Source organism: Paenibacillus sp. FSL H7-0716, assembly GCF_038002705.1.
GTDB classification, from domain to species: domain Bacteria; phylum Bacillota; class Bacilli; order Paenibacillales; family Paenibacillaceae; genus Paenibacillus_AQ; species Paenibacillus_AQ odorifer.
Window position 1 is genome coordinate 461,374 of sequence record NZ_JBBODA010000001.1, and the last position, 115,343, is coordinate 576,716.

Consider the following 115,343-nt stretch of genomic DNA (forward strand, 5'->3'; position numbering starts at 1 on the left):
CCATCAGAATACCCATCCATCCGGTGAGATTGGGAAGCTGCGTATCAAGGAGTTGTTTTTAAGCCTGATGCACCAGGTTCTGATTGCGTGCAGTTACAGAGAGAACGATAGTTCTCCGAATCAAAGGATGGTAGACGAAGCCCTTGCGTATATTAAACTTCATTATATGAATTCACTTACACTCGGTGAGTTAGCGGAACAGCATGCAATGAGTGCCAACCGCTTCTCTTACCTCTTTCATAAATATACGGGACTACGACCAATCGACTATGTCGTTAATTATCGTTTGGAACGGGCCTGTGAATTACTCAAAGCAGGTAATTTTCCTATCCGTGAGATTGCTGACCGTGTTGGTTATGACAATCCACTATATTTCAGCCGATTATTCAAAAAGAAATTCGGTGTTTCTCCCTCTGCCTATAAATAATGTACATAATGAGCTTCTTGTACTTGAATTACGTCTGCAGCTACTGGTGATAAGCCAGAAGTGCAGACTTTTTTTGTTTAGATTAAATAATGATGCATGCTGGATTTGAGATTTGTACATTTGAATTTATTTAATTTTTTGATAAACTCACCTTTGTAACTGAGAATCATTATCAGTAAATTGATTTATAAATGAAAGGCTGGTAGATATGACAGAAAAAAGACCAAGACAATTATGTATTGGCCTGTCCTTAAATGCAACCTGGATGAAAGGAGACGGCTGGCGGCACCCGGATAGCGGAGTAGAGAAGATGGAGACTATTGATTACTATATTGATTTGGCAAAAATGGCTGAGAATTCAAAGCTCGATTTTCTTTTCAGGGCTGATTATCTGTATGTTAGCCCGCAGATGTTAGGAGATTCCTCAAATTTCGGCAGCCCAGATCCTGCATTATTTTTTGCAGCGATAGCTCGTGAAACCGAGCGGATCGGCCTGGTAACGACGATTTCCACTACTTTTAATCCGCCGTATGTTGTTGCAAGGCAGCTGCAGTCCTTACACTGGCTGAGCAATGGACGCGCCGGCTGGAATATTGTCACTTCTATTGAAGGCGCCGATAATTTCAGCGACTCACCTATGCCGTCACCGGAAGAAAGATATGCCAAGGCTATGGAGTTCACGGATGTTGTACGCAAGCTTTGGGAGAGTTTTCCGAATGAAGCGATTGTTATCGACCGTCAGTCAGGTATGTTTTCGGATAAGGATAAAATCACTGCCATTAATCATTCTGGGGAATTTTTCAGTGTAAAAGGGCCACTTACTTTGCCTGCTCACAAGTCAGGAACGCCGCCGCTATTCCAAGCTGGTTCTTCGGATATTGGACGGAATTTTGCCTCATCTGTAGCTGATGCTATTTTTGCAGCAATGCCGGATATCGAATCGGGAGTGGAACTAAGGAATGATCTGAGAAGAAGAGCGGCTGAGCAGGGTCGTGTTCCGGATGCTATCAAAGTTTTGCCGGGCTTATATTTTTTCCTGGCCGATACACGCGAAGAAGCACTTGAATTACATAAGGCTGCACATGCGAATTTAAGCCTTGAACGCAGACATGCTTCACTCAAATCGGTGCTGGGTCTTGATTTAAGCGGTTATCCCTTAGATAAGCGAGTAACTGCCGATATGTTACCCGATTCCAGTCAGGCCGTCCGCAGCCGGACTCATGCCGAATTGTTACGGCGGTATATGATCAAAACCCAGCCTACAGTGAAAGAAATCTTGGACAGGCCGGAGGTTGTCGGATCTGCACATTGGGTATCTGTCGGGACAGTCGAGGATGTGCTGAACGATATTATTGAACGGTTTGAAGCGGGAGCTATAGATGGCTTCATCGCCCTGCCAGGCGGTTCAGAACAATCTATGGAGCTATTTTTTGAGAAGTTGGTACCGCAGCTGGTTAAGAGCGGCTTATTCCGGAGCGAATATACGGGTAGCACTTTCCGTGAGCATTTAGGGATTTAAAAAAGAGAAATGAGGCGATTGAACGATGCATGAAGAGGAATTGTTTGATGTTACGATTATTGGCGGCGGTCCGGCTGGATTATTTGCTGCATTTTATAGCGGACTCCGTGAAATGAAAACCAAAATCATAGAATTCCAACCTGTGCTTGGCGGCAAGGTGCATGTCTATCCGGAAAAGATGATCTGGGACGTGGGAGGCTTACAGCCTATTCTTGGCTCGCAGCTTATTGAACAAATGATTGGTCAAGGGATGACTTTCCAACCGGAGGTTGCCTTTAATGAAAAGGTCACATCCATCTCGCAAGATGAAACAGGTTACTTTATTTTACACACAGCCGCAAACCGGAAGCATTTCACTAAAACTGTCATATTAGCCATTGGAGGAGGCATTCTGAAGCCGATCAAGCTCGAAATCGAGGGTGCCGAAAGATTCGAAATCACAAATTTGCATTATACGGTGAAGTCACTTGCCCGATTTAAAGAGAAGACTATCCTAATCTCGGGAGGCGGTCATTCTGCTGTTGACTGGGCGAATGAACTGGCTCCGATTGCCAAAAAGGTCTTTCTGACGTACCGGAAAGAGAACTTAAAGGGGCACGAAGCAGATATTTCACGCTTGGCAAACAATGGCGTAGAGTGCTTATTAAATACTTCAATCGAAAAGTTGATTGCCACACCGGATCACGAAAGAATAGGGACTGTACTGCTGAAAAGTAATGACAACGGAGAGGCATTTGAGCTGTCTGTCGATGAGGTCATCATTAATCACGGTTATGAGCGCGACAAAGAACTGCTGGTGAACAGTGAAATTAAAATGGATCTGTGGGAACACCGGATTTCAGGCTCAGTAATGAGCGGGACATCCATGCCGGGTATTTATGCGGCAGGTGATGTTCTACATCATGATGGGAAATTGCACCTGATCGCGGGGGCATTCCAGGATGCTGCCAATGCGGTAAACCAAGCCAAACAATACATCACACCGGAGGCTAATTCATCCGGGATGGTGTCTTCACATAATGACCTGTTCACGCAGAAAAACCGTGATTTAATGAAGCATTTATACAGACAGTAATGATAACAACTCAAGGGGGAGCCAAATGAAAAGACTATATGGATGGATTGCATCCTTAATTATACTTGCAGGATTACTGTCTGGATGTTCCGAAACTTCAGTCACGCCTACACCGGAAGCCAGCAAGATCGAAGAAGCGGGATGGCCAAGAACAATTGCGGATGCCAGCGACAATGGAGTGGTGCTCAAGACACGACCTGAGCGTATAGCGGTTTTGCATCCCTTTTATTTAGATTACTTTTTTGCTCTAGATACGCCTCCAATCGCATCAACCAACGCAGCGGAAGCGATGAAGGATTTTGCTACGTTACAGCCCTACGCTGGAACTGCTGAAATTATTGATTTGGGCAGCAGCAATGCGAATCTGGAAATGATCATGGATGCCAAGCCAGATGTGATTGTAACCTTCAAGGGTTCTGTTGATAGCAATTATGAAGAGTTGAATAAGATTGCACCAGTCATCTTAATTGACTACACCGATACCTGGGAAAAAACGGCGATGCTGTGTGCTCAGATTGTTGGTAAAGAGACATTAGCGGAACAAGCCATTAAGGAAACCCAGGAAATGATTGCAAAAACAAAAGAACAGTTAAGTAGTCTTGAGAATAAAACCTTTGCTTTACTACGGGTCGACGGAAAAGCCAATTTCAATGCGCAAGGCTCTAAAAACACAATGTACTACAATCAAACTGTAGGCTTTGGGTTGTTGCCACCGAAGGGATATCCTGAAGAGGGAGGGGCACTTTCTCTGGAGGGGATATACAGCATGAATCCTGATTATATTATTATCCAGCATGATATGGATATCGCAAAGGCAGCCATCAAGGACAAGGAAACTTCGAACGTGTGGAACTCACTGGAAGCAGTGAAAAACAATCATGTACTTATCTTTGATAACTCACTCAATAGCGCAAGTATTCTGGCTGTCCGTTTGGCTGCAGATCATTTTCTGCAATTGGCGTCTGAACAATAAATTTATATTACAAAATCCGATTGCACCCTATAGGGCGATCGGATTTTTGTTATTAAGTTAAATATCTTGACTGTTATTGATAATGGTTATCATTTATGATGAGGATTAGACAGATAACGGAGGGGTAGTCATTATGCACAAAAGCAATCAAATATTGCTTTGGGACCAAGCGACGGTCAAGTTATTGGATGTGCGCCGTATTGAAAGGGTTCAGGGGGAAATTCTTCATAAGTATAAGATTCCTGCCAATATATTTTTACTTTCGGCACAAGGGAGCGCTCATGTTCAGTTAGATCAGTCTGAATTTTCTTTTACAGGATTTCATGTCCTGCATAGCGGGAAAGGAGCGACCCTTAATATTGTTCCGACAAGCAAAAATTTTGTTTACTATATCATTTATTACCGTGCATGGATGCAAGAGGAGGATCTGTTTCAACTACAATATTGTTTTTCCCCTGATGCACCCATTTTACTTTATAACAAAATGCAATTGATGTATCAAAAATGGAACGAGCAAGAAGAGAGACTCAACGTAAAATCACTTTTTTATCAATTCATTCATCAGGTTTTAAATGAATTACATAGAAAAGAGACTGAGGTGAAACAGACCAGTGTTGCTGTCCAAGTAATCACCTATATACAGGAGTACTATGCGGAGCCCATTACATTAGATTCGCTTGCGGAAGTATTTAATTTCAGTGCTTATCATTTGTCATCCTTGTTTAAAGAGTACACAGGTATGAGCCCGATTGATTACTTAATTCGGTTTCGGCTTGAACTTGCAACGGAGCTTTTAATGACAACAGATGCTTCGGTCGGAGAAATATCAGCAAGCGTTGGTTATAAAGACGTATATTATTTCAGCCGAATTTTCAAGAAAAGAAAAGGTGAATCCCCTGCACATTTTAGAACAAGAGAGTTACAGCGGCCTAAAGTTGCTGAAAGTCCATTAAACTTCCCCACATCCTCTATTTTTGAACCCATCGTTCAACAGTATATTAATAATGATAATCATTATCATAATACGGAAAAAGGGGAATTACCTATGTTTAAAATGACACACTCTCAGACGACGGCGGCTTTACTGCTTTGCGGTTCTCTATTATTAGGTGCTTGCTCAAGCGGGACGGGTACTGCTACGAAGGAACAAAGTAATGGGAATGGAACCGTAAATCAAGCAACATCAGAAGAAAGTACGAACACTCGAATAGTATCAACACCTAAGGGAGATGTGGAAGTACCAGCAGAGCCGAAAAGAGTGGCAGCTGACCAATATATGGGACATTTATTGAAATTAGGAATTGTACCCATCGGAGCAAGAACGTTTATGCTGGATGAAGGCTGGATGGAAAAAGCAGACATCCCCAAAGAAACGGTCGAAAAAATTGAGGATTTAGGGGATTTCCCTTTAAATCTGGAAAAATTAACGATGCTAGATCCGGACTTAATTATCGGTTCGATCGATGAGAACATAGAACAATATGAGAAAATTGGGACCACTGTTTTTCTGCCTTATTGGGGGGGGTTAAAAACAGCAGGGCCGCTTGATAAATTTAGGAGTGTAAGCAAAATATTCGGAAAAGAAAAAGAAGCAGAAGAATGGATTACGGAATATGAACAGAAAGTAGCTGAAGCAAAGTCGAAACTTGCTGGGGTTATCAAGGAAGGGGAAACCGTTTCGGTTGTTTCATTTTCAGAAAAAGCCGTGTACGTCTTAGCGGCAAAGGGAGGAAATTATGGTTCTTCCACTATATACAATATGCTGAAGCTGCCTCCAACAGAAAGTGCCAAAAATATGGCGGAGGGGTTTGAATCCATTTCACTTGAAGTGCTTCCAGAATATTTAGGTGATTATGTTTTTGTATATAATGGCGATGCGGATGCAACCAATAAAGCAATGGAAAGTAACATATGGAAAGGCATCCCTGCAGTGAAAAATGGCAAAGTTTATTTGTATGGCGATAATTATCATGATGAATTCGTAATGGAGGATCCTTTTTCATTAGAGCTTCAGCTTGATACGATTGTGAATTTGTTACTTGGCACTAGTAAATAGTTTAATAGATATACTTAAGCCCTGATGTGTCTGGAATATTGATACCAGGACAACAAGCAGAAACTGCCAGCGGCGGCATAGGAAGAGAGCGAAATGGAGCATTTTATCCGTTTCGCCTTTTTTTATTCTATTACCCTACAGTCCAATCCTTCATCATAAGCCTCAGCAACTGTGACTTTTTTCATAATACCCTTTCTATATTCGACCCGTTTTATAGGCCAAAAGTATAATTTTTACAGCAGTTTACATAAATCTATCTTTTTTTTAATTGTTTTGAGATAGGATAGTAGATGTCAAGCGGGTGGGTATTTATGGTAATTACTCACCGGACTATATCTTGAGGAGGAAGGGTATGAAGGAGAAGAATTCAGTTTGGAAAAAGAGGCTGATGAACAGCACTCTAGCTGTAGCGGTGGCCGTACCACTTCAGCTGTTCACGTTCGGAGCCGGTTCGGCGGTATTCGCAGAAGGACCAAACGATCCTGCACCGTACATTGAGGCCAAAGTGGTCAATGAGCATGCAGGCCAGAAGATCCTGTTTGACAACACCCATGAGCAGACTGCGGGAGCAGCCGATTGGGTGATTGACGGCGCTTTTTCAGACTTTGGGAATGCCCTTGCCCAGGAAGGCTATTATGTCAAAGAACTCCGCAAGACGACTCCAATTACTTTGAGTGATCTTTCCGGTTATGATGTCTACATCGTCGCCGAATCCAACGTGCCCTACAAAGCAAGCGAGCAGCTTGCGATGGCGGAATATGTGGAGGATGGCGGCAGTATTTTCTTCATCGGCGACCATTATAACGCCGACCGCAACAAAAACCGCTGGGATGGTTCTGAAGCTTTCAACGGCTACCGCCGTGGAGCGTGGGACAACCCAGCCAAAGGCATGAATGCCGATGAGGTCGCTTCTGCAGCCATGCAGGGTGTAGTTAGCTCTGACTGGCTGGCGGACGAGTTCGGTGTCCGTTTCCGCTACAATGCGCTTGGCGACATTAACGCAACCAACATCGTGGCTCCCAATCAAGCCTTCGGCATTACAACGGGCGTATCAGCGGTTGCTATGCATGCCGGTTCCACGCTGGCCATTCTAGACCCAGCCCGTGCGAAAGGTATTGTCTACCTGCCGCAAACCAATGCTGCCTGGGCCAATGCCGTAGACCAGGGGGTCTATAACGGCGGCGGTGTGGCAGAAGGTCCCTATGTGGCAGTCGCGAAAAAAGGCGCCGGCAAGGCTGCCTTCATCGGTGACTCATCTCCTGTAGAGGATGCAACACCGAAATACCTGCGCGAAGATACCGGCGCCAAGAAAACAACTTACGATGGCTTCAAGGAAGTGGACGATGCCACACTGCTGGTTAACACCGTCAACTGGCTCGCTGAGCAGGAGAGCTATACGGATTTCACCCAGGTGAATGGCCTGACGCTAGATCAGCCGACAGCCCTGCTGCCATTCGAGGAGCCGGCGCTGTCCACTGAGCCTCAACCGGAGCCTTGGGCTCAACCTAATGCTGGCTACAAATGGTATGATCGCAGCACCTTCAAAGCAGGCTCCTACGGCGGGCCGGCAGCCACTGCAAGTGCGGTTTATAACTTCACGCACCAGGCTGTGCTGCCAAATGCACAGAATTTTCAGATTCGGGTGAGTGCAGATAATCTTCCAGCAGGTACAAGCGTTTCCGGCTTTCAGGTAGGTGTCTACCAGGTAAGCAGCGGCGCCCAAATCGCCAAGATTCAAAACAGCGACGGCACCTGGCCAAGCAGCTACGGCTACAGCTCCTCATTCAATCTGACGGCTGATCTGAACGGTCATGCCTACAAGGACCTGACGATCCAGATCAAGCCGGGCACCACAGCTGCATCTAATCTGCGCCTCCGCCAGAACAGTACAAACCTCAAGACTGAATCGGTGACGCTGGGCAATGTTCCTGCTGAACCGCTTCCGGCTGAGGAAGATCCCATTCCGGCTACAATCTCTATCGGCGACTCCCGGGCTAAGGCAGCCGGATCACTGGTAACGGTGGAGGGGACCGTGACGACCGAGCCGGGTATCTTTGGCGGACAGTCCTTCTATCTCCAAGATGGAACCGGTGGGGTTTATGTCTTCCAGAGTCAGAGCGGCTTTCACGTGGGCGATAAGGTCAAGGTAACAGCGTCCACCGCATTGTACAACACAGAGCTGGAGCTAACCGAAGCAGTGCAAATTGCGAAGACGGGCACGGCGGCACTGCCGCAGCCGATTGCGGCGAGCATGGTGAATGATGCCAACCAAGGCCAATTGCTTCAACTGAACGGTGTAACAGTGGCAAACATTATCAACGCTACGCCAAGCGGCTCCTTTGAATTCGACGCCGTCAACGCCGAAGGGACAAGCAATCATGTGCGCGTGGATGCCCGGACAGGCATTACTAAGGATAACTTCCCTTATACAGATGGGCAGAAACTTAATATCACAGGTGTTGCCGCAATTTTTAAAGGCATCTACCAGCTCAAGCCGAGAAGCCTCGATGACTTCATTGCAGCAGCTGAAGAGGGAGCTCCGGTAACAACGGCAACGCTGTCTGCCGAGCCAAATACTTCCGGCTGGTTTAATCAGCCGGTCACCGTTACCCTGAAGGCGAATACAGATACAGCTAATGTTTATTACTCGCTTAACGGCAACAAGGAAGCTGAGTACAGTACACCTGTGGACCTAAAGGAAGACGGGCGGCATACATTGACATACCATGCTGTGCCGGGAAAAGGCAAAACGGAAGATCCCAAGACGTTAAACCTCAATATTGATGCAGCTCCACCGGTTGCCGCACTGAAAGAATCCGGTCATGAGGTGAGAGATGTAGAAGAAGGAGCACAGCTTAACTTTGAATTGACTGCTGACGATGTATTATCAGGTGTCACCTCGAAACAGCTTCTATTAGATGGGAGAACGATTGCCGAGGGCCAGACCCTAAGCGCCGCCGATTTAGGCGCCGGCCCCCACACCGTGAAATACATCGTACATGACGCAGCCGGCAATACGACTGAAAAGAGCTATACGTTCCAGGTGATTGGCGGCCAAGTGATTGCGACTGGTAAGCCAGGACAAGCTGATCTTTCCTCCAACAGCAGCTATGCTAATGGACTTAGTGATGGTAACTATACGGTCACCATGAACCTATGGTGGGGGAATAACGGCACGAGCTACAAACTCTATGAGAACGGCACATTGATTGATTCTAAGACACTGAAGGATGTATCGCCAGCAGCCCAGACGGCAAGTACAGATCTTCATGGCAAGGTAAACGGCACTTATGTATACACTGCGGAGTTAATCAACAAATATGGCACGACCAAGAGCGATCCGCTTACGGTCACGATAAGTGACTCCGCACCGGGCAAGCCGATTCTGTCCGAAGATAACTGGGACGGAGATGGCACCTATAAGGTGTCGATGAATCTGTGGTGGGGGACTAACGCTACAGAATACCGCCTGTATGAAAACGGAGAGCTCATCGACTCGCAGCCGCTGAATGCCCATACGCCTTCGGCACAAAGTGCAGCCACCACCATCAGCGGACGCACTGCCGGCGTGTACGAATATCGGGCGGAACTGGTCAACGCGGCGGGAGTAACTGCCAGTGATACGATCAAGGTAACGGTCATTCGCTAAACAGAATGGCAGTAACAATAACAGTAAAAAACGAAGAGCGCCGGATTCCAGGCCGCTCTTCGTTTTTTGCATTACCATTAGCTCAATTGCGCCTCGCAAAAAGCCCTGGTTAGCACCAGGGCTGCAAACCATATGAATTATAGGCCGCTATCATCGGTAGTTTCGTAACCATAGTCGAAGGTCTCGATAGTACCATCATCATATTGAAGTGTGAGCTGGTCAATAATAATCGTATGTATTGTATTCTGATATGTAAAATCACTGAAAATAAACAAAGTATCATTGGGCTCGACCGGCCCCACATATTTAAGCGAAAAGCTGCTCTTGCCGTTCAGCTGATCATTGGAAGGATCGCCTACTGGATTAAACGTGCTGATGTGGGCTGTGTAATAATTGATCCTTTTTCCAGTTAAGTTGTCAGCTTCCCAGGTAAGCTTAACAGCATCAGCAGAGTTCGTACTATACTTGAATTCTAAGGGCGCACCAATCCCTTGCCCGGATGGGGTATCTGCTGCTGGCAGTTCTACAGAGTCATCACCGGCGGGACCGGTATCATCGTCCGAAGGCATATCTTCCAAGACAACGGCTTCCGCGGAAGGTGAAGATTCAGTAGGATTGGATTCAGTAGTGTTAGATTCAGCAGCAATAGCAGCTTTATCTGCGGTACTAGGCGGTATTTCTTCGATAACGGAATTACTTGCCAAAGTCTGCCCATTCAAGCGTGTTTCAACGCTAGGGGCCACGTAAATTCCTAGAAGAAAAGCTATCATGATGGATAAAACATAGATGAGGACTAGATTGAACCGATTCAAATACACACTTCCTTTATAGTTATTTTTAATATGAACCTACTTATAATGACATGATTATTAAGGATTTGACAATATTATTGCGAAAAAAAGTTGCGACTGTGTAGAGGCCAAATGTTTAAAGATCAACTCATTTAATAGGGGTTGATTTTTTTATGTCCTACATGAAATAAATCAAATTAAGACTATTAATTTAAAAAGATTATGCTATAATCGTAATTATTACGATTAAGAACTTGGAGTTGAATGCCATCAATCGATACTTGTTGCAACGCTTATTGCAGCTCATCCCCGTGCTGCTCGGCATCTCTTGCATTACCTTTGCGCTGATGCACTTAACACCAGGTGATCCAGCGGAGATCATGCTGCGTGCTGACGGCATCAAACCTACGCAGGAAGCTATTAAGGCGACCAGACATACACTTGGTCTGGATGGTCCTGTACATAAGCAATATTTTCATTGGTTAAACCGGGTGTCCCACCTAGATTTAGGCCTATCTTACAGCAGCGGTCGTCCAGTGTTCACAGAGCTAATGAGTCGTTTTCCGGCAACTATACTGCTCAGTACCTGTTCCGTATTGTCCGCTATTTTTATTGCCCTGCCGATAGGAGTTGGATCTGCATTATATCCGGGTAGAATACTTGATCGACTGGGAAGAGTATGTGCGCTACTCAGTGTTTCAATGCCGGGATACTGGCTAAGTCTGCTCCTGATTTATTATGGTGCGGTGAAGTTTAAGTTGTTTCCTGTGATGGGAATGGATGGGGTATCCAGTGTCATTCTACCTGCCCTCACACTAGGATTTGGTATGGCAGGAGTCTACATCCGCTTGATTCGTTCCAGTCTTCTAGACGTTTTGGGCAAGCCTTATATCACAGCAGCTAGAGCTAAGGGGTTGCAGGAATGGAGAATAATCATTCGGCATGCACTTCGTAATGCACTTCTTCCGAGTCTTACCCTCCTTGGGGTTAACATAGCGGGGCTATTGGGCGGTTCTGTTATTGTTGAAACTATATTTTCTTGGCCGGGAATCGGTAAGTATGCCATTGAGGCGATTTTTGCGAAAGACTATATTGTCATTCAGGGTTACGTATTATGGATGGCTGTTGTCGTTGTCCTGATTAACTTGACAGTGGATTTATTACATCTGCTGCTGGATCCGCGAATCAGGCTGCGGTGACGATTTAGAAGGAGCGGATTGTCATATTTCGTATTAGCTTATTTAAGAATAAGGGAGCAAGATTCGGAGCGGGCATAGTACTTTTGTTCATATGCATTGGACTCTTTGCCCCATGGCTTTCACCTTCCGATCCGCTGCAGATTCACATGGAACACAAACTGGCTATGCCTTCCTGGCAATACCCGCTCGGTACGGATCATCTGGGACGCTGTGTCTTATCCCGATTAATCTATGGGACCCGAACCTCCCTGAATTATTCGTTTATGGTGTTGATCGCTGTTTTTGCGATTAGCATCCCTGTTGGTTTACTGGCAGGTTACGCTGGCGGCAAGATCGATCATTTGATTATGCGGATTATAGATATATTGCTTGCCTTTCCCAGCTTACTCCTATCCCTTGCTATTACAGCCATGTTAGGTCCCAGTATGAAGAATCTGCTAATCGCATTTGCTGCTGTCTGGTGGACGGGGTATGCCAGAGTGATACGCAGCATGGTCCTTCAAATCAAGGAAAGTGAATATATTACAGCGGCCAAAGCGTCAGGCACTTCTCATTTACAAATTATTTTCAGGCATATTCTGCTGAATGCAGCCCGGCCTATTCTGGTTCTTACTTCTATGGAAGTGGGTACGATTATGCTCTCCATTGCGGGTTTGTCCTTTCTGGGTTTGGGAGCTCAGCCGCCTACACCGGAATGGGGAGTAATGCTGAACGACAGCCGTGCCTATATTCAAACAGAGCCGCGGTTGATGCTATTTCCGGGAATGATGATCATGCTGGCGGTTCTGGGCTTTAATCTGTTGGGAGAAGGCTTGCGACAGCCAGAGCGTGCTTCCGATTCTGCAGTAAAGTGGGGGGCCAGAACATGATGGCAGAGTCTGTACTGCTGAAGGTCAGTCATTTACGCACCTGCTTTCACACAGGCAGTTATAAAGTTACAGCGGTTGATGATGTCAGTATCGAGGTGAAATCCCGACAGATTGTCGCACTTGTAGGCGAGAGCGGCAGCGGTAAAAGTGTTACGGCAATGTCCATATTAGGATTATTAGATTCTCCAGGCTTAGTTGAGAGTGGAGAAATCTGGCTTAAGGGTAACAATCTTCGTATATGCTCCAGCCGTCAGTTACGGAAGCTTCGGGGAACAGAAATGGCTGTTATCTTTCAAGATCCTATGAACGCGCTGAATCCGGTACTTACTATTGGCAGGCAGATCATGGAGACGATTAAACTGCACAGGCGTATATCGGGAAAAGAAGCAAAGGTGCTTGCCATGAGGCAGATGGAGCAAGCAGGGCTCAGCGATCCTGAATTGGTTTTCAATAAATATCCTTTTCAAATTAGCGGTGGTATGTGTCAAAGAGTAATGATCGCCATCGCACTGGTATCCGGTGCACAATTGCTAATTGCAGATGAGCCTACAACGGCATTGGATGTAACCATTCAAGCCCAGATTCTTAAAGAGCTAGACCGAGTCAGATGGACTAACAATGTCGGTATCCTATTAATTACCCATGATCTTGGCGTTGTTGCGGAGCTAGCAGATTATGTATATGTGATGAAGTCCGGGAAGATTGTGGAATCAGGCAATGTGTTTGAACTCTTTACTAATCCCGTGCATCCCTATACTAAATACTTAATGGAGTGCAGATAACAACGGAAATATTACATTTTTTTTGGGGACGTGGTGATCTTGAAGTTATTGGAAGCGATAAGCCTGAACAAGAAATATGGGATGGAAAGGAGGTGGTTCACACGTAATGCCAGAAGTGTTCATGCCGTCAACAACCTGTCTCTCAGTCTGGAGAGAGGTGAAACCCTTGGACTAGTGGGGGAAAGTGGCTGTGGTAAGAGCACTTTGGCCAGACTTCTGCTGGGACTTGAGAAACCATCCTCCGGAAGAGTTATGTACCGAAACGAGGATTATACGGATTGGAGCTTCAGCGAAATGCGCATGATCCGCAGGAAGATGCAGATGGTGTTTCAGAACAGTCTGGCTTCATTTAATCCGTTGTTTACGGTAGAGCAGATTATCGGCGAGCCTCTTCGAAACTATGGAGAGAGGAAGGCTGGAGCCCGCAGGGCCACGGTAGCAGACACACTTGAGCTTGTGGGACTTGAACGGCAGCATATTCACCGCTATCCGCATGAACTCAGCGGCGGACAGCAGCAAAGAGTCGGAATTGCGCGGGCGATCGCTTTGCGGCCGGAGCTGATTATCTGTGATGAACCTTTCTCGAGTCTCGACGTCACCCTGCGAAAGCAAATGATGGATCTGCTACAGGAGTTGAAGCATGAGCTGGGATTATCCTATGTATTTATTACACATGATTTGTCAGTTGTAAATCGTTTTTGCGACAGTGTGGCTGTGATGTGTCAAGGAGAAATTGTGGAGAAGCAATCGGGTGCAACCATGTTGCAGCAAGCAGACCACCCTTATACAAGAACATTGCTCTCCTCGGTACCTGTGCAGGACCCCAGCTTAAGAAAGAAGAGACTGGAAGAAGAGTGGCAACCCAGCCATTCCTATGATGTTAAGTAGAGAAAGGATGTACCAAGAATGACAACGAACCCTAAGACAAAAAACCTATTATCAAAATCATTATTCTTTATGCTTCTTGTAATAGTTATGTTGATATCAGGTTGCAGCAACAGTAATAACAGCAATTCTACGGCTAGAGCCAATAATACCGCCAATAATGAAGCTGCACAAGGATCTGAAGCTCAGGACAAGACAGTCACTGTTGCTATATCGTCTGATGCCGGTATAGACCGATTGGATGCCGGTGCCTATGATGGTTCGATGAATGTGCACGCGATGATATATGAGGGGTTAGTGGAGTATGGTGAAAAAGGCGAAATACTGCCGTCGCTTGCGGAGTCTTGGGATATTTCAGAAGATGGGAAAGTATATACATTCCATCTTCGCCATGACGTCAAATTCTCTGACGGTACGGAGTTTAATGCCGACGCGGTTAAATTCTCCTTCGAACGCTGGATTAAGGATCCAGCCAATTCGTTAAATGTGGCAACTGCGATGCAATCCCTTGTTGTTGTGGACGAACATACGATTACAATGACATTCAACAAAGCGTATTATCCCTTCTTAACCGAGTTATCCTTTGCAAGACCGGTCCGAATTATCAGCCCTTCCGCTGTAGAACCCGCAGGAGATATTACCGGTAAATTCATCAAAGCGATTGGAACTGGCGCATGGATGGCTGAGAGCTACAAAACAGATCAGGAAGCCGTACTCGTCAGAAATCCGAATTATTGGGGAGAAATGCCGAAGCTGTCGAAAATTATTTTAAAGGTAATCCCTGATCCACAGTCCAGAGTACTAGCGCTGCAAGCTGGAGATGTTGATATTGCCGGGGGACAAATGGGAAAGATTCCAGTCGAAAGCGTGCCAGTGATTGAAGCGGATTCTACACTGACCTTGCAAAAATCACAAGGAACAAACTCTCATTTCATGATCTTTAACTACAAAACGCCTGCACTTCAAGATCTGAATGTGCGCAAAGCTATCAATTTGGCAATTAATAAAAAAAGCATTGTCGATGATCTAATGGACGGTATCGGCAGTGAAGCCCAAGGTCTGTTCCCGTTGACGGTTCCTTATGTGACGGAATCCAATAATACATGGTATGGCTTCGATCCGCTGGAAGCGAAGCAGCTGCTAGCAGCTGCCGGTTACACGGATTCGGACGGAGATGGAATGGTGCAGAAGGACGGAACGCCGCTTGAGCTTAATTTTGTACTGCAGCAGGCTGAATATCCCGAATGGAAGTCCATTAGTGAACTGATTCAGTCCGAGTTAAAGGAGATTGGCATTACAGTGAATCTTCAGGTTCTTGAGCCGAATGCCTATTACGATGCCTTATGGACAAGCAAAGCCTATGATCTAATTATGTACCGGACTTATGATGATGCCTATAATCCGCATGCATTCTTGCTGTCCCTATTTCATAAAACAGCTGACGCAACGGCTGTCGTATGGTCTGATCCTGCACTAGAATCACAGATTGACACAGCAGTAGGAACAACCGATATTCAGAAACGTCAGACCGCATATGACTCCATTTTCTCCAAATTGTATCAGGAGGCTATGTTTACAGCTATTTATTTCCCTGACGATATCATGGCAATAAATAAAAGAGTGACCGGATTTAAGGCGGGGTACACCACCTTTACGCCGATCTTCTGGAATCAGCTAGACATAGGTGAAAAATGATGTTAAAAGAGATTTCGAAATACTGGACTTCAAGCTCGGAGAGTTATGACAAAGTCATAAAGACTCAATTCCGCAGAAAAAAAACCATAAACCTCTGGAAACAGCTGCTTATTAAAGGATTGGGAACAACCCCCCAGCAAAAGGTGTTGGATGTGGGAACAGGACCTGGCTTTTTCTCCATTCTCTTATCACAGATGGGTCATCTGCCTATAGCAGTGGATGTCTCTCAGGGAATGATAGATAGAGCTTCCCGAAATTTTGTGAGTTATGGATACAAAGTTCCAGCTTATGTCGCTGATGCTGCTGACTTGCATATGGAGCAAGAGGATAGTTTTGATGCGGTGGTGTGCAGGGATGTGGTATGGACGCTGCCTGATCCACAGAGGGCTTATGCGGAATGGTACCGGATTCTAAAACCGGGTGGGACCCTCATTGTTTTTGACGGCAACTATTTGTATAAAGAGAGCAAGACGGTATTCCGTAGACTTTGGTATGCCTTGTCCTGGACACTGATTCTGCTCACAGAACAAAGAATCCGCCAGCGAAGCAGTCAAGATAAAAGCCTGCTAAGCGAGTTGCCATTTGTTAATGTATTACGGCCTGAAGCTGACGAGACAGCGCTGAAACAGGCCGGGTTCCGAACCATAGATGTTCACCGAAACTTTATCCCTGCCCGCGAAATGCCGCTAGATTATTTGAAATACGGTTACCAGAATGTAAACCGGTTCATGATACTTGCCAAGAAGGAGTGAATGATAAATGGGTATACAACAAGAGGTGGAAATGTATTGGGAAGGCGAAGCAGAGCTGTATAGCGAAGGCATCCAGAAGGAACTAAACGGATTTCAGCGGGAAGCCTGGCTGAAGCTTATCCTCACTAATGCACCGCAGAAGGAAAGATTGCATGTCCTAGATATTGGCTGCGGTCCTGGCTTCTTCTCTGTGATTCTTTCCAGTGCCGGGCATCTGGTTACTGCGATCGATTGTACCGACAATATGCTGGAAGAAGCACGTGCCCACTCCAGTCGGGAGGGTGTCACCGTTACCTTCCGCAAGATGGATTCGCACAAGCTTGACTTTGCTGCGGAGAGTTTCGATCTGATCGTGTGCCGCAATGTCACTTGGAGCCTTACCGATCCGCAGTCAGCCTACAAAGAGTGGGGAAGAGTACTTAAGCCTGGGGGACGGCTGCTGGTTTTTGACGCCAACTGGAATCGCCATCTCTGGGACGAAGAGATGCAGCAAAAGCGAGTAGAGGATCAGCAAACCTATGTAGATAAGGGCTTTGGTGAACTCCCGCATCATAAGGACATAGAGGAGACAGACCGTCTGAGTCTAGTATTGCCGCTGACCAGAGAATGGCGTCCTGAGTGGGATATACAGACTCTCAAAAAAGAAGGCTTCGCTAATATTTTTGCTGAAGAGAATTTGAACGCCAAAGTACTGGATGCGAAACAGCAAGTCTTAAACCGGTCAACACCGATGTTCATGATTTGTGCTGAGAAATAATAGAATAGTGAGAACCTACAAATATTAAATGAAGTAAACAATAAAAAGCAGCCTTCTTTCCGATTTGATGTTGATCTAAAAACTCTTTTTTTGACTTGTTCATATTCCGTTCATATTGTCGTCACGAAGGGTACATCTTGATTGATTACACTTTGAACATGTCGTCAATGCGGCACTTCAGATACAGGGACAAGGAAGGGAAGAGATGAACGTGGCAAATAAGGTGGAAATAAAAACAACTGGGACTAAGAGCCACAAGAAACGGAACCTATGGTTAAAAATAATCGGAGGTATTGTAGGGGCGCTAGTGTTGTTCATGGGCATCGTTTTTATCGTTGATTCTATTAGCGATGGGGTAGAGAAAAAGAAAATCGAATCGTATGGCCAGTATGTCAATGTGGATGGAAAAAAGATGAATGTGCTTATTCAAGGCAGCGGAGAACAAACGGTTGTACTCCTACCAGGACAAGGAACCCCGACACCTGCACTTGATTTCAAATTGCTGATCGATGAGATTACCCCTAATTACAAAGTCGTGGTGGTCGAGCCTTTCGGTTATGGTTTGAGCGATGAAACCGAGAAGGAAAGAACGACTGAAAATATAGTAAGTGAGGTTCACCAAGCTTTGCAGCAACTGGGTGTAGACCGTTACATTCTAATGGGACATTCCATCGCGGGACTATACGGAGCGACCTATGTGAATACTTATCCGGATGAAGTTCTTGCTTTTGTCGGCATCGATAGCAGCGTTCCCAATCAACCCGGAATGGATGTCAAACTACCTTTGAAAGCCATGCAGTTTCTTCAAAAATCAGGGCTAATGAGATTGGTCCAAAAAGTGAGCGGAGATCCGTATGAATCGCTTGCATTCGATGAGCATACCAAAGAACAGATGCGTTTGATATCAAATCAAGTCGCGACCAACCCAACATTGATGAATGAACTGAGCCACCTTGGTTCCAATTTCAAAAATGGAGAAAAACTCACAATGCCAAAAGACTTGCCGCTGCTTCTCTTCGTTCAATCGAATAACGAGCACAATAAACAGTGGATTCCGCTGCACGAGGAGCAAGTCAAACAATCCGCACAGGGCAAAATGATCCCAATGGAAGGGTCACATTATCTGCATCATACAAAATACAAAGAAATCGCCGAGGCATTCAAAGAGTACATGAAACAAATTCAAATTCAATAGTAGGGTTGATAATTAAACTGCGGAGCTGAACTTGGTTCCGTGGTTTCTTTGTTTTTTCATTTATAAACACGTTTTTTTAAACGTTATTCCTGGGACATTGGAGTATGGTATACCTCAAGACAAATCTTGGTCATTTCGTCAATGGATTTTGCAAAGTCTGATTGTATCCATTTAAGGAGAACATTATAGAGGGCCCCCGCTTTAAAGTATATTCGGTACACATTCTCGTCGCTTTTGTCATGAGCAGTAGAAAGCATCATTTCATTCAAGCAATCCAGAATTACATCATCAAACTTTGCACTTTGAAGTGCTTTGTAGATATTCCGCTGCTGAAAAATAACTTCAAAAAGCACCTTGATAAATTTTTGAGGTTCTTTAGCTTTGCCTGTTAATTCATTGGTGTAAGGTAAGAGTTTTTGATTAATTTCGAATATAAGCGAGTCGACCAAATCCACGAGGATCTCTTGCTTGGAGGAATAGTTGTTGTAATAGGCCGTTCGAGAAACCCCTGCGCGTTTCACAATATCGGTGATGGTGATTTTACTAAAAGACTGTTCCTGGATCAAGAAGACTAATGCCGTGCAGATGGCTTCTCTTGTCAAACGGTTGGTTTCTTTATTGGAACGATGCTGAGAGCTATTTGGACTGTATAATTCATGATTTGAGATGACATTTCCCCTCCGTTTGTACATTCTGATGTTCGTTTCATTGTTTTTCATGAGTATTTTCAATATGCTAAAACCATAAGGCATTACAAATGTAATGTCAAAATAATCATTAGTTAAAATGGGAGGGCGTCATGTTAGAAATCTTATATAGACGATTGTCAGCGGTGCTGCTTTTGATCCTAGCACTCTGTGCTACGATATTCATTGGCAAAGAAACGGTAATCTCGATCGTGACCATTATCATTTTGTTAGCAGAATTAGGCATCTCTTTTTTACTTTTAAGGAAACGAGAGAAGTTACAAGTAGTATTTATTAGTGCGATGGTGGCAGAAGGGTTATTCTTACTAACAAAAGAATTTTGGCTGCTTGCGCTTTCTATCCTGCTGCTGATCGTAGCGGGCATATGGAGAGGACTCTTGGGGCAAAAGGTAAGCAGAAGAGTTACTCCGTTTCTAGTAGTTCGTAAAGTGTTATTCAGCATTGCTGCACTTATCGTTACTGTACTTTGGGGTATTGGAATCTATGCAAAACCTATTACAACACCGGTAGCATTAGCAGCTGATACGGCAGTGACGATCGATGAACGTAAATTGGATTCTGCAGCAGTGATGCTCAAGGATATTGAAGTAATGAATTCTTTTGGAAGCCGCACAACCGGCTCTGAGGGTCATAATCAGTTTATTGCTTGGCTGGAGCAGCAGGTATCGGATATGGGGCTGCAAGTTTATCGTGATCGCTATACTTTTGACCGTTGGGAAGAAAAGAACAGTGCTTTAATGATTGATCAACAGGCAATTCATGTCTCTTCAGCTTTTCCCTATTCCGGGGAAACTGACGAAAAAGGTGTAACAGGGGAGCTGGTGTATACGAAGCGTGGTGAATATGACCAGATCAGCGGAAAAATTGCTGTCATTGAAATTGAGAATTTCAGAAATTTTCCAAGCGGGATCGTTATGAACATGCGGGATTCATCTCCTATGGACAACCAAATTGCCCCAAATGAAGGCGACCTAGTCCTCACTACAGCTTTAAAAGAAGCTAAATTGGAGCAAGCGAAGGAAATGGGCGTAAAAGCTGTTGTTTTAGTCTGGAAAGGGGTATCTGACGATAAGGTTGAAGAGCAATATGTGCCTTTTACCACCGATTATACCGGAATCCCTGCGGTCTGGGTTAACGAAACGGAAGGGAAAAAGGTGATCAGCGCAGCTCAGGAGCAGAAAGAAGGTACGGTTATTTTAGAAGCGGAAATACAAAATGATGCCCCAACAGAATCCTTTTATGTGAAAATTGACGGTAAGAATAAAGACGAAGCGATTATCGTAAATACCCATACGGATGGGATAAATGTAGTGGAAGAGAATGGCGCTGTGGGCATGCTGTCTATGATTCGTTACTTACAGCAGGAGCAGCCGGAGCGTACGATGATATTCGCTTTTGTGACAGGGCATTTTAGATTGCCGGAGTTCAAAGGATCCTCTCAGGCAACTTCCACCTGGATGGAGGGGCATCGAGAGCTGTGGGATGGCAAGAATGGCCATTTAAAAGCTGTAGCTGGAATTACGGTTGAGCATTTAGGCAGCATGGAGTGGAAGGACGATGATACGGGTCATTATGGTCCAACTGGACAAATAAGTACCGAATATACCTATGCGGGCAATGAAATGATGGCAGCCATTTGGCTGAAGGCTATTGAAAAGACAGATGGCACACGTACTGTATTATTGCGTGGACATAACAAGTTTGAGTTTGGAGAGAGTCAGCCCTTATTTGAAGCAGGGATACCGGTGATTGGTTTCATTCCAATGCCCGACTATCTGCTCGTGGATAGTGACAACAGAGAGATGGACAAATTTGATGCAAAGCTAATGCATACGCAAATTGCATCGTTGCTGAAAGCGGTCAAGCTAGTGGACGGAACGGAGACGACTAAGCTTGGGAAGTCAGATGGGTATTCTTTTTTCTACGGTCGTACTAAATGATAGTGGCAGTTCAAGATTTGTCATGACGTAGATGACATTAGCTTTACTTCAAAAACACTGATGATTTGAGTCAGTGTTTTTTTGTTGCAAAAAAGGGATATATTACGGCTCAAAATGAGAAAACATCGTTTTTTTACTAGCATTAAAGTAGGAGGAAACTTGTGACACCACATATGCACTAATCATTCAATAGCTCCTTCGGGTACTTTTTGTGTTATTCACTGAGTTGTTAGAAAGATTTGTCCCTTTCTTGAACGTTTTGAGATTAAGAGATGTCAGTGATTGAATTACTTAAAATTTAAGATAAGATAACTTTAATTATTAGGTCACATTATTAATTTGACTGCTCAGTATCAGGTGAATCGGGCTCGCCAACTCCTGCTTTGTGAATTTTTTCTCTTTTTACATAGCAAAGAACGATGAACGTCATACTAAATGAACGAGCAACGATGTCGCTGAACCTTGCTAAACCTGATATTGAATGCAGCCAACAGTTAGCAGGCCTAATCATAGAAAAATGAACAGAGTTTTGAAGGGAGCAGTAAAAAATGGCAATTGATACGGTGCTATGGAGCAGGCTGGTGACAGGCTTAACTCTCGGGTTCCACGTTATTTTTGCGACAATTGGCGTTGGTATACCGCTAATGATCGCTATAGCCGAGTTTATCGGAATCCGGAAGAAAGACCCCCATTATACACTTATGGCGAAGCGGTGGTCTAGAGGATTTGTCATTTCTGTGGCGGTTGGTGTCGTGACCGGTACAGCGATTTCACTACAGCTGGCCCTGGTATGGCCGAATTTTATGAAACTGGCTGGGAATGTCATTGCACTTCCGTTATTCATGGAGGTGTTCGCGTTCTTTTTTGAAGCTATCTTCTTGGGCATTTATTTGTATACGTGGGATCGGTTCAAAAATCCGTATATCCATTGGCTGCTGACGATTCCGATTGTCGCCGGGGCAGGCATGTCTGCCGTTTTTATTACGACGGTGAACGGATTCATGAACCAGCCTGAAGGCTTTGTCATGGAAGCAGGCCAATTCACAGCGATTAACCCGGTGCAAGCGATGCTGAATACAGCGACGTTCTCCAAAGTGTTCCATGTATTAAGCTCGGCCTATTTGACAGGAGCTGCCTTGTTAGCCGGGATTGCAGCCTTCGCGATGCTGAGAAAAGGTGTGTCCGCATACCACAAAAAATCTTTAAATCTCATGATGGCGGTAGTTTTACTGTTCGGTTTGCTGAACACGTTAGCCGGTGATGTGTCCGCCAAGTTTTTAGCCGAGCATCAGCCAGAGAAGCTTGCAGCGGCAGAGTGGCATTTTGAGACGAGTAGCAGTGTGGATTTGGTTTTATTAGGATGGCTGAATGCAGAGCATGAAGTTTTAGGGGCTCTTCATCTTCCGAAGCTGCTCAGCTTCCTGGCCTTTGGAAACTTTAATGCAGAGGTAACGGGGCTCGAGGAATTCCCCAAGGAAGAATGGCCACCGCTTCTCGTTCATTACCTGTTTGATTTAATGGTCGGAATCGGATTTACTCTGCTTGCGATTTCGTTCTTATATTTCCTGTTTGTGTTCTGGAAAAAACGTAATGCGCTTAACAAGTGGATGCTTCGCATCATTGCACTGAGTGCACCGCTCGCCTTTCTGGCTGTTGAGCTGGGCTGGTTTTATGCAGAGGTTGGGCGACAGCCGTGGATTATCCGTGGATATATGCGTGTTGAGGAGGCGGCCACGTCTTCACCGAATGTAAGAATTATATTCTTCGCCTTATTGCTCTTGTACATCGTACTCGGCAGTATGTGTGTAATCGTGCTAAGGCGCTTGTTCAACAATAATCCGGCAGAAGCTGAGATGGAGAAATGGATGAAGGATCATCCTAATCAATCTACGGAAAAGGGGGGCACTGAATGATGAGTTACGAATTGATTGGCATCTCGGTGCTCTGGCTGTTTTTGTACGGCTATTTAATTATAGCTTCCATTGATTTCGGAGCGGGCTTCTTCGCCTTTTATGCCCGTTTAACGAAGCAGGACCATCTCATTAATCGTCTGATTTCCCGATATTTATCACCCGTTTGGGAAATTACAAATGTATTTTTTATCTTTTTCTACATTGGCATCGTCGGTTTTTTTCCGGACACAGCCTATTATTATGGCTCCGCGTTACTTGTTCCCGGAAGCATTGCAGTGATTCTTCTTGCGATTCGCGGTTCATTCTATGCTTTTGAAAATTACGGTTCCAAGAAAAACATAGTATATCTTTTTTTGTACGGAGCTACAGGTTTGCTTATTCCAGCATCGTTGTCAGTGGCGCTAACTTTGTCTGAAGGCGGCTTTATCGTGAAGCAGGGGGAGACGGTTTCTCTGGATTACTGGGCGCTGTTTTCCAATCCGTTATCGTGGAGTATCGTTGGACTGGCAATTGTGTCCGTTTTGTTCATTAGCGGCTCATTTCTGACATTTTACGCTTCTCGGGCAGAGGATCATTCCGCGTTGAAGCTGATGCGCAACTACGCCCTGTTTTGGAGCACACCGACGATAATCCTCGCACTGACAGCATTTATCTATTTGGGTCAACACAATGAGCGGCATTTTCAAAATATGATGGATTTATGGTGGTTGCTGGCTCTTTCCGTTGCTTTCTTCATGATCGCGATGTGGCTGTTATATAACGGACGCCGTTACGGATTAGCTTTTATATGCGTCATGTTGCAATTTTTCTGTGCCTTTTTCGCTTACGGGATTGGGCAATACCCTTATATTCTTGATCCGTATATCACGATTCAGAGCAGTGCAACTTCACCGGCAATGGGTTTAGCGTTAGTTATTGTGTTTATCGGCGGTCTATGCCTGTTGATCCCATCCCTTATTCTGGTCTTCAAACTCTTCCTGTTTGATGCGGATTATGTAAAAGGAAAAAAATAAAGCTGATTAATCCATTACGGCATGTTTGAGATGTCCCTACAAGCCTATATAAAGGAGGTGTGATCTGTGAAGAGGAAATCCAGTCTGATTTCTCAGCAAATGTCTTCACAAAGGAAAAACATGGCTTTCCTCGCATTCATTTCGCTCGCGCTGGGTATAGCTATTGTGAGTCAGGCTGGACTGCTTGCTGAAGCAGTCCAACGGATTTTTGTAGAGAAAGCTTCATTTTCATCGGTTATCCTGTTGCTCGGCATACTTCTGGCTATTATGGCTGTACGCACACTATTGTCCTATGGAAACGGTATAGTTGGCTTACATATGGCTGCTACTGCCAAGACAAATATGCGCGCAGCCGTACTGCAAAACTTGACTCATGCTTCCATGCCTTCAACCCTTCGTGGACAGACGGGAGGAAAGGTCAGTATTGCTCTGGATGCTGTGGATGAGGCTGATAGTTATTTCAGTCAATACATGCCGCGTATGATGGAAGCTGCTATCATCCCGGTTCTGATTTTGGTCGTTACATTTATCCAACATGCCAACACAGGTTTCATTCTATTGTTTACTGCTCCATTCATCCCGCTGTTCATGATTTTGGTAGGGCTGAAAACGAAGAACAAATCCGAAGAAAAATATGCGCAACTCGCTGAGTTTTCAGGGACGTTTCTGGACTCTCTTCAAGGACTGGTGACATTGAAAATATTTGGACGAGCTCACCGTCAGCAACAGGAGATTGAACGCAGTAGCTTGGGTTATCGTGATGCCACGATGGGTATTCTGAAGATTGCGTTTACGAATACCTTCATGCTGGAATCAATCGTGATGCTAAGCATTGGTATTGTGGCTCTCGAACTGGCCATCCAGTTGCTTGTTTTCAAAGCTATGACGTTCCACACTGCCTTTTTCGTTTTGCTGCTCGTTCCCGAGTTTTACAACCTGTTAAAGAATACGGGAACAGCCTTTCACAGCGGCCGGACTAGTATGGGAGCTATTCGTAAGGTAGAACAGATGCTTGAGGAAACGGCAGGGACATCTGATGGAATTGACGTGAGCCCCAACATAGATAAGGTCGGTGATATGACCGACAGAATAAGCAAATTGGAACTTGCCCATTCTGGAGTCCTTTCAATACCGCCGTCCATCGTAATTGACCAACTCCGGTTTCAGTATGCTCCAGATTCATTCGAGCTTAAAACAGGTCGGATCCAGCTTAGTCCAGGAGAACACATTGCCATTGTTGGCAAAAGCGGTTCCGGCAAAACGACTTTGCTACATCTCATTGCCGGTTTGCTCAAACCAGCTTCAGGAAAGATTCTGGTGAATGGAAGCCCACTCTCACAATACGATGAGCCCGCATGGTTCGAACATCTTAGCTACATTACACAGCATCCGTATATTTTCGCAGGAACATTTTCCGAAAATATTGAGATTGGTGCTGGTGGAAACGTCTCCAGAGCTGAAATTGAGCGGGCGGGAGAGGAAGCCGGACTTACTGCGCTTACAGCCCAATTGGAGCACGGATTTGACACCTTTGTTGGTGAAGGCGGTAGAGGTCTGTCAGGTGGAGAGAAACAACGGCTTGCCTTGGCACGCGCTTTTTTGAAGCAGCCTGCCATCATTTTGTTTGATGAACCCACAGTTGGACTGGATTTGCACACTGAACAGGTACTACAACATTCCATTGCCAAACTGGGAAAAACGTCCACGATGATTACGGTGGCGCACCGATTATATACGATTCAACAAGCCGACAAGATTTTGTTTATGGATCATGGAGTGTTGGTAGATTCCGGACGGCATGACGAGCTCATGGAGCGCCTACCTCAGTATGCCGAGATGGTAGGAGTAGAGCGGAAAGGGGGGGATCATCATGAATGAGCTGGCTATTCTGTCAAAGGCGATGTTTCAGGAGCGCAAGGATATCGTTCTTTCCATTTTGTGTGGATTTATCGCCGGCACAGCTGGTGTGGCACTCTTTTCCGCGAGCGGTTATCTGATTTCGCAAACGGTTTTTGCGCCACCGCTTTATACTTTAATTGTACTCACCTCTATGGTCAAACTGCTGGGTCTGCTTCGGGCGGCGAGTCGTTATGGAGAACGCTTGTATTCTCACCGGGCGACGTTTTCTATGCTAAGCCGTTTACGTACATCCTTTTTTGCTAAGCTTATTCCTTTAACGCCTGGTATATTGAACAAAAATCGAAGCGGGGATCTGCTTGCGCGGATCGTTGGGGATGTGGAAAGTTTGCAAAATTTTTTCTTGCGTGTCGCTTATCCTCCGATCATGGTTGTCATGGTGTTTTTGGCTACGGTGCTGTTTACTTCTACCTTTTCGATCTGGATTGCCGTTTTGTTTGTAATAGGTATGCTGGTAACGGCATTCGTTGTACCGGGAATTGTGTTACTCGGGCAGCGGAGAATACATGGACGCGTTCGTGAGCAGAGGGCGCAGCTGTCCACGGAAGTTACCGAAGTGTTGTACGGTTTCCGGGATTTGAAAGTATATGGTCAATTGGCACAGCGGGAGGAACAGCTACAGCAAGCTTCCGCTGTATTGGCAGCTGAGCAGCAACGAGCAGCCGGGCAATTGCTGCGCGGGCAATCGATGCACACTTTTGTTACGTTTTTCGTTTCCTGGGGAGTGCTTACGCTTGGCGCCTATTTAATTATGGAAGGAGCGCTTGCAGGCGTATTTCTTGCCATGCTGGTCATGGCATCGCAAACCGTATTTGAAGAAGCGACGGCTATGGCTACATTACCCGCTTATAAAGAGGATAGCGAACACGCAGCCAAACGACTGACGGAAACAGTTCAGACCTTTGATGAGCAGTCTTCGCAGCCAAGTGGCACATTGTCTGTTGATCATGCCGTTACGATGGAGCTATCCGAAGTTACGTTTCAATATGAAGGGGAGTGGAGACTGGCGCTCAGGGATGTATCCCTGCACATTTTACCTGGTTCCAAAACGGCGATTGTCGGGCCGAGTGGATCAGGAAAATCAACGATTATCGAATTGCTGCTCAAGCTGCGAACACCAACAGCCGGCGATATACGGTTAAACGGCATTTCGGTGAAGGCACTGGATGAAACGAGCATTTGGCAAACGGCTACTGTAGTGTTTCAGCAAAGTCATTTCTTCCGGGGAACGATCCGGGACAACCTGCTGCTGAATGGAGAAGAACATGCGGACGAACAATTGATGGATGTGCTAGCTAAAATGCAGCTGCCCGATACATCGTTGACCGATATTGTGTATGAAAAAGGGGAGAATCTGTCCGACGGTGAGAAACAGAGGTTGGCTTTGGCGCGAGCGATGCTCCGCAAAGGTCGGTTATGGCTTCTGGACGAACCCACTTCATCGCTGGATTATGTGACAGAGAATCACGTTTTGAAGCATCTTTACACACAGGCGGCTAATGATACGCTTCTCCTGATTTGTCATCGGCTAACCGGATTGGAAGAGATGGACCAGATTGTGGTCATGGACCAAGGCAGGGTAGTCGAAACGGGGTCCTATTCGGAGTTGATGGTGCAAAAAGGCTATTTTTATGAAATGAAAAAAATTGAACAGCAAATGATCGGAGAAGTTGAGGACTGATGATTTAGTGAGCTCGACATCCCTAAACTTCATCTCCTGCAACTATCTTACTTAAAAAAAATCAGAAGTAACCCGCAGGAATAAATTTCTACAGGTTGCTTCTGATAAATTCTAAAAACTATACCCTCGCCTTGTTTTCAAAGTAACCTATTCTATAAGCCACGCAAAGGTCTAATAACCCTACCGATTTTACCCACCTTACCGGGTAACTTTCTTATGCTCGATCTATCCAATTTGAATTTTAGAGATCCTTTTTTTGACAATATAGCATTTCTTAATTTTGCTGAATTATTGGTTCTATTCGTAAAAGTTAAAGTATAATTCTGAGAATTCCCAACTTTGAGTTCACGGAAACCTACCCTGTTACAGCCTGTGCCCTGGCATCTTTCTATCCAACACATGTTGAAGACTGCATTAGGAATATACGTGTAGAAATTACCGCTCCATGTATTTCCGGAATTGTCATACGCGTAATAATAGTAACTTTGATTTGCGGATGAGCCAGTTACTATAAGTGAACTTCTGCCTGGGACTAATCGGTACCAACCCTTTTTAACATAAGTGGTAGGGCTACAAGTCGGATCATAGTGAGCAATAGCAAGCCAAATATAGTTAGAGGTATTATTCTGTACATAAAGACTCATTTATATCACTCCATTCAATAGATTTAAACACAATGTTAATATATGTAAAAATATATAGGAGTGAAATAGACAGATAGAGTGTAAAAAAAAGATAGGCTGTACAAGGGAAACGTAACTATTAAATCAACGGAAAAGGATCGTACAAGCTCCTTGCGAAGCTCGATTTAGATTGTAATGATCTTTATTGCTGTCACATTTTAGGTCGAGCTCTTCGTTGTATAGAGTGAAAGGGGGGGACAGCTTGAATGATACGGAGTTAAATCAGATTATTGCAGATGTGTTGGATGGGAACACAGAACAATTCGAGAAAATCATGGACATTTATCAAAAACCGATTTTTCTCTACTGTTATCACATGCTGGGCAATTATGCCGAAGCCGAGGAAAACGCACAGGAGGTATTTTTGAAGACCTTCCGCACCTTGAAAAAATATACCCAATATCAGATCGATTTTGGCGCCTGGGTATACAAGATTGCCTACCATCAATGTATCGACATCATCCGTAAGCGAAAGTTGGTGAAATATTTACCTTTCTTTTACCAGGATGATAAAGAAAATAATGAAGTCGATTTGCATATTGAAGCCAACTATTTTGATGAATCCGTACATCAGGCCATGGCAAAATTATCGGCGGAAGAGCGTAATTTGTTAATCTTACGTTGTGTCGAGGATAAAAGCTATCAGGAGATCGGATTGATTCTCGGTAAAAACAGCGCCAGCCTTCGTAAAAGGTACGAACGTACATCTGCAAAATTTCGAAAGTATTATGCTCAAGTGAAGGGAGTGGGAGTGTATGAATATGGACAGGGATCGGGATTTGAAAAAACTGTTTGATGACGCGAGCATTCCTGACGCCGACTTGACAGGAAAAGTAATGAGAATAATACATGCTAAGCCAAAAGAAAAGGAGAGGTTTTTTATGAAATATAAAGTTGTTCTGACTGCGTGTGTAGGGATGATGTTAATGGCCTCCACGGGTTATGCGGCAGTTCAATATCATTCTTTGACCAATAAGGATGGCAAAGTCGTATATGAAACGAAATCTACGAAAGATTACGAAAAAACAGAATCGAAAGATGAGGCAGCGCGGTTCAAGGCATTTTTTGAACTGAAGGAAAAGGTGCTAAAGAACGGGGAAGCTGGGCTTTTCTATATGGTTGCTAATAACCCGAATCATCAAACAGATCTTGGAACAAAGTTGACTATCTTCCACGATCCATCTCAATTGCGTGATAAGATTACGGATCAATCCATTAAGATCGCAGACAACATCAATGGAATTTATACATTCCAGAAGGCGGACGTAATCTTTAAAAATGCTCAGGAAGTGAATCCTCCTTCTTCGGAAGAAAAAAAGAAAATGGCAGAAAAACTGAGAAAGCAGGCGGAAGAATCCAATCAGGGATATGCCATGATGCCGGTTGAAATGACAGATCAGTTTTTCCTTCTCTTTGCTACGTATCAAAATGGCGAAGATGAAATCGGGGTTGATATCACTAATCTGAGTGGAAAGAGCGACCCTACAATGTATATTGACGAAAAGGTTGAATTTAAGCAGGAGAAGATTCAAGTGAAGGGAGTAGAAATGCTGCATACAGAATTTGCTCCTTCGCAGACGCACGAGCTGAAATGGGTATACGAGAGCCCAGACAAAAAGGTGAAATACGCCTATACTTTACGTGGTGACATAAATAAAGTAAGCAAAGAAACCCTAATGAAACTTGCCGAAGGCTATTTGGAATAATAAATACAACAACAACGGGAATCTCTCCAATCCAATTGGGGAGATTCTCCTCTAGTAAGTCATAGTCCTTCTCCATTTTTTATCATAATCGTTTCTAAGCACCGATTTTAATTCCTTGGAACAATGCAAAAGAACCGCCGCTGTTCGCATCATTAGCGACAGGGCCGTTCTTTTGTTTTCATAGGTTAGCTGTAAATTGCTATTCTTGCCAAACACTCATAGGGTCCCATGGCTTGATCTGATTGTCATATTTTCCAGCCAAGAAAGCTTTCATGTCTTCCAGCTTAGCAGGCACCTCGTTCCAAACTGGAAGGGGTGGCAACCCTCGTTTGCTTTTCAATAGGATATCCACTGTAACATACAAGCGTTCTGGCTGAATCCAATGAAGGAAGCGGGAAATATCCATTTGCTTGGTCAGGGACAAGGAATCGATTTCATCATTGTAATGCTTGTTGAACTCGCTGATCAGGTTCAAGAGGTAGTCTCTCTGTTCCTTCACGAAATCCAAGCCGCAAATGGCGCCATGCCCTGGAACAACGATTTCGGGTTTAATTTCATCAATAATGCGATCAAGCACTTTAACCCAATTGAGGGTTCCCTCTTCGCTGTATGCCGTACAACCATTAAACACGACATCGCCAGCGAACAGCACTTTTTCTTTTGGCATCCACAATAGTAAGTCACTATCAGAGTGGGCTGGAGCTACGTTGTGAATCATAACTTCTGTATCGCCAAGACGGATGTTGATATCGTCCTTTATCTCAATACTCGGGAGCACCCATTCTACGCCTTCCAGGTCGAACCCTTCAAATTCCGCTGCAAAAAACCGCTCGCCCGGAGTCGATTCCGGAGAATTCTTTCCTCTTCTGATGACGCTGTCCATCCAGGCGATATTTTCGGTGAGACGCTCTCTGGAGGCTTCCTTGTGCATAATAATACAAGCATCTTCAAACACTTTGTTTCCCCAGGCGTGGTCGCTGTTATAGTGCGAGTTCACGACATATGCGGGAGAGCCGCCGTTGCTTACTTCCATAAAAGCTTCCCGCATTTCCCGTGCATGGAACAAATCGAAGAACGTATCATACACCAACCCATCACCCTTGTTGATGAATCCGGCATTGGCCCAACTGATCCCACGATACGGCGTAATACCAGCAAAGACGCCATCTGCGACTTCAAAAAATTTAACGCGAGGTTTTTGGATAATACGTCCATACTTCATAAAAATTCTCCTTTACGTATATGTTTTTAGGATAAGGCATACTGACTAAGTCATTATTATAGAGAATGCAAAGAATAAATGAAAGCGAGTACTTGCTTGCATTTATTCTTTGCGATATGATAGTAAAAGGGCACGCTCACGCAATTGGTACCTGACTGCAGAACTTGTAGTAGAATAGGTTTAACATATGCAAAAGGAGAAATACAATGCAAACTTCAGACAGAATCATTGAAGCCGCGACACGGCTCATCAAAAAGAATGGCTATCGGGGAGTAAGCACCAAAGCCATTGCAACAGAAGCTAAAGTCAATGAATCTACGATTTTTCGGCAATTTGGAAGTAAGCAAGGGATATTGGAAGCCATCATTGAAAGACATTCGGATATTCCGCAATTTGAGAAGCTGTTAAAAGAGGAAGCGACCGATAATCCGGAAGTCGATCTGCTAAATGTAAGTCAGCAGTACCGTTTGTTTTTCCATAAAAATGCGGACATCATTTTGATTGGCATCCGCGACAAAGGAATGCTTCCCGAATTAGACAGAGTGCTCGCGGATCCGCCGGCGAAGCTTCACTCCTTGCTGGTTGAATATTTTGAACGCTTGCAGAAGAAAAAAGTTATCGCCAGACAGGATGAGCGTCTTGTCGCAATGTCTTTTCTCTCGATGTGTTACGGATTTCAGATGAGCGAGCTGATTCACAGGCAATATCAATCCCAATTCGTCACCGAGGAAGAGTTCTACAAGCTTAGTGTCTCATTGTTTGTTAAAGGAATTTTGGCTCAGTCATAAGCATTATTGATTTATATATTGAGAACTCTAAACTTACGCTGGAGGATGCCTTTTTTTGCTCATGAATGTAGTTTTTGTTAGTGGAAAATAAAATACGTGGATGCATTATATAAAAAAACATGACTCATTAAATTAAGCCCATTTTTTCCAGGGCTTTTTTTGTTGGAACCACAGGATTGTATTTGGTCTATACTCAAACTTTCGAGTCAGAGTTATTGTACAAGCTTTAATGCAAGACAATCATGCCTATTGCATTGGAATTACCCAGGGCTGTACTTACTTAATATCTTATAAGAAATTCTTGAAATTACAGAAATTTATCCAGTAGGGGGATGCTATTATACAAATACAAATAAAGACGAGGTGATGATATGCAAGCGAAATTGGCAGCGGACGCCATTCCCCTCCCCAAAAAGCGGAACTCATGGATAAGGACGATAAAAAAGTATAAAGTGATGTACGCTCTCTTGTTCCCGGCATTAGTTTACTTTGCCGTATTCAAATACATTCCTATGGCGGGAATCATTATTGCCTTTAAAAACTATAACCTGGCTTTGGGACTATGGGATAGCCCATGGGTGGGATTTAGAAATTTCACAGATTTTATGAACGGCGTTTATTTCTGGGACATCATGAGAAATACGATTATCATATCCCTGTATAAGCTGTTGTTCGGTTTCTCAGCTCCTATCATACTTGCTTTGCTGCTCAATGAAGTTTATACCCAATGGTTTAAGAAAATCGTACAAACGATCACTTATTTACCCCACTTTCTATCATGGGTCATTGTTTATGGAATGATGGTGGCATTATTAGCCCCAGGGGATGGTCTCTTTAACATGATTTTGAAGGAAACTGGAGTTGAACCCATCTCATTCCTAACGGAACCTGCCTGGGGCAGACTGCTGATCATCTTATCTGAGATATGGAAGGATATTGGATGGGGAGCGATATTGTACCTTGCAGCATTAGCAGGAATCGATCCAAGCTTATATGAAGCGGCTAGAATTGATGGCGCTTCCAAGTGGAGACAGCTATGGCATGTAACACTTCCCGGCATTCGAGGCGTTATGATTCTGATGCTGATCCTTAAATTAAGCCATATTCTGGATGCTGGTTTTGACCAAATATTCATGTTTGCCAACAGCTTTAATCAGGAGAAGATCGACATTATAGACACATGGGTATACCGTGAAGGGCTCGAGCGACTTAAGATTGGCTTGGCTACTGCTGTGGGATTATTTAAAGCGGTCATCGGATTTGTTTTAGTGTTGGCAGCGAATAAGCTCGCCAAAAAATTCGATGGGCAAATTTGGTGAGGTGGTTATCAAAATGATCAATTTGACAATCGGAGAAAAGGTTTGGCAAGCATTCGTTTATTTTATTCTTATTTTGCTAGCTTTACTTTGCTTACTACCTTTTCTATATGTGGTTGCTGTTTCAGTAACGCCAGAATCGGAAGTACTAAGAAGAGGAATTGTTATTATACCAGAAACCTTTACCTTTCTAGCCTATAAAGAAGTATTCATTTCTCATGGTATTGGGCAGGCGTATAAAATTACATTGTTTCGAACGATTGTAGGTACTGCTCTCAATGTGTTCTTTACGGTTATCGCGGCATATCCGTTATCCAAAAAATATTTGCCGGGTCGCAGCCCATTTTTACTATTCATTGTCTTTACGATGATGTTTGGAGGAGGATTAATTCCGACTTATTTACTTGTCCGCTCTCTGGGATTGCTAAACAGTCCGTGGGTATTGATTATTCCAAATCTCATTAGTGCATTTAATCTGGTGATCATTAAAGGCTTTTTCGAGCAATTGCCTGCTGAAATCGAGGAATCAGCGAGGGTAGACGGTGCAAGTGAACTTCAGTCGTTATGGCGGATCATTTTACCTCTGTCCTTGCCCGTCCTTTCCACAATTTCATTATTTTACGCAGTCGGGCATTGGAACAGTTACTTCGACGCTATTGTTTATATCAATGATTCCAACTTAATGCCGCTTCAAGTGATCTTACGCAACATCCTGCTTAACGTCGCAACACAAAGTGCTGATTCGCTTGCCAATACCGGAGCTGTTAGTACGTTCGCTATACAAATGGCAGCAGTTGTCGTGACTACAGTTCCGATTTTGATCGTTTACCCATTTATGCAAAAGCATTTTACCAAAGGTGTGCTCTTGGGATCGGTTAAAGGTTAAAAAGATATTCCAACCTGAGTTGTTACGGGGAAACCGTGATAATATAGAAGCAAAGGAGAGGTCATTATGCAACGTAAAGCGATTACATTTGCTATTCTGACAGCAATGGTCGGTGTGGGAACAGTATTGTCAGGCTGTGGGGAACAAAAAGAGGTTACATCGACAGCTTCAGGTAATTCACAAGGACAGTCTAGTCCCTTTGAAACCAAATTGAAAATTTCGATGTTTAACCAAGGAACTTTCAATGCTGCTGCTCCGATTCCTCCCCGTGAAGAAGATATCCAACGCCAAATGTTGGAGACAGCAGTAAATATCGACTTGGAAATGATGATTCCGCAATCAGGGCAAGCAACTACTAAATTAAATACACTCATTGCTGGCGGAGATATTCCAGATTTGATCTTCTTGAAGAGCCGGGCTGATCTCGCGCAATATTATGACCAAGGGGTTCTTGCGGATTTGACACCGTATCTGGATCAATTCCCTGAACTGCAGAAACGTTTTAGCAACGACTCCTGGGAGGCGATGTCCTATCAGGGAAAAACCATTGGAGTTCCAGGTTATGATAACGTAAACGGTATTAGTCGAAGCTTCTTTATCCGTAATGATTGGCTGAAAAAGCTGAATATGGAAGTGCCAACAACACCTGACGAGCTATTTGAAGTTATGAAAGCCTTTACAGAGAAAGACCCGGACGGCAATGGTAAAAATGATACGTACGGATTCATAGGCGGTATGAATAAAGAAGGCAATCTGCAAACCTACGGCTTCGATAGTTTGATGTGGATGTTTGGTGTCAATCCTCCCTCAGCCATTGATGTGAAAGACAATGAACCGGTGTTCCTGTTTACCGACCCAAAAATGAAAGAAGCACTCGCTTATATCAATAAAATGATGGAAGCTAAAGTTGTAGATCCAGACTGGGTGACGATGAATACTCCCGATTTATTGGACCAAAAGTTATTTAAGGGTAAAGTTGGCTTCATGATAAGAGATGCCCGCAGGCTGGAACCAGATTATCAGCAAAAAATGAAAGAAATCAGTGGAGAGGTGCCGGAATGGATCGTCATTCCTCCAATGACAGGTCCTTATGGTGATCAAATTGTAGAGAGAAAATCGTTCCAAGGCAATTCATGGGCCATATCCAAAAAAGCGGATAAGGACAAAATCATTCGGATCTTGTCCATGCTAAATTATCTCTTTACGGACAAAGAAGCATATCCGAATTTTGCATACGGAATTAAAGGGATTCATTGGGATTTGGTAGACGGCAAGATCAAAAATAAAACCTCCGAATTATCAAAGGAAATGAAAGAAAAGTACTTATGGGTCGATCATTATAGAATGCCGCGTCGTGGTGATGATGCTGAGTACTTCAGCTTCCAGAATCCTAAGACGGCAGAAGCTTTTGAGAACAATCAGAAATACGTGGCGGCCACGTTGCCCGGGAATTTATTGACTGAAGACCCGAACGATTCATTGGCAGCTGACCGCCAACGTTACATTAATGAAAGCTTGGTCAAATTTATGACTGGCAAAGAACCTCTTTCGAACTGGGACAATTTCCTCAATACATTGGAAACTAAGTTTGACATGCAGAAGTATAAAGACTCAGTAATCAAGCAATTTAAAAAAGCAGGCTTAATCAAGTAAATCAAACGAAGAGAGCGGCTATAATTAGCCCCTCTCTTTATTGAAATATAAGAAAGTATAAGTTTTACTTTATCCTTTATCCTTCTATTTTTCGAAGAAACGCTTATCGTCCTTAAAAAGGACGCCGAAGGCGTTTCTTCTTATCATATGCTATTATTTGTTTATTACAGATTTAAAAGGAAGATGATCGATGCGAAGAAGAATCAGCTTGCCTTTAAAACTATTTTTTATCGTGTTTGCATTTGTATTAAGCTGCATAATCTTGATAAGCCAATTGTCTTATCGCTATGTCCAAAAGGAAATAAGAACCTCTGACATTTATTACACCAACCAGATACTTGATAAGATTGATCAGTATTTCACAGTTAATTTCTCCTCCTTCCAGACCATGCTGTTCTCGGTCGAGTCATCGGTGAAAGCCAACATTGACAATCCGGACGTGATTAAAAAGCAATTAAGAGAGCTGTATGAACTCAACAGTAATTACGTCAGTAATATTTATTTGATCAAAAGCGATTTATCTATTCTAGGCGGAAGTACACCTACCCGAATATTTGATGAACCTTTAGCTGAAAGAGAACCATTGTTTGATGCAGCTGACAAGAATAGAAGAATTACATTTGTCAGTGATCCTTACAAATCTAAATATTCCGGCTGGACAGTTACGATGGTCCGATATCTGAACAGCGCTCCGTTTCCTATGGCCATTGCAGTAGATTTAGATCTAAATGCCATTGAAGATACCTTGTTCAAGATTAATAAAAAAGAACAAATGAATTTGGCTCTAATCACCGCATCGGGAAAAATCATTGCCGGATTTTCGGAAAATAAAGGCCCCCTGAATGTTCAAGATCATACTTTTTCAATCGGTGAAACGTCAGCGGAACAAATTCTGGATACTACAGAAACAAACCTTCAACTGCACACCAAGGAGGGGATTCAAGTCTCCCTTCTGAAAAAACCGACTGAAAAATTCAACTGGACCATCATCTCAATCAACGATGAATCACGCTTGAAAGCTGCTTTATCCAGATTGGAAACCTATTATATCGAGCTTCTAGCTGCTGGTTTTCTCTTAAGTCTGTTCGTTTCCTTCTTTATTGCCAAATATATAAGGAACCCGCTCTATGCACTCAAAACAAAAATGAAGCGGGTGGAGCAAGGCTCCCTCACAACTACAATATCGATTAACCGAAACGATGAGTTTGGAGATCTCTCCCGAGCATTCGATCGTATGCTGCAGCAAATTGTGGAACTGATTCGGGGAGCAGAGCTTCATAATGAACTTGAACGCAAGCTGGAAATTCAAGTGCTGCAGTCTCAAATAAACCCTCATTTTCTATATAACACGCTTGGTTCTATCAGCAATGTCATACGACTCGGACAAATAGAGAAAGTAGATGTGGTGATCGAGTCTCTCATTTCAATATTGGAATATGGGATAGCCGACGCTTCGGAGAAGGTATCACTGCGTCAGGAATTGCAAAATGTATCGGACTATATCGCGATCCAGAACATCCGCTACAACAGAAACTTCCACTTAATCGAAAATATCGAGGCAGGGCTAATAGATTTTCCGGTTTTTCGAATGCTGCTGCAGCCCCTTGTGGAGAATAGTATCTTCCATGGTTATAACGGAGGGGGGATCGAAGGCCCTATTACTATTCATGCGTACAGGGAGGGCGGCAATGTCATCATAGAAGTAGTTGATCAAGGCGAGGGAATTCCAGCTGATAAAATAAAGCATATTCTAATTTCAGAACCGGGGGATGTGGAATTGAAAAGAAAAAGAATCGGGTTAAACAATATTCATGACCGAATCAGACTTCACTACGGAGAACAATTCGGACTCCAAATCATTAGCATACCTAAGGAAATAACCCGGGTTCGCGCCTTATTCCCAGCAGGCTTGTTTAAAGGAGATGCATGATGATGAGAGACTACACCTGCTTCATTGTTGACGATGAAGATCTAATCATACAGAGATTGGAATTGTTTTTTCACGAGCTCTCCCTTAGGGATAGGCGATTTCATTTAGTGGGAAAAGCGAATAATGGGCTGAAAGGGATAGAGGAGATCGTAAAGCTTAAACCGGAGATCGTAATATCTGATATCGTAATGCCGCGTATGGATGGGATTTCCATGATTGAGCAGCTAAAGCCAAAGCTTCCCCATACCCAATTCATTCTTTTGACCGCTTATTCATCCTTTGAATACGCCCAGAGAGCTATTCAAGCCAACGTATTGGAGTACATTGTTAAGGTTCCGCTCAGAGATGCGGATTTGGATCGGGCTTTAGATAAGGCAGCCGGGATTTTAAATGAAGTTAAGAAAAAAGAAGCGGAATTTCAATCTTTAAACGTATCCGTGCTTGAAAATAAATATAGAGTCCGCAAGCAATTTTTTAACGAGCTTATCAGAGGCGAAATTCCTTCTCATCGGGCATCGGATTTTGCCAATCGTATGCAGTTCCATTTCTTTCAAGCCAACTATCGCTGCTTCATTGTCGAAATGAATATGTATGAAAGTTTCCGAAACGATTATTCAGCGTCTGATCAGAACATATTGAGGTATGCGATTACAAATATAATCGAAGAAACGGTGATGAATGGTGGCAGTGGTGTAGCTGCGGATCTATCCGATAATCGTTTTATTGGCTTTCTTTCCTGGGAAAATAATCGCAGTGATCTGGAAACGGAATATGATTGCCAGACATTGGGGGGGCAGATCGTCTCCCACTTGCATCAATATTTGAATCAAAGGGTTTCCGTCGCTTTTGGAGGTCAGCACCGAGGCTGGGAATCCATCAAACAAGCTTACACGGAAGCACAAAATGTGAGTGATGATTTCTATTATCATACAGAGAAAGTTGTAAAAACACCTATGCATCGGTTCCAGTACCAGAATGACAGGAAAGAAGAAGTTCAACAGAAATTGGCTGATTTTCTTGCTGGGGTGAAAAGAAAGGTTTCCAAGGAAGAGCTTGAGAAAGCATTTGCTGATCTGAACCAATTTGTTAAGGACCATAAAATCCATAAGTCTATCATGGCGCCTATGTTAAGAGACTTATACAGGGACATTATTGTGAAGTTTAAATCGGGGAACAAGTTAGCCACGGAAGTAGCAGAGTTTCCCATAGAATTTTTAGCTTTTCGGGAGCAGCTTGCCTATATTGGCGACTTCACCTTCGAATATGTACACGCTGGCCAACTTTTGCATCGTATAGAAATCATGAGTGCTATGCGGTTTATAGACAAAAACCTGAAACAGCGATTAACGCTCGAGGCGATTGCCGAGGAAGTGAATTTAGCTCCATCGTATTTTAGCAGCTTATTCAAAAAAACAATGAATGAAGGCGTTATCAGCTACATCAATCGTAAAAAAATCCAATTAGCTCTCGAGCTGTTAAATGTTCAGGATTATTCTATATTGGAATTGTGCGAGGAAGTAGGAATTGTGAATGAAGGTTATTTTTGCAAATTATTTAAAGAATATACGGGTGATACTCCTAAGCAATATCGGATAAAAATGACACGGTATGAATCCAATTAAGGTTGCAAAAAATGTGTGATTTTTTCGCGAAATCATGTAAAAAAAAAGGGAGCAAATGGATTACCATGATAGAAGGATCTAATCATGGAGGTTATCAAAATGGAGCTTATTAAAGCAGATGTAACCGTCGTCGGCGGAGGTATTGCTGGGATATGCGCTGCCATTGCTGCCGCACGCCAAGGGCTGCAAGTGTCACTTATTAATGATCGACCGGTTCTTGGGGGAAATGCGAGCAGCGAGGTCAGGGTTCATATCAACGGGTCGGCTTATCTCGGAAACAGTCCATCCTATTATGCACGCGAAGGAGGGTTGGTGGAAGAACTCAAGTTGAAGATTTTCCACTATAATCCGTTATACAACAAGAAGCTGATGCTTTCGCTTTCGGATACAGTCTTGTTGGATATGGTCTATGCTGAGCCTAACATTTCTCTATTTCTGAATACATGCGTGCATGAAACGGGCATGGAGAACGACAGAATTAAATGGGTGGAGGGCCTTCAATTGGCTTCCGAAAGGAAATTTCGTTTTGAAAGCCGAACCTATATTGATTGCTCCGGAGATGGAGTTGTCGGATATCAGGCAGGTGCTCTCTTCCGATGGGGGAGAGAAGCGAAACATGAATACAAGGAAGAATTGGCTCCTGAAGTGGCGGACCATTACACCATGGGCGATACGATCCTGTTTCAAGCCCGTGACGTAGGATATTCCGTTCCATACAAAAGACCTGGCTTTGCGTATGATATTACGAAGTTGGCCTTTTTCGATAGTATCAGAAAAGGCTTAAACCATCGGGCTTTTCCAAGAAAAATCAACGGGCTTGGCGGATTGTGGTGGCTGGAATACGGCGGACATATGGATATTATCAAAAATAATGAAGACATCGCGTTGGAGCTGCGGAAATTGGTGTACGGGATTTGGGATTATCTCAAAAATAGCGGTGAATTTGATGATGTAGACAATCTCATTTTGGATTATGTATGCCCGATCCCGGGAAAGCGGGAGTCGAGGCGGTTTATTGGGGATCACATGTTGTCTCAGAACGATCTCACAGCAAAGCCTCATTTCGAAGATGCTGTATCGGTCGGTGGATGGTATATGGATTTACATGCTAATAAGGGCATCTACGATGAGGGGCCGGCTACAGCTTGGAATTTCGTGCCTGGTTTGTACAATATCCCTTTCCGCAGTTTATATTCACGAAATATTCCTAATCTCATGTTCGCTGGTCGCAATATAAGTGCTACCCATGTGGCTTTCGGATCTACAAGGGTTATGGCAACCTGCGGTTGTATGGGGCAGGCGGTTGGAACAGCTGCTTCGTTGTGCTCGAAATATGAGGTAGACCCCGCGGCCATAGTCGAAGCTCATATGGGGGAGCTGCAGGCGCTACTGCTTCGAGACGGGCAAACCATTGTAGGCCTTCAAGAGGAATTGGATCCTTACTTCGCTGACGGATTAACTATTCGTGCCTCGTCTCAGCGCAGCTATGACAATCTTCATCCAACCGAAGAGATTTCCTTGGAGAAAGGGTTGTGTTTGGTCTTGCCGATTCAGACATCCGTGGCTAAAAGCGTACGGATCAAAATTAAAAATAGGTCCAAGCATTCGGAAACTCTACATGTGAAGCTGTTTGGCGGGGAACGGAAGGAAAACTACATTCCAACCAGCGAGTTGAGAGACTACCACTTGGTTATTACAGCCGGTCATGACGACTGGATTACGTTAGACTTGGACTGCAAGAAACCGGCTGACGACAAAATTTACATCGTATTGGAGGGCACGGCGAGCCTTGCCATATACGGTAATGAAGAGAATTTGACAGGCGCGGTCAGCTTCCATTATAGGCCGGAAGAGCCGTCTAGGCTGAAGAAATTCAATAAGAGCATTTGCTTTAAGGACCTGATGCCAGCTCAGAATATGTATAGTCCTGAGAATGTCGTTAATGGCTACTCCAGACCTTATGGCCAACCGAACGGCTGGATTTCTGAACATACGGAAGGACAGGAATGGTTGGAATTCTGTTTTGCAAGCCCCAAAAATCTGGACGAACTCCATCTTGTTTTTAATTCGCAGCTGGATTTGGAGCATTTCAACGACCCGATTGAGTCCCTTATCCAAGATTATGATATGACCTTGACCTTAGAAGACGGAACCGAGAGGACAATCATAACTCGTGGAAATTATCTAACGTTGAATAAACATAAGATGGATGCGAAACGTGTAACCCGAATCCGGATTAATTTCTGCGCAACTTATGGTTCGCCTTATTTTGAAGTGTTTGCTGTAAAATTGTTTGCTCCTAAAATCGATAAATGAGGACAGGTGAAGTCACGATGAAGGAATTATTCCCTCGTAAAGGGCTCCCCAATATAATTCAAAAATTGGAAAATGGGGATACCGTAACAATCGTCTATTTCGGCGGCAGTAATACGCGATCTGAAGGCTACAGGGTCATGACGGCGGATTGGCTTCGTAAGCAATATCCTAAGGCGGATATCCGCACTGTGAATGCAGGCATTGATGGGACAGGATCGGATTTGGGCTGTGCCCGTTTGGAGACAGATGTACTGCGTCATCGGCCTGATCTAGTATTTGTTGAATTTGTCGGTAATGATGGTGGAGATCCAGAATCCAAGGCGCGGATCGAAGGGATTGTCCGTCAGATCCGCAAGCGGAGCTGGTTTACCGATATCCTGTTCGTTTATACGCTGAAGGAGCGGGATGTGGTCTTATTCCAGTCTGGAGAATACCAGAAGGGGGCTCTAATGCAAGAGGAAGTGGCCGACTATTACGGTATTCCTTCGATTCATCTGGGCGTAGCGGTCAGTCACTTGGTGTCGGAGGGAAAACTCGTTTTTACCTCAAGGGAAGACTTGTCCATTTCCGGAGCCGTTGTTTTTACGCATGATTCGATCCATCCGACTATTCCCGAGGGACACCAGATTTACACGGATACGATCACGCGGTCATTTGAGAAAATTAGAGAACTTCAGGAGCATCCAGGAAGGTCAGTACATCACTTACCTCAGAATCCGTTAGTCCCGGCTAATCCTTGGGAGTATGCGTCCATGGTGTCACTGGATAGTTTTACCGATTTTTCCGCAGGATGGTCTTATATGACTCCCGATGATTGTGCTTTAGTGCGTGAGTACAATTGGTTGTTTCCCGGCCTGTGGCGAGCAGTCGATCCTGGAGAGGCTATTACGGTGCAGTTCGAGGGAACCCATATCGGGTTATTCGATATCGGGGGGCCTGATTCTGGCAGATTGAAGGTGTCGGTGGATGGTGGGGAACCCTTTATTGTCGATCGATTCACACTATACAACGATCATAATCGAAATCAGTATGTATTCTTGCCGGAGCTCCCGAATGGGAAACATACAGTTCGCTTTGAAGTCGATACCGAAAAGACAGACAAAGCGGCTGTGTTTGAGGCATGCGGCAATGAACGAAGTATTGAGCATGTTCGGAAGCATCCAGATTGGTATGATCAAACGGTGATCCAGCTTGGGAAGTTGTTATTGGTGCAGCCGCCATTATAATTAATCATAAGGTTTTATTCAATTGAAAGACCTATATCATACTGACTGCAGTTGAGCGGCCAGTTATGATGTAGGTCTCTTTTTTAAAGGAAGACAAAGTCGTTTCTTCTTGCTTAAAATCTTATAAGAAATTCTTAAAATCAAAGAAATTTCACAGTTCTGTGACATGCTATGATAAAAACGACGGAGCGGGATTAGCCAGAAGGATACGGCTGATTGCTTCTTTATGATCTTCGAACAAAGGAGGGTTTTATTATTTTGAAAGCGTTATCAACTTAAGGGAGGCTATGAATTGTATGATAAAAAGGAAGCTGTTTTTCTTAATCGTTTTCATCGTGACGATATTAGTTCCTTTCAGCCTAGACGGAATAAGGACCGCTTATGCAGAGACCTTACCGTATAAGACGATTATCATCGATGACGGGAGCATCACGATCAATGATGTTGTGACACCTGATGTGGGTAACGAGAACAACGGATATTCGGCTCCGAATTGGACCACAAGTACAGGGGTGAAGGGGTATGATAACTCCAGCTCCAAATATACGAGTACAGCAGGCAGAACGATATCATGGAATCCACGATTGGAAGCGGGAACGGCGAAAATTTCGTTATACAAGCTTAACTGGGAAGATAAAGCGGATAGCAATGTAAAAATTGAAATCGTCCACAATGGAACGACGGATGTTCTTTTTATGGATTTGAGACCTTCATTTGGCGCTTCTGTGGGATGGGTTGATTTGGGAGAGTACTATTTTTCTGGAGTTGGTAACGAATTCGTTAGATTAACTCGGTCTACCAGCACAACCAGCACGATACTTACTCGTGCAGATGCGGTTAAGTTCGAAGGGAATATTCAGCAAAAAGAGCCTCATAAGACGATCATCATAGATGATGGAAGCCTCACGATTGATGATGTCGTCACCACTGATGTAGATAACGCAAATAACGGGTTCTCCGCTCCTGATTGGACTACAAGTACGGGAGTGAAGGGATATAATAATTCCAGTTCGAAATTTACCGATGCAGTAGGAAGAAGCATCACATGGAATCCGCGATTAGAAGCAGGGACAGCGAAAATTTCGTTCAACAAGCTTGATTGGGCGGATAAAGCAGACAGTAACGTTAAAATCGAAATTGTTCACAATGGGATAACGGATGTCATGTTTATGGATCTGAGACCCTCGTCGGGGCCATCGGCCGGATGGGTTGATTTGGGGTCCTATTATTTCAGCGGTGATGATAGCGAATTTGTCAGACTGACTCGAACACAACCTACGACCGGAAAGATCATTACGCGGGCCGATGCGGTCAAATTTGAAGGGAATATACGGCAGCAAGCTCCACCGTTGCCTCCGCTGCGCAGCCGTACATTGGCGAATCTCAGTTACACGGAAAAAGGCAGCATCGAGAATGCCAGCTATAAAGCGACCTTTTATGAAGCAGCTTGGGATGAAGGGAAAACTATCGTTCGTGATATGTTCTACAAAGACACGGATACGGGGAACTGGGTGCCTGTCAATAATGTAGCGGAAAGACTTGAAGAACAATGGGTCTTATTGGATGGAAATGCGGGGAGTCGAACCAATTATTACGATACGATGAACAAACGTTGGATTACATTCGACGAGATCGTTTTCCCAGACAGCCACACGGCGGTATTAACCGATTCTTCACATGAAAGCGATTACGATTTACAAGTGAACTGGTCCATGTCAGGGGACAAACCTGATGTTTCCTTCGCCTTTACACCTCGCAGGGATGGCAATTATGTAATCGGTTATCAGTCCTTCACAACAGAGCAAATCTCAGGCGTCAATGAAGTGTTAAATGGTTTCAGGTCACACGCCAAAATGGTAGGTTCAGTGGAATCAACAAGCTTAAGGGAACTAAGCGCTCCGATGAGTCTAATTGAGAAGAATGACGGTTCGGGGAATCCATTGACATATGGGGTATTTGTACCGTCGGATGAGCTTCCGGTTGAATTTGAACCGACGGGAGGCGTTACGAAGCAAAGGCTTGGCATGAGCCTTGTCAACAACGAAGGCAGCGTGCAGCCAATCTTGTATGCTCCTCAATTAGGGACCTATTCGCAAATGAACGCAGAAAGCACTTATCAATTTCATATGGGACTAATCGCTCAAAAAAGCAAATTGTATGAGTCCTACGCGGATATTCTTCGCAAAGAGTACGGTTATTCTGCATACAGGGAAAATGTATCAGATCAGTCGCTTACTGACGCGATGTTCAATATGATCGATTTACTTAAGATAGAGCCGCAAGGAGATGACTCTGTTGATTATGTCCCGTCACCCAGCGGGTGGTGGAGCCGTGCCAAGGGCTTTATTGACATCGAAAACGAGGATAGCGTTCGAACAAGCTCGAATGCGGTTCTTTTGGGGGCTTACTATTTGACTGGGGATGACCAGCTCTACGATACGAGAGCATTGCCGTCCGTCCAGTATGGCTTATCGCGAAATGGTATAGGCTGGTCGCCGACGCAAAAGCCAGTATACGGTGTGCCGTCGTTATGGAAAATGGCAACCTTGCCGTTCGATTTTTCAAGCGTAACCGCTGTCAATCAGATGATGGGTACTTCGGCAGGAATTGGGGCGCTGGCACAAGAAGAGTACCTCGTACGTGATCCTGACCAGAAAGACCGGGGTCCTGTTATTCAGCCCCTGATGATGTATCGTATGACGGGAGATGCGCAGTATTTACAGGCTGCCAAGGATGCAGCCGACAGCTATATCATGCAGCATATTGATACGCCTGCATCTGTTAATGTTAGTAAAAATGAGTTCATTTATTATTATAGCAAGCTGTGGATGGAGATCTTGGAGCTTTACGAGGAAACTCAGGATCCCAAATACTTGAATGCCGCTTATAAGGAAGCCAAACGGTATGCAACGATGTTCGTTGCTCGTCCGGTTCCTGAAGGTGCCGTTACGATTCCGCAGCCTGAGACGTATAATTACGCGGAGTCGTTCCATTGGCCGGAAAGTGGTAAATATCAATATCCTCGGATCAAGCTCCCAGAAGATGTAGCCGGAGGCGTACAAGCGGATAGTTGGCTTGTTTCTCCCAATGGATTGACGTTTGAAGCGGGAAGTACAACTGGCTATTATCGGATGAATGCTCAGGAAGCTCCATTCATGCTGAGATTGTCGCTCTATACTGGTGATAAACTGCTGCAGGATATTGCTCATAATGCAGTTATTGGACGATATTCTAGTTATCCAGGTTATTACTATAAGGGTTTCGCCGTTAGCCAACTTGAGCCAGAGTTTCCTCTGGAAGGCCCAAGCGGGGCTACATCCATTTATTATCACCATATCCCGGGACAGCTCGGGCAAACGATGGATTATTTGATCAGCGAACAAACGTTGAAATCGAAAGGTAGTATTACATTTCCTTCTGTTTTTGAAACTAATTTTTTATGGTTCAAATATCACCTCTATGGAAATAAACCAGGGAATTTTTACGGTAATTCCGACGTTTGGCTCTGGATGCCCAAGGGGATTATTAAGACCAACCATCCTCAATTGAACTGGATAACGGGAGAGAGCGGGAATAAATTCTACATCGGGTTAAGCAACGAATCGTCAGCTGAAGTCCAGACTCCGATCGAATTGAATGCACAAATCATTGGGTTCAACCCGGCACAAGATTATACTGTAACCATCATCCGCGACAATGGCACACCAGAGCAAGCGGTTATGAGTGGCGGAATCATTCAAGCCACGGTTTCAAGCAAAGGAATAACCGCTATCATTGTAGAAGGACTCAACATTGATGTGCCGCTGCACCAGGTCAGAACTGCTGATACATCGGAGGCAAGCTATTTCTTCGATATCCACAGTCCAATAGATGCGGTTAAAGGTATGCTGATCGTCAAGCCCGACGAAACGGCCTATGATGCTTATGTGCAGGCAAAAACGACAAAACCAGCGACGATCCATTATTCCTTGGATGGCGGGGTTACGTATACGATCATTCCAGATACGATCTATCCGATGGAATGGTCGATACGGGTAAATGATTTATCCCAAACCTTCACTTATTATGTGGAATCGGACGGGAAACAGACCCGCAAGCGGACACTCTATTTGCCTGATCAGGTACAAGAAACTCCGGTTCAACCGGATTGGCAGAAGGGTTCATCGATCATTGTGGATAATACGGAGGCGGAGACAGAAGGCGCCTGGATACGGGATACAACGGCTAACGACTATTACTATGATAACTATGTGTACGCCAAATCGGCTGCCGGTACTGCGACAAGCAAAATTAAATGGCGGCCTGAGCTGCCGGAAAGTGTTACTTACAGTGTGTATTACAAGCTTCCGCAAATAACCGCTACAAGTGAAAATTGGGCAACGAATGCCTCATTTACCGTTTATTATAGTGGAGGCTCCGAGACGGTTACCGTTGATGAGACAACGGCCAATGGGACTTGGGTGCACCTGGGAGATTATCCTTTTGCAGCAGGCGATAGCGGATATGTCGAATTAACCAATAAGGCCAACAAGTCACGGGTAGTTGCCGATGCGATGATGTGGGTGGATCCAAACAGTATGCCGCAATTGGAGTCTGTGGTGATCCTGTCGGATCGGGGTGAACTGCAAATGACTCAAACTGCACAACTAAGCGTGACCGGCTATTTGGATAACGGTCTGATTGGTGATCTATCACAGGCAAATGTGCAGTATTTCGTTGATCGAACCGATCTGGCTGAAGTGGACAGTAGCGGTATGTTGACCCTTCTAAGTCTCGACGGAGAAACGGATCATATTGAGGTATGGGCCACTGTAACGATTGACGGGGTGACCTTAACAACGCCGTCTTTGACAATTGCAATCAGGGACTTAACGGTTATTGTTGACAGCACGAATACAACTGGGTTATACACGACAGAAGGATCTTGGAGCCAAAGCAATTTAGCCGGATACAAAATTGGGGTTAAGTCCCGTTACTCTACCGTGCAAGGATCATCAGCGACGTGGAAAGGCCAGTTCCCAGAGGGGAAATATACGGTCTCCATCTACAAGCTCGTCCATACGACGGCAAACGATAATTATGTCAAAGTAGAAGTGAAGCATCAGTCGGTTACCGAGGTCACGTATATTGATGCAACCATCGGCTCGTCAGGGTGGGTTAATCTAGGAACGTTCGACTTTACTGGAGACGGCAGCGAGTACGTTCGTCTAACCAGGGTTACTCCGACAACGGTAGATCCGCCAACTCTACCTGCCGATATGATTTATACGAGGGCTGATGCAGTCAAGTTCGAACGGCATTCCGTTAGCCCGCAATTGCTTGCAAATGGGGTGCCAGGTAAACCGGCACTTTCGAATAATAGCGGTGTTGCGACAGGCATAAATGATGGCAATTACGAAGTTACGATGAATATGTGGTGGGGAAACAATGGCTCACTGTATAAGTTGTACGAGAATGGCCAATTGATCAAAACGAAGTCACTGGCCGATGTTTCGCCTGCTGCCCAGACTTCCATTATTCCTATTCAAGGAAAGCCGAATGGAACCTATGTGTATACATGTGAGTTATCGAATTTGTATGGAACGACTTCATGTGATCCACACACCGTCACCGTGACTGAGGCGAATCCCGGCAAACCTGTGTTGTCTAGTGACAACTGGGATCAAGATGGGGACTATAACATTACTGCTAATATGTGGTGGGGCACGAACGCAGCACAATATCGATTATATGAAAATGGCAAACTCATTGAAACGCAATCTTTATCTTCACAAACACCAAGTGCTCAATCGGCCATTACACAAATCTCAGGGAAAACTCCTGGCATTTATCAATATCACTGTGAGTTTATGAATGGAAGTGGAACTACGGAAAGTGATACGATACAGATTATTGTAAAATAAACCTATGAGCTGAGTGGATGAGAACAATCCATTCGGCTTTTTTATTTCCTGGGATTTAGTATGATCTATTTTTCTATATTCGAAGTGAAGTCCAATATGTCTGTGTATCCAGTGATAATATGGTTTATAGAACCGTCGCTGGCTTAAACAAAAAAACCTGACGGATTCATATCCGCCAGGCTTTGTTCAATTAAGAGCCGTAAACTTCAAAATCGAATATCGAATATCCGTATACGGTACCTCTAGCAGTACACAGCACTCTGACGTAACGTCCACTATTTGCAGTAAATGTAATATCGTCAATAGAACCATCACCGGTCGTTGTTACGTAAGCATCCGTCCATGTTGTTGCGTTATTAGATACCTGAACTTTGTAGCCTTTAGCGTAAGCGTCTTCCCAATTCAACTTGACGCGGTTCACACTTTGGGTTGTACCCAAATCGACGTAAATCCATTCATTATTGCTTCCTTCCATGCTAGCCCAACGGGTAGTAGAGTTGCCGTCTGTTGCCTTGGAAGCTTCAAATCCTGCACCTTCGATAGAGCTGGCTACCGCTGTCTTGCCCAGCGCAAGGTTGGTGCTGTCAGAAGGAGTTGGATTTGTAGTTGCTATAGCGGTATTGCTGTTAGCAGACAGGTTGCCTGCGGCATCTACAGCTTTTACCGTATAGCTGTAAGCTGTAGCTGCGGTAAGACCGGTATCGCTAAAGGATGTGTCTGTAGGTGTGCCTACTTCCAAACCGCCACGCAATACCCGATAGCCGGTTACTCCGACATTATCAGTGGAAGGAGTCCAACTCAGATTGATTTGGCTGCTTGAAGTTGCTGTTGCGGTCAGATTCGTTGGATCTGAGGGAGCTTGTGTATCCGCAGCACTGTAGGTAGGCTTCCACCAGTTCCCCGAGATGAACAGTAGGTTCAGCATGTTAAAGGAGTCGCTGAAGTAGCTTTCCTTTTTATTCTTCATCCAGTCCCATCCTGCATTGACCCAAGCTTGATGCGTGGTGGTAGTCGTCGCTGCGGAGATGAAAGGCGCTACGAATACCGCTGTTGCATAAGTACCACGATTCGCACCGTTCAATTGGTAACCGTCCTTCACATTGTTCGGATTGTTGCTTGTTTTTCCTTTGATCCATACCACCATTTTATTGGCAATATCCTTACCACGGGTATCTCCGTACAAGGCATAATCCATTACGATACGAAGCGGTACACGGCTTGCATTGTAGTTATATTCATTTGTTTCAGGGAACTCTTCCAAATAATTTTGGGGAGCCGGCTTAGGCGGGTTTCCTACCACGAAGTCCGATATCAGGCCTGTGCTAGACGAATAAGCTGCAGTAAATTGGCTATATACGTTATACAGATTGTTGATGACATTTAGCCAAGTTGAATCTCCAGTTACTTCATTGAAAGCCCGTAGATGGCTGAGCATCCAGTCGGAGGGACGCGTATTCAAGGCGCTCTTCGTATCCCAGTCACCAAGGTTCAGTCTGTTGTTAGTTGTCACATTGCTAAGCTTAATAGCGCCAATCATCTTTTTGGCTTCAGCCAAATAATTGATCGTTCCGGTCGAGCCCCATTGGCGATCGGCTAGAATAAGGGAGTAAGCGATATCAAGGTCCCCGTCTGTTGCGGAACCGAAGTGCCCTTGAGCCCCAGTATTATCTGCTACTACCCATCCCATCAGGTTCGGGTTGTTAGAGCTCTTGAATGCTCTGGCTGTTTTGAACAAACCGTCATAGATTATTCTGGAATTCGTATCGTAACCGGCCATAAGCACAGTAATGACCATACCGTATCCTTGGCCTTCCGATGTGCCTAGCGGATCGAAGCCGTCCGCTTCGCCAGTAATATCACCTTTTACATAGTATCCTCCTGGCAGCGAGGATAAGTTGTTTTTAAGATAAGTAGCCTTCCAGTAGTCATAGTAGGAAGCTACTGAACTGTTCAACGAGGATTGACTGACGTGGTTTGGTTTAATGATGCCCGGATAGCTGACTTGTTGAGGAAACGGTTTCAATTCACCCGCTCCATGAGCTTTTGGTTGAAGCGGTGCAGGTGCGGCTAATGTCGATAGAAGAATAACCGCCGAAAGCATAACAAGTAACATCACTTTCATTGTGCCTGAGGTCGATTTCAATGAGTACATAAAAATTCCTCCTTAAGTGATGGTTAGTTTAATTAGCAATAAGTGCTACACATACCTATAAAGTTTAAGCGCTTTAACTTTAAGACAGAAGTGACATTTCACTTATATGCTGAAGAAATTTGAAGATACACGCTTTAATAAGGAATCATCGAATCCTCAATGTCACGATTATCACTTTCATTGTGCCTGAGGTCAATTTCATTGAGTACACAAAAATTCCTCCTTAAGTGATGGTTAGTTTAATTAACGTCAATGAATCCTCCTTCCCTATAGAATGATCTCCAAAGTAAAACGCTTAACAATAAGTGCTACACATGCCTATAAAGTTTAAGCGCTTTAACTTTAAGGTGTAAGTGACACTTCACTTATATGCTAAAGAGATTTGAAGATATGCGCTTCAATAGGAAATCATCGCATCTTCAACGTCACTTTTCACCTATAGGTAGAAATTGCTAACCCAGCAGCATTACTTATGCACAAATGTATCACAACTATTTTCGCCGTGTCTAGGTGTTTGTGAATAAAATTTTAAAATTAATATTCATAAATAAAAGCGTTTACACCAAACGACAGTTCCTTTTTAAATATCGATCCCCTAGCACACAAAGTTGCGAACTAGGACTATTTTTTCATAAGTCAAATTTGTTCTAATTCAGTATAAATAAGCGCTTACATGAGGGGCTGGCTAAACTTACAATAATGTCTAACCATTTAAATTTGGGAACTGCTCCTGCAACGGCGAAGAATTTCACTGTAATGGCTTTCATGCAAAGCTAGGTTGAATATTGGAAAGGGGGCTGTCATGGGGATTACAAGACGAAAACCAATAGAGATTATCTTGTTTACCGCTCTGATTGTTCTTGCTTTACTCGTGCTGAGCTTAACTAACAAAAAAGCGGAACTGCCTGAAAATTGGATATTTACAGTAGAGGGATACGCCGTAACAGAGGAAGAATTTCAATCTTTTGTCAAAGAGCAAAGAGCTATAACGGTAGACTATTTCTTCAGAACTTATGGGGCCCAAGTAGATGAGGGCTTCTGGACACGTCAATACGGCGAAAATCATGAAACCCCCTCTGAATACGCCAAAAATTCTGCGATGACTGCATTGCTAATGTCCAAGCAGGAGCAATTTATTGCAGACAAGCGAGGAATCGCCCCTTACCAAAGCTTTGATGAGCTTAAATCCGACATGGAAGAAGAAAATGTTAAGCGGGCTAAGATGGATGATTCAGGAGAGACTTACTATGGGTTGCCTCAGTTTGATTTATATCAATACATGCAATATTTAAGTGGCGCCCGTTGGCCCGATTTGATAGAAACCCAGGTAAAGAAAACGAAAAAAAGCGACACTGAGTTACAAGTTGAGTATGCATCAAAAAGTGCGGAATATGTTCGTGTTGCTGATAAATTAACGGCTGCGTTAGCGACAGCGGGACTGGCCAAAGAAGAGAAAGTGCTAAATCGTTTGGATATATCCAAAGAAGATACCGAGTCTCTTAAGTTCTGGGAGTCTTTAGCTGCTGCTTCTGTAGGTGAGACAGTAATCGGTAAATATATGGGCGAAGATGTCGTTGCCACATTAACCACAAAACCGGAAATCACCAAGCTTAAACTGGAAGATGTGAAAGATTCCATTCTATACGGATCGGCGGAATCTGACTTGCGAGCGTTAATTGCAAATACAAATAAGTTGAAGATCGTATATAACGGTAATCGATTCAGTGATTTAGTAGTGAACTAGAATAGTTATGTTTTTAAATTTATAAAAATCTATGTCTATTAAGACTTCCATAGATACAGATTTTTTATAAAGTATATATTTATTAACTTCAAAGGGAGGAAATTTTAGAATGATACGATCGAAATGGATGCAAAAAGCTTTGTCGATAGTTACGGCTACAACGTTGGCATTCCCTGGTCTGTTCGGCTTGGCGCCTTTATCTGAAGCATCAGCTGCGGGAGGGGGCGAATCTTTTGACTCCGTTGTACTAGAATTGACACAAGCGGCAGGTCAATCAGGCAGGGTAAATCTCACCTATAAAGGTTCGCCTTTAAGCAGTCTGGTTAAAGGACCGGTTATTGACGAGGTAAGTTATGATTCCAGCAATTCGCATCTTTTAACTGTTAATAATCAGGGTAACATTACTTTATCTAACGGTTATACATTTGCGTCGCCAGGTGCCCCCGGCGTCCCGGTGACAATCACGGCCACGGCAGATTATTACCCTGACTCAGAAGTGTTATTCATGGAGGACTTCGAGAACAACAATGGTCCGATGACATCTATGAGCAAATTAGGCTCGTCATTCACACTGTCCGATGCACAGTCCCGCTCTGGATTGAAAGCGATTACACCTTCGGATGATACAAATAATGAAAAGGTAGCCCAAGACGTGGCATTGCCGGCTGGCAGCAATTATAAGATGACGGCATGGTATTTTGACCCGTATCCCAATGACGAGAAGACAGCGACGGATAGAACTCAATTTGCTATTGTAGATGGCAAAAATGCTACCTTTGCCGGGACATTCTATCAAAGTTCAGAGGCTGATGTTATTCATAACCCGACGAAATATACTTGGGCTTATGCACCATCATCAGCGGGTACAGCAGGCAATCGTTGGAAAGATAGCGGGGCTTTACGTTCAACAGGCTGGCATAAATTCGAGTGGCTTATTACACCGAATGGTGCGACGTTACAAATAGACGGAACATTAATATCCGATACAGCGCAAAGTGATATTTACAAAGCTATGAAGAGCGGTACAACCATTCAGCCTAAAATATCTGGGGGATGGAATAGCCAGTCAGGGAACAAAGCTTATATTAAAAATAAACATCTAATCGACGATTTTTATGTTGTAAAAGATGTGGCTACAACAACAGGTACCAGAACATTAACAGTGAATTTGGTACCTCCCGGCGGATTGCCAAATTTAGAAATAATCACGCAGCCCACAAGGGCAGAAGTGAAACAAAATGAGACAGCAACATTTAGCATTACGGCATCAGCCGCTGCTACTGCTTATCAATGGTATGTATCTGATGACGAGGCCGGCTTGAGCGGGACAAAAGTCAGCGGAGCTGATAAGGCAGTATTAACACTTTCCAATGTGGACGCAGCTTCACATCAAGGCAATTTTTATTATTGCGAAGTTTCCTCGGCAGAGGGAGTTGTGGTGAAATCCCATGCTGCACCGTTGTTGATAACCACCAATACGCAGGTGAATGCACCAATTAATCCAACGCTTGACTCGGATACGGGTATTTATAATGGCGCTTCCAATTACGGTGATACCCTTGTAACACTGTTCAAAGACGGTGGACCTGTGGGTTATTATTTATCGAAAAATGGGGGACCCGACCAGCCTAACAATCATGAAAGGCATCATGTTCTGCCCTATGCAAGGGGACTGGGAGTGGGCAACTACACTGTTACAGCCATTGTTATAAATACTGCGGGAGATATCAGTGAAGAAGTTGCAGCATCCGGAATATTGAAAATCGAGAAATTGCCTACACCGGCAAATGCCAGATGGAACGGCACATATGCTACATGGGATCGCGTCGCTAACGCATCTGCCTATTCGGTTCAACTCTTCAGTAATGGAGTGATTAATGGAAGCCCGATTGCAGCAACAAGCAATGATACGGCTTTGTCTCCGACATTAAACGATACATTTAAAGTAAAGGCAAACGGCAACGCAACGTCACGATTCTTGGACTCTGATGAATCAGGGGAGAGTGCACAATATTCAGCGAACATTGCGCTAATTCGCCAGAACGATACATTACGGGCAGGAGATAGAACGCGGTTAATGGTTGACACAGCTGATGTGTTCGTTGCGGATAACATCAGCTTCAGTCCGGCGGATCAAGACAAGAATAAGATTGAAGTTGATGATGCCGGATTCGTGACGGTTAAGAAAGGTTATATTCCGACAGGGAACGAAGAAGTTACTGTACATGTGAGTGTTGATTACTTCAATAAGGCTGACACTAAATTTTACGATGGATTTGAAGGGGAGAAGAAATTTTCAAATGGTGCGAACGGATATGTTCACAGCGATGTGATGTCCCGTACCGGAGGAAAGGCCGCGACATCAAGCGGCGCCGGTCAGGTGGCGACTGTTCCAGGTACCTATAATTACGCCCCTGCAACCGGTAAGACAACAATCGTTACTGCTTGGTACTATGATGATGGCAGAGCGGCTTCCAATGACCACGCTGTCTTTGGCTTAACCCCATCGTCCAATGAACATATCGGAATAAATTATGGTAATGGAGATGGTGACTGGGCGGCAAATCTGACCAATTACGCAGTCAGACCTGGTTCATCCGGGAGATTCTATCCTGTAGATGTCAAGCGAAGCAAAGGTTGGCATAAATTTCAATGGTTCGTTACATCAACAGGAACAACCTATAAAATCGATGGACAAGACATTCAAAGGCAAACAACAGCTGGCGGTAATTTTGATACTCCAGTTAAGAACAATATTTCCAAGATCGATGCATTGCAGCTTGCTACGAACTGGGGCAACAAGCCAGGAACGGTTAAGGATATACAGAACAGGCATTTTATTGATGACGTATATGTTATCGATAGTGGAATAACATCCCAAACCGGAACAGCTTCTATTACACTAAAGCTCTTGCCTAAAGAGTATAGTCACTTAGAAGACAGCACATATGTTATCGGTCTGGATGACTATAATATCACCGTAAATCCTGATTTAACGGATCTGACTGGAGTGGAGATCGGCGCTGTAACTCTACTGCGGGATGTGGATTATACGGTTAGCGGTAATGTATTGAAAATTAACAAAGAATCATTCGCAAGAAATAATATCGTGCCAGGAAAATATACCATTAGACTGAATCTGAATCCTGCCGAAATCACATTCGAGTTGAACATTCTACCACTTGAAGTCCGTGATTATTATTTCTCCAATAACGGTGACGATCATGCAGATGGACGCACACCGGCTACGGCATGGAAATCAATCTCCAAGATTAATGAATATGTATTTATGCCAGGTTCAACCATTTATCTGGATGCAAATAGCGTATGGAACGAACAAATCAAACTGCGCGGCGATGGTGAGGAAGGAAATCCGATTACGCTTACAAAATATAATACGACCGACCCTAACCAACGCCCGATAATTAATGGTGGAGGAACAGCGTCAAGCCCATCAGGCATTTCCTTAAACGGTACCATTGAGTTATATGACGTTAACTATTGGGTAGTCAGTGGAATTGAAGTAACGAACATCGGCAATGCGGCAGGTGACGGCCGTTCCGGTATCGCTGTAATGTCACGGATTTCCAAGCTGGGACAAGGTCAGTTTAATATTCAAGATTATGCTGATGCTCGTATGCAAGGAATCGTCATTCGAGATAACTACGTTCATGATGTTAATGGGCTGCACCAAGCAAATGGAGCAAGTAAGGTATCCGGTGGCATCATTATTAATGGTTATGTAGATATATTGGTTGAAGGTAATAAAACCCTTCGCTGCGATAACGAAGGTATTCGCAACAATGCCTACGGGCCAAGCAATCCAGGGACTAATAACACAGGCATTACTTGGAGTAATTCAAGCTATCCTTGGGCATCCAACGCTGTGTTTAGAAACAACTGGGTTTCTAGTTCGGTTGGAGATGGCATTGTCATGTCTGGTGGGAACAACTCCCTTGTGGAACGAAATGTGGTCACGGACAACGGTTATAGCTATTTAAGCGATAAGAGCGGCAATCTGGTTACGAACTGGGGTCCAAATAATACAACACCAACATATCTAGGTTCGCAAAACTATGCGGCAGCGTGGATTATGGCAAGTAAAGGTACGATCTTCCGCTATAATGAAGCCGTAGACAACCCTTATCATGCAAGTAATGACGGTATGGCATGGGACATTGACAACTATTGTCAGGACAATGTGTATGAATACAATTACAGCCGAAATAACTATGGCGGTTGGTACTTACAGATGAATGCTGCCAAGGGCAATATCGTTCGCTACAACATTAGCGTGAACGACGGTCGCAGCCCGGATTTTAACAAGAGCTTTAACAGTCTTATATTACTTGCGGGAGGTTCTTCAACGAGCGAGGAATTAAGTGGCTTATACTATAACAATGTCATCGTCACACCATTGAAGAATAGCAGTTCGTTAGTATTTGACCCGACAGCCTCCAACTTGCACATTTATTTCCAAAATAATATATTTGCCTACACTGGGGAAAACAACCAGGTGGGTCTGAAAGGTGGGGGAACATCAGCTCCATTTACAGCCGGACGTTTTACGAACAACATTGTATATCCGGCTAATCTTTTTGGCAGCATGAACGCAGGTGGAGGCGGATATCTAGGTGCAGGCGTAACAGCAACAGACAACCGCTATGTAACAGAAGAGGAACTAAATTCTATATTAAAAGATTATAAATCTGCGCCTGAACATTGGATTAGCAACAGTGGAACAGTGGATGCCAAGCTTGATTATAGTGCGATGAACGGGTTCCGTCTTGCGGATGGTAATAACCTGGCCTATGGTGCAGGTGCCGAGATTGTAAGTCCATATGTGGATCGGGCGAATGCTCTGCCTCATATGACGGAGAGAACAGACTTCTTCGGCAATTCACTTAGCGGCAGAACGCCTTCCATCGGCGCGCACAACCCTTATGCGGTAACTTTTGATTCCAATGGGGGCAGCGAAGTTGCGGTGAAGTTCGCTGACATGGGCGGTACAATTACCGAGCCAACAGCGCCGACAAAAGATAAAACTGTCTTCGGCGGTTGGTATCAAGATACAGAATTAAACGATGCTTGGGATTTCGATGCTGATCCTGTTACAAGGGATATTGAATTATATGCGAAATGGGCTGAAGACGCAGGTACGGCACCAACGATTACGACGAATTCGCTTGCGGATGGCAAGGTAGGACAACTTTATTCGACAGTTCTTACCACTGATGGCGATAAGCCGATCAAATGGGCCGTTGTAGAGGGTCAATTACCATTAGGATTGAGCTTGGATGAAGATGCAGGTGTTATCTCTGGTACACCAGATCAATGGGGTCAATTTACGTTCAAAGTTCAAGCCAACAATGACGCAGGCAGTGACACAAAACAGTTCAATATAGTGATCACTGAAGATGTCTCAGTTGACACTGCTCCAGAGATTATCACTAAGAATTTACCAAATGCCAAAGTTGGACAACCGTATACAGTAACATTAGCGGTATATGGCAGTGAACCGATTACTTGGAAGGTCCAGGGAGGAGGTTTGCCAGTAGATTTGAACCTAAATGAAGCAACAGGCGTTATCTCGGGTACGTCTCAAGAGGCAGGATATTACGAATTCACTGTTGCAGCTACGAATGATTTTGGTATAGATCAGCGAGAATTGAGTATCGAGATTAAAGAAGATAAGCCAGTGGATACAGCTCCGGAGATTATCACTAAGAATCTGCCAAGCGGCAACGTGGGACAACCGTATACGGTAACATTAGCGGTTTACGGCGACAAACCGATTACCTGGAAAGTGAGTGATAATTATTTACCTGCTGGGCTGAATCTAGAAGGAGCTACGGGTGTTATTTCAGGCGTGCCTACTGAAGCGGGAACTTACAAATTCAATATTACGGCTTCCAATCATGCTGGCATGGATACGATAGAGTTAACTATTGTAATTACTACAAATGACAGTGGTGGCAATAATGGCAATAACAATGGCGGCAATTCAAATGGCCACAGCAGTACGCCGACTCCTTCGCCAGAGTTATCCGTAGCGGAGCGTATTGATGCTACAATCAAAGAGCAGCTGAAGAAGGGCAATTCCATTGCATTGACGATGTCCGCCGGAAAAGATGAGCTTGAGATTCAAAGCGATACGATCGGTGCGATTATTAATGCCGACAAACCGCTAATCGTTACGAATGACACCGTATCTATTAAATTGTCCGCTGAATTGTTGAAGCAATTGAATACAGGAAAGCGGATGAAGATTGTCATTAAACCTGTAGCTGAAAGAGACGGAGCTATAGGGCGGGGATATGAATTAAAGATCTTCGTGGATGGCCGGGAAGTAACGGATTATACAGGGCTTATACCCGTAACCTTCGATCTGTCAAAAGAGAAGCTGTCGACAAACGAGCTTAACATGTTATGCGGTGTTATGCTTCAATTGAACGGTAACATGGAGCCTTTAGGCGGCAACTATGAGCGTGAGACAGGTAAATTTACCTTCACGGCAAAAGGACTAGGTTATGTCTTCATTACAGCCAAGCCTGAACCTGTGAAATTGGAATTCACTTTAGGAAAGACAGGATATAAATTAAACGGAATCGAAATGAGTATGGACGTTGCTTCAATGGTAGTTAAAGGCAGAACGTTAGTCCCACTGCGCTTCGTTGCCGAGAGCTTAGGAGCAAATGTAAGCTGGGATAACGTTACGAAAACCGTAATGATTACCTTGAAAGGTCAGACTTTGTCGATTAAGATCGGTGAACTTGCACCAGGAATGGATGTAGCAGCTGAACTTGTAAACGGTCGTACAATGCTCCCATTACGTTTCATTGCTGAGTATTTTGGTGCAAATCTATTCTTCGATAATATTTCGAAATCTATTAGTATCATAAAGTAGTATTTCCTAAAATTAGCAGCTACGCTCGAACCCCTCTAACATGCACTGCCATGTTAGAGGGGTTTCTAGTGTGCGCCCGGCATGGACGATAACTTGGCGGTGAAAGTCCGCACGAACAATAAAATTGTCTTAACTGGAAACAATTCTTTAGATTGTGTTAATCTGTCTAATAGTGAACTCGATTTTGAGAGAGGGATGTTACTTGAAAAGAAACGTGTTATATATTGAAGATAATGAGAAGATAGGCAGTTGGGTAAAGGAAGAATTGGAACAACGAGGATTTTCAGTACAGTGGCTGCTTTCTGGTGAAGGAGCTGAAAAAGTAGTAAACCAGCATGAAATTGTTATTTTGGATATTATGTTACCCGGTTTAGATGGATTTACTGTGGGAAAACGATTAAAAAAGGCGGCTCCTGCTGTTCCTATTTTGCTGTTAACTGCTCGAACATCGATAGATGATAAGGTAGAAGGGTTACAATTTGCTGATGACTATTTAACGAAACCATTCCATACGGATGAATTAGTGGCAAGATTAGAAGTACTAATCCGTCGAGGTGGCGGAACACATCCCGAACGTATTTCATTAGGGAGTTATATTGAAGTAGATCCAGAAGTCCAAATGGTATTTGACAAACACACAGGGGAAGAAATTATATTGACAGGGAAACAACATCATATTTTGATGTACTTCTTACGCCACCCTAATCAAGTTTTACCAAAAGAACAAATCTATGAAGCCATCTGGGAAGAAGCTTATATCACAGGTGATAAAACATTAATGGTACATATTCATCGACTGCGTCAAAAGCTGGAACGTCATCCAGACTCCCCAGAGATTATTGAAACATTGAAGGGAATAGGCTATCGGGTGAAACTATGAAACAGACTAAATCATTATTTGGTCGTTTCCTAAAAGGACATTTTCTATTTATCTTTTTACCTCCGATCGTACTTATTTTCTTATCAGCGTTCATTGAGTCTCCTTTTAATGAAGAAGAGCTGAATAAGTTAAATTATTTTTACATTGTACTTCTTTTGTTTGGTTTTATTATTGTCGCATTTGTGGTAATTTCTTGGATTTTCTTCTTGAGACTTCGTAAACGTCTTAACCTCTTACAGGAAGTCATGTCATTTTCAGCTAATCATAATTCATTTCCTAAACCAATATCCGTTCAACGTGATCGTATGGATGAAATCGACCAGTTAGGCAGTTCTTTTAATTGGATGATTCAGCAGCTTGAAGACAGTCGTAAGCGGGCATATGAAGAGGAATTGTTACGACATCGACTCATAGCGAATTTATCTCACGACTTACGTACGCCACTAACCATTTTGAGAGGACATGTCACCCGATTAAATAAAGAATCAATGAGTCTAGAAGGACAAAACTCACTAACAGAGATGAACCATACAATTACAAGAGTCGGAGATCTAATGGATGATTTACTTTCCTATACATTGCTTACATCAGGCAAACATCCTTTTGAGCCCACTTCAACAGATATTGGACGTTTAGTAAGAGCATCTGTTGCTGCGTGGTATCCTGTATTTGAAGAAAAAGAAATCCAGATCGAGGTTGATTTACCGACAGAGGCGACTTTTTATTGGGAAGCAGATCCTAAATGGATGACACGGGTTCTGGATAATTTATTTCAGAATATTCTTCGCCATGCAGCAGAAGGGAAATACGTAAACATTGGGGTTGATGTAGAAAAAGAACAGATCATTGTTGCAGACAGGGGCCCGGGGATGGATAACTCTTCCTATGAGGGTGGGGCGGGGATAGGTTTATCGACTTCAAATTATATGTTGAATAAAATGAAGCTGAAAGCTGACTTTACATCAAATGAAAACGGCACAAGAGTGGCTATTGGTAGAGCTTAACCTAAAGTTAACCCAGAAGTAAACAGCAGGATAACCGAGATGTAACTTCGCTTCTTTATAATTAGAACCATAACAGAAAGGAAGTGTTATGGTTGCTTACAATTAATAACTTAGTCAAACATCGCGGAACTGGGAAAATCTTATCAGGTATCAGTTTTAAAGCTAGACCTGGCAGAGTAACTGGTTTTTTAGGTCCAAATGGAGCAGGAAAAAGCTCTACACTTCGCATCCTGCTTGGATTAGATCGTGCTACCTCAGGGAGTGCACTAATCAATGGAAAACCATTCGCAGAATTACATAATCCTCTAGCAACAGTAGGTGCCGCGCTTGATGGATTTGGAGCTCATCGTATGCGAACAGGACGGGCACACTTGCGTTGGATTGCCCGTGCCGCAGGATTGTCTAACTCACGTGTCGAGGAAGTTCTGGAAATAGTAGGTCTTACTAATGCAGCCGGAAAAAGAGTTGGGAAGTATTCTCTTGGTATGGGAAGGAGACTTGGAATAGCAGCTGCGCTACTCGGTGATCCAAAAATATTGATTTTAGATGAACCCGTAAATGGGCTCGACCCAGAAGGAATTCGGTGGATCCGGACATTTTTACGTGAACGTGCTGAGTCTGGAAATACGGTGTTATTATCCAGTCATCTAATGGGAGAGCTTGCAGAGACGGTTGATGATGTGGTGATTATTAAGCACGGAAGCATCGTTGCAGATGGAACATTGGAAGAAGTAATAGGTAACTATTCCACCCTGGAGGAAGCTTTTTTTGCCCTGACATCTGAAAATGCAGGTGAAGTTGTATGAGAGCATTCAACGCGGAACTATCTAAATTGTTCTCCCTGCCAGGCATTTGGCTAGCCTTGCTTATTGGAGTGTTTGCCCCAGCGCTTATTGCTGCCTTAGACAGCATAGCCCAAAAAGAGGAGATTATAGCTGGAGTTAGCACGCGGCTATCGGAAGTTGGCTATATCGGGTTAGCTCTTGGTGTGCAAGGCGTTATTATTCTTGGTGTGCTTGCTGTCAGCAGTGAGTATTTAACAGAGAGCAGTGAATCTGGTGGAGGACAACAGATTACAACGAGTTTAACTGTTGTTTCATCCCGAATTCATTTTTTGCTGGCAAAAGCAGGCGCTGTGACTGTGATCAGCATACTGCTTTGTATTGTTGCTATTATGACAACTGTGTCTGCAACGCATCTTATTCTTGGTGAATATGCCCCTGCCTTTGAATGGTCCAGACTTACCGGTGCCATTTGTTACTGGACATTCACTGCTCTTTTAGCACTTGGAATTACTTTGCTAACTAAGAATGGCATCCTCCCGCTTGCTGTGCTCATAATAAATTCATCCGTTGTATCATTTAGTGTCCTGTTGTATAGGGTTACAAAGTTGGCGTTTTACTTACCAGATAGGGCTGGCGCTGAAATGTTTATGTTTACGGACAACATGTCCACAGGCAGTTTATTCGACAGGTTTCACACCCCCTTCACAGGCGGTTTAGTCATGTTTGCCTGGGTAGTCGTTGTTTTCATTGTTGCAGCTATTGTGTTCCATAGGAGGGACGTTGCAGCATGAGTGTCTCATCTAGTAGAAAGATAACACAAATCCTGGGTGCTGAACTGGATAAATTAGTTACATTACCATTGATAGGGCTCACTCTTATGGTTACATTCATTCTTAATTTAGGTTTAGCCGCAGCTTTTACTTCTGTTGATCTACAAGAGGCAGCAGGAACGCAAAATATACTGAATACAGGACTTTCTTCTATGGGATATCTACAAGCAGGGTTCATTATTCTTGGTATCTTAGCTACTTGTTCAGAGTATACAGGGGGACAGATTCGAACTACTTTAACTACGATACCTTGGCGAGGGTTTCAATTATCCACGAAGTATTTGGCCTTGACCATTATAACCATTCCTGCGTCGTCTATTACTACTGCATCAGGTGTACTATATACCTTTATCATGATGAAAGACACAGCAGTAGTGATTGAAATAGACGAAATGATAAAATCATTAGCAGGTGCAACAGGCTATCTAACTTTAACCACCCTTCTCAGTGCAGCTGTAGGTGCATTATTAAGACGAACTACTCCTTCTTTAGTGGTATTGCTTGGTTATTATTTTATTGTCAGTCCATTGTCGAAAGATTTTGTACACCGTATTAAAAATTATTTTCCGGATACTGCAGGTTATTATATGTATATGCCGCCTTCCTCTGATGGAATAAATGATCTTACACCCATGGAAGGGACATGTACTTCCCTGTTATGGACACTGATCTTTATTACAGCAGCCATTGTATTTTACCGTAAACGAGATGCCTAACTCTGAACTAGCTGATATGATCATTTAACTAGATCAATATGCAACAAACATTAATGTTTGAATAAAAGATGTTTTTGAGCAATTCAATAAATAAGTATTTCATCTAAGAACGGACACCAATATGAGTGTCCGTTTATTTTATAAATCAATAGAATAGTCTGGATTAATGACATAGTCTAGGATTTTAATAATAGAAAATAAATGTACAAATATCGCAAAGAATCATGAGTGAAAGTTCTGCTCACTTTTTTCTGGACTGATCAGTTCAGATATGTTATATTTCAATGACGGGAGGTGTTACTTATCGCTAGGACAAAAGAATTTAACAAAGATCAAGCGCTGCATCAAGCCATGCTGTTGTTTTGGAAAAAAGGATACGAAGCAGCTAGCATACCGGATTTACTAGAAGTGATGGGCATTAGCCGATCCAGCCTTTACGATACGTTTTCCGACAAGCAAACCTTGTATACAGATGCCCTTGAGCATTATAAAAAGGGGAATTTCAATAAGCAGGCTATTCTTGAACAGGCATCAAGCGTAAGAGATGGAATTCTTCAATTTTTTGAGTATCATATTGCTTCAGCATACGATACCAGCCTGCCGGGCGGATGTTTTGTTACGAATGTAGCTACAACATTGGAGTCGCCAGATGAAAAAATTAATGAGTTGATAAAGACTAGTTTTTTGGAATTAGAGCAAGCTTTTTGTGACCTTTTAGAAAAGGGCCAGCAACGGGGAGAAATTGATAAAACGACTGATATCAAAGTGTTATCTTATTTATTGCTGAATTTACATCAAAGCATAAATATAATGGCCAAAGCAGATCAGCATCCGGAACGTGCAAAAGAGATGATTAGCTTTGTAATTGCAGGAATCTAATTTTTTTTAATTATTCCGGAACGATCGTTCCGTTATCGTGTTTCCCATATTATGAAGGTGATAATTGAAAAGTATATGTTAGACTATATTTTTTTGATTATTTTGGAACGTTCATTCCGTTATTGAGAAATCCATCACAATAAGGAGAGGTGTCTATTGAAAGTATCGTTTATTGGGCTTGGAAATATGGGGCTCCCAATGGCCCAAAATCTATTGAAAGCGGGTTATGAATTAGTCATCTTTAATCGGACCCCTGAAAAAGTTGAACCCTTAATGAAAAAGGGAGCACGATATGCCAAAACACCGCTAGAGGCAGTGAAAGAAAGCAATCTTGTAATTACCATGCTTTCTGATGATGCTGCTTTGAAGGAGGTCGTCGAGGGACCGAATGGTGTATTGAATGGATTATCGGAAAATGGAATTCACATCTCTGCCAGTACAATCAGCGTAGATCTGGCTCGAAAATTATCCGTCTCGCATGCGGAGCGAAAGCAACACTTTGTGTCTGCCACGGTGATGGGGCGCCCAGATGCCGCTAAAGAAGCTAAATTGCGTATTATTTTAGCTGGTCCGGAACAAGCAAGACAACGGGTACTTCCCGTTTTAACAGCAATGGGTCAAGAGATAGTAGAGATTGGGGATCACGGCGAAGAAGGGAACGTTGTAAAAATTGGCGTTAACTTTCTAATTGCTTCAATGCTGGAAGCTTTGTCGGAAGTGCAGCTAATGGTAGAAAAGCACGGTATTGATCCGTCCCAATTTATGAATGTTGTAAATGCTCTTTTTCAGTCTCCAATATATCAGAATTATGGAGCGATCATGAGCGAACAGCGCTTTGAACCAGCCGGTTTTAAAATGAAGCTTGGGTTAAAAGATGTTGCATTGGCTATTGAGGCAGCGAAGTCCGTTCAAACTCCTCTACCTTTAGGTCAGCTTATCCACCATCACTTGTCTGAAGGAATTGCCAATGGTTATGGTGAGTTGGATTGGACGGCTTTAATCCGTTGTCTTGAGCATTCTTCTTAAGAAATTGGGTTGTCACCGATGATGTCGGGCAAATTGCAAGAGAAAATATAAGGAGAGATTAACTATGGAAATAGGTGTTACTTCGTTCATAGAAACAAAGCCAGATACTGAGACCGGAGTTGTGATGAGTCACGCACAGCGATTACGTGAAGTCGTCGAAGAAATCGTCCTTGCGGATCAGGTAGGACTAGATGTGTTTGGCATAGGTGAACATCATCGTGAAGATTATGCAGCTTCATCACCAGCAGTGGTGTTATCTGCTGCGGCCCCCCTAACAAAGCGGATTCGATTGACGAGTGCTGTAACGGTCCTTTCATCAGCTGATCCTGTCCGTGTGTTTCAGGATTTTGCCACGCTGGACGGCTTATCCAATGGACGTGCCGAGATTATAGCGGGCCGGGGTTCCTTTGTTGAATCCTTTCCGCTTTTTGGTTATGACCTGCATGACTATGAGGATTTATTTAATGAAAACATTGAGCTGCTTCTGAAAATACGGGAATCTGAGAAAGTAACATGGAGTGGAGGACATCGATCAGCGATAAATAATCTGGGTGTATACCCGCGCCCTGTTCAGCACTCTTTACCCGTATGGATTGGTAGCGGCGGTACTCAGGAGTCTGCCGTACGTGCAGGACTTCTGGGTCTGCCATTAGTCCTGGCGATTATCGGTGGAAACCCAACCAATTTTGCACCGCTTGTACAACTGTATAAAAAGGCGGCAGCTCATGCCGGACATGATGTTTCGCGGCTTCAGGTAGGTTCACATTCCATCGGATTTGTTGCAGAAGATACGGAACAGGCGGCAGAACTCTTTTTTCCATCTACCCAGTACGGTATGAATAAGCTCGGTAAAGAACGGGGGTGGGCGTACTATGATCGTTCCAGCTATGATGCTGCCCGACGCTTTGATGGTGCGTTGTATGTAGGGGATCCGGAAACAGTCGCCCAAAAAATTATCCATCTGCGTAAGCATGTAGGGATTACACGATTCATGATGTATGTTCCCTTAAGTACGATGCCGCATGAGTTGGTTATGCGGGCTATAGAACTGCTCGGTACAGAGGTTGCGCCGCGAGTACGAGAGGAAATTGCCAAGTGGGAAGCTCAAATGGGATAAGGATTATCTATGAATAAAACGTAAACGAACAAATTCATTATTTTATTTGGAGGGATTATCATGAGTTATGAAACACGTATACTACCAGAATTAAGAGAGGTTTATTCACAATTTCCTGGGTTTGAATTGGAGAAGAATTTAGAGTGGAGCAGGAGCTTAGTGTCAGCTGCATCCGTGAAAGGATCAGAGCATGTAAACACAACCAGTCGCAAAATCCCGAGGGATGGAGGCGAGATGCTGGTGAAAATTTATGAACCTGCCGGGCGAACGAATGACTTGTTACCAGCCATGCTATGGATTCACGGGGGCGGATACGTGTTAGGACATCCGGATATGGACGACGAATTATGTGAACGCTTTGTTCAGACAGCTGAATGTATTGTCGTATCGGTTGATTATAGGCTTGCTCCCGAGCACCCTTATCCGGCGGCGATCGAAGATTGTTATGCTGGATTGGTATGGATGACGGAGGAGGCAGCGTTGCTTGGCATTGATGTGAATCGGGTTGCAATTGCCGGTGCTAGCGGTGGCGGCGGACTGACAGCAGCACTCGCGCTGATGGCGCGTGATAAAGGAGGACCGTCTCTTATTTTCCAAATGCCATTATACCCGATGCTTGACAACCGTAACATCACACCGTCCAGTCATGAGATTACGGAAGCAGGCGCAATCTGGAACCGAACAGACAACATAGCAGCTTGGAACATGTACCTGGGCGAGGAGAGCGATGTCAGAGGGAAATCTACTTATGCAGTACCCTCGAGAGCGGAGAACTTGGCAGGTTTGCCGCCAGCCTATACTTGTATAGGTCAGCTCGATCTATTCCGAGACGAGACAATGGAGTATGTGGCACGACTTGCACAAGCAGGTGTAGATGTTGAATTCCACCTGTATCCCGGTTGTTATCACCTTTTCGAAATTTTCGCGCCAGAAACAGAAGTGAGTCAGCGAGCTGTTCAGGGCTATATGGATGCGATGGCCCGGGCACTTCACCCTAACTAATTACTGGGACTAAAGTAAACTGCGAATCCAAAGAAAAAGTTGATTGGTTATTTAAGTAGAAACACGTAATTATTCGGGAAAGATTCATAAAAAAGATGAGGTTGTTGATTTTAAAAACAGCCTCATCTTTTGTTATATATTATTGATTTTAAAAAAGGCTTAGATTACTATCGTATTGTTCATTGGAAGCTTATTTTTTCAATTTTTATTTAGATGATGCAAAACAGTTTAAATATTGATAGGGTAGGCTTATATATTTGCAGCAGCTTGATCCAAATTATATCTAGTGATAAGGAGAATACAACATGTGGGATAAAATTAAGGGTGGGCTTTACGGCTTATTGATTGGAGATGCTCTTGGTGTCCCCTATGAATTCAGATCAGCGGAGCAGCTCCCACCTCTTGAGCAGATTGAGTTTACTCCTCCTGTGGGCTTTCAGCCCACCTACCGAGATGTCCCTGCCGGCACCTGGTCGGATGATGGTGCGCAGGCACTATGTCTGCTGGAGAGTCTGACCGATAAAGGTACACTGGAGCTAACTGATTTTGCAGACAAATTGGTCTATTGGTATCACGAAGGTAGATGGGCAGTAGCCCAACAAGTTTTTGATATTGGGATACAAACCAGTCGTACGCTGACTACTTATTACCATGGAATGTCCCCTTACGAGAGTGGCAATACGGTTCCTGATGGGAAAGGGAATGGAGCGCTGATGCGCGTGCTACCACTTGCCTTGTGGCACAAAGGAACAGATGAGCAGCTCGTTCAAAACGCACATACTCAATGCCTTGTAACTCATGGACATATCTGTAATCAGGTATGTTGTGCCTTGTATGTGTTAATTGCACGTGAACTGTTGCAAAAGCAAGACTTCAATCTGTGCTACCAAACTGCTCTTAGCAAGCTTCGAAAGATCTACCAGCAGATGCCTGAGCATGAACGGGAGCTCGAAGAGAACATTCAGCCTGATAAAGTATTCTATGGCGAAGGATCCGGTTATGTCGTGGATTCCTTGTTCAGTGCGTGTATGATCCTCCAAACCTGCACTTCCTACGAAGATGCCGTCAAACGAGCAGTTGCCTTAGGCAACGACACGGATACAACGGCCTGTATCACAGGTGGTCTTGCCGGAATCCGATATGGCTATGAGCATATCCCTCAGCGCTGGATCAACCAGCTGCGAGAGACAGATCTGGTTGATCAACTGCTTCTCCGTCTTCAATCAGCATGAGGAGTACTAGGTTCTATTAGCATTAACTATGAGGAGGAGTAGGAATGAACGCAGCAGTACAGAGGTTTTTAGACGATGTGTGGAGCGAGATGATAACCATATACAATAAAGAGACTATAAGAATAAATGAATTCATAGGAAATCGTCCGCTTCAGGCAGGGATAAAGGATTATCTTCAGGTAGCTTGGCGTGACGGAAAAATACATATTGATGTTGAAGAACCGTTTGATTGGACAGACAGCTCTTATGAAATCGAAGCAGGTCCTTATATCGCCGAACTCACGGAGGAATTAATCAGATCTGAACTTTACCCGACATTATGTAGGAGAGTGGAGGAGCTTTTTTTATCAGAAAAGCTAGGTCCTCGTTTTTTTGATTACCGATTCCAGATCGTACTTTCCTTTGAAATGGAGGACGAAGATTTAACACTTTGCGTGCATCTGGTAAACGAAGAGAAGCTGAACGAACTCCGCCAATCATTACAGAAGTTTATAACATCCAAAATCATGCCTGATCTTCCCGTATTGCCGAATGTTGATGAACAGTTTTTCTTTTCTCATCACTTGATGAATCCTGATCTTTTGAAGCAGGAAGAAAATGTGGTTGGCCCATTAATAGAGCGTTTGTCCGACAAGCTCAGAAGTAATAGGGGACGCTTAGACGAATGGACTGGCCAGTATACTTTGGCTATGGAAAATTGGATTCAAAATATTTTTCTTCCACGCTATTTTGTGCGTACAGGCAGCTTTAGAATGGATTGGATACCTAAAGAGGATAAGCCGTTTATGGATCCGAATGCAGATCAACTTTCCTTTTTTGTATATGCCGCTCTGCAAATTGGAAAAACGAAACCGGACATCCGGGAACAATATTTGAAACTAGCTGTCCAGCTTGGTTCAAAACGCGCAGCGGAGTATATCCAGGGGGGAAGCGGGAAATTCACTCCAGTATATAAAGGGACCCGTGTTGAAGTTGATAATAATGATGTAACGCAGAGCATTGAAGTCCGGATTTTGAACGAGGAGGAAGCAGCTTATGGAGAAGCATTGGATCACATTACCGAATTGCTGCAGCAGGGATTCCCGAAGGAATATAACCTGAAGCTGAAAAGCAAACAAAAGAACTATCTTCCTCTAAAAAAAATGGCTAAATCAGGTCTTCATCAGTTTTTTGCTGGTGCACTGGCATATCCGGCTCTTTATCCTAAGCTGGCTGCGTATGCGGATATCGCTATGGAGCCCTATGCGTGGTACAAGGACACGGAACCGGGTGAAAAGTCGGTCATGCCTGGTACATATGCTGCACTCGGATTAGGATTATATAGCAAGGAATATTTCTCACTCGTCTCTCGTTATATGGAGATGGTAGATACGGAACACCAAATGATACAGGATGGTTATGCGGAGACCTTTATTGATGCGCACGGCGTGGAGGCTGAGCTTATGCCAGTCCTAGTAGACATCCTGCTAGCAGGAAATGAGGAAGCAAGATCTGTCAAAAACTTCGTGATCGATCGGGTCGAGCTAGCAGAAGCGCTGCTACAAGAGCTGTCACCTAAAGAAATATATGAACAAGAGCAGGTTCTATACCGGATATTCGGAAGCCTTGCAAAGCTGGAAAAATCCGTGAAGTCAGAGCAGACGGAACTTGAGCTTAGAGTTATTCTATCGGAGCTGCTGACTCTTATAAGTTGATGACGATATATAAATATTGAATTCCCTATTGGTGCGTTAGTTGAACAAGATTAGAGGAAATCCCTTTTATTAGGGGTTTCTTTTTATTTTTACACATTTAAAGTTAGTTCTGTTGAGAAGCCTTACGGACTTCCAATCGCATACCTTACTGGCGGCGATTTCAATTATACCTGTCTGTGGAAATAGGAAGAATTTGCTTGCCCTTCACAGAATTTTCTGTTATTTTTGATAGTAACAATATGTTATTAACAAAACGATACTAAGTAGAACTAATTTTATTCGCTCTATGAATGAGTGGAATAAGCGGAGGGATGCAAGATGAAAAAGGTGGCAGCTAACTGGAATCTGTTCGAAATTACATGGTTGGTACTGTTTACCTCAATTGCTGTTGGGTTTACAGTGATTACAAAGGACTCTTTATTCGGATTCACGGTATTTATTACTGGGGTGTTATGCGTGGTGCTTGCAGCGAAGGGCAACCTGATGAGCTATGTTTTCGGCATGTACAATACCATCGGTTATGCTTATTTGGCCTATATGAACGGTTTGTTTGGAGAGGTAATGCTGAATCTGCTATTCTTTGTTCCAATGAATGTTATTGGCTTCTACATGTGGAAAAATAATCGCCAAAAAGACGGTAGACTGACCATGCGGCAGATGGATCTTAGAAGTCTGCTCCTCGTTGGGATGGTCAGTGTAATCGGCTGTTTGCTGCTAGGATTTGGGCTTTCGTTCATTCCGGGACAGAATTCGCCTTACATCGATGCTACTACGACGGTGCTGTCTGTTGTGGCGACCTTCTTAATGGTTAGAAGATTCAAGGAACAATGGCTGGTCTATATCGTGCTAAATCTCTTTACGGTGCTGTTGTGGGCGATTCGTATGCTGGAGGGCAGCGGGGAAGGCCTGCTGATGATCGTGATGTGGAGCGCGTATCTGGTCAACGCAGTTTACGGGTACTATATTTGGAATAAAGGGGCGAAGGAGGTGGCGGCATGAGCACGCTTGGACTAACACTGGGAAAGTTTGCCCCGCTGCATAAAGGCCATCAGTTCATGATTGAAACGGCGCTACAAGAGGTCGATGAATTGATCCTGGTCATTTACGAAACGACAGTCACTCCGATCCCGCTTCATGTCCGGGCAAATTGGATTCGCAGGCTCTATCCGGAAGTCCGGGTAATCGAAGCTTGGGATGGTCCGGATGGGTATTCGGATGACAGGGAGCATGAGGTTCGGGAAGAACAGTATATACTCGGTTTGCTGGACGGAGAGCAAGTAACGCATTTTTACTCGAGCGAATTCTACGGCAAACATATGAGTCTCGCTTTGGGAGCGATAGACCGGCGGGTGGATGAAGCCCGAGAGCGGGTTCCGATCTCAGCGACGATGGTCCGTGCCAATCCATATAAGTACAAGGAGTTCGTAAGTGATATCGTATACCGGGATTTGATCACAAAAGTGGTGTTCGTCGGAGCGATGTCGACGGGGAAGTCGACGATCACCGAAGCACTTGCACAGCGGTATTGCACAACGTTCGTAAGCGAATACGGACGTGATTATTGGACCGAACATCAGGTGGACCGCCGAATCGGCTTGGAAGCGTTCGATGAAATCGCGGTGGGTCATATCGAGCGCGAAGAACAGGCATTGCTTGCGGCGAACCGGGTTCTGTTCGTCGATACCAATGCGATCACGACGTATATGTTCGCGCTGGATTACCACGGCCGGGCCCCGAAACTGTTAACCCGCATCGCTCTGGAGAACGCGCAACGTTATGATCTGTTCTTCCTATGCGCTGACGATATTCCTTACGACGATACGTGGGACCGCAGCGGGGATCAGAAACGGCATGTCTTTCATAAACAGATTATCGCGGATTTGAAGGAGCGGCGGATCCCCTATATTACGCTGCGGGGGAGCCTGGAGGAACGTATACGCAAGGTAGATGAAGTGTTGGCAAAGTTCGAGCCCTACGGAAACTATTACGGAGAGCTAAACGGTTAAATCAAATATAAAGGAGGCATACCCACTTGGATTTGATAGATAAGGATGGACTTACCGAATCTGAATTTTTGAAGCAATACAAGGCAGGCGATTACGAGCGTCCTTCAGTGACAACGGATATGGTTATCTTCACTGTGACGGAAGACGAGGCTGACAGTTATCGCAAACTACCGGAAAAAGAGCTACGCGTCCTTTTAATTCGCCGGGGGGCTCACCCCTTCCTGGGCAAATGGGCGCTGCCTGGCGGTTTTGTCCGGCCGAATGAGACGACTGAGCAGGCAGCAGTAAGGGAACTATGCGAGGAAACCGGCGTGGAAGATGTTTATCTGGAGCAGCTGTATACGTTCAGTGATATCGGGCGCGACCCACGAACCTGGGTAATAAGCTGCAGCTATATGGCTCTGATTAACAGCGACAAGTTGGAGTTAAAGGCAGGAGATGATGCAGCAGACGCCGCCTGGTTCAAGGTATCCTATCGGCCGCTGCGGGAGCAAAAAGAATTGATTGTGGACGGATACATCAAGACGCTGGAGTACGAAATCAAACTAAGCAGTGAAAAAGAAGAACTTTCGGCAGTCGTGGCGAGGACTATGACAGCGAAGACTACATCAACTGGCACGGATTATGAGATCGTATCGAATGACGGATTGGCCTTCGACCATGCGAAGATCATAGCATGCGCTATTGATCGGTTACGGGGAAAAGTGAATTATACCGATATCGCACTGCACTTGATGCCGAAGCTTTTTACATTGACGGAACTGCAGCAGGTTTATGAGGTAATTATGGATAAAGAGCTGTTGAAGGCGGCCTTCCGGCGTAAAGTAGCCGATCTTGTAGTGGAGACCGATCATTATACCGAAAATGCGGGGCATAGACCATCCCGCTTATATCGGAGAAATTTGGAGGGTTAACGATGATTTACAATATCGATGAGTTAAGACAAGCATATAACGAAGGAAAAAAGTTCAAATTCTTATTTTTTTGGGGACATACACCGCCTAAGGACGGGAGCGTCGATAAAAGCTGCTTCAGCCAATGGTGGATGTGCCCGTTCACGGTAGAGGGAACGCAGTACTCCTGCGCCGAGCAGTTTATGATGGCCGAGAAGGCAAGGTTGTTCGGCGATGACGAAATACTGGAGTCCATCCTTAAAGCTAAGCATCCAAAGGAGATGAAGGCTTTTGGACGTGCGGTCCAAAACTTTGACAAAGATATTTGGGATAAGGACTGTTACGGCATCGTCAAAAGAGCCAGCTTGGCCAAATTTTCGCAGAATCCGAAGCTCAATGATTATCTTAACTCGACGAAGAACCGCATCCTCGTCGAGGCTAGCCCGCGGGACCGTATTTGGGGGATCGGCATGGGCCAGTCCAATCCGGATGCGGAGAATCCCATGAAATGGAGGGGCAGAAATCTGCTGGGGTTCGCACTGACGGAAGCGCGGGACGAATTGCTGCGGAGTTAGATTTATACTAGATTAAATTAATGAACATGAGGAAATCAATGACAGGATGAGGGATGACCGTGAAATATACCGATTATATCTGCCTGAAAACAGGAAGATATCAATCTGTAGGAAAGTTTGGCGACAATATTTATGCATATGAGATCCTAACCGGGGTAACTGACTCCCCGGAGTACTATCAAATTTCTATGGCGGAATTCGATTCGTTTGAAACCTGGAGCCAAGAGTCCATTTCGGATCTTAAAAAATGTATGAAATCATTAACCGCCCCGTTATCTGCAGCGGCTACTTAGGAAGAGCGGAGCTTGATACTTCACTGCTTCGTGATATTTAGCTGTAAATTATATCTTCTACTGAGATTATAGAAACGATTCTTCAGTCAGAGGACAAGAACATAGTCTGACTGAAAACCGCGCTGTGCGCGGTTTTTTTTATCGGTACAAGTTCTTGTCTTTTGCTCAGGGCAAGAACTTGTCCTCAATGTCACTTAATGATGATATACTTACCTCATGAATTATGATATTGATAATCAATATCAATTGATAGGTGAGATATAAATTGCAAAAGGTGAGATGAGGGAGCGCAGATAGATGCAAGACGAAGCAGCAGCAAGCCAGGTTTTTACACCGGAGATGATCGATACGATGGCCCACATTTGGACACGTTCGATCATTACATTAATAGATGTGCGTTTTCAGAATGTAGCGTCCCAATACCCGTTGGAGCAATATAAAATGCCTAGTAGCATGTTTATCTATGCATGTGGAGGAGAAGCGCAAATTCAACTGAATGAAACCACATTTGGAATGGAGCGCTTTGGTTTAGTTCACGGAGGCAAGGGGAGCCTACTCAGTATTTCGCCTAAAGGGGAGAATGTAAAGACCTTTATGGTGTTTTACAAAGCAGAATTACCTCTTTTTTTCAAGAGACACCTGCAGCAATTACTGGAGGAAGTAAATCCATTTGTTCAACAGTATGGTTATACACCAAGTAACCCTATCTTGCTACTCGATTGGTTTCAACAGATGATGAATGGCTGGAACCGCGGCAAGGCGATGGATCAGCTGCAGGCCAAAAGTTTTCTATATCAATTGATACATGGGGTGTACAGAGATTTTGAGAGTGGGGAGATTCGGTATCTCCAGCCAGATCCAGCCTGTTCTGCCAAGATATATCTCGATAAACATTACATGCGACCGATTATGTTCCAAGAAATTGCTGATATGTTTGGGATCAGTGGCGGGCAATTGACGCGGCTGTTCAAAAAGAAAGAAGGCATGAGCTTACAGGAGTACCTCATTCAGAGAAGGATTGAAGCTGCCTGCCATGACTTGAAACATACAGAAGCAACCATTAAAGAGATCGCAACAGGATCTGGTTTTGCAGATGAGAAAAATCTGTTTCGGATGTTTAAGAAGTATTACAAGATGACACCAAGTGATTATCGGAAAATAAACGCACTATCTATGCAGGTAGATGGTATTGATAATGATTCTCATTTTCTTTACTATGAGAGGGAACTAGCGGGTCTAGTCCAGTCTTATAGAGAAGGGGAATCAACCATGTTTGGAAAAGTAAGAAGTAAAGAAATGATCTTGGCGGCGACGATGAGCTTGATGCTGTTATTGTCGGCATGTGCATCGGGAACGCCATCGAATAACGGGGGAACGGTGAATTCAAACCCTGCGCAGACACAACAGACGACGCAACCGGAAGTATCGGAGACGAATGCTTCAGAAGCAGTCTCACAGACGAGAACGATATCCACAGTAAAGGGTGACGTTAAGGTACCGAACAACCCTCAGCGTGTTGTAGTCGATTATTTGGTTGGTGATGTGGTGGCCCTAGGTGTAACTCCTTTAGGGGTGGCGAGAGCGGCAAGGGACGGGAAAGAGGCTGTTTTTGCTAACCAGATTACAGACTCTATTAAAATAGCTATGGAACCGGAAGATGTCATGACTCTTGAGCCTGATCTGATCATTTTAGCATGGGGCGATGAAAATTATGAAGATTTATCCAAAATTGCCCCGACAATTTATGTCCCTTATGGTGATATGACTACAGAAGAGCGGATACATTTTATTGGTGATGTTTTGAACAAGCAGGAAGAGGCTAAGGCTGTTCTGAGTGCTTATACCGGAAAAATCGAAGAAGCGAAGCTAGCCCTTCAGAATGCAGGTCTTTCAGACGTGACAATTACTATGGGGGAATTCAGTGATAAAAGTAACTACATCGCAGGAGCCAAGCATGCGGTTGGCGAGCTTGTTTATAATGAACTTAAAATGAAGGCACCTTCAAAAGTTCAAACTGATATTATTGACGCAGATAAATATTGGGGAGATATCTCTATGGAGGTCTTGGCTGCTTACATAGGGGATTATCTAATCGCTATAGGGGATACGGAAGTTCCTACTGATAATGCGGTCTGGAAATCACTACCTGCTGTGCAACATAACCGGATCATATCGGTGGGTACATCGCTATCTTGGTCCACGGATATAATGACCTCCAGTGCATTAATTGATCATATTGTAAATCATTTGCTGGCAATGGCTAAATAAGGATTTTGACGAGGTTAAAAGAAGTACTCCAATTTGCAAATATGACTATCAGTAGGTAAGGAAAGGAAAGCGTAATGAAAAACAAGCCTGAACAAAAACGCCGTGGGGCGGTGAACTTCACCATGTACATGGTGGTAGGGCTTGGATTAACGGTTCTCATGTCGGCGGCGTCGATTAGCTTCGGCGCCGCCGACATGAGGTTAGCGACTGCATGGGAGGCTATTTTCCGATTTGATCCAACGCTCACTGAGCATCAAATTATACAAACCCTACGTCTTCCGCGTACCGTAGCCGATCTGATCGTCGGGTGCAGCCTTGCGGTATGTGGGGCTATTATGCAGGGAACAACGCGCAATCCGCTGGCTGACTCCGGACTGATGGGGATCAGCTCTGGGGCAGCATTCGCGATTGCTCTTTGCCTGGCCTTTCTGCCAGGTTATTCGTATGGGCATATGATGCTGTTTGCTTGTCTGGGGGCAGCGCTCGCGACCGGGATCACTTACTTCATCGCGTCACTGGGCAAGCGCGGGATGACGCCTCAGCGGCTGGTATTAGCAGGACTGTCCATCTCCATGCTATTTGGCGCACTCAGTCAGTATTTAGCGATCAATTATAATCTGGGTCGAGCATTGGCATTCTGGACGGCAGGCAGTACAGCGGGGGTCAAGTGGGGGGAATTGCTGATTATCTCACCGCTATTTATTGGTGGTGTACTGCTGGCGCTGGCATTATCTCCTTCTGTTACACTGCTCAGTTTGGGGGATGATGTGGCAAGTGGACTCGGTATTCGTAGCGGACTGGTCAAAGGGTTATCGACGATTATCGTGCTCGTGCTGACTGGATTGGCTGTTGTCTTAGTTGGCCCGATCGGTTTTGTTGGCCTGATTACCCCACATATTGTGCGATACATGGTCGGTGTCGACTATCGTTACATTATTCCGGCAGTTGCACTATATGGTGCGTTGCTGACCGTGTCGGCCGATCTGGCTGGACGTTTGATCAATAAGCCGTTCGAAACACCGATTGGCATTATATTTTCTATCATTGGTGTGCCGTACTTTCTCTTCCTGGCTCGCAAGCAAAGGAGGGAATCTGAATGATCAAGCAGCGTTATACGGTGCAAAGGGGCATAATCGTCAATCTAGTGCTTATGGTGCTCATCCTTATGTTTGCTGTCATTAGCATGAATTCTGGCAAAATGAATCTTTCACCGCTAGAAGTGCTGAATGTTCTCCTGGGAAACGGTACAGACAAACAAAATCTGATCGTGTTCGATTTTCGCCTGCCACGAATCACACTGTCCATCTTGGTAGGCCTGGGAATGGGAGCGGCTGGGGTCGTGATGCAGAGTTTGCTGCGTAATGACATGGCTAGTCCGGGGACGCTGGGGATTAGTTCGGGATCGGGTTTGTTTGTCCTGTTCTTCGTCGTATTCATCGCATCGACAGGAAAGGGCTCCTTTATAGCCCTGCCACTACTGGCCTTTGTTGGCGGATTATTGGCAGCGGGATTGATCTTCTTATTATCGTATCGCCGTGGGCGAGATATTTCGCCAATCGGTTTGATCTTAACCGGGGTCGCACTCGGAAGCGGGTATGAAGCGCTGACCACCTTCCTGACTCTCAAGCTGAATGATTCGCAGATGGATTTCATGCTGCACTGGCTGGCGGGAAGCTTGTGGGGCGCTGATTGGCGTTATATTTCCGTACTGGCACCATGGGTCTTGATTTTACTCGGCTATATTTTCTACAAGTCTCGCATACTCAACACCCTCCATCTGGGCAATCAGACGGCAGAAGGGCTGGGTCTTGCCGTGAAGCGGCAGTTTTTAGGGTTGTCGGTCGCTGCGGTTGCTATATCCTCTGGCAGTGTGGCCGTGGGCGGAAGCTTCTTTTTCGTTGGCTTGATCGCTCCGCATATGGCAAGAAAACTGGTCGGGCCCGATCATAAATTGCTCGTTCCGGCTGCCAGCCTGACCGGAGGATTAGTCGTGGTGCTGGCTGACACGATTACGCGCACAGTTAGCCTGGGGGGAGATGTTCCGACGGGAATTGTCATTACGGTTATCAGTGTTCCGTACTTTCTTTATTTACTATCGAAGGCCAATTAGGAGGACGTCATGGAAAGTATTACAGCGCAACAAATCGATATTGCCTATAATGACACGCTTATCGTACAAGAACTGGACTTGCAGATTCCGCGTGGACAGATTACCTCGATTATTGGTCCCAATGGATGCGGCAAATCAACCGTACTAAAGGCAGTTGGCCGGCTGCTCAAGACGAATAATGGTACGGTTTATCTGAATGGTGCAGATATCCGCACGCTGTCCACTAAGGAAGTGGCCAAGCAGATGGCGATTCTGCCGCAGACGCCGACCGCACCAAGCGGTTTGACGGTCGGTCAATTAGTCGCCTATGGGCGTTTTCCACATCAACGGGGCTTTGGCAAGCTCTCCAAAGAGGATAAGCAAGTAGTAGCCTGGGCCCTATCGGTCACAAAGCTTACAGCGTTTGAGCATCGTGAGGTCGATACGCTATCTGGCGGTCAGCGTCAGCGCGTGTGGATTGCGATGGCGCTCGCTCAGCAAACCGATCTGATTCTTCTGGATGAACCCACCACCTATCTGGACCTGGCGCATCAGCTTGAAGTGCTGGAACTGCTCTATGAACTGAATCGCAGTCAACAGGTGACGATTGTGATGGTGCTGCATGACCTGAATCTGGCAGCACGCTTCTCCGACTATATGGTGGCGATTCGTGAGGGCCAGGTGGTGGAGCATGGTTCGCCAGAGCGTGTAATGACGGTACGAACGCTGCGTGAGGTGTTTGCCATTGATGCCGAGATTATGCTGGAACCACGAACAGGGCGACCGGTGTATGTGACGTACGAGCTCTTGCGTGATAGTCGTAGAGAACAAGGAGTAGATCAAGGATTCCCAAAAGCTAAGGAACATAAAGAGGCGATTGCCACTTGAAAATCGCATAACGTGTCCTTCTAGGCGCACGGAAATACTGGTGCAGTTAGGCATTGGATTTGCCGGGGGCGTGATAGCCACGATTCAACGCATATAGCCTTTGCTGTAGCTTCCACAATCAAATAATTCCATGAAAGTGTGGGCTAAGGCTTTGTTGGAGAGGGGAGAGATAATAATAAATAACAACATATCCTAAAATTCAAAGCCGCAGGTACCTAGCTTGCGGGCTTTTTTTATTATTCGGAGCACTAGATTACGTGATTAATTTGAGAAAACCAGTATATATAACTCTAAATGAAGCAAGGAGGACTATTGAAAGTATCAGAGGAATGTGCAACAAGCAGATTGCCCGGAAACTGCAGATGGGGACCGCAACACAGCAGTTGTGAAGATCAGCTGGTTCAAACTCAGGCGCACAATCACAATAGAATCTAAGCGTGGCTAAAAGCTTGGAACAGATGTATCCTGCGGTGAGGACAAATCGGGCTGAACCGTACTATAAATAGGGCGAAAAGTTGAGTTGAAGGTTGAAGCTTTAATGCTAAATATATCAGGAATAGTTCTCCATCATTTGATATAAATAATTTCGAAAGTCTTCAACATAGGTTTTGGGCTCTACAACTTTTAGATGAGTGCCGAAGCTTGCTAAAAGTTGAAATCCCATACGATTTTGTGGGACATAAATGGTTGCTAATAAAAATCCAGAATTATGGTCTTCAATACTTCTTCGACCATACCTTTCGATGATTTGATCTTTTATGCTAGGCGATATCCAGGCCTTAATCGTGACGAATTCAGGTAGATAATTTGCTTCGTGTACTTGCTCTGACCAATCGTCTCTAGGATGAAACGCGCGTTCATCCATAGTAATATGATCGATCCGAGATAACTTGAAAGTTCGATATCCCTGTCGATGTAAACAGAATCCTTTCAAGTACCAACTCGATTCGCTAAAATGCAGCTCATAGGGCTCGACCATTCTATTCGTTACAGCCCCGTCCTTATCTGTATAATCAAACGAAACCAGCCTCTTTTTTGAAATGGATTCTTGATATGTCTTTAAGGTTTCAAGAATCTCGGACCGACCTTCCCAATCATAAAACGACAGTTGAATGGAACGATTTAGAGACAATGGACTAACCATTGCCTCTATTTTTTTTATCGTTCTTTCAACTTCTTCAGTACGGAGGATTTGTTCCAATCCGCCGAGCGCAGTTAATATATTCTGTAAATCGGAGCTGCTTAAAAGGCGTTTATCAACCTTGTATTCATCCATTATGCCGTAGCCCCCTTTGACCCCATTGACAGAGTAGATCGGGATGTTCGATAAGCTCAATGTTTCCATATCGCGAAGGATCGTTCTTTTGGAGACATTGAATAGTTGTGAGAATTCCGTTGTAGAAACAACCTCTTTTTTCAGCAATATCATGATAATCGAAATGAGTCTCTCCACTTTGTCCATAATTGCCCTCTTTTTTTACATGATTTCAGAAAGGTGACACCTAGATGTCACCTTTTATTCATTATACTACAAGTATCACAAGAAGGAGGTTTTAATTCAATGTTTAATCCAACCGATTTTCCCAAGCCCACCCTTATTTCAGCCAACGGTGTGGAACTCGAAGTGTTTGAAGCAGGCCGAGAAAACGCAGGAAAACCTATTGTACTCTGCCACGGCTGGCCAGAGCATGCCTTTTCTTGGCGCCATCAGATGGACGCACTTGCCGCAGCGGGCTACCATGTCATCGTCCCCAACCAGCGGGGTTACGGCAACTCATCCCGTCCGACCGAAGTAACAGACTATGACATTGAACACTTGTCGGGTGATCTCATCGCGCTTCTCGATCACTATGGATACGAGGACGCTACCTTTGTCGGTCATGACTGGGGTGCATTCGTCGTTTGGGGACTGACCTTGTTGCATCCAAACCGCGTCAATAAAGTGATAAATCTGAGCTTGCCTTACCAAGAGCGCGGAGAAAAACCCTGGATCGAGTTCATGGAAGAAATACTTGGCGGCGATTTCTATTTCGTCCACTTCAATCGACAGCCAGGCGTCGCGGACGCCGTATTCGAAGACAATACATACAGGTTCCTTCGCAACCTGTACCGGAAGAACGAGCCTCTCAGAGCACCTGAGCCAGGTATGGCGTTGATCAATCTCGCCAGAGCAGAAACACCGCTCGGTGAGCCCGTATTGAGCGAAAGCGAGCTGGCCGTTTACGTCTCCGCTTTTGAAACATCAGGGTTCACGGGCAGCATAAATTGGTACAGGAACCTTGACCGCAACTGGCGCTTATTGGCGAAAGTGAACCCAATCATCCAGCAGCCGACCCTCATGATCTACGGCGACCGGGATGTGGTTGCGAAGTCTGAAAACCTGACAAAGTTCGTGCCCAATGTGGAAGTGGTCAATCTGGATTGCGGTCATTGGATCCAGGAAGAAAAGCCGGAAGAAACAAACCAAGCGATTTTAAAATGGCTGGAACAATGGGAGATGTAGTTTTTTTCAACAACCAAGAAGAGTTTAACGATTGGTTAGAAGAACATCATGCTGAAGCTAGTGAAATTTGGGTGGGCTATTTTGGGATAAGTACAGGTCGTGCAAGCCTTACTTGGTCTGCATCAGTAGATGCCGCTCTTTGTTTTGGGTGGATTGACGGTATACGAAAAACCATTGATAAACAAAGCTATAAGATTCGCTTTACTCCGCGCAAAGTAAATAGTGTATGGAGTGCTGTGAACGTAAAGAAGGTAAAAGCACTAATACAGTTTGGAAAGATGAGACCAGAAGGAATGCACGTCTTTAACAACAGAACCGATGCACAAGGCTATTCCTCTGAACAAAGAAACGTGGAACTTGCCAAAGAATATGAAGAACAAATCAAGGCAAATCAAACAGCCTGGCTATTCTTCACTAATTTATCACCATCCTATAAAAGAGACTCAATCTGGTGGGTAATGAGCGCCAAGAAAGAAGAAACACGATTAAGAAGGCTTGGAATATTGATCGCTTCATCTGAAGAAGGGATGAAACAGCTCATCCAAAATCGCAACCCCCTTCATTTTCATGGTACAGTCGACCCTCATGATCTATGGTGACCGGGATACGGTCCAGAGGTCTGAAAACCTGACAAAGTTCGTGCCTAATGCAGAAGTGGTCAATCTGGATTGCGGTCATTGGATCCAGCAAGAAAAGCCGGAAGAAACAAACCAAGCGATTTTGAGATGGCTGGAAGAGCAGAATGATGCTGAATAGAGTCGCTTAGCAAGCAAAACTTAGAAAAACAATAAGGACACCCAAACAGGCAAGGTCATTAAGTTAAGCTCAAAGGTAAGAACGGGAATAAAAATGGAATTCAAAACGGCATGGGAAAGCCCCGTGCCGATCGCTGTCAATACGAGTCCTGAATGAACTTCATTAACAATCTCTTGAATTTCAAGTACTGTCCATGGAGATGTCTCGTCCACGCTCAATGCATAATCAACATAGGTTAAGTTCGACGGAGTAACACCTGTTACTCCAGTAGTGTCAAATATTGAGTGGTCAGGCGCATCGCCAGCTTGCTGAACGTAGTAAGCATTAATCGTATCCAACGCGGCTTGTGGAGACAATGGTGCAGGTGTTTGTGTAGGTGTCTGCGTTCTATAGATGTTACGCTGAACCGTACCATAAATAGGGTGAAAAATTAGTTGTGAATGAAGTTTATATAGAGATAAAATTAACCCCTAAGATGACTCTTAGTTTTTTTCATATGACTTAATACAACAATATTTACAAATTCATGATACGATATTGCTAAATCGGGAAATAGATGCTCCATATGTAAGATAGAATTAATTATTTATGGAACTGTTGAAGATGAATCATAACAAAATGATTGATGATCAACGAAGAATGTTTACTGAAACTATTATGACTCTGTAGAATGGGGGCCACTATATGTCATTAGCTAATAAAAAAGAAGAGTGTTTCCTTATCGAGACATTAAAATCGCATATACCAAATGTAGAGGAATTACTGAATCCAGCAGTTGAGGAATCAGAAATAGATCTTTTCGAGAGCATGATGAACTGCAAATTTCCAGAAGATTTCAGAAAGTTATACATGAATTCTAATGGAGAAGGAGAGCAGATTTTTGGCGTTATGGCTGGTCTTGGTTGGATGAACATTGAATCGATAGTAAGCAACTGGAAGTCCCTTTTAGAATCAGCTTATGATATTATATCCAGCAAATCAGATGTAATAAAAGACGGGAACTACAGAGAAGGCTGGATTCCTTTTGCTGAAGATGGTGGTGGCTCATTTTTGGCAATAGATTTAGACCCCGGAGAAAAGGGCGTTTATGGGCAAATTATCACGATAGATCATAATTCTCATTTTTCCTATGTTATTGCAGAAAGTTTGGGACATTTCTTTGAATTTATCGATTCGAGCCTCAGAAATAGTAGTATTGGTATTCGTGAAGAAGAAGATGTAATCATATTATCCCGTGAAAGTGGAAGTTTGTTAGATGATATTTTGACTTTGACTAATTTGAATATCGAAGAGAACAGCCTTATCCCTGTAAGCGGATTTTGGGAAGAGTATTTTAAAGACGATGTTGAAAGTGGTTTTGTATCTTCAAAAACATTGAAAAAAAAGAGAATGGTATTTATTAGAGTTGATCAAGCTCAAAAATACGGAGCAATATCTTTGGATATTTTAACCCATATGGTTAATCTTAAAGAACTTATTATACATGCGGATGAAATTACTAATTTTGATGTACTTCAACGCTTGGCTTCTTTAGCAGAACTTGTGATAGGATCAGAAGCTTTTAAAGAGTCTGATTTGAAGTACTTAGTTTCTTTAGATGGGTTAAGGAAGCTAACATTAATAGGACTTCCATTAAAAGATATACATACACTGAAAGATATAAAGAAATTAAAGAGTTTGAGATTATGTAGAATGAACTCAATTGATAGGGGATTAATAGGAACTATAAAAAATTTGAAGGAACTAAGTTTAGAAGAAATGGAGGTTGGCGACCTGCTTTATATTTCAAACCTTAGTAAGTTAATAAAACTAGAGCTCAAACAAGTGACAATACCACATTTATCATTCTTAAAAGCTTTAAAGAATCTAACGGTTTTTGAGACAGATAGCTGTGCAATAGATGAATCACATATAGAGGTTATAGGAGAATTGAAGAGATTAAAGCAGTTCACTTATCCGGTTGGAGATTTAACAATACTCAAAAATTGTATGAGTCTAAAGCAGATTGGAGTAGATGCATCAAGACTTAAAGGTTTGGAGGAAATTTCAGACTGTAATATAGTCGATATAACTATATTTCATGCAACATCGAAAGCGAACGCGAAGTCCGTAGTTGCGGAGTTTAATAAATACTTTAAACTTCAGTCATATGGATGGCAGGTCACATGGAAAGATTAATGAAGCTTGCCTACACTGAGCTTTATCATTATAGGGTGAAATTTTTATAAAAGAAAGGAGACTAGCCATATTGGTTAGTCTCCTTTCTTTTTTGCCGTTAGACCAACGCTGATACCTAATAAAATAGTAGTGGTGAAGCAGAAAAATTGTAGACAAGAGATTTAAGCCATTGACCTTTCCGCTAAGCAATCTGAGGGGTCTTTTTTGCGAAACAAGAAATAATATACATCGGTCTGTGAAGTTTACAATAGTAATCCAATCATTGAACGTCTAGCATTAAGTATAATGGAGTGACGCATTAGGCGGTTAAGGTGTACTACGGGTTGTTTATATTATCCTCGCATAATTTTTTCGAAATGGAGAGTTTATGAAAAAGACTATTGTTTTTGTATTAACGATACTTATATTATTCTCAGGTTTCACAACACAAAGTTATGCGGCGTTGTCAGATACGCAATCTGCGGCAATACACGCGTTGCTGGATGATGCCCGTCGTATATCAGGTGTGCCGGGAATGTCAATCTCGATACTAGCTGATGATGAAATTTTCTACTTTTCTTCCGGGTATGCAGACCGTGAAAGTGGGTTGTCTGCAAGTGAAAATACACTATATGAGTTGGCCTCGGTCAGTAAAGCATTTACCGGCATGGGTATTCTGCTGTTGGAGGAACAAGGGCTGCTGTCAATGACTGACACTGTCCAAAAATATTTACCTTGGTTTACGTTAAAGTATCAAGGGAAACCTGTTGAAATGCAAAGCCATACACTCAATAACTTTCTTCACCATACTAGCGGCCTAACAAATGGTAGGCATTCTCAAAATATTCCACAAGGCAATACACCAGATTTGCTGCAAAAGACTGTGGAAATGCTGGTAGATGCTGAGTTGGCGTTCCCTCCCGGTGAACAGTATAGCTATGGAACCGTTAATTATGACGTATTGGGTTTGGTTATTGAGATTGTGTCGGGACAAAGCTATGAAGACTTTATGAGGGAACAGGTATTTCAGCCGTTAGGTCTTCACCAGACGTATGTTTATAAAGAAGATGCTCAAGCCACCGGACAGTTGGCACAGGGCTACCGTTCTTCCTTTTTTATGACAACTCCATATAACGCGCCGGATTATTCCGGGAATAAACCCGCAGGCTACATCATTTCTTGTACAAAAGATATGGCGCGTTGGATGGGCATACAGATGGGTATTGTGAAGGACATACCCGAAATATTCCATACGGTTATCGAAAAATCACATCAGGGTGATATGTCTGTTCCGGCTGTCAACGAAATGTATTATGCGGCGGGCTGGACGGTAAACGCCAACCAAACGATTATAGAGCACCCCGGGGGAAATCCCAATTTTGGAACCGAAGTGATCATACTGCCTAATGAACGAACAGCCGTCTGCTTGCTGACCAACGGTGCCAATATCAACAGAAGCATTGTACTAAAAGTTAAAGATATATTAGACGGCAATCTAACACAGTCATATGAAATAAGCGGCACACAGCTTTTGGACATCATTTTATCCTCTACCACAATTATTTTTTGCCTATTGGCCGTTCTGTTCTTTCTCTTAGGATTACGCAGAAGGAAGACGAATGAGCGGCAGCCAATGACAAAAAAGCGAATAATCGTAACAGCTATTTTGCTGATTGCTACGATTGCCCTGTGTATAATGTGCTGTGCATTAGATTGGTCAACGATACTTATTTGGCAAACATATAGTGTTCTTACAGCCTTGATTTCGTCAGCATTATTAACAGCAAGCATTACATGGTTTGTATACACTCACCGATATAATAGTCTGATAAGAGGAGGGGCAGAGCGCGGTTTTTTTTGATTTATGAATACATGCTCTTGTCGCGATCAAAGGACAAGAACATGTAAACAAAAATGGACAAAAACATGTATCTATTTCCGCTAGAAGCAGAGGGGAAAGGTAAATAAAAGGATATTTTTGATTTTTAGCAATTTCTTATACATCTATATCACCCGATTGCAACCTATTGAACTTCCATATCACTTAGTTAGCATATTTATCAACATTGTCTAATCTTCATCCTTAGCTGGTCCTCGCTCTGACCCTTCCTTACGACAAATCCTTTTTATACTGGATGGCCATGTAAATTCCACCAGCTAAAAACGCTAGCGCATATTTGAACAAGAAAAAGATGTTCCACATATACTCTTTAGGAAAAATCATGTCACATAGAATAATTGTCAACAGCATAAAGTAACTGCTTTTCAAAAAGATTTTATTTGTCCGTTCATCGTCTTGCCCAATCTTCTTATAAAATACATAGGTAAAAATCGCACTACCCATGAGCAGTAAAAAACCTACTCCAATGAGAATATTCCAATTTCCCGTAGATTGCTCAGCCCAGGACTTTAAAGGGTGAAAAATTGCGTTATGGATATCAGAAATAGACTTAATTTTCATTTTGATCATTTCCTTTCAAATAAGTAAAAACATCGTTTACATCAGCATTAAAAAAATCGGCAATTCGAAAAGCCAATAGCAGAGTTGGAACATAATTCCCTTTTTCCATTACGAAAATGGTTTGTTTGGAAACCCCGACTTTCTCTGCTAATTCTTGCTGAGACATTCTGGCAAGTACACGATATTCATAAACCTTATTGGATATTGAATCACCAAAATCTTTCTTCATGACCATCACCTCTTGAATCAAATTATAAACTTATTTTTAACAAAAGTAAAGTATACTTATACTTAGTGATATAATACCTTTATGTTTACCTAGAATGCTTTGATTTACAAGACTAGAATGCAAAAAGAACCTGACGAAATTCATGATTCCGCCTGGTTCACATATCGATCTGATATAATTTATGGTTTTTGGTGGTGCATTTTATGATTTTCAGTAGCCTTTGAATACTGAAATGCGTTTATCAGCTGACTGTCCCGGATAATAAAGCAACGACAGTCCAAGACTGGATAAATAAAGTCTTAGACTGCCGCTGTTCAATTATCATTTCCCGTTAGTTTATTCAAGGATGCTACGAAAAAACTATATATTTAGATTTTCATATTCAGATTAATGCCTGATTGAAGGATTTAATGAAAATAAATTAAAAAATACCATACTATTTTAACAAAAAATTACTGAACATGTATTTCCGATTTGATATCATGTTGACTTAAAAATTTCATTAAATCATTACTCAGCTGTACAATCTCATTGTTAGCATTATTCGCATAATCCGGCAACATCATATCCCTAACCATCTTAGTTCGTAGCCATGTCATAAAGAAAAGATCCAAAAATAAGTTTGGAAATTTAAGCACTATTTTAAGTATTGGAGGATCAATTGAAACGCCAGCTTTTTGTATTGCCCTTAGATACGCTTTTAAAGTGACTGTTATTTTGCGTGCCGTCTTTCTGTTTCTGGCTGTTTTTTCGTCAATGATCTTATTCTCAGAATGCAAAAAACTCAACATGGCAATGTCTGATACGGAATGTGAGATTAGATACGCTTGCATATCCTTTTTAATAACGTAGGGAAGCTTTGCAGTTTTAAATAATTTTGCGAGGTTTTCTATACGTTCTGTCACTGCACCATTAATTTCTCCAAATGCAGTTGCCGCTATAAACTTTGGTAGAAATCGCGCATGTAATACTCCATCTTTAATCTGTCCTCCGAAGCCGGGAAAAGCTGGTAGAAGTCTATCCCCTACGATATCCAGCCACGAAGAAAATCCAATTGAATTACTAATCATCGTAACTATATTTTTGCTTTGATTATCTTTTAGCGCTAACAATGCTGATTCGGACCGATCATAACGAACAGTAACGAAAATAAAATCGTATACATCGTCATTTTCGAGCGTATCCATGACATTCACTTGTATCGATCTAACTGTACCTTTTTCTATATACTGCAGGCTATTTTCTCTTAATGATGTATATCTGTTCGAATGTGCAAACAGGCTAACGTCAAACCCTGCTTCAATAAGCTTTATTGCGTACATGCTCCCGATGACACCTGCACCAAAAATTAAAATTCTATCTTGTTTTGCTGACATATAAACCACCCCAACTTGTTAATATTTCCTTTTTATTATCCGACAACATGTTGTATGATGTGATTATAAATCTTCATTATTCCTTGATCAACCATCAGTTTTTTATGATTTGTCGGATGATATTCTTATTCACTAGTAGGAGGGAAACATGAAAAAGCAACCCCAAATAACGGAGAAAACGAGACAAAAATTTGTAGAAGTTTTTTGTGAGTTGTATAGCCAAAAGCCGATTGAAAAAATTTCGATTCAGGAAATTTCGAATAAGTCAGGATATAACCGCAGCACCTTTTATCAATACTTTACTGACATTTACGAATTGTTAGACTCTGTTGAAAATGACTTATTGAATGACATGAAAAAAGAATTGGCGAATAAAGAGCTATCGAAGGATACGGTTCAAGATACGCTCAATTGTCTGGACAAAAAAGAACATCTCCTGGTTCTTAATGCCCTTTTGGGTGATTATGGAAGTTCCCGTTTTTTAAAACGCTTAAAAAAAGAAATCACTTTGGATCAATTAGAATTAAACGTTCCGCAAAACCAATCCTTAACGCCATACTTCATTGAGTTTTACCTGACAACAGCCCTTTCTTTGTTTCGTCTTTGGCTCCAGCGTCAAAAGGATTTATCGTCAGAAGAATTTTTCAAGTTAGTGGAGAACCTTTATTCAAGAGGGATTACGCCTTATTTTAAAGAATGAGTCTGTCATTCAAACCAAATCCATATGTTCTATAACAATAAAAAAGCGCGCATAAGCTTGTTTACACAATATACTCCATAAAAACTGACCTAACTTACTCTTAAGGTGGACGATGTTATAGACCACGAGATGGGGCGTTATTGCTTATATATGTACGGAGTGAGAGATATGAACATCATTAATCCATATAGCAATGAGGATTTAGCAGATTTTCTACACAGTGCTATTATGCATCATATATGAAGTATATTCATGCTGGCAATGGACAACGCTTAAGGTTAAGTATTATCTTATGCGGGAGGTCATCACTTCTTGAAATTTGAACTAGGACGTTGCTTACTGAATGAACAATTGATGGAATCCGGGAAGTCAGCGGAATGGCTGGCAAAAGACTTGCTTTTTAAACCGGAACGAGTTTACGACTTTATTGAAAACAAAAGAGTGATGCCACTCAAAATTGCCATATCGATCGCCGATTCCATCGGTTGTGATGTTCGTGCCTTGTATGAATTAATTCCGAACGATAATGAAGTAAAGGGAGATTAATGGAATAAGTGGTAGGTTGCATTAAGACTACGAATGTGACCCATTAAGCTAAGATAATGGGAAACGATAGCTCATTCAAAATAAGAAGGCAGCCGGTCAAATGATCGGTTGCCTTTTTATTAAGCTAATAAGCAGTTTACAGTAACGAAACTGATACATTTTGGATTGAGAAACCGTCTTTATACTGAAGCAGCAAAGGAGGGGAGGTTAGGCAAGCTAGGCAGGAGTGATTGGAACAAATGAAAATGAAATTTTTTTAAAGGAGACTTGAGATGAGATTGTTTGAATTATTGCTATATTTGTCAAACATCAGTTTGTTTGTATTAACAGTTGTATTAAAAAAAGGTCAGCGTATAATTCCAGTTTTCATTGCAAGCGGGATCGCCGCAGTTTTACTGGTCATTCATTGGACGGTGGAAGGATACAGAGTGCAGCTGTTTTTCCCATATTGCATAACGGTCTTTTTTTTAGCCAGTTCAAGTTATAGTTATTTTAAAAAAAGCAGTTTCCAAAAAAAACCTCGATTCCTGTTGGGTTCAGCTTATACCGCTATAGCGATCATGCTGGTCGGAACAGCGGTCCTCATGTATGCTTTTCCTGTATTTAAACTCCCTGAACTGACAGGAAAATTTAAGGTAGGAACGCAAACGTTTCATTTTGTGGATACCAATAGGGAAGAGATTTTTGATAAAGCAAGAGAGGGTAAAAGAGAATTGATGGTTCAGGTATGGTATCCGACTCAAGCTGGTAGTGGCAAGCGAACTGCTTTTATTCCCGAAACGCGGATTTTAAGTTATATGGCCGCGAACTATGGTCTTCCCGGGTTTACTTTTCAACACCTGAAGTACGTATCCAGTCATGCATATGCGGAGGCGGAAATCTCTACGGCGCAGACTTCATACCCACTGATCCTTGGGAATCCCGGCAACGGCTCTTCTAGGTTCCTCCACACGTCGCAAGCCGAATATCTCGCGAGTCACGGATATATCGTGGCAATGATCGACCACACCTACAACACATCTGCAACCGAGTTTCCGGACGGTCGAATCACGACCAGCACAACCAACGACTTATTCTCGCCTGACCATGATTATCGGACGGAAAGCGGAAATCGCGACAAGTTAGGGAAAGTTTTAACCGACGATGTGGTGTTTGTGCTGGACCAATTCGAACTTATCCAATCGGGGCAGATTCCAAGTCATCTAAAAGGCTGGATTGATCTCGACCATGTCGGGGTGTTCGGTCATTCTATCGGTGGAGCAACGGCTTATGACGCTTCTTACGATCCGCGAATCGCGGTTGGCATAGACCTGGATGGAGGGCTTTATCGTCTGCGTGAAAGAGAGGGACTGCAAAAGCCGTTTTTATTCCTCAACTCGGAAAGCTATTTTGAAAAATTAAAAATGGTGATGGATAACCGGGTCTACACGGATGCAGAAATTAACCGTATGGGCTCAACCAGAGAGTGGGAGGATCAAGTAACGGAAGATAAAAAGTTAGAGCTAGAACGGATGCGCAAAGCGGTCGACGAAGGGGGACAAGTCCTCTATATCGAAAATACGGAGCATTTGAATTTTACCGACGTACAGTTCATTTCTCCGATTTTCAAAATGCTGGGCATTACAGGAAAGATTGAGCCCGATAGAGCGGACTCCGTTACCAATACCTATATGCTGAATTTCTTCGATATGTATCTGAAAAATCAAGACGGAATCTTAATGAAAGGACCAGATAGCCGCTTTCCGGAGGTGAAGTTCGTAACCTCGCTATAAATTACGGAGCAGGTTAATAAGATTGCAGTTTTTTTACACTGAAGCAACATCATTACGCTTACGGGGAAAGATCGATCAATCCATACACGATGGCAGCCGTCTAGATGATCGGCTGTCTTTTTATTAAGCTAACGGCCACCCGTTAACTTTACCCTTTTAAGTACCGTAGCCGAAGTAGACAATCTTCTTGTCCACCGACATGTATATAACGAACTGTCCAAAGACACAAAAGTGCCAACATAAGCTACTCGACAAAAGCTTGTTAAATCAGGCTTTTCTTTTTTTTATGTAGGTACATTTGTGTCAAAAAAAATGCACAAATGTATCTACATTGTGGTTTATTGACTTAAAGTTACCTACATAGTCGCGCTATGATGGGGAAGGGATCCGTTCGGAGGTAAGTCACCACAGACCAGTCGGAAGGAGTGAAGAAGAAAGCTAAGAGAGCACATCGTTAACAGTGATTAGAAAATCTATTCTTTACCGATCGTTCTCAATATGTTACATTTACTATTAGGGAGGGAATCGAATGGCAAGAAGCAAAGAATTCGAAGAGAACGAAGTATTAGATAAGGCGATGAAGCTTTTTTGGGAACAGGGTTACGAGAAGACATCTTTGACAGATCTTGTAGAGCATATGGGAGTTCATCGAAGAAGTTTATATGACACATTTGGCGACAAGCATACGCTGTTTTTGAAAGCCATGGACCGTTTTCGCGATAAAGTGAATGCTGAGCTTTCAAGAGAAGTTAAACGTTCCAAGACTGCAACTGAGGCACTTCAGCTTATCTTTAGTTTCATAATAAATGGTGAAGAAGATTCGCCCTCAGGCTGTTTGATGGTGAATTCAGCGGTGGAATTAGCAATGCGCGATGCCAATGTGGATTTGAAGTCCATTGAATCGTTCACATTATCAGAGAAGCTGCTCAAAGATATTATTCTGTGGGGCCAGCAGGATGAAGAATTTAGCTTGGATTTCAATGCCGACGATCTAGCGGAACATCTGCATTCTGTTTTTGTGGGATTAAGGGTAATGACTAGGACCTCAGTGCCTAAAGAAAAATTACATCGAATAGCCGATTTATCAATTAAACTTTTATATAAGTAATTATTATTTAAATATAATTGCTTATGCATATTCTAGAATGATTGTTCTCATAACTGAGTCTTGTCTCGTTTAAAGATCTCTTTAAACGATCCTTCTTATATGTTTTTTAGAATGATCATTCCCATATAGTGAATAAACGATGAATAAAAGGAGTAACAAAAATGATAATTTCTGAACAAGTAGCATTTGTCACTGGAGCAAATCGAGGTTTTGGCCGCCATCTCACGCTGGAGCTTTTATCCAGAGGAGCTAAGGTTTATGGTGGTGCAAGAAATCCGGAAACCATTAACATTCCAGGCGTTATACCAGTAAAGCTTGATATTACCAACACTCAAGAAGTTGAAGCAGCTGTTATCCTCGCTAAGGACGTGACGCTTTTAATCAACAATGCAGGCTCAGCTACTGGCGCCACTTTGCTGGACGATGAGGTAGAAAAAATACATTTGGAGTTTGATACGCATTTCTTCGGTACGCTGTCCATGGTTCGTGCTTTTGCACCAATAATTGAAAAAAATGGGGGAGGATCTATTTTAAATGTTCTTTCCGCATTATCTTGGTTTAGTTCAGGAACTGTAGGTGCTTATTCAGCTGCAAAGGCTGCAGAGTGGGCATTGACGAACGATTTACGTTTAAATCTATATCCTCATAATATAAGAGTATCAGGATTACATGTGGGCTTTATGGATACAGACATGACAACCAGCTTAGAAGTCCCCAAAGCAAGCCCTGCAGATATCGCAAAAATAGCTATTAATGGCATAGAATCTGGCAGCTTTGAAATTATTGCTGATGATAACAGCCGAATGATACAAGGTGGACTTGCAGGTGGCGTTCCTGCACTGTACCCTCATCTTTCTTAATAACAATTTCATTTCTAATTTAATTCATAAAGGGGAATAATAAATGAACAAATTGTGGAGTAATACGAAAATTGGAAATATGGAATTACCTCATCGTTTAGCAATGGCACCTATGACACGTAGTAGAGCACAGAAGGACGGCACACCTGGAGAACTAAGCTCTCTTTACTATGCTCAGAGAGCATCAATGGGATTAATTATTAGTGAAGGTACACAACCATCTGATGATGGTCAAGGTTATTTAAATTCACCTGGCATCTATACTGAAAAGCAAATAGAAGGTTGGAAAAAGGTTACGGATGCGTCGCATGAAGCAGGTGGCTTTATGTATATACAATTAATGCATGTGGGCCGTATATCGCACCCCGACAATACTCCGCATCATCGACAAGCAGTTGCACCTTCTGCGATCGCACCTGGTGTAGAAATGTTTACTGCTAAAGGAATGCAGGAAATACCCGTCCCACGAGAGCTAAGTGAAGAAGATATTCAAAATACTATTGCAGACTTCCGAAGAGCAGCTGCAGCAGCTATTAAAGCAGGTGCTGATGGGGTGGAAATTCATGGAGCCAACGGTTATCTAATTAATCAATTTATTAGTGAAAATTCTAATAAACGAATCGATAAATACGGTGGATCTGTGGAGAACCGTGCTCGGTTTGCAATTGAAGTAACAAGAGCAGTCGTTGAAGAAATTGGAGCAGAAAGAACCGGTTTCCGTATTTCACCAGGAACACCTCTTGGTGGGATTGTTGAAGGCGCACAAGGACCAGAGGTTTATCGCCATCTTGTAAAAGAATTAGCTAATTATAATTTAGCATACCTCCATGTGATGCATTTAGGGAATGAAATACTGCTCCATGAAATTCGTTCAATTTGGACAAATCCATTATTGGTCAATCGAGTAGGGCGGGCACTTGAAGATATTAGTGTAGATATTGATAGTGGTACTGCTGATGTCGTACCAGTCGGTATCTGGTCTTTAGCTAATCCGGATTTTGTGGAACGACTAAAAAAAGGAACACCTTTAAATGAAGTTGATCCTAAAACATTATACTCTGGTAACGGAAGCTCAGGTTATACAGACTACCCTAGAATGGAAGAATTAAAAACTCAACATCAATAAGAATATGTGGAATCACAACTGGCGTACAACTGAAAATTGTACGCCATAAAATTTTCAAATGGAGAGGAAGCTGGCAGAACATGAGAGCTGCTCAAATACAATACTCAAAAGAAATTCATTTGGAAATAAACAATGTTAAGATACCGGAAATCGATAATCGTGAGGTACTCGTTAAAGGATAAGCTGCAGGTGTAAATTCTTTAGATATTCTTATTTTAAAAGGCAGTATCCCAATGATTGCTAATTATGATCTCCCATTAACATTAGGCAATGAACTATCTGGTGTTATAGAAGCATGTGGTAAAGATGTTGTTGATTTTCAGGTTGGTATCTCGAAGATAAATTGACTGAATTAGAACAACATAAAAACCCCGTAGACTATTACCTAATGGATATAGTATTTTTAATTGAAGAAAATTATTTGAAGATAGATTTATTATTATCATTATAGGGAGGGTGACATTTATATTTATGTAGGTAACTTTGTTCATTCATGGAGGGACTTATGAAGCTGTTGATCGTAGAGGACGATATTGGAATATCGCACACAATTGCAAGAGTTATGCAGGATGAAGGGCATAAGGTTACGGAGTGTCATAACGGAGAAGAGGGCTTGCATCACGCATTGTACGGCGAGTTCGATTTAATTATTTTGGATATTATGCTGCCTAAGGTTGATGGATTTACTTTTATCCAAGAGCTGAGGAAGCAAAGAGTGGATACCCCGATTCTTTGTCTGACGGCAAAAGACGGACTAAACGACCGGGTAAAGGGGTTAACGATCGGAGCGGACGATTATGTGGTGAAGCCATTCGAAATTCCAGAGCTGATTGTCAGAGCTAAAGTGCTGTTGCGCCGTTATGGCAAGGTTAATCAAGAAGAGCAGATTAGCTACGGCCCGATTGCTATTCAAGTTCGAAATCGAGCAATAACGGTCGCAGGAGAAGAGCTGACTTTAACAGAAAAGGAATATGAGCTGCTTGAGTACCTGCTCATGAATAAAGAGCAGATCGTGACGAAAGAGCAAATCTATAACCGAATTTGGGGACTGGATTCGGAAGCGGGGATTGGCATCGTCGAGCTCTATGTCCATTATCTTCGAAAGAAGCTGTCTTTATGGCATGCCGATCAATATATCCAAACCGTAAGAGGTTTGGGCTACATACTAAGAATAAACAAGTAGTTTTTCAAAGGGAAATCAAAGGTTCATCTTATATATTCTTCTTATACTCTATAAAGGAGAGATTGATGAATGAACCTTGTAAGACAGATGTTTAAGAACACACGATTGACTATTTTATTAGCTGTGGTACTTCTCGTATTGCTGATTGCAGGCGGTTTGTTTGGGCAGACCCAACATCAGCCAGAGAGTTTCGATGGATTGATTCAGAAGATGGCGGTAGATACGCTTAAGGATGACCCTGAGATACAGCTTTATTTTGACGTGAAAAATGTGGAGGGAATCCGATGGGATCCCACTAAGCTTACGGACCTGTCGGATGCCGATTACGAACTATTAAACGATAAGAAAAATGACTGGTTAAAAAAATTGAATAACTATGATGCTGCTAAGCTTTCCCCGGAAGACAAACTCACCTACGATATCCTAAAATGGGACCTAAGCGCGGCGCAGCAGGTATATAAATATTGGGATTTGAACACGAATGACTACCTTTCCCTAAGCAATTTTCCGCCGTATTTCGCGAACAACTATCCGATTCGCAGCCAAGCAGATGCAAAGAATTATATCGTTGCGCTGAACGGGTTTTCAGATAAAGTCGCACATGTCATTAATAGAATTCAAGACAGACGGGAGAAAGGTATTGTCCCTGCTTCTGAATTTCTTAAGGAAATGCTTACGAGTTACAGCAAATTGCAGAATACGAAACCGGAAGAAACGATTCTGTACAGTTTGTACGCAGAGAAATTAACCGAGTTAAAACTCAATCCCTCCGAAGAGGAAAAGCTGAAAAAAACGTTAGCGCAAACCCTAACCGATCATGTACTGGCTTCTTACGGCAAACTTGCCGATGTGATCAAGAACGATCTTATGAAGCAAGCATCCGTGAACCAAGGAATCTGGAATCAGCCGGGCGGCAGCGAGTATTATTCTGCAAGGCTCAAACTTACTACGGGTACGGACCTTAGTCCTCAGAAAATTCACGAGATCGCTAAACGCAAGGTAGAAGAGATCGAGAAGGAGCTAAGAAGCGGGGCTTCGGGTCATGCACAAACTACATCTGCAGCCAGATTCCTAACTGGAGATAAATTGCTGCAAGCGTTAAACAGCAGTCTGTCGGATGCCACGCCCTACTTGTCCGATTGGTTTGAAGAGGAGCTTATCCAGGACCATCCCGTGGATGTGCGGGCGTATTCGGCTCTTTTCGCATCGGCAGGTGGAATGTATATCCCCTTATCTATAGATGGTGATAGGAGCGGGAGATTTGTCATTCCACTCGAAAATCCGACCTCCGAAGAAATAGTTAAATTGCTTGCCTTGCATGAGGGTATTCCAGGACATCACTTTCAATTCTCGATTCAATATGATCAACCATCCATTCCATTAATCCGCAAAATAACGATGACGGCTGGATTCGTAGAGGGATGGGCGGTCTATATGGAAAGTTTATGCGCGGAGAAGGGGTTGCTTGATCGGAATATGGTACTAAACCGTTTGCTGGGCAATTCCAGGGGTACCGTGATAGATACGGGTATCCATGGGCTGAAGTGGACAAGAGAACAAGCTAATGAGTATCTGGTTAGTGTTACCGGAACGGGGAACGATGCTTTGATCGACAGTGTCATTGCCTATCCTGGACTTAACGAAAACTATGCGATCGGATCGGAGCAATTCCAATCCCTTCGGGAGAAAGCGGAAAGCGAACTCGGGGATCGCTTCGATATCAAGGCATTTCATTCCGTTCTTCTTCGAAACGGGAATATGCCATTTCCAATATTGGAGCAGCAAGTGAATCAATACATCAAATCCGCCAAATAAAAGGAGAGCAAACCCCGGTATGATTAAACGCACGTTAGTACGAATGACGATATGGAACAGCACGGTCGTATTTTGCTTGCTCGTCACACTGGGGGGAGCGTTATATGGGTTGGCACATTATCGGATCTATTCCGATATTGACCGTCATCTGGTGTTTAATATTGACCACATGCAACAAATTTCTCTAAGTAACGGGGAGCAAGTACTTAACATTGATTCGAAGGAACCGGAACGTTTTATGATGTCATTTTATTGGGATTCCAACGATGCATTGATTCAAAGCGTATATTATAAAGTACCATATATCGAATTGAGTTCGATGCTTCGGGAAAAACAAAACCACATGCGGCCCGAGTCGATACTCGTGGGTAAGAAATCCTATCGATTCGTGAGCAGACCCTATCAGGGTAAATTGCCAATAGTCGAGAAACTGTCGAACATTCCTTTGAAACAATTCAGATATTTACGGAAATTTCCGCCGAGGTGTATTATTTGAACCGGTTATTATGGTGTATTAGTATTGGAATCGGTGTCGGCGCGTTATTATCTATCATCGCAGGTTACGCTTTGGCTAGACGGGCGCTCATACCAATTCAGAAGGCTTGGGATAAGCAGCAGCAATTCGTTGCAGATGCCTCTCACGAGTTGAGAAGTCCGCTCTCGGTCGTCCGAGGGCAAACACAAATATTGTTACGCCATCCCGATCATACGATCGAGGAAGAAAGCGCTCCAATTTCAGCCATTCTGAAAGAAACTAAAAGAATGAGCAACATGGTAGACGGCCTGCTTCTTCTGGCAAGAGGCGATTCACATGAGGAAGTTATCTCATGCACACCTGTTCGTATTGACGTGATCATTAAAGAGATCGCCAAAAAAATGGAGCCAATAATGGATTACAAGCAGTTGCGGGTACAGCTTCATGTCGAAGGCTCGGAATTGCTCATGAATGGAGATGAGAATCGTCTCATACAGTTGTTCATGATTTTGTTGGACAATGCCATTAAATTTACGCAGGCGGATGGGCAAATCGATCTTGAGTGTCTTAGGCAGGGGAAATCAGTTCTTATAACCGTCAAGGATAACGGAGTGGGTATTTCGGAACATGAATTACCACTCGTATTTAATCGCTTTTATAAGGGAGATTCCTCTAGAAGTAGAGGGGATCATGGAGCAGGTCTAGGGCTATCGATCGCGCGTTGGATCGTCGATCAACATCAAGGTACTGTCCACATTAGCAGCGGGGTAGGGTGTGGTACGACAGTTAAGATTCGTTTTCCGGTGATTAGTTAAATAATAATAGTATTCTTCAAAAGAGACTTACAATTGTTGTCGGGACTGTCAGAATAGACCCGGACGTAAAACCATTCCTTTGTAAAGGTGGTGCCCCGAAACGGGAAGCAAACCCAAAAAACATAGGACAATTATTCCTGCTAAGTTATATAATATAAGAGGAAAGTAATATGCTGCTTTTGCTACCTGCGACCTATTCATGAAATGCCTTAGCAAAATTGGTAGATGCTTTACTATTAATAATTAAGCGGGGAGAAGGCTATATGAAACGAAAGAGTTGGATTTATTCGCTAATGCTAGCAATTATAGTATCTGTTGTATTCGGGGTTGGCAGTATTTATGCGGCTGCACAGAACATCACCGACATTGTCAAAGTGACCAAACCTGCTGAGATAAAAGTTGGGGAGTGGAAATCATACGAAATAGCCATCACTGACTGGACCGATGCAGACGTTACGGAACATGACTTCACTCCAATCTCTTCAGATGAGAATGTTGTCAAGGTCGTACGAAAAACGCAATGGGTTTCTGAACTTCATGCAATAAATAAAGGGAATGCTACCTTAACTGTCAATATTGGAGAAAAGTTTGAACCTTATGTATTCACTGTTCAAGTGGTGGATGATTATACAGTCATTCCTGAACCAACTAAGCCGGTAGTTATAAAGGAACCTACACACGAAGAAATTATGTTACAGGATCTTGAAGATTACATTGAGCAATTGCAGCCATTAGGAAGCTATGAAAAGAAAGCCATAACTACGTTAAATCAAAATAAACTCCTGAACGATTCAACAAGAAAAACACTCTTTCTTACTTTAAACAATACTGTATTGCCCAATTATACTAAATTTGTATCCGGGTTGAAAAACCTCAAAGCTAATAATGTAGAGTTGAAAGAAATACATACCTACTATCTGGCAGGAGCAAAACTCCAGTTGGAAGGGTTCACTATAATGCGGGACAGCTTGAAGACGACCAAAATAAATTGGTCCAAATTCAATGCAGGTGAAAAGAAGGGGGCAGAAGGAATTAAGCAATTGAACAAATCCGAAATGCTTCTTGACAAGTATGCAATTAAATATGTCAAATAAATAAAATAATAAACAGAACCCTTAAAGTGCTTTAAGTTAAGGGTTCTGTTATTTTTTTTGAGGGGCCTGTGCCAAATATATAGACCATTAAGGCATGCCGGCAGGGAGTTGGGGCACGAATGCTTCAAGAATGTAGATTATGTCTTAAAGATAAAGTTCTTATAAATTCTCACATCAGCACAAAAGCTAACTTCAAAATGGCTTTTAAATACCAAGAGGTTAAAGGTAAGAGCGCTGAAAGTATAAATTTTAAGATGTATTATGAGAATACAATCAACACAAGAATCACTGAATATCAATGCCCCAATCATAGCTTAAGAAAAAAGAAAACTATTTCAAAAATGAAATCCCATGTACCAGCACGGATATCCATTGATTATCCAAAAAATTATGAACTGATTAATTACGTAAGTTCTTATATAAAGAAGCATGATTATTGAAAACTGCTCCAGTTGAGTTGTTTTTTCATGGCCAGAATAGGGGCTTTGTCGGCAAAGGGACTAAGTTTTGAGCTATGTATAATCTAAGTAGAATGCATCTTAGTGACATATGTACAAAATACGGGTTTTGTGAGGAAGTAGTATATAAATTAATGGAAGCAACCAATTTGATCCACATTATTGCCCATTTACTGTTTATTAATGATTATCTAAGCAATGTTCAAAATTGCTGCCCTTTCCTAAGCAATTGATTCTTATTTAGTAATCGTATTATCTAAAACGAGTATTAAGCTTTAAAGCTCATCAAGTCTCGCATAAAACTTTAAATGCTGACCATGTTTTATTGTTGCGCTAGATTACATAACTCTCAATTATATAAAAAGTTATTCATTACCATTATTTAACTTTTAGAATCATCCTCATACATGTTCATCATTAAACCTTCAATTTCAAAGTAACTCTTCAGCTAACCTTAATTGTCTTTCCCGTTCTTTAGTTGTTGCCTCAGCAACTGAAGAATGATCTGATATGTAATTCACCAGTTTTACTGCATAATCACTGCAAACCATAGCGTGTCCTCGCATATGTCCAGTTGCTATGGCTTGTGCAAAAGAACGGGCAGCATACTTACTAGCCTCGGTTGTGGACTCTTTGGCCAATTCATTGACTATGAATCCAACTTTTCTTAAATCAAAGGCTCTAATCTCACCAGTTATACGCTTTTCTAGCGTTTCTATACCTAAATCAATCCGCGGGTCATTTACAAGCTGCTGGTCCAGATGATCCAGGTGCTCAGCTGCTACTTTCAAAGCCCATTTGGCCAGAAACTTCTGCGGCAGCTTTTCAAGCATGGCTTCAAGTCGATTTCTTAATTCATGGTTATCTATAATCTTTATCTTTGGAGTACTGTAAGTAAATCCTTTAGTTTCTCTTATTTGCTGCTCATGTTTATTCCACGCGTATTCCTCAAACTCCAAACACACCACTCCCCCATTACAACACGGCACTGTTTAATTGCTTCAGGTCTTCTTTTATAAAAAGAGTGTACCATACTGAAAAAATGTAAATTAGCCAGATTCTACGCGAATAGTCGCCTTTATTACTCCGATGCTGGGTAAACATCTCTTCGATGATATTCATATTGAATATTTCTTCAATGCCACTATATCGTATTTGTTCGAACATTATATCTGAAATTGGTGTTTTGAGCCAATCACGAATGGGTACGGGAAATCCTAGTTTCGGGCGATTCACAATAGCTTCCGGAACGATTCCTTCCATAGCTTTACGCAAAGCAAGTTTTGTTGTTTTTTGCCCAATCCGATTGGATACAGGTATTTTACTAGCCGTTTCGAAAACCTCTTTATCTAAAAATGGGACTCTTAATTCTAATGAATGTGCCATGGATAGCTTATCTGCTTTTGATAAAATATCTCCAGGTAACCAAAAATTCATATCAATAAACTGCATTCTTGTCGTAGGGTCTAGGTGAGCTGTCTTATCATAAAAAGGCTTAACGATATCCGTAGGATGTAAAAAGCTATTCTGAGCGTGTACCGATTCGTGGAGCAAGTTCATCTTACCGCTTTTGTTAAAGATGTTAGCATTTCCGAAAAAACGCTCTTCTAAAGGTGTCAGACCCCGAAGTAAATAATTCTTGCCATAAAAATGATAGGGATATACAGATAATGATTTTCGTAACGAATCCTTTATGAAGTTAGGCATCCAGGTTATCGGTTTTAATGCATTTGGCTCTCTATAGATTCTATACCCTCCGAATAATTCGTCAGCGCCTTCCCCTGATAGGACAACCGTGACATGTTCTTTTGCAAGCTGGTTCAGATGATAGAGTGCAATAGCGGAAGGGTCTGCAACTGGCTCATCTAGATGCCAGACTGTTTTTGGGATACTTTCAAAAAAGTCTTTTTGCGATAAAATGTGAAAATAATGATCTGTCCCCAGTTTGGCTGCCGTTTGATTTGCAATGATTGTTTCATTGTTCAGCCCTTCAAATCCAATCGAGAAGGTCTTTGTTGATTCTTCTGCTCTCATCATTGCAGCTATTGCGGTGGAGTCAATTCCACTGGACAAAAAACATCCTCTATCCACATCACTTTGTAAATGAAGATTTACAGACTCTTTCAATTTCCATTGAATTTCTTCTGCGTAGTCTGCTAAAGATCGTACTACCGGTTGAAAATGGGGTTCCCAATATTTCTCGATCTTCATTTCACCTTCCGAGTTAACAAATACTCGCTCTGCAGGTCCTAATTTATGAATGTGTTCAAACATCGTATCAGGATGCGGGACATACTGAAAAGTTAAGTAGCTGAATAAACTTTGATACTGAAGCTTTCTGGGTACCCCTTGCACTGCAAGTATGCTTTTAATTTCCGAAGCAAATAAAAGATTATTTTCGTCTTTGTAATAATAAAAAGGTTTGATCCCGAAATGATCTCTAGCAGCAAAAAGAGATTGTTCCTTAAGATCCCAAATCGCAAAACTAAACATTCCACGTAAATGATGGACACAGTCCTTGCCGTATTCCTCAAATAAATGCACAATGACCTCTGTATCTGATTGCGTCTGAAAGTGATGTCCCTTTAGCTTAAGTTGATCTCGTAGTGTTTTATAATTATAGATTTCACCATTAAAAATAATCCAAAGAGTACGATCTTCATTCGTCATCGGTTGATTGCCATCACGTAAATCAATTACAGACAATCTGCGAAAACCAAGTCCAATGCGAGAATCGAGCCATACTCCCTCATGATTGGGACCTCGGTGATTCATAACCCCTGTCATTTGTTTTAAGGTTTCTTCATGTGGTGGCTGTCCATTATATTTTAATATTCCTGCTATTCCGCACATACTATGGTAGTCCTTCCTATAATAAAGATTAGGATATAGAGTGCCCATAATTGCTTTGATAAATTTATCATTTTTTTCTAAAGGATTCACTTATTTGAAAATACAAAAAAGAAAAGCCTGAATTAGCAGGCTTTTCTCATTCATTCTTACTTTATCTCTCCCATAAAGCTTCTAAAGTTCTCGACAATCTCTTTAGATCGGGTATGGTGCAAATAATGCTCCCCATCAAGCAACATCAATTTCCCGTGTAAGGCGTCTTTTATCTGTTCTTTATGCAGGGATTCCCAGCCTGGAACATCCGTATTTTCTTTCACAAGGAAGAAAATAACAGGAAGATCTTTAGGGAAATTTAATGTTTCCGTGGCTTTGAAATTGCTTTTAAAATGCTCTGCTTCGCTGATGATATTAGGATTCATCATGTTTTTAAGTGAAATCATTCTATTTTGTTCTTTAGTTTCCTCATCATCACTTGGTGTAACGATTTGGGCCGGGTTGAGTTTTACCATCAATCGCATAAATCCTGATTTTTTAAGCAGCTTATAGGTTCCAGATGGAAATTCTTCATCGTTGCCCCCTTGTGTGGGTACGCTGCTGTCGATGCCTACGAATGCACTAACTTCGTTTTCGTATTTGTTCACATAGTCCAGTCCGTAAATTCCCGCTATAGAATGTCCCATCAGAATATAACGATCTATCTTTAATTCTTGTAAAGCTTCATGAAGCTCACTCACGATATTGTCGACCGTTCGTTCTTTTGTGGTGACATCGCTTAGTCCATAACCAAACGGCTCAACTACTACAACTTTATAGAAAGGAGTCAGTTCATCTACAAGTGGTTTGAAATCAATTACGGGTGATGCGGTTCCAAACCCTGGGAGTAACACGACTGTTTCCTTGCCTTGCCCTTGTATGGTAACATTCATCTTTTTCCCGTCGACAGGTACAAGCTGACCATAGGGTTGTATTTTTCCTTTCTCCACTTTATTGCTGATCACATTGACTGTAAAAACGATGACCAGAAAAAGTGCTATGAGTATGACTATAGCGACTATTACTTTAAGTAAAATTAATAATGTTTTTTTCATACTTTCATTTCCTTCCTTGATGTTTCTTTTAATTTCTCCAACTTCTGCACCCCTTCATGTTATCCCTTATCTTTTGTCTATTTCATTCTAACAATCCAGTCTTAGATCCTGTGTAACGCAAGTTTAATTGATTCTTAACTTTCACCAGCTCCTAATGATAACGAATTAAGCTTCTGTTAAGATTTATATAACAAAAAACACCTCTAGATATCCGTCGATCAGCCATAGGCTAATCTAACGTTATCTAAAGGTGTTGTTTCTACTTATTAGTTCATTGATTATTTACGCGCTGCACGAAGCTTCTCAGGGGTTACGTCATTTCCATCCGGATCTAAAATTGTCACTCCAGAAAGACTGTTACGGACTTGTCCACGAATTTCACGCAGGTAGTCTTCACGCAAAGCGATCTGTTCAACCCATTCGCCTTGTGTAAGGCCTACTTCACGTTCTTTCTTAGCTAATTCATTGATGCGAGTCAAACTTGTAATCATCTATGTTCCTCTTTTCTTGGTTTTAATTAGCTTACTAATGGTTATGGCGGATAGGTCCTGATTCAAGCTAAATTATCAGCCATTTGTTTCATAAGTCTTCTTAATAATAAACGTTCTTCAGGTATAATTCCGGCTAGTAATTTATCCAGCTGTTTGTTCCAAATCTGTTCCACAGGTTCGCAGAGACTTCGTCCGGCTAGGGTTAGATACACTCGGCTAACTCTGCCATCTTCAGGATCTCTTTTTCGAACAACAAACCCATGATTTTCAAGAGATTTCACCATATTTGTTATGGTTGGAGGCTCACAATTCAAGCGTTCACTTAGCTGTATCTGTGTCATTCCATCTGTTCTCCATAACCGGCATAATAACTGTTCTTGACCCACATGAAGATTAAGTTCTCTAAGCAGCTCTGCATAATCTCTACGCATTTCCGCTGATATTCTATCCAGTAGTTCCCTTATCTCATCTTCTATCACAGATATTTCCTCCGTACTGCCATACAAATTACTTAGCAAGCTAATAATATCACGATTTATTAAAAATTTCAAATAAATGTCCGGTAACGTTCATCCTGTCTGCTGACCAAACCATTAAAAAGGAGTAACACCACAAGATCATGTAGATCTCGGTTTTACTCCTGCTCAGTCGACACTTGACTTCGTTCTCAATTATTTTGTGGAAGCCGTACTTCAAACATCGTCCGCACTACGCTGCTTTGTGCAGAAACTGTTCCAGCATGTTGTTCCACAATATTTTTAGTGATAAATAAGCCCAGTCCCGTACTCCCTGTGGGATGCGTTCGCGCTCGATCCCCGGTGTAGAACATATCAAAAATACGCGGCAGCTCTTCCGGATCAATACAATCTCCATAGTTAATAATCTCAATAACGACTTCGTTTTCTTCTAGATAACCATGGATATCAATAAATTGACCGTCGCTTCCATATCGCGCTGCGTTGGTGAGGAGATTCTCAAATACACGCGCCAGCAGTTCACCGTCCCCCTCTATCTTCAGAGGTTGGATTACATCCAAGCGGGAAGTAAGACCATTTTTTTCAAAAACGGGATATAACTCTTCATTTAACTGCAAAAGAAGCTCACTCAGGTCGATCGAGGTTTTTTCAAGCGTAAGCTTACCATAGTTCATTCTTGTGATTTCAAATAGCTCATCAATTAATTTTTCCAAACGTTGAGATTTAGTATAAGCAATCGTTGTATAATGTCTGGTCTGTTCTGGCGTTAATTCATTGTCCTTCAAGATAAAATCCAAATAACCTATAACGGAGGTAAGTGGTGTACGCAGATCATGTGCCAGATTTAATACAAGTTGATCTTTACTGCTCTCCGCAAAGTCGCCCCGCTCAATAGCTTCCTGTAGATGATCAATAGCCAGATTGATATCATGGCCAATAAGGCCGAACTCATCTTTAGAAGGGATATCCACCCGCTCCGAGAAATCACCCGACGCCAGCTGATGGATCCCTTTCGAGATTTCCTTGAAATAATTTGCATATGGTTTAGTAAATATAAAAAAGAATAAGATGGCCAAAGGAATGAAGATAATCAAAAATGCATTAACATCACCGATATCCCGCATCAAGTAGCGAACTTTAGTCAATGGATTTTCTAATAAGACCTCTGATCGATAATATCTCTGCAGAATTTTATAGATTGAAAAGGTAATTCCACCGGATACAAGCATACTGGCCATCAGCAGCATAATCATTTTTGTACGAAAGCTATAAATCATTTTAGGCATTGGTTGTATACCCTTCCCCTACTATTTATCTTTGTAGTGACAATGGTATATGAATTCATTCAAAATCTCAAATCCTTCGAATCAAAGATCTTTCCGCACAAAAATCCGCAGAGAAATGATATATGAACAGCTAAGCAAGAATACATAAGCCAGCCCTAGGATTATAAAGGGAATGACTGTACCTTTCACTCCAAAACTCAGCCATCTGTTCACATCAGGGATCCACTGGATCAAAAAGCTAAACACGTTCGGTCCAAACATTACAATCATCATAAAAACAAGATTAACCACTTGCGCTCCCTTTGCCCCTAACCAGTAATGAATCGGTAAATAAAGCATCGCAAGGAGAGGGAAAATGGATATCGTAATGCCAACCTCTTGCCAAAAATGAGGGGTTACGGCTTTGCCTGTTACAATAATCAGCAGATAGGTAAAGGACGTTGCTGCCAGCCCAACAAGCGCATGCGGAAGGATCGATAAGTATTTGGCACGGACAAGCTCTTGTCTCCTTACAGGGAGATTAACGAGAAACCGTTGTGTCATCTGCTGAGTATCCATTGAGCAGGAGCTTATCAATAACAGCATGGGTGGCATTACCGTAAATAAACTGAAGCTATGATAGTTCGAGTACGCTATAAAAATAAAGAAAGGGATTAGCAGCATCAGAAATTTACGCAGAAGAATGAAGTCTTTTTGAATTAAAAAAAATGATTTATACACTTTACGTCCTCCTTAGCTTATAACTCTTCCTTACTAAACAATCGTAGTGAAATTCTATACGAGCAGTACAATATAGATAGATAAACAATCCCTATCAAACCAACCGGCACCAGATGATCTTGCAGCTTTAAATGGGTAATTGTTAAGAAAAAGGATGAATTTGAGAGTGAAGATCCAGTGTTTAGAGTGGTTATCGTTATTACTACATTAAAAAGGATATTGAAGTAATAGTTTTTGGAACCAAGCCAATAATGAATCGGCAGATAAATAGACGCAGACAAAGGAATCATAAGTAACGTTAAAGATACCCCTATCCAATAAAACGGGCTAATAGAATATCCCAATGAAAAGGAAATTAGTAACAAAGCGAAAGAGCAAACCAAACCGATGAAACAATAAGGAATAAGTGATAAGTATTTAGCCAAGATAATCTCTTGCCGTCTTACTGGCAACCCTATAACAAACTTTGTGTTGTTATTCAATGCATCCATAGAACAGGAGTATACGAGCAACAGTAAAGATTGAAATGTAGCAAACATGCTGGAGTTATCCAGTTGAACATATGCAATAAACAAGATACTCAAGAGAAATATAGGGATAAAATTCCGCAGTAGGATAAAATCTTTTCGAATCAGCAAAAAGAGGTTAAACATACAATGCGTTTCCCTTTACCGTAAAATACATGATTTCTTCCAGGGTAGGTGTTTCGCATATGGCATGATCTCTAAAGAAGTGTTCCCCCTCAGAGCGATTGTTCAGAAGCCCCTCGAAACCAACTTCCGTCTCTCTAAGCCCGATGAACCATTTTCGCACATCCCGATCAAGCAACTCTTTGTTTCCTTTTACCATCATATATTTGTTGGCTAGTGATTCCTTCATTTCATTAAATACTAGGCGCCCTTCGTTCACAAAAACAATATAGTCCGCGATCCGGTCCAAATCAGTCGTATTATGCGTTGAAAAAAGAATAGACTTCTTTTCATCCTGGATATGCTCACTAAGCAAATCAAGCAACTCTCTTCGGAATATAGGATCAAGTCCTGCAGTAGGTTCATCCATAATGAGCAGATCTGCACCATGTGATAAGGCAATGGCGAGCGAATACTTCATTTTCATTCCTTTGGAGAGCTCCTTAATCTTTTTCCGCGGGGAAAGCTTGAACATCTCTATGTATTTCCTATACGTTTCTTGATCCCAACGACTATAAAAAGGAGCAATAATCTTACTCATCTGATCGATGGTTAATTGATCGTAAAAGTAATTCTCATCGGAGACATAGCCAATCCGATCCTTATTCTCTGCTTCATGCATAGACATCTCTTGGTCAAAAATCTTGACGCTGCCGCGATCAGGAAACACCATCCCCATCATCATTTTTATTAATGTTGTTTTCCCTGCCCCATTCGGCCCAATTAACCCCGTGATATACCCTTCTTTAATACCGAACGTAAGTTCGCATAGGCTAAAATGGCCATATTTTTTAGAAATTTGGTCCAATTGAATGACTTCTTTCATTCTGTCTCCTCCTCATAAAGCAATTTCAACATCTCACTAAATTCAGCAAAATTAATCCCCAGCATTTTACTCTCGTCGATAATCTCCTTCATTTTGTGCTCCATAATCCGTAGCCGTTGTTCCCGAATAAACTCCTGATCTGCACCAGAAACAAAGGAACCTTTCCCCACTATTGAATTGATAAGCCCTTCTCTCTCCAGTTCTTCATAGGCTCGTTTCGTTGTAATTACGCTAATCTGCAGTTCTTTAGCTAATAGCCGGATAGAAGGTAATGGGGTGCCAGACACTAACTCTCCTTGCAGAATCATCTGGCGGATCTGGCTGACAATCTGTGCATAGATGGGTTCACCGGAAGTGTTGGATATCAATATGTTCATGGAATCGTGCCCTCACTCCTAGTTTATGTGTTATCAATGTATATATGTAATATATACACTATACTCAATGTTGTCAATTACCTTTCTTGTATCGGCAAAAAAGCTGATTCCTAGGATCTAAGAACCAGCTTACACAGTTATCAGATATTTTCTCCATCACAATAATCCAGCACTTTTTAAAAAACGGCTAACAATATCTATCTGATAGCGAATCCGTAGGTCACGATCAAGGCTCCAGCAGGTTTCCACAGTAAATGCTTTAGCCCCTAATATACGGGTAACGGCTGCCCTTGAGGAGCCGGGGCGCTCCCGTAAACGGATATTAAAATGATAAGCGGTTTTGGGAATCGTACGATTAATGCCTTTGATGACACGTTTTGCTGTACCTATTCCTCGGCTTCCCGGAGTGACGATGATCGACTGGCCAAGTCGCTTCGGATTTTTTTGTGACAACCCATTTGCTTCATGAAGATCCAGAAACCAGGTGGGACGATATCTTACTACTAGCTGTAGCAAAGCTGAAGCTAATGGATGTTTTGCCGCTGTTTTGTTAGAACGTGGAAAGGTGCGATTTAAATCGGGTACACCTCTGATCCGTTTGCGGTAAGCTTTTTGATTCATTAGAGGTACTACAATGATCGTGCCCCGGTGTATATACAACCTTCTCTGATTAAAACGTTCTACAATGATCTGTGCGGCACGAATACTTCCTGTCTCATTCCCATGTATCCCCGACACCACCATAAAGACAGGACCAGGAAGCTCACCTCTAATCACATAATAAGGGGTAGCATAAGCTGTGGACGATGCTAAGGTATAGCTTTCAACGATCATATAGGATCACCTCCACATTTAGATAATCCATATATGTGTATTCCGATGTCCCCCAGTTGTCCTAGACAGATAAGCAAGAAGAAACGACGTTGTCTTTTTTAAAGATAACATTCGTTTCTCGTAGAAATACAATCAAAAAAAGCCTGATTTTTCAGGCTTCCTTAGTCCTAACTAATTAATTTATTTATACGCCGGGAGCCAGTCTCCATGGGCTGTGATCAGCTCGTCGCACATATTTGTAATGTCATCCATCGACAATTCAGCTGCTGTATGTGGATCGAGCATTGCGGCGTGATAGATATGTTCTTTCTTATGGGTAATCGCTGCTTCGATCGTTAACAATTGTGTATTAATGTTTGTACGATTCAGTGCGGCGCACTGTGGAGGCAGATCTCCCACGTAGGTCGGAGTTACTCCGCTTCTATCTACTAAACAAGGGACCTCTACACATGCTTCTTTTGGCAAATTGGTGATAAGACCTGTGTTCATAACATTGCCACCTATTTTGAAAGGCACATTAGTTTCGATGGCTTCCATGATATAAGACGCATATTCATGCGAACGTTCATGTTTAAGTTCTTTGTTATTAACCAATTCTTCACGCATTTGTTGCCAACGTTCAATTTGATCTACACAGCGGCGTGGATACTCGTCAAGTGGAATTTGAAACCGTTCGATAAGCTCAGGGTAATTACGTTTGATAAAATAAGGATGATACTCTGCGTTATGTTCCGAAGATTCCGTAATGTAGTAACCGAATTTAAGCATCATTTCATAACGGACCATGTCTCCGTGATGTTCTTGTTGCTTCTCAGCGGCACGGCGTTTAATTTCCGGATACAAATCCTCGCCGTCTTTAGTAACCTCTAATAACCAAGCCATATGGTTAATCCCAGCGATCTTAGCCTGAACACCTGTCTGATCCATACCCAGATGCTCGAACAAGCCCGGAATACAATGCTGCACACTATGACATAATCCCACCGTCTTTACACCGCCATAGGTATTCATCACATTGGTCAGAACTGCCATAGGATTCGTATAGTTCATAAAGAGTGCGTCCGGACAAACCTCCCGTACATCTGCAGCAAAGTCCAGCATCACTGGAATAGTACGCAGGTTACGGAATATCCCACCTATGCCAACCGTATCCGCAATCGTTTGCCGCAAGCCATATTTCTTCGGAATTTCAAAATCTGTGATGGTGCAAGGATCGTAACCTCCCACTTGGATTGCATTAATGACATATTTAGCTCCACGCAAAGCTTCTTTACGATCCGTATAGGATTTCACAACACAAGTGCTGCCGCTGCTCTCTTTTATATTATTTAGCATATTCTCGGAATCTTTAAGGCGTTGTAGATCAATATCATACAGGGCAAGTTCAAACCCTTGCAGGGCTGGCGTTCTCATACAATCTCCCAACACGTTTTTGGCAAATACGGTGCTGCCCGCTCCGATAAATGTAATTTTAGACATGTGAAATATTCCTCCTTATAGGTGAGGTGAACGGTGTTAACATCGCAGTTTTATGGAATAGAGTAAACTATAATTCCCTTATAAACACTAGGATGTCGGATCATCACCGTCTGCTCTCTTCACTAATCACTATAAATGAGAGCGGTCCCAATGAGTATGGAGAAATACAAGAGATATATGGACGTTTGTTGCATTTGTATATTCAATCCTATAATCTAAATGTATTATAAAAGCAATCTTGGGGAGGTCCTAAGTGAATGGCTTCAGAGCATTATCATTTTACAGCAGGGTTTAATCTGGCTCCCGATGATCATGACCTATCTGTATTATTCAGCGGAGAAGGCAAGCCTGTTCCTGGCCATAAAATGGGCCCCTCTGTGCATGATTACTATCTCATTCATACAGTAATTGATGGTGAAGGTGTTTTTCAAAGTGGCAGTAATTCGCAGGGATGTAGTAAGGGGGATACCTTTGTAATTTTTCCGGGTGCGTTATTTAGCTATCAGGCAGACATGGATCGTCCGTGGACATATGTATGGGTGGCCTTACAAGGGGAAGCGGTTGAACAGCTACTACACGAAGTGGGAATTACAAGGGACAAGCCAATAATCCACTTAAATAACCTAATAGAGATACATAAAATATATGAACATATTCGTTTATCCTTTCAGCAATCTGCTTATCCTCGACTGGAGAGCTTAGAAGCTTCGGGTTGGCTGCGGCTGCTAGTGCACAAATTCGGTGTTGCGAACATAAGTTCGCTTCCCTCTCAATCGATAGAATTACCGGATGTTATCGACCGCCAGATCGATCAAGCGATCCGTTGGATTTCTCTGCAGTTTCATCAACAGATCAGTATCGACCATATGGCATCGTCTCTAGGCTATCATAGAGCGCACCTCTCTAAAGTCTTTAAACAAAAGATCGGCATGTCTCCCAAACAATATTTATTAAAGGTACGGATGGATAACGCAAAAAAACTGCTAGGAGGAACGCTGACCATCGACCAGATCTCGTCTTCGGTCGGTTTCAATGACGCGTTATACTTCTCCAAGCAGTTCCGTAAGTGGAGCGGCATGTCTCCCAGTGAATTTCGAAATCATCTTCGAAATGGCAAGTGATTGATTTTTCTTACGTTTCTTTCATGGCTTTAGATAAAATTGAACTAACAAACATTGTCTTTCCTTCACAATAAGCGTCAATGTCATCACGATGTTGTGCTGCCAGGTGCTGTTTGACCTCTGCATAGGCTTGACGCGCTGCTGTATTCGATCGCAGATAGTCTCTGAAAGCGATATGCTCCAAGTAGCCTTTTCCATCCTTAGGGCATACATACAGATGATATTTCATAAATCCATCAGCCTGAAGTCTTTGAAACGCTTCTCTTCCCTCTATTCCCAAGTTCCCTTGGTGTTCATATCCATACTGTTGTAAACGTTCTATGATTTGTGGGAGTACATCGTAGCTGTCCATCACAAGATCAAGGTCGATGATAGGTTTAGCAGCTAGCCCTTCAATGGAAGTACTGCCCACATGCTCGATAGAAATAATAAGATCTCCGACATAAGATAAGAGCTGTTCTTTTAATCTATTGAATTCTGCCTTCCACTCTGGGTTATACGGGACAACCTCTATAACTTTCGTCTTCTCAGCGATGATCAAACACCTCCCGGGGATAATAAAAGGTACTGTAATACGTTTCTAGCTAATCTCCGGTATATCCTCTTTCTCGATCACTCTATAAACTATCCATATGCATAGAGCGGCTATAACTAGCGTTCCCCCCATTAAGCAGACACCACTCCAACCCCAATGCTGCCATGCAAAACTTCCCAGTGTGGATCCAATCGCTCCACCTGTAAAAGTGCTGACCATAAAAACAGTATTAATACGACTGCGAGCCGCTGGTTCAAGTGCATATATCCGTGTTTGGTTACTGACCTGTGACCCCTGTACCCCAAGATCCAGAATAATAACTCCTGCAATCAAACTCCAGATCGTAAATCCGGCTAAACCAAAAAATCCGTAAGCAATTAATGTAATTAACAGTAGGATTCCTACAATCTTTTTGGGAGCAATTCTGTCTGCTAACCTCCCGATAAATGGAGCACCAGCAGCACCTGCTACTCCAATAAGACCAAACAATCCTGTAATAGAGCTACTGTAGTGATAAGGTTCTCCTTCCAGAAAGAAAGCTAGAGAAGTCCAGAACACACTGAAGCCGCCAAACATGCAAGCCCCAATTAAAGATGACTCACGAAGCGTCGAATATCTGCGAATCAGTTGCCCCATTGATTTCAGCAGATCGGAGTACGAAGAATTATTGTCTGGTTTCGTTGCCGGAATTAACCGATAAAGAATAAGGGATAGCAATAACATGACTACTGCGGCAATCCAGTACATCGCCCTCCAGCCGAACATATCCCCTATAATTCCGGATATTGTTCTTGCTAGCAAAATACCAAAAAACAATCCGCTCATTACTGTGCCTATAACCTTCCCCCGCTCCTCCGGTAAAGCCAACTCAGCCGAGAGAGGAATGATGACCTGCGGCACCACCGTTGTTATGCCGATAGCAAAGCTGGCGATATACATCCAAGTGAGGTTTTGTGCGGTAGCGAAACCAATTAGTGACAGTGATACAGCAATAAGAAGTCCTGATATCAGTGTTCTGCGTTCACGAATGTCACCTAGTGGAACAAAAAATAACATTCCCAGCGCGTATCCGATTTGAGTAAGCATCGATACATATCCCACTGCGTTAGAG

Annotated in this window: 93 protein-coding genes and 3 pseudogenes (2 of these 96 only partly in view); 70 read left to right on the forward strand and 26 right to left on the reverse strand. The window is 43.0% G+C overall.

Annotated elements, in window-relative coordinates:
* From MHH60_RS02090 to MHH60_RS02115, 6 genes are all read left to right on the forward strand, one after another.
* Window positions 1-427, forward strand: partial view of an AraC family transcriptional regulator gene (locus MHH60_RS02090; protein WP_232061363.1) — the 3' portion only. It extends 371 nt beyond the left edge of the window; 427 of the gene's 798 nt are visible here — the last part of the coding sequence; its start codon lies beyond the left edge, outside the window; it ends in the stop codon at window positions 425-427.
* A gap of 208 nt (window positions 428-635) precedes the next feature.
* On the forward strand, window positions 636-1,946 hold the full coding sequence (locus tag MHH60_RS02095) for an NtaA/DmoA family FMN-dependent monooxygenase (RefSeq protein WP_076133120.1): 1,311 nt from the start codon (window positions 636-638) through the stop codon (window positions 1,944-1,946).
* Window positions 1,947-1,971: 25 nt separating this feature from the next.
* Window positions 1,972-3,021 (forward strand): NAD(P)/FAD-dependent oxidoreductase, encoded by a 1,050-nt coding sequence (locus MHH60_RS02100; protein WP_076133118.1) that lies wholly within the window; start codon window positions 1,972-1,974, stop codon window positions 3,019-3,021.
* A 25-nt stretch (window positions 3,022-3,046) separates the two neighbouring features.
* A complete protein-coding gene (locus tag MHH60_RS02105; protein WP_076133116.1) occupies window positions 3,047-3,994 on the forward strand; it encodes an ABC transporter substrate-binding protein in 948 nt (315 codons plus the stop codon).
* Window positions 3,995-4,127: 133 nt separating this feature from the next.
* On the forward strand, window positions 4,128-6,050 hold the full coding sequence (locus tag MHH60_RS02110; protein ID WP_076133114.1) for an AraC family transcriptional regulator: 1,923 nt from the start codon (window positions 4,128-4,130) through the stop codon (window positions 6,048-6,050).
* 352 nt (window positions 6,051-6,402) lie between these two features.
* On the forward strand, window positions 6,403-9,699 hold the full coding sequence (locus MHH60_RS02115; protein ID WP_076133112.1) for a chitinase N-terminal domain-containing protein: 3,297 nt from the start codon (window positions 6,403-6,405) through the stop codon (window positions 9,697-9,699).
* A 137-nt stretch (window positions 9,700-9,836) separates the two neighbouring features.
* On the opposite strand, the gene MHH60_RS02120 is transcribed toward MHH60_RS02115, so the two are convergent.
* Window positions 9,837-10,511 carry a hypothetical protein gene (locus MHH60_RS02120; protein WP_081388827.1) on the reverse strand — a complete coding sequence of 225 codons (675 nt, stop codon included), beginning with the start codon at window positions 10,509-10,511 and terminating at the stop codon, window positions 9,837-9,839.
* 233 nt (window positions 10,512-10,744) lie between these two features.
* Between MHH60_RS02120 and nikB the strand changes: the two genes are divergently transcribed.
* The 8 genes from nikB (at window position 10,745) to MHH60_RS02160 (ending at window position 18,624) form a co-directional block, all read left to right on the forward strand.
* Window positions 10,745-11,689: a nickel ABC transporter permease gene (nikB, locus tag MHH60_RS02125; protein WP_239498743.1), complete on the forward strand. Its 945-nt coding sequence runs from the start codon at window positions 10,745-10,747 to the stop codon at window positions 11,687-11,689.
* Window positions 11,690-11,721: 32 nt separating this feature from the next.
* Window positions 11,722-12,558, forward strand: coding sequence for a nickel transporter permease (gene nikC / locus MHH60_RS02130; RefSeq protein WP_111504218.1), 837 nt, complete (start codon window positions 11,722-11,724; stop codon window positions 12,556-12,558).
* Window positions 12,555-13,340 (forward strand): ABC transporter ATP-binding protein, encoded by a 786-nt coding sequence (locus tag MHH60_RS02135; protein ID WP_076133109.1) that lies wholly within the window; start codon window positions 12,555-12,557, stop codon window positions 13,338-13,340. Before nikC ends, MHH60_RS02135 begins: the two co-directional genes overlap by 4 nt.
* 39 nt (window positions 13,341-13,379) lie before the next feature.
* Complete coding sequence (locus tag MHH60_RS02140; protein WP_076133107.1) at window positions 13,380-14,228, forward strand: ATP-binding cassette domain-containing protein; 849 nt, start codon at window positions 13,380-13,382, stop codon at window positions 14,226-14,228.
* An 18-nt stretch (window positions 14,229-14,246) separates the two neighbouring features.
* Entirely contained in the window at window positions 14,247-15,920 is a 1,674-nt protein-coding gene (locus MHH60_RS02145; protein ID WP_076133105.1) for a nickel ABC transporter substrate-binding protein, read from the forward strand.
* Window positions 15,920-16,672, forward strand: coding sequence for a class I SAM-dependent methyltransferase (locus MHH60_RS02150; protein ID WP_076133103.1), 753 nt, complete (start codon window positions 15,920-15,922; stop codon window positions 16,670-16,672). The genes MHH60_RS02145 and MHH60_RS02150 overlap by 1 nt, the downstream gene beginning before the upstream one ends.
* 7 nt (window positions 16,673-16,679) lie before the next feature.
* Window positions 16,680-17,429 (forward strand): class I SAM-dependent methyltransferase, encoded by a 750-nt coding sequence (locus tag MHH60_RS02155; protein ID WP_076133102.1) that lies wholly within the window; start codon window positions 16,680-16,682, stop codon window positions 17,427-17,429.
* A gap of 205 nt (window positions 17,430-17,634) precedes the next feature.
* Window positions 17,635-18,624, forward strand: coding sequence for an alpha/beta fold hydrolase (locus MHH60_RS02160; RefSeq protein ID WP_076133100.1), 990 nt, complete (start codon window positions 17,635-17,637; stop codon window positions 18,622-18,624).
* An 83-nt stretch (window positions 18,625-18,707) separates the two neighbouring features.
* On the opposite strand, the gene MHH60_RS02165 is transcribed toward MHH60_RS02160, so the two are convergent.
* On the reverse strand, window positions 18,708-19,316 hold the full coding sequence (locus tag MHH60_RS02165; RefSeq protein WP_172628823.1) for a TetR/AcrR family transcriptional regulator: 609 nt from the start codon (window positions 19,314-19,316) through the stop codon (window positions 18,708-18,710).
* Window positions 19,317-19,423: 107 nt separating this feature from the next.
* Between MHH60_RS02165 and MHH60_RS02170 the strand changes: the two genes are divergently transcribed.
* From MHH60_RS02170 to cydC, 5 genes are all read left to right on the forward strand, one after another.
* Window positions 19,424-21,271, forward strand: a complete 1,848-nt coding sequence (locus MHH60_RS02170; protein ID WP_076133098.1) for a hypothetical protein — start codon at window positions 19,424-19,426, stop codon at window positions 21,269-21,271.
* A 548-nt stretch (window positions 21,272-21,819) separates the two neighbouring features.
* A complete protein-coding gene (locus MHH60_RS02175) occupies window positions 21,820-23,184 on the forward strand; it encodes a cytochrome ubiquinol oxidase subunit I (RefSeq protein WP_076133097.1) in 1,365 nt (454 codons plus the stop codon).
* The gene (locus tag MHH60_RS02180) at window positions 23,181-24,197 is read left to right on the forward strand and encodes a cytochrome d ubiquinol oxidase subunit II (protein WP_076133095.1); all 1,017 of its coding nucleotides are present in this window, start codon (window positions 23,181-23,183) and stop codon (window positions 24,195-24,197) included. The genes MHH60_RS02175 and MHH60_RS02180 overlap by 4 nt, the downstream gene beginning before the upstream one ends.
* A gap of 66 nt (window positions 24,198-24,263) precedes the next feature.
* Window positions 24,264-26,075, forward strand: coding sequence for a thiol reductant ABC exporter subunit CydD (gene cydD / locus MHH60_RS02185; RefSeq protein ID WP_076133093.1), 1,812 nt, complete (start codon window positions 24,264-24,266; stop codon window positions 26,073-26,075).
* On the forward strand, window positions 26,068-27,795 hold the full coding sequence (gene cydC, locus MHH60_RS02190) for a thiol reductant ABC exporter subunit CydC (RefSeq protein WP_076133092.1): 1,728 nt from the start codon (window positions 26,068-26,070) through the stop codon (window positions 27,793-27,795). Before cydD ends, cydC begins: the two co-directional genes overlap by 8 nt.
* 152 nt (window positions 27,796-27,947) lie before the next feature.
* On the opposite strand, the gene MHH60_RS33190 is transcribed toward cydC, so the two are convergent.
* Window positions 27,948-28,439 (reverse strand): DUF1036 domain-containing protein, encoded by a 492-nt coding sequence (locus MHH60_RS33190; RefSeq protein ID WP_076133090.1) that lies wholly within the window; start codon window positions 28,437-28,439, stop codon window positions 27,948-27,950.
* A gap of 241 nt (window positions 28,440-28,680) precedes the next feature.
* Here MHH60_RS33190 and MHH60_RS02195 point away from each other — a divergent pair, with 241 nt between their 5' ends.
* Window positions 28,681-29,274: an RNA polymerase sigma factor gene (locus MHH60_RS02195; protein ID WP_076133089.1), complete on the forward strand. Its 594-nt coding sequence runs from the start codon at window positions 28,681-28,683 to the stop codon at window positions 29,272-29,274.
* A gap of 85 nt (window positions 29,275-29,359) precedes the next feature.
* Window positions 29,360-30,184 carry a hypothetical protein gene (locus tag MHH60_RS02200; protein WP_111504222.1) on the forward strand — a complete coding sequence of 275 codons (825 nt, stop codon included), beginning with the start codon at window positions 29,360-29,362 and terminating at the stop codon, window positions 30,182-30,184.
* A gap of 199 nt (window positions 30,185-30,383) precedes the next feature.
* On the opposite strand, the gene MHH60_RS02205 is transcribed toward MHH60_RS02200, so the two are convergent.
* Complete coding sequence (locus tag MHH60_RS02205; RefSeq protein WP_076133087.1) at window positions 30,384-31,406, reverse strand: MBL fold metallo-hydrolase; 1,023 nt, start codon at window positions 31,404-31,406, stop codon at window positions 30,384-30,386.
* A gap of 206 nt (window positions 31,407-31,612) precedes the next feature.
* Between MHH60_RS02205 and MHH60_RS02210 the strand changes: the two genes are divergently transcribed.
* From MHH60_RS02210 to MHH60_RS02250, 9 genes are all read left to right on the forward strand, one after another.
* Window positions 31,613-32,194 carry a TetR/AcrR family transcriptional regulator gene (locus tag MHH60_RS02210; RefSeq protein ID WP_076133085.1) on the forward strand — a complete coding sequence of 194 codons (582 nt, stop codon included), beginning with the start codon at window positions 31,613-31,615 and terminating at the stop codon, window positions 32,192-32,194.
* Window positions 32,195-32,565: 371 nt separating this feature from the next.
* The gene (locus MHH60_RS02215; RefSeq protein ID WP_036677080.1) at window positions 32,566-33,513 is read left to right on the forward strand and encodes an ABC transporter permease; all 948 of its coding nucleotides are present in this window, start codon (window positions 32,566-32,568) and stop codon (window positions 33,511-33,513) included.
* 13 nt (window positions 33,514-33,526) lie between these two features.
* Window positions 33,527-34,396, forward strand: a complete 870-nt coding sequence (locus MHH60_RS02220; RefSeq protein ID WP_036677077.1) for a carbohydrate ABC transporter permease — start codon at window positions 33,527-33,529, stop codon at window positions 34,394-34,396.
* 66 nt (window positions 34,397-34,462) lie between these two features.
* The gene (locus tag MHH60_RS02225) at window positions 34,463-36,049 is read left to right on the forward strand and encodes an extracellular solute-binding protein (RefSeq protein WP_076133083.1); all 1,587 of its coding nucleotides are present in this window, start codon (window positions 34,463-34,465) and stop codon (window positions 36,047-36,049) included.
* Window positions 36,050-36,239: 190 nt separating this feature from the next.
* On the forward strand, window positions 36,240-37,979 hold the full coding sequence (locus MHH60_RS02230) for a sensor histidine kinase (RefSeq protein WP_076133081.1): 1,740 nt from the start codon (window positions 36,240-36,242) through the stop codon (window positions 37,977-37,979).
* Window positions 37,980-37,981: 2 nt separating this feature from the next.
* Window positions 37,982-39,601: an AraC family transcriptional regulator gene (locus MHH60_RS02235; RefSeq protein ID WP_232061367.1), complete on the forward strand. Its 1,620-nt coding sequence runs from the start codon at window positions 37,982-37,984 to the stop codon at window positions 39,599-39,601.
* 84 nt (window positions 39,602-39,685) lie between these two features.
* Window positions 39,686-41,917 carry an FAD-dependent oxidoreductase gene (locus MHH60_RS02240; RefSeq protein ID WP_076133078.1) on the forward strand — a complete coding sequence of 744 codons (2,232 nt, stop codon included), beginning with the start codon at window positions 39,686-39,688 and terminating at the stop codon, window positions 41,915-41,917.
* A 17-nt stretch (window positions 41,918-41,934) separates the two neighbouring features.
* Window positions 41,935-43,143 (forward strand): SGNH/GDSL hydrolase family protein, encoded by a 1,209-nt coding sequence (locus tag MHH60_RS02245; protein WP_076133076.1) that lies wholly within the window; start codon window positions 41,935-41,937, stop codon window positions 43,141-43,143.
* A gap of 296 nt (window positions 43,144-43,439) precedes the next feature.
* A complete protein-coding gene (locus MHH60_RS02250; RefSeq protein WP_076133074.1) occupies window positions 43,440-49,046 on the forward strand; it encodes a golvesin C-terminal-like domain-containing protein in 5,607 nt (1,868 codons plus the stop codon).
* A gap of 190 nt (window positions 49,047-49,236) precedes the next feature.
* Here MHH60_RS02250 and MHH60_RS33195 read toward each other — a convergent pair whose 3' ends face one another.
* The 3 genes and pseudogenes from MHH60_RS33195 to MHH60_RS02260 form a co-directional block, all read right to left on the reverse strand.
* Window positions 49,237-49,683 (reverse strand): discoidin domain-containing protein, encoded by a 447-nt coding sequence (locus MHH60_RS33195; RefSeq protein WP_415624296.1) that lies wholly within the window; start codon window positions 49,681-49,683, stop codon window positions 49,237-49,239.
* Window positions 49,681-49,887 (reverse strand): annotated as a pseudogene (locus tag MHH60_RS33200) (fibronectin type III domain-containing protein); the annotation flags it as partial. The gene MHH60_RS33195 and the pseudogene MHH60_RS33200, both read right to left, overlap by 3 nt.
* Window positions 49,888-49,905: 18 nt before the next feature.
* A pseudogene (locus tag MHH60_RS02260) lies at window positions 49,906-51,078 on the reverse strand (glycosyl hydrolase family 8); the annotation flags it as partial.
* Between the two features lie 922 nt (window positions 51,079-52,000).
* On the opposite strand from MHH60_RS02260, the gene MHH60_RS02265 reads away from it, so the two are divergent.
* From MHH60_RS02265 to MHH60_RS02370, 22 genes are all read left to right on the forward strand, one after another.
* Window positions 52,001-52,942, forward strand: coding sequence for a hypothetical protein (locus MHH60_RS02265; protein ID WP_076133071.1), 942 nt, complete (start codon window positions 52,001-52,003; stop codon window positions 52,940-52,942).
* 109 nt (window positions 52,943-53,051) lie between these two features.
* Window positions 53,052-59,849, forward strand: a complete 6,798-nt coding sequence (locus MHH60_RS02270; protein WP_076133069.1) for a putative Ig domain-containing protein — start codon at window positions 53,052-53,054, stop codon at window positions 59,847-59,849.
* Window positions 59,850-60,051: 202 nt separating this feature from the next.
* Entirely contained in the window at window positions 60,052-60,729 is a 678-nt protein-coding gene (locus MHH60_RS02275; RefSeq protein WP_076133068.1) for a response regulator transcription factor, read from the forward strand.
* Window positions 60,726-61,733, forward strand: a complete 1,008-nt coding sequence (locus MHH60_RS02280; protein WP_076133066.1) for a sensor histidine kinase — start codon at window positions 60,726-60,728, stop codon at window positions 61,731-61,733. Before MHH60_RS02275 ends, MHH60_RS02280 begins: the two co-directional genes overlap by 4 nt.
* 83 nt (window positions 61,734-61,816) lie before the next feature.
* Entirely contained in the window at window positions 61,817-62,539 is a 723-nt protein-coding gene (locus MHH60_RS02285; protein ID WP_341041153.1) for an ABC transporter ATP-binding protein, read from the forward strand.
* Window positions 62,536-63,309, forward strand: a complete 774-nt coding sequence (locus MHH60_RS02290; protein WP_076133063.1) for an ABC transporter permease — start codon at window positions 62,536-62,538, stop codon at window positions 63,307-63,309. Before MHH60_RS02285 ends, MHH60_RS02290 begins: the two co-directional genes overlap by 4 nt.
* Window positions 63,306-64,064 carry an ABC transporter permease subunit gene (locus MHH60_RS02295; RefSeq protein WP_076133061.1) on the forward strand — a complete coding sequence of 253 codons (759 nt, stop codon included), beginning with the start codon at window positions 63,306-63,308 and terminating at the stop codon, window positions 64,062-64,064. The genes MHH60_RS02290 and MHH60_RS02295 overlap by 4 nt, the downstream gene beginning before the upstream one ends.
* Before the next feature lie 294 nt (window positions 64,065-64,358).
* Window positions 64,359-64,943, forward strand: coding sequence for a TetR/AcrR family transcriptional regulator (locus tag MHH60_RS02300; RefSeq protein ID WP_232061372.1), 585 nt, complete (start codon window positions 64,359-64,361; stop codon window positions 64,941-64,943).
* A gap of 156 nt (window positions 64,944-65,099) precedes the next feature.
* Window positions 65,100-65,969, forward strand: coding sequence for an NAD(P)-dependent oxidoreductase (locus tag MHH60_RS02305; RefSeq protein ID WP_076133058.1), 870 nt, complete (start codon window positions 65,100-65,102; stop codon window positions 65,967-65,969).
* A gap of 64 nt (window positions 65,970-66,033) precedes the next feature.
* Complete coding sequence (locus MHH60_RS02310; RefSeq protein WP_036677037.1) at window positions 66,034-67,086, forward strand: LLM class flavin-dependent oxidoreductase; 1,053 nt, start codon at window positions 66,034-66,036, stop codon at window positions 67,084-67,086.
* Between the two features lie 60 nt (window positions 67,087-67,146).
* On the forward strand, window positions 67,147-68,088 hold the full coding sequence (locus MHH60_RS02315; RefSeq protein WP_076133057.1) for an alpha/beta hydrolase: 942 nt from the start codon (window positions 67,147-67,149) through the stop codon (window positions 68,086-68,088).
* A 305-nt stretch (window positions 68,089-68,393) separates the two neighbouring features.
* Window positions 68,394-69,320 (forward strand): ADP-ribosylglycohydrolase family protein, encoded by a 927-nt coding sequence (locus MHH60_RS02320; RefSeq protein ID WP_076133055.1) that lies wholly within the window; start codon window positions 68,394-68,396, stop codon window positions 69,318-69,320.
* A gap of 44 nt (window positions 69,321-69,364) precedes the next feature.
* A complete protein-coding gene (locus MHH60_RS02325) occupies window positions 69,365-71,014 on the forward strand; it encodes a DUF6138 family protein (protein WP_076133053.1) in 1,650 nt (549 codons plus the stop codon).
* A gap of 318 nt (window positions 71,015-71,332) precedes the next feature.
* Window positions 71,333-72,013: a nicotinamide riboside transporter PnuC gene (pnuC, locus tag MHH60_RS02330; protein WP_076133051.1), complete on the forward strand. Its 681-nt coding sequence runs from the start codon at window positions 71,333-71,335 to the stop codon at window positions 72,011-72,013.
* A complete protein-coding gene (locus MHH60_RS02335; RefSeq protein ID WP_076133050.1) occupies window positions 72,010-73,020 on the forward strand; it encodes an AAA family ATPase in 1,011 nt (336 codons plus the stop codon). Before pnuC ends, MHH60_RS02335 begins: the two co-directional genes overlap by 4 nt.
* Before the next feature lie 26 nt (window positions 73,021-73,046).
* Window positions 73,047-73,934, forward strand: a complete 888-nt coding sequence (locus MHH60_RS02340) for an NUDIX domain-containing protein (protein WP_076133048.1) — start codon at window positions 73,047-73,049, stop codon at window positions 73,932-73,934.
* 2 nt (window positions 73,935-73,936) lie between these two features.
* Window positions 73,937-74,488, forward strand: a complete 552-nt coding sequence (locus tag MHH60_RS02345) for an NADAR family protein (protein ID WP_076133046.1) — start codon at window positions 73,937-73,939, stop codon at window positions 74,486-74,488.
* Window positions 74,489-74,541: 53 nt separating this feature from the next.
* The gene (locus MHH60_RS02350; RefSeq protein ID WP_341161109.1) at window positions 74,542-74,781 is read left to right on the forward strand and encodes a hypothetical protein; all 240 of its coding nucleotides are present in this window, start codon (window positions 74,542-74,544) and stop codon (window positions 74,779-74,781) included.
* A gap of 297 nt (window positions 74,782-75,078) precedes the next feature.
* Complete coding sequence (locus MHH60_RS02355; protein WP_076133043.1) at window positions 75,079-77,049, forward strand: AraC family transcriptional regulator; 1,971 nt, start codon at window positions 75,079-75,081, stop codon at window positions 77,047-77,049.
* Between the two features lie 74 nt (window positions 77,050-77,123).
* Window positions 77,124-78,149 carry a FecCD family ABC transporter permease gene (locus MHH60_RS02360; protein WP_076133042.1) on the forward strand — a complete coding sequence of 342 codons (1,026 nt, stop codon included), beginning with the start codon at window positions 77,124-77,126 and terminating at the stop codon, window positions 78,147-78,149.
* A complete protein-coding gene (locus tag MHH60_RS02365) occupies window positions 78,146-79,159 on the forward strand; it encodes a FecCD family ABC transporter permease (protein ID WP_076133040.1) in 1,014 nt (337 codons plus the stop codon). Before MHH60_RS02360 ends, MHH60_RS02365 begins: the two co-directional genes overlap by 4 nt.
* Window positions 79,160-79,168: 9 nt before the next feature.
* On the forward strand, window positions 79,169-80,026 hold the full coding sequence (locus tag MHH60_RS02370) for an ABC transporter ATP-binding protein (RefSeq protein ID WP_076133038.1): 858 nt from the start codon (window positions 79,169-79,171) through the stop codon (window positions 80,024-80,026).
* 550 nt (window positions 80,027-80,576) lie between these two features.
* Here MHH60_RS02370 and MHH60_RS02375 read toward each other — a convergent pair.
* Window positions 80,577-81,488 carry a helix-turn-helix transcriptional regulator gene (locus tag MHH60_RS02375; protein WP_076126589.1) on the reverse strand — a complete coding sequence of 304 codons (912 nt, stop codon included), beginning with the start codon at window positions 81,486-81,488 and terminating at the stop codon, window positions 80,577-80,579.
* Window positions 81,489-81,587: 99 nt separating this feature from the next.
* Between MHH60_RS02375 and MHH60_RS02380 the strand changes: the two genes are divergently transcribed.
* Genes MHH60_RS02380 through MHH60_RS02390 form a run of 3 tightly spaced genes read left to right on the forward strand, consistent with a single transcriptional unit; the run spans window position 81,588 to window position 83,285 of the window.
* On the forward strand, window positions 81,588-82,529 hold the full coding sequence (locus tag MHH60_RS02380; RefSeq protein ID WP_076133036.1) for an alpha/beta fold hydrolase: 942 nt from the start codon (window positions 81,588-81,590) through the stop codon (window positions 82,527-82,529).
* Window positions 82,505-83,128, forward strand: a complete 624-nt coding sequence (locus tag MHH60_RS02385; RefSeq protein WP_256715043.1) for a YdeI/OmpD-associated family protein — start codon at window positions 82,505-82,507, stop codon at window positions 83,126-83,128. Before MHH60_RS02380 ends, MHH60_RS02385 begins: the two co-directional genes overlap by 25 nt.
* A gap of 40 nt (window positions 83,129-83,168) precedes the next feature.
* Window positions 83,169-83,285 carry an alpha/beta fold hydrolase gene (locus tag MHH60_RS02390; protein ID WP_218640665.1) on the forward strand — a complete coding sequence of 39 codons (117 nt, stop codon included), beginning with the start codon at window positions 83,169-83,171 and terminating at the stop codon, window positions 83,283-83,285.
* A gap of 20 nt (window positions 83,286-83,305) precedes the next feature.
* Here MHH60_RS02390 and MHH60_RS02395 read toward each other — a convergent pair whose 3' ends face one another.
* Window positions 83,306-83,623, reverse strand: a complete 318-nt coding sequence (locus MHH60_RS02395; protein ID WP_143766619.1) for a hypothetical protein — start codon at window positions 83,621-83,623, stop codon at window positions 83,306-83,308.
* Between the two features lie 346 nt (window positions 83,624-83,969).
* On the opposite strand from MHH60_RS02395, the gene MHH60_RS02400 reads away from it, so the two are divergent.
* Entirely contained in the window at window positions 83,970-85,463 is a 1,494-nt protein-coding gene (locus MHH60_RS02400; RefSeq protein ID WP_076133033.1) for an SMI1/KNR4 family protein, read from the forward strand.
* Window positions 85,464-85,830: 367 nt separating this feature from the next.
* A complete protein-coding gene (locus MHH60_RS02405; protein WP_076133032.1) occupies window positions 85,831-87,303 on the forward strand; it encodes a serine hydrolase domain-containing protein in 1,473 nt (490 codons plus the stop codon).
* A 249-nt stretch (window positions 87,304-87,552) separates the two neighbouring features.
* On the opposite strand, the gene MHH60_RS02410 is transcribed toward MHH60_RS02405, so the two are convergent.
* From MHH60_RS02410 to MHH60_RS02420, 3 genes are all read right to left on the reverse strand, one after another.
* Complete coding sequence (locus tag MHH60_RS02410; protein WP_036677002.1) at window positions 87,553-87,903, reverse strand: hypothetical protein; 351 nt, start codon at window positions 87,901-87,903, stop codon at window positions 87,553-87,555.
* A complete protein-coding gene (locus MHH60_RS02415; RefSeq protein WP_076133030.1) occupies window positions 87,893-88,132 on the reverse strand; it encodes a helix-turn-helix transcriptional regulator in 240 nt (79 codons plus the stop codon). The genes MHH60_RS02410 and MHH60_RS02415 overlap by 11 nt, the downstream gene beginning before the upstream one ends.
* A gap of 452 nt (window positions 88,133-88,584) precedes the next feature.
* On the reverse strand, window positions 88,585-89,508 hold the full coding sequence (locus tag MHH60_RS02420) for a ketopantoate reductase family protein (protein ID WP_076133028.1): 924 nt from the start codon (window positions 89,506-89,508) through the stop codon (window positions 88,585-88,587).
* 148 nt (window positions 89,509-89,656) lie between these two features.
* Here MHH60_RS02420 and MHH60_RS02425 point away from each other — a divergent pair, with 148 nt between their 5' ends.
* From MHH60_RS02425 to MHH60_RS02480, 12 genes and pseudogenes are all read left to right on the forward strand, one after another.
* Window positions 89,657-90,208, forward strand: coding sequence for a TetR/AcrR family transcriptional regulator (locus tag MHH60_RS02425; RefSeq protein WP_076133027.1), 552 nt, complete (start codon window positions 89,657-89,659; stop codon window positions 90,206-90,208).
* A gap of 312 nt (window positions 90,209-90,520) precedes the next feature.
* On the forward strand, window positions 90,521-90,754 hold the full coding sequence (locus tag MHH60_RS02430) for a transcriptional regulator (protein WP_076133025.1): 234 nt from the start codon (window positions 90,521-90,523) through the stop codon (window positions 90,752-90,754).
* A gap of 272 nt (window positions 90,755-91,026) precedes the next feature.
* Window positions 91,027-92,526 carry an alpha/beta hydrolase family protein gene (locus tag MHH60_RS02435; RefSeq protein WP_076133023.1) on the forward strand — a complete coding sequence of 500 codons (1,500 nt, stop codon included), beginning with the start codon at window positions 91,027-91,029 and terminating at the stop codon, window positions 92,524-92,526.
* 529 nt (window positions 92,527-93,055) lie between these two features.
* Window positions 93,056-93,634, forward strand: coding sequence for a TetR/AcrR family transcriptional regulator (locus MHH60_RS02440; protein ID WP_076133021.1), 579 nt, complete (start codon window positions 93,056-93,058; stop codon window positions 93,632-93,634).
* 161 nt (window positions 93,635-93,795) lie between these two features.
* Window positions 93,796-94,494, forward strand: a complete 699-nt coding sequence (locus MHH60_RS02445) for an SDR family oxidoreductase (RefSeq protein WP_076133019.1) — start codon at window positions 93,796-93,798, stop codon at window positions 94,492-94,494.
* 43 nt (window positions 94,495-94,537) lie between these two features.
* Complete coding sequence (locus MHH60_RS02450; protein WP_076133018.1) at window positions 94,538-95,620, forward strand: alkene reductase; 1,083 nt, start codon at window positions 94,538-94,540, stop codon at window positions 95,618-95,620.
* Window positions 95,621-95,814: 194 nt separating this feature from the next.
* Window positions 95,815-95,967: pseudogene (locus MHH60_RS02455) on the forward strand (alcohol dehydrogenase catalytic domain-containing protein); the annotation flags it as partial.
* A gap of 158 nt (window positions 95,968-96,125) precedes the next feature.
* On the forward strand, window positions 96,126-96,803 hold the full coding sequence (locus tag MHH60_RS02460) for a response regulator transcription factor (protein WP_076133016.1): 678 nt from the start codon (window positions 96,126-96,128) through the stop codon (window positions 96,801-96,803).
* Window positions 96,804-96,872: 69 nt separating this feature from the next.
* A complete protein-coding gene (locus tag MHH60_RS02465; RefSeq protein WP_076133014.1) occupies window positions 96,873-98,618 on the forward strand; it encodes a DUF885 domain-containing protein in 1,746 nt (581 codons plus the stop codon).
* Between the two features lie 19 nt (window positions 98,619-98,637).
* Complete coding sequence (locus tag MHH60_RS02470) at window positions 98,638-99,114, forward strand: hypothetical protein (RefSeq protein WP_076133012.1); 477 nt, start codon at window positions 98,638-98,640, stop codon at window positions 99,112-99,114.
* Complete coding sequence (locus MHH60_RS02475; protein ID WP_076133010.1) at window positions 99,111-99,908, forward strand: sensor histidine kinase; 798 nt, start codon at window positions 99,111-99,113, stop codon at window positions 99,906-99,908. The genes MHH60_RS02470 and MHH60_RS02475 overlap by 4 nt, the downstream gene beginning before the upstream one ends.
* A 263-nt stretch (window positions 99,909-100,171) precedes the next feature.
* On the forward strand, window positions 100,172-101,002 hold the full coding sequence (locus MHH60_RS02480; protein ID WP_076133009.1) for a hypothetical protein: 831 nt from the start codon (window positions 100,172-100,174) through the stop codon (window positions 101,000-101,002).
* An 889-nt stretch (window positions 101,003-101,891) separates the two neighbouring features.
* Here MHH60_RS02480 and MHH60_RS02485 read toward each other — a convergent pair.
* The 12 genes from MHH60_RS02485 to MHH60_RS02535 all read right to left on the reverse strand — a co-directional run bounded on the left by MHH60_RS02485 (window position 101,892) and on the right by MHH60_RS02535 (window position 112,576).
* Window positions 101,892-102,419 (reverse strand): putative immunity protein, encoded by a 528-nt coding sequence (locus MHH60_RS02485; RefSeq protein ID WP_076133005.1) that lies wholly within the window; start codon window positions 102,417-102,419, stop codon window positions 101,892-101,894.
* Between the two features lie 16 nt (window positions 102,420-102,435).
* Window positions 102,436-104,313: an asparagine synthase (glutamine-hydrolyzing) gene (asnB, locus tag MHH60_RS02490; RefSeq protein WP_076133003.1), complete on the reverse strand. Its 1,878-nt coding sequence runs from the start codon at window positions 104,311-104,313 to the stop codon at window positions 102,436-102,438.
* A 146-nt stretch (window positions 104,314-104,459) separates the two neighbouring features.
* Window positions 104,460-105,398: an alpha/beta fold hydrolase gene (locus MHH60_RS02495; protein WP_076133002.1), complete on the reverse strand. Its 939-nt coding sequence runs from the start codon at window positions 105,396-105,398 to the stop codon at window positions 104,460-104,462.
* Between the two features lie 278 nt (window positions 105,399-105,676).
* Window positions 105,677-105,889, reverse strand: a complete 213-nt coding sequence (locus MHH60_RS02500; RefSeq protein ID WP_036676956.1) for a DUF896 domain-containing protein — start codon at window positions 105,887-105,889, stop codon at window positions 105,677-105,679.
* Window positions 105,890-105,951: 62 nt separating this feature from the next.
* The gene (locus MHH60_RS02505) at window positions 105,952-106,368 is read right to left on the reverse strand and encodes a MarR family winged helix-turn-helix transcriptional regulator (RefSeq protein ID WP_239498746.1); all 417 of its coding nucleotides are present in this window, start codon (window positions 106,366-106,368) and stop codon (window positions 105,952-105,954) included.
* Between the two features lie 188 nt (window positions 106,369-106,556).
* The gene (locus tag MHH60_RS02510; protein ID WP_076133000.1) at window positions 106,557-107,651 is read right to left on the reverse strand and encodes a HAMP domain-containing sensor histidine kinase; all 1,095 of its coding nucleotides are present in this window, start codon (window positions 107,649-107,651) and stop codon (window positions 106,557-106,559) included.
* A gap of 81 nt (window positions 107,652-107,732) precedes the next feature.
* Window positions 107,733-108,371, reverse strand: coding sequence for an ABC-2 transporter permease (locus MHH60_RS02515; RefSeq protein WP_076132998.1), 639 nt, complete (start codon window positions 108,369-108,371; stop codon window positions 107,733-107,735).
* A 17-nt stretch (window positions 108,372-108,388) separates the two neighbouring features.
* Entirely contained in the window at window positions 108,389-109,024 is a 636-nt protein-coding gene (locus MHH60_RS33205) for an ABC-2 transporter permease (protein WP_076132997.1), read from the reverse strand.
* Window positions 109,017-109,886, reverse strand: coding sequence for an ABC transporter ATP-binding protein (locus tag MHH60_RS02520; protein ID WP_076132995.1), 870 nt, complete (start codon window positions 109,884-109,886; stop codon window positions 109,017-109,019). Before MHH60_RS02520 ends, MHH60_RS33205 begins: the two co-directional genes overlap by 8 nt.
* The gene (locus tag MHH60_RS02525) at window positions 109,883-110,263 is read right to left on the reverse strand and encodes a GntR family transcriptional regulator (protein WP_076132994.1); all 381 of its coding nucleotides are present in this window, start codon (window positions 110,261-110,263) and stop codon (window positions 109,883-109,885) included. The genes MHH60_RS02520 and MHH60_RS02525 overlap by 4 nt, the downstream gene beginning before the upstream one ends.
* 156 nt (window positions 110,264-110,419) lie before the next feature.
* The gene (locus MHH60_RS02530) at window positions 110,420-111,097 is read right to left on the reverse strand and encodes a M99 family carboxypeptidase catalytic domain-containing protein (RefSeq protein WP_076132992.1); all 678 of its coding nucleotides are present in this window, start codon (window positions 111,095-111,097) and stop codon (window positions 110,420-110,422) included.
* 180 nt (window positions 111,098-111,277) lie between these two features.
* The gene (locus MHH60_RS02535; protein WP_076132990.1) at window positions 111,278-112,576 is read right to left on the reverse strand and encodes an alpha-glucosidase/alpha-galactosidase; all 1,299 of its coding nucleotides are present in this window, start codon (window positions 112,574-112,576) and stop codon (window positions 111,278-111,280) included.
* A gap of 257 nt (window positions 112,577-112,833) precedes the next feature.
* Between MHH60_RS02535 and MHH60_RS02540 the strand changes: the two genes are divergently transcribed.
* Window positions 112,834-113,697, forward strand: coding sequence for an AraC family transcriptional regulator (locus MHH60_RS02540; RefSeq protein WP_076132989.1), 864 nt, complete (start codon window positions 112,834-112,836; stop codon window positions 113,695-113,697).
* A gap of 10 nt (window positions 113,698-113,707) precedes the next feature.
* Here MHH60_RS02540 and MHH60_RS02545 read toward each other — a convergent pair whose 3' ends face one another.
* Together MHH60_RS02545 and MHH60_RS02550 are read right to left on the reverse strand one after the other, a co-directional pair.
* Complete coding sequence (locus tag MHH60_RS02545) at window positions 113,708-114,238, reverse strand: GrpB family protein (protein WP_370511151.1); 531 nt, start codon at window positions 114,236-114,238, stop codon at window positions 113,708-113,710.
* A gap of 39 nt (window positions 114,239-114,277) precedes the next feature.
* Window positions 114,278-115,343: the 3' portion of an MFS transporter gene (locus MHH60_RS02550; protein WP_076132987.1), read on the reverse strand. Its footprint extends 155 nt past the window's final position; only the last 1,066 of its 1,221 coding nucleotides appear in the window; the start codon falls outside the window, past its right edge; it ends in the stop codon at window positions 114,278-114,280.

Excerpts from the sequence above, each read along its gene's own strand:
- MHH60_RS02095 (WP_076133120.1), top strand. The coding sequence starts at position 636 with ATGACAGAAAAAAGACCAAGACAATTATGTATTGGCCTGTCCTTAAAT.
- MHH60_RS02100 (WP_076133118.1), top strand. The coding sequence starts at position 1,972 with ATGCATGAAGAGGAATTGTTTGATGTTACGATTATTGGCGGCGGTCCG.
- MHH60_RS02105 (WP_076133116.1), top strand. The coding sequence starts at position 3,047 with ATGAAAAGACTATATGGATGGATTGCATCCTTAATTATACTTGCAGGA.
- MHH60_RS02110 (WP_076133114.1), top strand. The coding sequence starts at position 4,128 with ATGCACAAAAGCAATCAAATATTGCTTTGGGACCAAGCGACGGTCAAG.
- MHH60_RS02115 (WP_076133112.1), top strand. The coding sequence starts at position 6,403 with ATGAAGGAGAAGAATTCAGTTTGGAAAAAGAGGCTGATGAACAGCACT.
- MHH60_RS02135 (WP_076133109.1), top strand. The coding sequence starts at position 12,555 with ATGATGGCAGAGTCTGTACTGCTGAAGGTCAGTCATTTACGCACCTGC.
- MHH60_RS02145 (WP_076133105.1), top strand. The coding sequence starts at position 14,247 with ATGACAACGAACCCTAAGACAAAAAACCTATTATCAAAATCATTATTC.
- MHH60_RS02150 (WP_076133103.1), top strand. The coding sequence starts at position 15,920 with ATGTTAAAAGAGATTTCGAAATACTGGACTTCAAGCTCGGAGAGTTAT.
- MHH60_RS02155 (WP_076133102.1), top strand. The coding sequence starts at position 16,680 with ATGGGTATACAACAAGAGGTGGAAATGTATTGGGAAGGCGAAGCAGAG.
- MHH60_RS02160 (WP_076133100.1), top strand. The coding sequence starts at position 17,635 with ATGAACGTGGCAAATAAGGTGGAAATAAAAACAACTGGGACTAAGAGC.
- MHH60_RS02165 (WP_172628823.1), bottom strand. The coding sequence starts at position 19,316 with ATGTACAAACGGAGGGGAAATGTCATCTCAAATCATGAATTATACAGT.
- MHH60_RS02170 (WP_076133098.1), top strand. The coding sequence starts at position 19,424 with ATGTTAGAAATCTTATATAGACGATTGTCAGCGGTGCTGCTTTTGATC.
- MHH60_RS02175 (WP_076133097.1), top strand. The coding sequence starts at position 21,820 with ATGGCAATTGATACGGTGCTATGGAGCAGGCTGGTGACAGGCTTAACT.
- MHH60_RS02180 (WP_076133095.1), top strand. The coding sequence starts at position 23,181 with ATGATGAGTTACGAATTGATTGGCATCTCGGTGCTCTGGCTGTTTTTG.
- cydC (WP_076133092.1), top strand. The coding sequence starts at position 26,068 with ATGAATGAGCTGGCTATTCTGTCAAAGGCGATGTTTCAGGAGCGCAAG.
- MHH60_RS33190 (WP_076133090.1), bottom strand. The coding sequence starts at position 28,439 with ATGAGTCTTTATGTACAGAATAATACCTCTAACTATATTTGGCTTGCT.
- MHH60_RS02200 (WP_111504222.1), top strand. The coding sequence starts at position 29,360 with ATGAAATATAAAGTTGTTCTGACTGCGTGTGTAGGGATGATGTTAATG.
- MHH60_RS02205 (WP_076133087.1), bottom strand. The coding sequence starts at position 31,406 with ATGAAGTATGGACGTATTATCCAAAAACCTCGCGTTAAATTTTTTGAA.
- MHH60_RS02210 (WP_076133085.1), top strand. The coding sequence starts at position 31,613 with ATGCAAACTTCAGACAGAATCATTGAAGCCGCGACACGGCTCATCAAA.
- MHH60_RS02215 (WP_036677080.1), top strand. The coding sequence starts at position 32,566 with ATGCAAGCGAAATTGGCAGCGGACGCCATTCCCCTCCCCAAAAAGCGG.
- MHH60_RS02220 (WP_036677077.1), top strand. The coding sequence starts at position 33,527 with ATGATCAATTTGACAATCGGAGAAAAGGTTTGGCAAGCATTCGTTTAT.
- MHH60_RS02225 (WP_076133083.1), top strand. The coding sequence starts at position 34,463 with ATGCAACGTAAAGCGATTACATTTGCTATTCTGACAGCAATGGTCGGT.
- MHH60_RS02230 (WP_076133081.1), top strand. The coding sequence starts at position 36,240 with ATGCGAAGAAGAATCAGCTTGCCTTTAAAACTATTTTTTATCGTGTTT.
- MHH60_RS02235 (WP_232061367.1), top strand. The coding sequence starts at position 37,982 with ATGAGAGACTACACCTGCTTCATTGTTGACGATGAAGATCTAATCATA.
- MHH60_RS02240 (WP_076133078.1), top strand. The coding sequence starts at position 39,686 with ATGGAGGTTATCAAAATGGAGCTTATTAAAGCAGATGTAACCGTCGTC.
- MHH60_RS02245 (WP_076133076.1), top strand. The coding sequence starts at position 41,935 with ATGAAGGAATTATTCCCTCGTAAAGGGCTCCCCAATATAATTCAAAAA.
- MHH60_RS02250 (WP_076133074.1), top strand. The coding sequence starts at position 43,440 with ATGATAAAAAGGAAGCTGTTTTTCTTAATCGTTTTCATCGTGACGATA.
- MHH60_RS02265 (WP_076133071.1), top strand. The coding sequence starts at position 52,001 with ATGGGGATTACAAGACGAAAACCAATAGAGATTATCTTGTTTACCGCT.
- MHH60_RS02270 (WP_076133069.1), top strand. The coding sequence starts at position 53,052 with ATGATACGATCGAAATGGATGCAAAAAGCTTTGTCGATAGTTACGGCT.
- MHH60_RS02280 (WP_076133066.1), top strand. The coding sequence starts at position 60,726 with ATGAAACAGACTAAATCATTATTTGGTCGTTTCCTAAAAGGACATTTT.
- MHH60_RS02290 (WP_076133063.1), top strand. The coding sequence starts at position 62,536 with ATGAGAGCATTCAACGCGGAACTATCTAAATTGTTCTCCCTGCCAGGC.
- MHH60_RS02295 (WP_076133061.1), top strand. The coding sequence starts at position 63,306 with ATGAGTGTCTCATCTAGTAGAAAGATAACACAAATCCTGGGTGCTGAA.
- MHH60_RS02310 (WP_036677037.1), top strand. The coding sequence starts at position 66,034 with ATGGAAATAGGTGTTACTTCGTTCATAGAAACAAAGCCAGATACTGAG.
- MHH60_RS02315 (WP_076133057.1), top strand. The coding sequence starts at position 67,147 with ATGAGTTATGAAACACGTATACTACCAGAATTAAGAGAGGTTTATTCA.
- MHH60_RS02320 (WP_076133055.1), top strand. The coding sequence starts at position 68,394 with ATGTGGGATAAAATTAAGGGTGGGCTTTACGGCTTATTGATTGGAGAT.
- MHH60_RS02325 (WP_076133053.1), top strand. The coding sequence starts at position 69,365 with ATGAACGCAGCAGTACAGAGGTTTTTAGACGATGTGTGGAGCGAGATG.
- pnuC (WP_076133051.1), top strand. The coding sequence starts at position 71,333 with ATGAAAAAGGTGGCAGCTAACTGGAATCTGTTCGAAATTACATGGTTG.
- MHH60_RS02335 (WP_076133050.1), top strand. The coding sequence starts at position 72,010 with ATGAGCACGCTTGGACTAACACTGGGAAAGTTTGCCCCGCTGCATAAA.
- MHH60_RS02345 (WP_076133046.1), top strand. The coding sequence starts at position 73,937 with ATGATTTACAATATCGATGAGTTAAGACAAGCATATAACGAAGGAAAA.
- MHH60_RS02350 (WP_341161109.1), top strand. The coding sequence starts at position 74,542 with ATGACCGTGAAATATACCGATTATATCTGCCTGAAAACAGGAAGATAT.
- MHH60_RS02355 (WP_076133043.1), top strand. The coding sequence starts at position 75,079 with ATGCAAGACGAAGCAGCAGCAAGCCAGGTTTTTACACCGGAGATGATC.
- MHH60_RS02360 (WP_076133042.1), top strand. The coding sequence starts at position 77,124 with ATGAAAAACAAGCCTGAACAAAAACGCCGTGGGGCGGTGAACTTCACC.
- MHH60_RS02365 (WP_076133040.1), top strand. The coding sequence starts at position 78,146 with ATGATCAAGCAGCGTTATACGGTGCAAAGGGGCATAATCGTCAATCTA.
- MHH60_RS02370 (WP_076133038.1), top strand. The coding sequence starts at position 79,169 with ATGGAAAGTATTACAGCGCAACAAATCGATATTGCCTATAATGACACG.
- MHH60_RS02375 (WP_076126589.1), bottom strand. The coding sequence starts at position 81,488 with ATGGACAAAGTGGAGAGACTCATTTCGATTATCATGATATTGCTGAAA.
- MHH60_RS02380 (WP_076133036.1), top strand. The coding sequence starts at position 81,588 with ATGTTTAATCCAACCGATTTTCCCAAGCCCACCCTTATTTCAGCCAAC.
- MHH60_RS02385 (WP_256715043.1), top strand. The coding sequence starts at position 82,505 with ATGGCTGGAACAATGGGAGATGTAGTTTTTTTCAACAACCAAGAAGAG.
- MHH60_RS02400 (WP_076133033.1), top strand. The coding sequence starts at position 83,970 with ATGTCATTAGCTAATAAAAAAGAAGAGTGTTTCCTTATCGAGACATTA.
- MHH60_RS02405 (WP_076133032.1), top strand. The coding sequence starts at position 85,831 with ATGAAAAAGACTATTGTTTTTGTATTAACGATACTTATATTATTCTCA.
- MHH60_RS02410 (WP_036677002.1), bottom strand. The coding sequence starts at position 87,903 with ATGAAAATTAAGTCTATTTCTGATATCCATAACGCAATTTTTCACCCT.
- MHH60_RS02415 (WP_076133030.1), bottom strand. The coding sequence starts at position 88,132 with ATGAAGAAAGATTTTGGTGATTCAATATCCAATAAGGTTTATGAATAT.
- MHH60_RS02420 (WP_076133028.1), bottom strand. The coding sequence starts at position 89,508 with ATGTCAGCAAAACAAGATAGAATTTTAATTTTTGGTGCAGGTGTCATC.
- MHH60_RS02425 (WP_076133027.1), top strand. The coding sequence starts at position 89,657 with ATGAAAAAGCAACCCCAAATAACGGAGAAAACGAGACAAAAATTTGTA.
- MHH60_RS02435 (WP_076133023.1), top strand. The coding sequence starts at position 91,027 with ATGAGATTGTTTGAATTATTGCTATATTTGTCAAACATCAGTTTGTTT.
- MHH60_RS02440 (WP_076133021.1), top strand. The coding sequence starts at position 93,056 with ATGGCAAGAAGCAAAGAATTCGAAGAGAACGAAGTATTAGATAAGGCG.
- MHH60_RS02445 (WP_076133019.1), top strand. The coding sequence starts at position 93,796 with ATGATAATTTCTGAACAAGTAGCATTTGTCACTGGAGCAAATCGAGGT.
- MHH60_RS02450 (WP_076133018.1), top strand. The coding sequence starts at position 94,538 with ATGAACAAATTGTGGAGTAATACGAAAATTGGAAATATGGAATTACCT.
- MHH60_RS02460 (WP_076133016.1), top strand. The coding sequence starts at position 96,126 with ATGAAGCTGTTGATCGTAGAGGACGATATTGGAATATCGCACACAATT.
- MHH60_RS02465 (WP_076133014.1), top strand. The coding sequence starts at position 96,873 with ATGAACCTTGTAAGACAGATGTTTAAGAACACACGATTGACTATTTTA.
- MHH60_RS02470 (WP_076133012.1), top strand. The coding sequence starts at position 98,638 with ATGATTAAACGCACGTTAGTACGAATGACGATATGGAACAGCACGGTC.
- MHH60_RS02480 (WP_076133009.1), top strand. The coding sequence starts at position 100,172 with ATGAAACGAAAGAGTTGGATTTATTCGCTAATGCTAGCAATTATAGTA.
- asnB (WP_076133003.1), bottom strand. The coding sequence starts at position 104,313 with ATGTGCGGAATAGCAGGAATATTAAAATATAATGGACAGCCACCACAT.
- MHH60_RS02495 (WP_076133002.1), bottom strand. The coding sequence starts at position 105,398 with ATGAAAAAAACATTATTAATTTTACTTAAAGTAATAGTCGCTATAGTC.
- MHH60_RS02500 (WP_036676956.1), bottom strand. The coding sequence starts at position 105,889 with ATGATTACAAGTTTGACTCGCATCAATGAATTAGCTAAGAAAGAACGT.
- MHH60_RS02510 (WP_076133000.1), bottom strand. The coding sequence starts at position 107,651 with ATGCCTAAAATGATTTATAGCTTTCGTACAAAAATGATTATGCTGCTG.
- MHH60_RS33205 (WP_076132997.1), bottom strand. The coding sequence starts at position 109,024 with ATGTTTAACCTCTTTTTGCTGATTCGAAAAGATTTTATCCTACTGCGG.
- MHH60_RS02520 (WP_076132995.1), bottom strand. The coding sequence starts at position 109,886 with ATGAAAGAAGTCATTCAATTGGACCAAATTTCTAAAAAATATGGCCAT.
- MHH60_RS02525 (WP_076132994.1), bottom strand. The coding sequence starts at position 110,263 with ATGAACATATTGATATCCAACACTTCCGGTGAACCCATCTATGCACAG.
- MHH60_RS02530 (WP_076132992.1), bottom strand. The coding sequence starts at position 111,097 with ATGATCGTTGAAAGCTATACCTTAGCATCGTCCACAGCTTATGCTACC.
- MHH60_RS02535 (WP_076132990.1), bottom strand. The coding sequence starts at position 112,576 with ATGTCTAAAATTACATTTATCGGAGCGGGCAGCACCGTATTTGCCAAA.
- MHH60_RS02540 (WP_076132989.1), top strand. The coding sequence starts at position 112,834 with ATGGCTTCAGAGCATTATCATTTTACAGCAGGGTTTAATCTGGCTCCC.